The sequence below is a fragment of the Streptacidiphilus alkalitolerans genome (assembly GCF_042511045.1).
Lineage (GTDB): Bacteria > Actinomycetota > Actinomycetes > Streptomycetales > Streptomycetaceae > Streptacidiphilus > Streptacidiphilus alkalitolerans.
In genome coordinates this window covers 1-87356 of sequence record NZ_JBHEZX010000027.1, presented here as the reverse complement: position 1 = coordinate 87356, position 87356 = coordinate 1, and the positions used below count along the sequence as shown (strand labels likewise).

69 protein-coding genes and 2 pseudogenes are annotated in these 87356 nt (G+C 72.1%); 37 read left to right on the top strand and 34 right to left on the bottom strand.

All coding sequences use genetic code 11. The features are described from left to right. Nucleotides 1–139: 139 nt before the first annotated feature. The 3 genes from ACEZDG_RS36410 to ACEZDG_RS36400 all read right to left on the bottom strand — a co-directional run bounded on the left by ACEZDG_RS36410 (nt 140) and on the right by ACEZDG_RS36400 (nt 3297). Nucleotides 140–1306 carry a substrate-binding domain-containing protein gene (locus ACEZDG_RS36410; RefSeq protein ID WP_380518868.1) on the bottom strand — a complete coding sequence of 389 codons (1167 nt, stop codon included), beginning with the start codon at nt 1304–1306 and terminating at the stop codon, nt 140–142. A gap of 117 nt (nt 1307–1423) precedes the next feature. Beyond that, nucleotides 1424–2083 carry a response regulator transcription factor gene (locus tag ACEZDG_RS36405; protein WP_380518865.1) on the bottom strand — a complete coding sequence of 220 codons (660 nt, stop codon included), beginning with the start codon at nt 2081–2083 and terminating at the stop codon, nt 1424–1426. Beyond that, the gene (locus ACEZDG_RS36400) at nt 2080–3297 is read right to left on the bottom strand and encodes a sensor histidine kinase (protein ID WP_380518862.1); all 1218 of its coding nucleotides are present in this window, start codon (nt 3295–3297) and stop codon (nt 2080–2082) included. The genes ACEZDG_RS36405 and ACEZDG_RS36400 overlap by 4 nt, the downstream gene beginning before the upstream one ends. Before the next feature lie 129 nt (nt 3298–3426). On the opposite strand from ACEZDG_RS36400, the gene ACEZDG_RS36395 reads away from it, so the two are divergent. Further along, complete coding sequence (locus ACEZDG_RS36395) at nt 3427–4005, top strand: hypothetical protein (RefSeq protein WP_380518859.1); 579 nt, start codon at nt 3427–3429, stop codon at nt 4003–4005. Between the two features lie 16 nt (nt 4006–4021). Here ACEZDG_RS36395 and ACEZDG_RS36390 read toward each other — a convergent pair whose 3' ends face one another. After that, nucleotides 4022–4789 carry a FadR/GntR family transcriptional regulator gene (locus ACEZDG_RS36390; RefSeq protein ID WP_380518856.1) on the bottom strand — a complete coding sequence of 256 codons (768 nt, stop codon included), beginning with the start codon at nt 4787–4789 and terminating at the stop codon, nt 4022–4024. A 63-nt stretch (nt 4790–4852) separates the two neighbouring features. Further along, nucleotides 4853–5611 (bottom strand): SDR family NAD(P)-dependent oxidoreductase, encoded by a 759-nt coding sequence (locus ACEZDG_RS36385; protein ID WP_380518853.1) that lies wholly within the window; start codon nt 5609–5611, stop codon nt 4853–4855. A gap of 176 nt (nt 5612–5787) precedes the next feature. Between ACEZDG_RS36385 and ACEZDG_RS36380 the strand changes: the two genes are divergently transcribed. From ACEZDG_RS36380 to dgoD, 7 genes and pseudogenes are all read left to right on the top strand, one after another. Beyond that, nucleotides 5788–8337 carry an NPCBM/NEW2 domain-containing protein gene (locus ACEZDG_RS36380; protein WP_380518850.1) on the top strand — a complete coding sequence of 850 codons (2550 nt, stop codon included), beginning with the start codon at nt 5788–5790 and terminating at the stop codon, nt 8335–8337. A 16-nt stretch (nt 8338–8353) separates the two neighbouring features. Continuing rightward, on the top strand, nt 8354–9292 hold the full coding sequence (locus ACEZDG_RS36375; protein WP_380518847.1) for a hypothetical protein: 939 nt from the start codon (nt 8354–8356) through the stop codon (nt 9290–9292). Nucleotides 9293–9426: 134 nt separating this feature from the next. Further along, the gene (locus tag ACEZDG_RS36370) at nt 9427–10428 is read left to right on the top strand and encodes a substrate-binding domain-containing protein (protein ID WP_380518844.1); all 1002 of its coding nucleotides are present in this window, start codon (nt 9427–9429) and stop codon (nt 10426–10428) included. Nucleotides 10429–10576: 148 nt separating this feature from the next. Continuing rightward, nucleotides 10577–11008 (top strand): annotated as a pseudogene (locus tag ACEZDG_RS37910) (ATP-binding cassette domain-containing protein); the annotation flags it as partial. A gap of 102 nt (nt 11009–11110) precedes the next feature. Then, nucleotides 11111–12022 carry a sugar ABC transporter ATP-binding protein gene (locus tag ACEZDG_RS37905; RefSeq protein ID WP_449341743.1) on the top strand — a complete coding sequence of 304 codons (912 nt, stop codon included), beginning with the start codon at nt 11111–11113 and terminating at the stop codon, nt 12020–12022. Continuing rightward, the gene (locus ACEZDG_RS36360) at nt 12019–13050 is read left to right on the top strand and encodes an ABC transporter permease (RefSeq protein ID WP_380518839.1); all 1032 of its coding nucleotides are present in this window, start codon (nt 12019–12021) and stop codon (nt 13048–13050) included. Before ACEZDG_RS37905 ends, ACEZDG_RS36360 begins: the two co-directional genes overlap by 4 nt. A 91-nt stretch (nt 13051–13141) precedes the next feature. Beyond that, nucleotides 13142–14302 carry a galactonate dehydratase gene (gene dgoD, locus ACEZDG_RS36355; protein ID WP_380518837.1) on the top strand — a complete coding sequence of 387 codons (1161 nt, stop codon included), beginning with the start codon at nt 13142–13144 and terminating at the stop codon, nt 14300–14302. 7 nt (nt 14303–14309) lie between these two features. Here dgoD and ACEZDG_RS36350 read toward each other — a convergent pair whose 3' ends face one another. Both ACEZDG_RS36350 and ACEZDG_RS36345 read right to left on the bottom strand, forming a co-directional pair. Further along, nucleotides 14310–15425: a winged helix DNA-binding domain-containing protein gene (locus tag ACEZDG_RS36350; RefSeq protein ID WP_380518874.1), complete on the bottom strand. Its 1116-nt coding sequence runs from the start codon at nt 15423–15425 to the stop codon at nt 14310–14312. A 34-nt stretch (nt 15426–15459) separates the two neighbouring features. Further along, complete coding sequence (locus tag ACEZDG_RS36345; RefSeq protein ID WP_380518834.1) at nt 15460–15882, bottom strand: VOC family protein; 423 nt, start codon at nt 15880–15882, stop codon at nt 15460–15462. 101 nt (nt 15883–15983) lie between these two features. Here ACEZDG_RS36345 and ACEZDG_RS36340 point away from each other — a divergent pair, with 101 nt between their 5' ends. Then, nucleotides 15984–16970 (top strand): helix-turn-helix transcriptional regulator, encoded by a 987-nt coding sequence (locus ACEZDG_RS36340; RefSeq protein ID WP_380518830.1) that lies wholly within the window; start codon nt 15984–15986, stop codon nt 16968–16970. A gap of 66 nt (nt 16971–17036) precedes the next feature. On the opposite strand, the gene ACEZDG_RS36335 is transcribed toward ACEZDG_RS36340, so the two are convergent. Continuing rightward, nucleotides 17037–18260 carry a glycoside hydrolase family 75 protein gene (locus tag ACEZDG_RS36335; protein WP_380518827.1) on the bottom strand — a complete coding sequence of 408 codons (1224 nt, stop codon included), beginning with the start codon at nt 18258–18260 and terminating at the stop codon, nt 17037–17039. Nucleotides 18261–18498: 238 nt separating this feature from the next. Then, nucleotides 18499–19605 (bottom strand): hypothetical protein, encoded by a 1107-nt coding sequence (locus ACEZDG_RS36330; protein ID WP_380518823.1) that lies wholly within the window; start codon nt 19603–19605, stop codon nt 18499–18501. A gap of 305 nt (nt 19606–19910) precedes the next feature. Between ACEZDG_RS36330 and ACEZDG_RS37900 the strand changes: the two genes are divergently transcribed. Continuing rightward, on the top strand, nt 19911–20141 hold the full coding sequence (locus ACEZDG_RS37900; RefSeq protein ID WP_415860290.1) for a glycerate kinase: 231 nt from the start codon (nt 19911–19913) through the stop codon (nt 20139–20141). On the opposite strand, the gene ACEZDG_RS36320 is transcribed toward ACEZDG_RS37900, so the two are convergent. The 3 genes from ACEZDG_RS36320 to ACEZDG_RS36310 all read right to left on the bottom strand — a co-directional run bounded on the left by ACEZDG_RS36320 (nt 20063) and on the right by ACEZDG_RS36310 (nt 23589). Continuing rightward, nucleotides 20063–20488, bottom strand: coding sequence for a hypothetical protein (locus tag ACEZDG_RS36320; RefSeq protein WP_380518818.1), 426 nt, complete (start codon nt 20486–20488; stop codon nt 20063–20065). The genes ACEZDG_RS37900 and ACEZDG_RS36320 overlap by 79 nt on opposite strands. A 108-nt stretch (nt 20489–20596) precedes the next feature. After that, nucleotides 20597–20908, bottom strand: coding sequence for an SCO0607 family lipoprotein (locus tag ACEZDG_RS36315; RefSeq protein WP_380518813.1), 312 nt, complete (start codon nt 20906–20908; stop codon nt 20597–20599). A gap of 410 nt (nt 20909–21318) precedes the next feature. After that, entirely contained in the window at nt 21319–23589 is a 2271-nt protein-coding gene (locus ACEZDG_RS36310; protein ID WP_380518808.1) for an MMPL family transporter, read from the bottom strand. A 176-nt stretch (nt 23590–23765) separates the two neighbouring features. Between ACEZDG_RS36310 and ACEZDG_RS36305 the strand changes: the two genes are divergently transcribed. Next, the gene (locus ACEZDG_RS36305; RefSeq protein WP_380518804.1) at nt 23766–24410 is read left to right on the top strand and encodes a TetR/AcrR family transcriptional regulator; all 645 of its coding nucleotides are present in this window, start codon (nt 23766–23768) and stop codon (nt 24408–24410) included. Nucleotides 24411–24448: 38 nt separating this feature from the next. Further along, a complete protein-coding gene (locus tag ACEZDG_RS36300; protein ID WP_380518800.1) occupies nt 24449–25117 on the top strand; it encodes a TetR/AcrR family transcriptional regulator in 669 nt (222 codons plus the stop codon). Here the strand turns inward: ACEZDG_RS36300 and ACEZDG_RS36295 are convergent. After that, nucleotides 25091–26233, bottom strand: coding sequence for a VOC family protein (locus ACEZDG_RS36295; protein ID WP_380518797.1), 1143 nt, complete (start codon nt 26231–26233; stop codon nt 25091–25093). The two genes, ACEZDG_RS36300 and ACEZDG_RS36295, sit on opposite strands and share 27 nt — an antisense overlap. Before the next feature lie 207 nt (nt 26234–26440). Between ACEZDG_RS36295 and ACEZDG_RS36290 the strand changes: the two genes are divergently transcribed. The 9 genes from ACEZDG_RS36290 to ACEZDG_RS36250 all read left to right on the top strand — a co-directional run bounded on the left by ACEZDG_RS36290 (nt 26441) and on the right by ACEZDG_RS36250 (nt 36565). Continuing rightward, a complete protein-coding gene (locus tag ACEZDG_RS36290) occupies nt 26441–27379 on the top strand; it encodes a fumarylacetoacetate hydrolase family protein (RefSeq protein WP_380518794.1) in 939 nt (312 codons plus the stop codon). Further along, on the top strand, nt 27376–29268 hold the full coding sequence (locus ACEZDG_RS36285; RefSeq protein ID WP_380518791.1) for an acyl-CoA synthetase: 1893 nt from the start codon (nt 27376–27378) through the stop codon (nt 29266–29268). Before ACEZDG_RS36290 ends, ACEZDG_RS36285 begins: the two co-directional genes overlap by 4 nt. Further along, entirely contained in the window at nt 29265–30842 is a 1578-nt protein-coding gene (gene mhpA, locus ACEZDG_RS36280; protein ID WP_380518788.1) for a bifunctional 3-(3-hydroxy-phenyl)propionate/3-hydroxycinnamic acid hydroxylase MhpA, read from the top strand. Before ACEZDG_RS36285 ends, mhpA begins: the two co-directional genes overlap by 4 nt. 21 nt (nt 30843–30863) lie before the next feature. Beyond that, a complete protein-coding gene (locus tag ACEZDG_RS36275; RefSeq protein ID WP_380518785.1) occupies nt 30864–31064 on the top strand; it encodes a hypothetical protein in 201 nt (66 codons plus the stop codon). Between the two features lie 133 nt (nt 31065–31197). Then, nucleotides 31198–34191 carry a hypothetical protein gene (locus ACEZDG_RS36270; protein WP_380518782.1) on the top strand — a complete coding sequence of 998 codons (2994 nt, stop codon included), beginning with the start codon at nt 31198–31200 and terminating at the stop codon, nt 34189–34191. 127 nt (nt 34192–34318) lie between these two features. Continuing rightward, on the top strand, nt 34319–35065 hold the full coding sequence (locus ACEZDG_RS36265; RefSeq protein WP_380518779.1) for a hypothetical protein: 747 nt from the start codon (nt 34319–34321) through the stop codon (nt 35063–35065). 255 nt (nt 35066–35320) lie between these two features. Further along, nucleotides 35321–35599 carry a hypothetical protein gene (locus ACEZDG_RS36260; protein WP_380518776.1) on the top strand — a complete coding sequence of 93 codons (279 nt, stop codon included), beginning with the start codon at nt 35321–35323 and terminating at the stop codon, nt 35597–35599. Beyond that, the gene (locus ACEZDG_RS36255; RefSeq protein WP_380518773.1) at nt 35596–35895 is read left to right on the top strand and encodes a hypothetical protein; all 300 of its coding nucleotides are present in this window, start codon (nt 35596–35598) and stop codon (nt 35893–35895) included. Before ACEZDG_RS36260 ends, ACEZDG_RS36255 begins: the two co-directional genes overlap by 4 nt. A 136-nt stretch (nt 35896–36031) precedes the next feature. Then, entirely contained in the window at nt 36032–36565 is a 534-nt protein-coding gene (locus ACEZDG_RS36250; protein ID WP_380518771.1) for a hypothetical protein, read from the top strand. Between the two features lie 3 nt (nt 36566–36568). Here ACEZDG_RS36250 and ACEZDG_RS36245 read toward each other — a convergent pair whose 3' ends face one another. Then, entirely contained in the window at nt 36569–37141 is a 573-nt protein-coding gene (locus ACEZDG_RS36245) for a TetR/AcrR family transcriptional regulator (RefSeq protein ID WP_380518768.1), read from the bottom strand. Continuing rightward, nucleotides 37138–38694, bottom strand: a complete 1557-nt coding sequence (locus ACEZDG_RS36240; RefSeq protein WP_380518765.1) for an MFS transporter — start codon at nt 38692–38694, stop codon at nt 37138–37140. Before ACEZDG_RS36240 ends, ACEZDG_RS36245 begins: the two co-directional genes overlap by 4 nt. A gap of 898 nt (nt 38695–39592) precedes the next feature. On the opposite strand from ACEZDG_RS36240, the gene ACEZDG_RS36235 reads away from it, so the two are divergent. Beyond that, entirely contained in the window at nt 39593–40417 is an 825-nt protein-coding gene (locus ACEZDG_RS36235) for an SDR family oxidoreductase (protein ID WP_380518763.1), read from the top strand. A 5-nt stretch (nt 40418–40422) separates the two neighbouring features. On the opposite strand, the pseudogene ACEZDG_RS36230 reads toward ACEZDG_RS36235, so the two are convergent. After that, nucleotides 40423–40868, bottom strand: a pseudogene (locus ACEZDG_RS36230) (anthrone oxygenase family protein). Nucleotides 40869–40973: 105 nt separating this feature from the next. On the opposite strand from ACEZDG_RS36230, the gene ACEZDG_RS36225 reads away from it, so the two are divergent. Further along, nucleotides 40974–41552, top strand: coding sequence for a TetR/AcrR family transcriptional regulator (locus ACEZDG_RS36225; RefSeq protein WP_380518760.1), 579 nt, complete (start codon nt 40974–40976; stop codon nt 41550–41552). Between the two features lie 171 nt (nt 41553–41723). Here ACEZDG_RS36225 and ACEZDG_RS36220 read toward each other — a convergent pair whose 3' ends face one another. From ACEZDG_RS36220 to ACEZDG_RS36210, 3 genes are all read right to left on the bottom strand, one after another. Next, nucleotides 41724–42137, bottom strand: coding sequence for a hypothetical protein (locus ACEZDG_RS36220; protein WP_380518757.1), 414 nt, complete (start codon nt 42135–42137; stop codon nt 41724–41726). A 47-nt stretch (nt 42138–42184) separates the two neighbouring features. Beyond that, nucleotides 42185–42676 carry a hypothetical protein gene (locus ACEZDG_RS36215; RefSeq protein ID WP_380518754.1) on the bottom strand — a complete coding sequence of 164 codons (492 nt, stop codon included), beginning with the start codon at nt 42674–42676 and terminating at the stop codon, nt 42185–42187. A 115-nt stretch (nt 42677–42791) separates the two neighbouring features. Further along, complete coding sequence (locus ACEZDG_RS36210) at nt 42792–43763, bottom strand: alpha/beta fold hydrolase (protein WP_380518751.1); 972 nt, start codon at nt 43761–43763, stop codon at nt 42792–42794. 175 nt (nt 43764–43938) lie between these two features. Between ACEZDG_RS36210 and ACEZDG_RS36205 the strand changes: the two genes are divergently transcribed. Next, nucleotides 43939–44226, top strand: a complete 288-nt coding sequence (locus ACEZDG_RS36205) for a hypothetical protein (RefSeq protein ID WP_380518748.1) — start codon at nt 43939–43941, stop codon at nt 44224–44226. A gap of 209 nt (nt 44227–44435) precedes the next feature. On the opposite strand, the gene ACEZDG_RS36200 is transcribed toward ACEZDG_RS36205, so the two are convergent. Together ACEZDG_RS36200 and ACEZDG_RS36195 are read right to left on the bottom strand one after the other, a co-directional pair. Continuing rightward, nucleotides 44436–47006 carry a tetratricopeptide repeat protein gene (locus ACEZDG_RS36200; RefSeq protein ID WP_380518745.1) on the bottom strand — a complete coding sequence of 857 codons (2571 nt, stop codon included), beginning with the start codon at nt 47004–47006 and terminating at the stop codon, nt 44436–44438. Between the two features lie 133 nt (nt 47007–47139). Next, nucleotides 47140–47499 (bottom strand): hypothetical protein, encoded by a 360-nt coding sequence (locus tag ACEZDG_RS36195; RefSeq protein ID WP_380518742.1) that lies wholly within the window; start codon nt 47497–47499, stop codon nt 47140–47142. Nucleotides 47500–47722: 223 nt separating this feature from the next. Here ACEZDG_RS36195 and ACEZDG_RS36190 point away from each other — a divergent pair, with 223 nt between their 5' ends. Beyond that, complete coding sequence (locus ACEZDG_RS36190; protein WP_380518739.1) at nt 47723–48331, top strand: TetR/AcrR family transcriptional regulator; 609 nt, start codon at nt 47723–47725, stop codon at nt 48329–48331. Between the two features lie 41 nt (nt 48332–48372). On the opposite strand, the gene ACEZDG_RS36185 is transcribed toward ACEZDG_RS36190, so the two are convergent. The 3 genes from ACEZDG_RS36185 to ACEZDG_RS36175 form a co-directional block, all read right to left on the bottom strand. Further along, nucleotides 48373–49137: an SDR family NAD(P)-dependent oxidoreductase gene (locus ACEZDG_RS36185; RefSeq protein ID WP_380518736.1), complete on the bottom strand. Its 765-nt coding sequence runs from the start codon at nt 49135–49137 to the stop codon at nt 48373–48375. A gap of 139 nt (nt 49138–49276) precedes the next feature. Then, nucleotides 49277–54727 carry an AAA family ATPase gene (locus ACEZDG_RS36180; RefSeq protein ID WP_380518733.1) on the bottom strand — a complete coding sequence of 1817 codons (5451 nt, stop codon included), beginning with the start codon at nt 54725–54727 and terminating at the stop codon, nt 49277–49279. 156 nt (nt 54728–54883) lie between these two features. After that, entirely contained in the window at nt 54884–55084 is a 201-nt protein-coding gene (locus tag ACEZDG_RS36175) for a hypothetical protein (protein WP_380518730.1), read from the bottom strand. A gap of 104 nt (nt 55085–55188) precedes the next feature. Between ACEZDG_RS36175 and ACEZDG_RS36170 the strand changes: the two genes are divergently transcribed. After that, a complete protein-coding gene (locus tag ACEZDG_RS36170) occupies nt 55189–57447 on the top strand; it encodes a hypothetical protein (protein ID WP_380518727.1) in 2259 nt (752 codons plus the stop codon). Between the two features lie 81 nt (nt 57448–57528). Here ACEZDG_RS36170 and ACEZDG_RS36165 read toward each other — a convergent pair whose 3' ends face one another. Continuing rightward, nucleotides 57529–58359 (bottom strand): SAM-dependent methyltransferase, encoded by an 831-nt coding sequence (locus ACEZDG_RS36165; protein ID WP_380518722.1) that lies wholly within the window; start codon nt 58357–58359, stop codon nt 57529–57531. 69 nt (nt 58360–58428) lie between these two features. Further along, nucleotides 58429–58995 carry a TetR/AcrR family transcriptional regulator gene (locus ACEZDG_RS36160; protein WP_449341742.1) on the bottom strand — a complete coding sequence of 189 codons (567 nt, stop codon included), beginning with the start codon at nt 58993–58995 and terminating at the stop codon, nt 58429–58431. Between the two features lie 106 nt (nt 58996–59101). Here ACEZDG_RS36160 and ACEZDG_RS36155 point away from each other — a divergent pair, with 106 nt between their 5' ends. Continuing rightward, complete coding sequence (locus ACEZDG_RS36155) at nt 59102–60058, top strand: NADP-dependent oxidoreductase (protein WP_380518713.1); 957 nt, start codon at nt 59102–59104, stop codon at nt 60056–60058. Between the two features lie 44 nt (nt 60059–60102). On the opposite strand, the gene ACEZDG_RS36150 is transcribed toward ACEZDG_RS36155, so the two are convergent. The 3 genes from ACEZDG_RS36150 to ACEZDG_RS36140 are packed head-to-tail and all read right to left on the bottom strand — an operon-like array spanning nt 60103 to nt 61836. Next, on the bottom strand, nt 60103–60324 hold the full coding sequence (locus ACEZDG_RS36150) for a helix-turn-helix domain-containing protein (protein ID WP_057613216.1): 222 nt from the start codon (nt 60322–60324) through the stop codon (nt 60103–60105). Then, nucleotides 60324–60815, bottom strand: coding sequence for a DUF2975 domain-containing protein (locus ACEZDG_RS36145; protein ID WP_380518707.1), 492 nt, complete (start codon nt 60813–60815; stop codon nt 60324–60326). Before ACEZDG_RS36145 ends, ACEZDG_RS36150 begins: the two co-directional genes overlap by 1 nt. 49 nt (nt 60816–60864) lie before the next feature. After that, nucleotides 60865–61836, bottom strand: a complete 972-nt coding sequence (locus ACEZDG_RS36140; RefSeq protein WP_380518704.1) for a helix-turn-helix transcriptional regulator — start codon at nt 61834–61836, stop codon at nt 60865–60867. A gap of 182 nt (nt 61837–62018) precedes the next feature. Between ACEZDG_RS36140 and ACEZDG_RS36135 the strand changes: the two genes are divergently transcribed. Then, on the top strand, nt 62019–62879 hold the full coding sequence (locus tag ACEZDG_RS36135; RefSeq protein WP_380518701.1) for an SDR family NAD(P)-dependent oxidoreductase: 861 nt from the start codon (nt 62019–62021) through the stop codon (nt 62877–62879). A 295-nt stretch (nt 62880–63174) separates the two neighbouring features. Here the strand turns inward: ACEZDG_RS36135 and ACEZDG_RS36130 are convergent, their stop codons facing one another. Further along, nucleotides 63175–64101, bottom strand: coding sequence for a phosphotransferase (locus ACEZDG_RS36130; RefSeq protein WP_380518699.1), 927 nt, complete (start codon nt 64099–64101; stop codon nt 63175–63177). A gap of 229 nt (nt 64102–64330) precedes the next feature. Here ACEZDG_RS36130 and ACEZDG_RS36125 point away from each other — a divergent pair, with 229 nt between their 5' ends. The 5 genes from ACEZDG_RS36125 to ACEZDG_RS36105 all read left to right on the top strand — a co-directional run bounded on the left by ACEZDG_RS36125 (nt 64331) and on the right by ACEZDG_RS36105 (nt 69657). Next, nucleotides 64331–64978 (top strand): hypothetical protein, encoded by a 648-nt coding sequence (locus ACEZDG_RS36125; RefSeq protein WP_380518696.1) that lies wholly within the window; start codon nt 64331–64333, stop codon nt 64976–64978. A 201-nt stretch (nt 64979–65179) separates the two neighbouring features. Beyond that, nucleotides 65180–66961: a class I mannose-6-phosphate isomerase gene (locus ACEZDG_RS36120; RefSeq protein WP_380518871.1), complete on the top strand. Its 1782-nt coding sequence runs from the start codon at nt 65180–65182 to the stop codon at nt 66959–66961. Continuing rightward, on the top strand, nt 66958–67911 hold the full coding sequence (locus tag ACEZDG_RS36115; protein WP_380518693.1) for an ROK family protein: 954 nt from the start codon (nt 66958–66960) through the stop codon (nt 67909–67911). The genes ACEZDG_RS36120 and ACEZDG_RS36115 overlap by 4 nt, the downstream gene beginning before the upstream one ends. 173 nt (nt 67912–68084) lie before the next feature. Then, on the top strand, nt 68085–69071 hold the full coding sequence (locus ACEZDG_RS36110; RefSeq protein WP_380518690.1) for a LacI family DNA-binding transcriptional regulator: 987 nt from the start codon (nt 68085–68087) through the stop codon (nt 69069–69071). A gap of 94 nt (nt 69072–69165) precedes the next feature. Further along, the gene (locus tag ACEZDG_RS36105) at nt 69166–69657 is read left to right on the top strand and encodes a hypothetical protein (protein WP_380518687.1); all 492 of its coding nucleotides are present in this window, start codon (nt 69166–69168) and stop codon (nt 69655–69657) included. Nucleotides 69658–69733: 76 nt separating this feature from the next. Here the strand turns inward: ACEZDG_RS36105 and ACEZDG_RS36100 are convergent, their stop codons facing one another. Next, complete coding sequence (locus ACEZDG_RS36100) at nt 69734–70834, bottom strand: chitinase (RefSeq protein ID WP_380518685.1); 1101 nt, start codon at nt 70832–70834, stop codon at nt 69734–69736. Between the two features lie 1501 nt (nt 70835–72335). Here ACEZDG_RS36100 and ACEZDG_RS36095 point away from each other — a divergent pair. The 4 genes from ACEZDG_RS36095 to ACEZDG_RS36080 all read left to right on the top strand — a co-directional run bounded on the left by ACEZDG_RS36095 (nt 72336) and on the right by ACEZDG_RS36080 (nt 79211). After that, on the top strand, nt 72336–73103 hold the full coding sequence (locus tag ACEZDG_RS36095) for a thioesterase II family protein (protein WP_380518682.1): 768 nt from the start codon (nt 72336–72338) through the stop codon (nt 73101–73103). Beyond that, complete coding sequence (locus tag ACEZDG_RS36090; protein ID WP_380518680.1) at nt 73100–74443, top strand: helix-turn-helix domain-containing protein; 1344 nt, start codon at nt 73100–73102, stop codon at nt 74441–74443. Before ACEZDG_RS36095 ends, ACEZDG_RS36090 begins: the two co-directional genes overlap by 4 nt. Before the next feature lie 167 nt (nt 74444–74610). Further along, the gene (locus ACEZDG_RS36085; protein ID WP_380518677.1) at nt 74611–75921 is read left to right on the top strand and encodes an aminotransferase class III-fold pyridoxal phosphate-dependent enzyme; all 1311 of its coding nucleotides are present in this window, start codon (nt 74611–74613) and stop codon (nt 75919–75921) included. A 56-nt stretch (nt 75922–75977) separates the two neighbouring features. Beyond that, on the top strand, nt 75978–79211 hold the full coding sequence (locus ACEZDG_RS36080) for an amino acid adenylation domain-containing protein (RefSeq protein ID WP_380518674.1): 3234 nt from the start codon (nt 75978–75980) through the stop codon (nt 79209–79211). Nucleotides 79212–79279: 68 nt separating this feature from the next. On the opposite strand, the gene ACEZDG_RS36075 is transcribed toward ACEZDG_RS36080, so the two are convergent. The 3 genes from ACEZDG_RS36075 to ACEZDG_RS36065 all read right to left on the bottom strand — a co-directional run. Then, nucleotides 79280–79969, bottom strand: a complete 690-nt coding sequence (locus tag ACEZDG_RS36075; protein WP_380518672.1) for a DUF1707 SHOCT-like domain-containing protein — start codon at nt 79967–79969, stop codon at nt 79280–79282. 29 nt (nt 79970–79998) lie between these two features. Further along, nucleotides 79999–80208: an MbtH family protein gene (locus ACEZDG_RS36070; RefSeq protein ID WP_380518669.1), complete on the bottom strand. Its 210-nt coding sequence runs from the start codon at nt 80206–80208 to the stop codon at nt 79999–80001. Next, nucleotides 80205–87356 (bottom strand): amino acid adenylation domain-containing protein (locus tag ACEZDG_RS36065; RefSeq protein WP_380518667.1); only part of this gene is annotated, 7152 nt, incomplete at its 5' end. The genes ACEZDG_RS36065 and ACEZDG_RS36070, both read right to left, overlap by 4 nt.

Sequence of the window (87356 nt, the reverse complement as noted above, 5' to 3'; positions counted from 1 at the left end):
GGGTGAAGGAGCGGTGTCCGGTGCGTGCGGTCGCAAGGCGCCGGAGCGTCCTTGTAGCGGAGCTACCAGGGCGGTTCGGCAACGCGGCGAGCGTGCGTGCCGGGCGCCGCGACGCCGCGGAGATCCGTCAGACACCCCCCTAGGCGTCGTGAGCAGGGGGAAGGCCTCCGGTGCGGTGGGGGAGTGCAGGTTCCCCACCGCACCGGAGGCCTTCCCCGGCGCGCTGTCCGGTCGAGTCCCGCAGCACCAGGCGGGGGAGCAGGATCTCCTGGCGGCGTGGTGAGGACGGGTCGGCGATGCGGCCGGTGAGGATGTCCACCGCGCGCAGACCGACCTCCGTCTTCGCCGGGGACACCGCCGTGAGCGGCACCTCGCACAGGTCGGCCACCTCGTCGTCGTAGCCGATGACGGACAGGTCGCCGGGAACCTCCAGGCCGCGGCGTCGGGCGGCGCCCACCAGCAGGGCCGCCTCGCGGTCGGCGAAGCAGAGCACCGCGGTGACCCCGCAGGCGACCGCGTCCCGCACGAACTCCTCCGCGTCCTCGGCGGTCCAGCGCGGCAGTGACCGGGTCAGGGCCGGCTCCGTCCCCGGCGCCATCTGACGCAGTGCCAGCGCCAGCCCGGCCCTGACCTGCGGAGCGGTGTGCGGGCTGGTCCGCTCCAGGTAGGCGATCCGGCGGTGGCCCAGCCCCACCAGGTGCTCCACGGCCTCCCGGGCCCCGGCGGCGTGGTGGGAGCAGACGAACTCGCGCGGTGTCGCCGGCTCGTCGATGCCGCGTTCGGCCAGGACCAACGGCACCCCGCCCCGGTCCAACTCGCCCAGCCAGGACGGCAGCGCTCCTCGATCGAGGGTGGGTACCAGGATCAGACCCCGGACGCCCGCCTGGACCAGGTCCTCGGCGGCCCCCCGCTCGACCGCCGGGTCCCAGTCCGTGCAGCGCAGCAGCATCCGGGCGCCGTGTGCGTTCAGCTGCCGCTCGACGCCGGCGATGACCCGCGGGTAGTAGTACGTCAGCGACGGCACGACCACCCCCACCGCGTAGCCGGCCGCGAGGCCGGTCGGCCGGTCCGCGACATAGGTCCCCGAGCCCTGCCGGCGGTACACCAGGCCCTCCTGGACCAGCAGGTCCACGGCCCGGCGGACGGTGTTCACGCTCACCTGCTGGTCCTGGGCCAGGTCCTGCTCGGTCGGCAACCGGCCGCCCGGCCAGCGCAGTTCGGCGATGCCCCGGCGCAGCTCGTCGGCCAGCCGGCGGGTCTTGTGTCCTCGCGCCGCGGTTCCCGCGTTCTCGCCCGACGGATTCATCCCGCCCCCTCCGCCGGTACCGGCACCTGTCAGCGCGACGACCCTACCGTCGGCGGGCGGCCGTGACCCCGCGCGCTGCCACCGTCGGCGCCGACGCGTTCTGAACCCCGGGCCGGTTCAGGGGTAGAGGCCGGCCTGGAAGGTGAAGGAGACGAGTTGCGCCCGGTCGCGTGCGCCGACCTTGGTCATGGCCCGCACCGCGTGGGTCTTCACGGTGAACGGCGAGACGTGCAACTGGGCGGCGATCTCCTCGTTGCCGAGGCCGCCGGCGACGAGCACGACCACGTCCCGCTCCCTGGGCGTCAGATTGTCGAAGCGCCGCAGCAGTTCGCGGTCGACGGCCGGGGGAGGGCTGTCGGTCATGTGGCCGATGAGCGCCGCCGTCGCGACGGCGGACAGCGCGCCGCCACCGGCCACGACCTCCTTGATTCCGGCGACCAGTTCGGCCGGGCTCACGGTCTTGCCGAGGAAGCCGTTGGCGCCCGCGCGCAGGGCGGCGAGGACGATGTCGTCCTGGTCGAAGGTGGTCAGGACGATCACCCGCAGCTTTTCGGGCGGGTGCTCCTTGCGGATCCTGCGGGTGGCCTCGACGCCGTCGATGCCCGGCATCCGGATGTCCATCAGGACCAGGTCGACGGGGTGGGTGCGGAGGAAGGGGAGGACCTGGAGCCCGTCGGAGAGGTCGGCTGCCACGGTGAGGCCGGGGTCGAGCTGGAGCATGGCCCGGATGCCGGCCCTGATGTCGTCCTGGTCGTCGACGATCAGAATGCGTGTCATCGGACCACGGCTCCCTGGAGGCTGAACTCCGCGCGGACCCGGAAGCGCCCGCCGTCACTGTCGATCGTCAGTCGCCCGCTGGAGGATTCGACCCGTTCGCGCATGCCCACGAGCCCCAGTCCGCTGCCCGACCGGCCGCCCGACCCGCCGCCAGGTCCGCCCGGTCCGCCCGGTGCGCGGCCGACCCGGTTCTCCACGGTGACGCAGATGCTGCCGTCCTGCTCGCGCACGTCCACGGTGGCGGCTCCCTCTCCGTGCCGGTAGGCATTGGTCAGTGCTTCCTGGACGACCCGGTAGACCGTCATGCCGACGCCGGGCTCCACGAACACGGCGGGGATGTCGATGGAGGGGTGGACGTCGAGGCCGATGCTCTCGAAGGAGGCGACCAGTCCTTCCAGGCCGTTCAGCGCCGGGATGGGCCGCAGGGCCTCGCCGTCGGGGGCGTCGTCGCCGCGGCGCAGCAGCGCGAGGATCCGCTGTGTCTCCAGGACGACGGTGCGGGCGGCCGACCTGGCCGAGTCGAGGGCCTGCCGGGACGCGTCGGAGCCTGCGCCTTCGGGAAGCCCGATCTCCGCGATGCCCAGGTGCATGCTCAGCATCGCGACCTGGTGGCCGATGACGTCGTGGAGGTCCCGGGCGATGCGCAGCCGTTCCTCGGTCACCCGTCGGGTGGCTTCGATCTCCCGGGTGGCGATGGCGCTCTCGGCCCGTTCCTCCAGCATCCACCACTGGTCCCGGTGGATGCGGAGGGCGACCCCGGTCGCACCTCCGGCGATGGCGGAGAACAGGGCGGCGGCGCCCACGACCGCGCCGCCGCGGAAGCCGCCCAGGGTCATGAACGCGCCCAGGAAGAACGCCGCCACCAGGGCTGTCGCGGCCAGCGGCTGCTTCCCCCGGTAGGTGGCCGAGAACAGGACCAGCACCGCCAGCATCCACACCGACAGCGGGTCCCGGCCGACCGCGGTGACCGCGAAGGAGGCCGCGCCGGTGACGGCCAGCCCCGGCCACGGCTTCCACCAGGAGAGGGCGGCACCGCCGCCGCCGAGCAGGACGGACAGGGTCGTCGGCCAGTCCGACCCGCGCAGGACCAGGGCCACGAGCTGGCCGGTGAACACCAACGCGGCCAGCGCGTAGGCGACGAGGTTCAGCACCTCGGGGCGGCGGATCCACAGAGGTGTCGTGGTCCCGCGCCGGTCGTCGTGAGTCGTGGCCATGACGTGATTCTCGTCCACCCGCGCCGAGGTCATGTACTTCGTTCGAAGTACGCGGCGCGGCGCGAGGCCGCCGAGACTCCTCAGCAGGGCAACCGCCCGCCGCACCCGACAACCGTTCGGAGAACCGCCATGACTCCCGCCAGCACGTCCGAGCAGGACACCGCAGCCCCGGCCCTGCGCCGGCTGTACTCGGTCCGCTTCCTCTTCGCCGTCGTCTGGGCCGGGCTCCTGGTGACGTTCGGCTCCGACCTCAGCGTCGGCGTCAAGATCCTGCTGTTCCTCTACCCCGCGTTCGACGTGGCCGCGGCGGTCGTCGACGCCAGGTCCTCCCGGGGCGCCCGCTCGACCGGGGGCCTCTACGTCAATATGGCCGTCAGCACGGCCGCCGCGGTCGGCCTGGCCGTGGCCGGCGCTTCCGGCACCGCCGACGTCCTGCGGGTCTGGGGAGCCTGGGCCGTCGTCTCCGGCCTGGTCCAACTCGTCGTGGCCCTGCTGCGCCGGTCCCTCGGCGGCCAGTGGGCGATGATCCTCAGCGGTGGCATCTCGGTCCTGGCCGGCGCCTCCTTCCTGGCGAGCGCGGCCAAGCCCGACCCCTCGCTGGGAGTGCTCGCCGGCTACGCCACCCTCGGCGGCGTCTTCTTCCTGGTCTCCGCCCTGCGCCTGTCCCGTGCCGCCCGCACCGCCCGTACCGCACCGGCGCGGCAGTAGCGGCCGTCAGGCGGTACTAATCCACCCTGTGCATCGTGCGGGTGCGCGGGCGGGCGGTACGGCGGGCGGGCTTGCGGGAACGATCGGCGCGTTCACGTGCCTCGACCAGGTCCGAGGCCGCCTGGGCGAGCAGGGCCTTGACCGTCACCTCCGCCTGCTCCGCGTCGCCGTCGTGGATGGCGTCGTAGAGCGCCTGGTGGGCGGGCATGGGGTCGGCCCCGTGCGCGCTGTGGTGGACGAACCGGTCGCGGATCTGCAGTCCGGCCGCGAGGATCACCTCCATCCGGCTGAGGACCTCGTTGTGGGCGGCGTCCAGCAGCCCGCGGTGGAAGCGGAGGTCGGCGGCGACCATGGCGTCGGGGTCCCGGCGCGCGGCGCGCATGTCGCCGAGCGCGGCCTGCATGGTGTCCAGGTCCTCCTGAGTGCGGCGCAGTGCGGCGAACCGGGCGGCGGGAGGCTCGACCATCTCGCGGACCTCGGCGAGCATCTCCAGGAAGGCGAAGTTCGGCGGCTCGCCGCCCTGCCAGCGGAGCACGTCGCCGTCGAGCAGGTTCCAGTGCTCGCGCGGCAGGACGACCGTGCCGCGCTTCTGGCGGGACTCGACCAGGCCCTTGGCGGCGATGACCTTGAGGGCTTCGCGGACCACGGTCTTGCTGACGCCGAATTCCTGCTCGAGGTGCTCGGAGAACAGCGTGGCGTTCAGTGGGTAGTCCCCGCCGACGATGCGCATGCCGATCTCCTCGACGATCTGGCCGTGCAGGCCGCGGCCCTGGTAGCTCGCCATTACATCCTCGTCCTCGGGTTCGGTCCGCCGCTGTGCGCGGCTGGGGAGCGGTCGTGCGGCCGGTCAGGCCGAGGCTTTCACGATGCTCCACCCCCCATCAACCACGAGGTTGGCCCCGGTGACGAAGGAGGCGTCGTCGGAGCCCAGGAAGGCGATGGCCGCGGCGACCTCCTCGGGCCGGCCGAAGCGTCCGGCCGGAGTGGCGGCGATGCTCTCGGCGCGGCCGGCCTGGTCCACCCGGTCCCACGCGGGGGTCAGGATCGGGCCCGGCAGCACCACGTTCACCCGGATGTCGGGCGCGTACTCCACGGCCAACTGCCGGCCGAGGGCGCACAGTGCGCCCTTGGTCGCGGCATAGGCCGGGTGTCCCGGCAGGCCGATCAGGGCGTGCACCGAGGAGGTGAGCACGACGGAGCCGCCTGCCTGCCTGAGCATCGGCAGGAAGGTGCGCACGGCGTGGTAGGCGCCGGTCAGGGACACCGCCAACTGCCGGTTCCAGTCCGCCAGTCCCAGTTCGTGCAGCGGGCCGACCCGGATCCAGTAGGCGTTGTGGTGCACCACGTCCATGCGGCCGTGGCGCTTCTCGACGTGGGCGCGCACCGCCTGCCAGTCGTCCTCGTCGGCGGAGTCGCAGTGCAGGTACTCGGCGGTGCCCCCGGCTTCGGTGATCCTCTCGGCGACGGCCAGGCCCGCTTCGTCGGCCACATCGGTGAGCCACACGGCCGCGCCCTCGGCGGCGAACCGTTCGGCTGCGGCGGCGCCGATGCCCGAGGAGGCCCCGGTCACCAGGACGGTACGGCCCTGGTAGCGGCGTGAGTGCACAGTGAACCCCTTTGCATTAATTATGACAAGTCTTGCAGTCGGGGAAAGCTCCTGCAAGCCCCGGCGACGGATGCGGAGGCAGCTCTGCCGGAACCGTTGACGCCCAGATTATAAGTCGTTAATAATGCGGAAACCGTTGAAGGCGGTGATGCCTTCACCACAGTCAGGAGCGCGGGATGCTGACACGTCTGAGAGCGAGAGCAGGGGTCCTCGGACTAGCTGCCTCGACAGCACTGCTGGGGGTGGTCGCACCGGCATGGGCAGCCCGGCCGCAGCCGCACACCACCGCACCGCCGATCAACGACCTTGCCAGGACCCCGTACCAGGGCTGGAACACCTACTACGGACTCGGCTCGGACTTCAACGAGCAGTCCATCAAGGACGAGGCCAAGGCGCTGGTGGACCGGGGGTTGAAAGCCGCCGGATACAACTACGTCTGGATCGACGGGGGTTGGTGGAGCGGGACGCGCGACGCGGCCGGCGACATCACGGTGAGCTCCACCCAGTGGCCCGACGGCATGAAGGCCGTCGCCGACTACATCCACTCACTGGGCCTGAAGGCCGGCATCTACACCGACTCCGGCACCAACGGCTGCGGCGGCACGGCCCAGGGCAGCTTCGGCCACTACCAGCAGGACGTGAACCAGTTCGCCGGCTGGGGCTACGACGCGGTCAAGGTCGACTTCTGCGGCGGTGAGCAGCAGCACCTTGACCCGGCCACGGCCTACGGCCAGTTCCGGGACGCGCTGCTGCACAACAGCAGCCACCGCCCGATGCTCTTCAACATATGCAACCCCTTCGTTCCGCAGACCGGAGCGGCCCCCGGGCGCTCCGCCTACGACTCCTACACGTTCGGCCCCACCACCGGGAACTCCTGGCGCACCGACACCGATGTCGGCTTCTCGCGCAACGTCGTGTTCCCCGACGTGCTGCGCAACCTGGACGACGACGCCAAGCACCCGGAGGCCGCGGGTCCCGGCCACTGGAACGACCCGGACTACCTGGCCCCGGAACTGGGCATGAGCGCCGCCGAGGCGCAGTCGCAGTTCTCGATGTGGTCCATGGTCGCCGCCCCGCTGATCATCGGCAGCGATGTCACCGCACTGTCCGACAGCACGGTCTCGATGCTGACGAACCGTGAGGTCCTGGCCGTGGACCAGGACCCGCTGGGGGTGCAGGGCACCGCGATCGCGACCACGGGCAGCACCCAGGTGTGGACCAAGCCGCTGGCCAACGGCGACCGGGCGGTGGCGCTGTTCAACCGCGGCAGCTCCGCCCAGGTCGTCTCGACCACGGCCGCCGCGGTCGGGCTGCGCCACTCGGGCAGCTATGCGCTGCGCGACCTGTGGCAGCACAGCACTACTGAGACCGCCGGGGTGATCTCGGCGACGGTGGCCCCGCACAGCACCGTGCTGCTGCGGGTCTCCCGGCAGGGCGACGTCGCGGGCACCGCGCCCGCCACGGTGCTGACGCCGTTGAGCGTCACCGCGTCCGCGCAGGGCAGCCAGCCGCTGGTGCTGCCCGGCTCCTCGTTCCAGGCCTCGGCCTCCTTCACCGACAACGGCAGCAGCGACCTGAAGGACGCCGCGCTCACCCTGGACGCGCCGGCCGGCTGGCAGGTGACCGCGCTCAGCAGCACCGCACGGCAGCGGCTGCGCACCGGCGAGCGGGTCGACGCGAAGTGGCAGATCACTCCGCCGCCCGGCACCGAACCGGGACCGGACGGGCTCAAGGTCACCGTCGCCTACCGCTGGTACGGCGGTCACCCCGCCGCCCTCAGGTCGGTCACCGCGAGCGGGACCAGTCCGGTGCAGGTGCCCGCCGCGCCGCCCTCGGGCACCGGACCGCTCAGCCACCACCCCTGGCTGGACGCCAGCAGCGGCTACCTGGTGCCCCGGGTGGACCTCGACGACGCCGGCGGCGGCCCGCTGGTGATGCACGGCACCACCTACCCGCAGGGCGTCGGGGTGGCCTCGCCGTCCACCGTGGAGTACTACGTCGGGGGCAACTGCTCCACCCTGACCGGCACCGTCGGCATCGACGACTCGGCGAACTTCGACCCCTCCGGCGGCACGGTCGACTTCCAGGTCCTGGGCGACGGCGTCAAGCTCTACGACAGCGGGACCGTGGACCGCGGCGCGACCCACGCGCTGAACGTCGACCTGGGCGCGGCCAAGGTGGTCAGCCTGGTCGTCGGTGACGGCGGCGACGGCGGCTACAACGACCGTGCCGACTGGGGCGGGCTGCAGATCAGCTGCGGCGCCCCGGTGGCGACGGTGCCCGCCGGGCCCTGGCCGCACTACGTCGCCCCCGGCGACGAGTCCGCCACCGCCAGCAGCGCCAACGACGGCTATCCGGCGAGCAACGCGGTCGACGGGCAGGTCACCACGCTGTGGCACTCGCAGTTCAGCCCGGTCCACGACCCGCTGCCGATCTCGTTCACGGTCGACCTGAAGTCGGTGCAGACGGTCACCGGACTCAGCTACCAGCCCCGACTGGACGGCAATATCACCGGAACCGTCACCGGCTACACGGTGGAGGTGAGCACGGACGGGACCACGTTCACCCCGGCTGCGGCAGCGGGCACCTGGCCCGAGGACGCGCTGCTCAAGTCGGTGCAGATCGCTCCGGTCCAGGCCCGCTACGTGCGGCTGACCGCGACCGCGGCTGCGGGCGGCTACGCGTCCGCGGCCGAGATCGCCGTCGCGGCAGTCCCGGCCGGCTGAACCGTGGGCGGACGGAATGAGTGAGCGGTCGGCGCGGGCGCAGGCGTCCTTCGGGACGCTCGGCACCCGCGCCGGCCCGCTCGGGCTGCGGTTCGTCCCGGAGCTGGGCGGCAAGGTCACCGGCCTGCGGCTGACCCCCGGTGGCCGGGAGTGGCTCGCGCAGCCGGTGCGCCCGCTGCGGGCCCCGCTGCCCGGCCAGGACTGGGGCGAACTGGACTGCTCCGGCTGGGACGAGTGCCTGCCCAACATCGGCGCGTCGGCCGACGGCGTACTGGCCGACCACGGCGACGTCTGGCGGCTGCCCTGGCAGGCGCGGGCGGGACCGGACACCCTGTCAGCTGCGGTCGCACCGCCGCACCGCAGCTACCGCTTCGGACGCGACCTCAGCACCAACGGCCGCATGCTGCGGGCGGACTACCGCCTGGACAACCTCGGCGACCGGCCGCTGCCCTGGGCCTGGGCCCAGCACATGCTGCTGGCCGGGGACGAGCACACCAGGATCCTGGCCTCGTCGCCGATGCGCCTGAGGCTGGACAGCGCCTACCGGGACGGTGCGGCCGTGTCCGGCCCGATGGACTGGCTGTGCCCGGACGGTGCGCCGACCACCGGCATCGGGCTGCTCGGAGCGACCGGGCGGGCCGCGAAGCTGTGGTTCGAGCCACCGCTGCCGGCCGTGGTCGCGGTACTGCACGGGCAGGAGTGGCTCGCCTGGCACCTCACCGATCGCTCCTTCCCCGACCTGGGGCTGTGGGTGAACCTCGGGGGCTGGGGCGGGCCGCAGTTGCGGCAGCTGGCCGTGGAACCCGCGTTCGGCGCGAGGGACGCACCCGCCGAGGCCTACTCCGAACTCGTTCCGCTGAGCCCCGGCGAGCACCGGAACTGGCACACCGTCATCGAGGCGGGCGTCGGCGCGCGGGCGCTGGACCAGCTGCTGACCAGCGTCGCCAATCCGTAATACAGATTTATTTATGCATTAATCTTGACGAGCCGCAGAACCCCCGAGACACTCGGTGCACAACCCCCCCACCCTCGAACCAACGCACGACAGGCGGAAGCGACGTGAGACCTTTGCACAGCACAAGGACCCTGGTGAGCATCGGCGCGATAGGCATGGCGGCGGTGCTGGCCCTGGCCGGCTGCTCCACCGGAAAGAGCACCGGCGGTTCGGCGGGCAGCGCGGCGGCGGGCCCCAAGAGCGGATCGATCACCATCGCGTACCTGCAGAAGCAGGGCGACCAGCAGTACTTCATCGATGAGGCCAACGGCGCCAAGGCCGAGGCCGCCAAGCTCGGCAACGTCAAGATCGTCACCGTCGACCTGGGCACCGACTCCAACAAGGCGATCAGCGACATGAGCACCGAGGTCGGTCAGAAGGTCGACGGGATCGCGATCGTCGTGCCGGACCAGAAGATCGGCCCGCAGATCATCCAGGCCGCCGGCGGCATCCCGCTGGTGTCCTCCGACGACCCGATCAGCGACGGGTCCGGCAACCCGGCCCCGTTCGTGGGCTTCGACTCGGTCCAGATGGGCACCGAGGTCGGCACCAAGGCCGGCGACCTGTTCAAGACCGCGGGCTGGACCGCCGCGGACACCCGCGTCATCGCCGCCTACCAGCAGGGCCTGTCGGACTGTCAGCAGCGCGAGCAGGGCGAGGAGGCGGGCTTTGCCGCCGCCGCCGGAGCGAGCGTGCCGGTGATCAAGGTCGGGACCGACAACTCGGTGGTCGACGCGCAGAACAAGACCGGCGCCGTGATCACCGCCAACCAGGGCGTCAAGCACTGGGTGGTCTGGGGCTGCAACGACGAGAGCGAGACCGGTGCGGTCACCGCGCTGCAGAACGGCGGCTTCGCCCCCGCCGACATCATCGGAGTCGGCCTGGGCGCCTACCTGACCTGCAAGGACTGGACCGCCAAGAAGGACAGCGGCAACAAGGCCGCGCTGTTCATCGACGGCCACTCCGTGGGCGCCGCCGCCGTGGACGCGCTGGTCGCCAAGATCCGCAACGGCACGCCGCTGCCCCCGAAGACCATCGCCAAGACGGCCCTGGTCGACGCCACCAGCTTCGTCCAGGCGGGCGTCCAGTGCAGCTGAACGGGTCCCGGCAGCACACGATCCAGGAGCTTCGATCGTCATGACGAAACCAGGGCCGACCCGGGCCGGGACGCCTCCCACGGCGTCCCGCCTCCGGGCCGAACAGATCAGCAAGTCCTTCGGGCCGGTGCACGCGCTCAGCGAGGTCTCCCTCGACGTACGGGCCGGCGAGGTGCTGGCGCTGATGGGCGAGAACGGCGCGGGCAAGTCCACGCTGCTGCGCGTCCTGTCCGGCGACCACCAGCCGGACCGGGGCCGGCTGGTCCTCGACGGCGCGCCGGTCGCCTTCCACTCCCCGCACGAGGCGCAGCGGGCGGGACTGCGGGTGATCCAGCAGGAGCCCGAGATCGTCCCGCACGTCTCGGTCGCGGAGAACATCTACCTCGGCGCGCTTCCGCGCCGGGCCCGGGTGGTGGACCAGCGCGCCCTGTTCGCCCAGGTCGACCGCGACCTGGAGCGATACGGATTCGCCGATGTGCTGGACCCGCGGATGCTCGGTTCCGCGCTCTCGCCGGCGCAGCGGCAACTGGTGGAGATCCTGCGGGCCCTGGTCGGCGACGTCCGGGTGATCGCCTTCGACGAGCCCACCTCCTCGCTCGCCGACCACGAGGTGGAGGCGCTGTTCGGGCTCATCCGCCGACTGCGGGACGACGGCGTGGCCGTCGTCTACGTCTCGCACCGGATGCCCGAGATCTTCGCCATCGCGGACCGGGTGGCGGTGCTGCGCGACGGCCGCTACGTCGGCGACCGTCCGGTGGCGCAGACCGACCACACCGAACTGGTGCGGATGATGGTCGGCCGCGACCTGGCCGACATGTTCGTCCGACAGCCGCGCGAACCCGGCGAGGTCGTCCTCTCGGTGCGCGACCTGGTCACCGAGGACGTGCACGGCGTCAGCCTGGACCTGCGGGCCGGTGAGGTGGTGGGGCTCGGCGGGCTGATCGGAGCCGGGCGCTCCGAACTGGCGCAGGCCCTCGTCGGCGCCGTCCCCGTCCACGGCGGGGGTATCGAGATGGAGGGGAAGCCGCTGCGGCTGCGGGGCCCCGGCGACGCGCTGCGCGCCGGGATCGGTCTGGCGCCCGAGGAGCGCAAGGCCCAGGCCCTGCTGCTGCGGCGGACCATCCGCGACAACATCTCGCTCGCTGTCCTTGGACGGCTCACCCGCTGGCACGTGGTGCGGCGTGCGGCCGAGCGCGAGATCGCGCTCCGGCACGTGGAGCAGCTCTCGATCCGCACCCACTCGATCGAGCAGGAGGTCTCCACCCTGTCGGGCGGCAACCAGCAGAAGGTGGTCCTGGCCCGTTGGCTGGCCCGCCGCCCCAAGGTGCTGATCCTGGACGAGCCCACCCGCGGCGTCGACGTCGGCGCCAAGGCGGAGATCTACGCCATCATCAACGACCTTGCCGCGCAAGGGATGGCCCTGCTGGTCATCTCCTCGGAGCTGCCCGAACTCCTGGGCCTGTCCGACCGGATCGTGGTGATGCGGGGCGGACGGGTCACCGGTGAGGTGACCCAGGCCCAGGCAACCGAAGAACGGGTCCTGGCGCTGGCCATGGCCGAAGACCCGAGCCCGACTGGAGCAGCACAGCCATGACCGCGACCGACAGCCCCGCCCGACCCAGCCGCCCCGCCCCCGGCCCGCGACAGCGACCGCTGCGCAGGGCCCTGGACGTCGTCGGCGTACAGAACCTGAGCCTGATCATCGCGCTGATCGCGCTGTGTGCCGCGATCGGCCTGCAGAACTCCAACTTCTTCCTGGTCTCCAACATCAGGACCATCGGCACGACCGTCGCCATCGTCGGCATCCTGGCGGTCGTGCAGACCGTGGTGATGCTGCTCGGCGGCCTGGACATCTCGGTCGGCTCGGCGGCCGGACTGACCTCCGTGGTCTCCGCGATGGTCTTCACCAGCGCCAACAGCGCCGCCCTTGGGATCTTCGTCGCCCTGGTGGTCGGCCTCGCCGTCGGCCTGCTCAACGGCGTGGTGATTGTCTACGGCCGGGTGAACGCGGTGATCGCCACCCTGGCCACCTACGCGGGACTGCGCGGCCTGGCCAACCTGATCTCCAACGGCCGGGCCCAGGGCTACACCGGAACCGACTCCACCTTCATCTTCCTGGCCCGCGGCAGCGCCCTCGGCATCCCGGTCCTGGTCTGGGTGCTGATCATCGTCGCCGTGCTGGTCCACCTGCTGCTGCGCTACACCGACATCGGCCGCAACATCTACGCGGCCGGCGGCAACCCCACCGCCGCCCGGCTGGCGGGCATCAACCTCAACCGCTACGTCGTCGGCTGCTACGTCCTGGCCGGCTTCGTCGCCGCCATCGCCGGCATCCTGCTGACCGCCCGTACCGGCTCCGGCCAGCCCACCTCCGGCAGCCAGGGCCTGGAACTGCAGTCCATCACGGCGGCGGCCCTCGGCGGGGTGGCCCTGCAGGGCGGCAAGGGCGGAATCGCGGGCACGGCCATCGCCGTCCTGCTGCTCGGCGTCCTGCAGAACGGCCTGACCATCCTGGACGTCAACTCCTTCTGGCAGGACATCGCCCAGGGCGCGCTGCTGGTCGTGGCCGTGGTCATCCAGCAACGCCGCAAGGGGTTGCGCGCCTACGGACTACCGCGCTGAACACCCCCGATCCGACCAGGAGGCACAGCATGACGACCAGCCCCCCGCCCGGCGCCTCCCCCCACCACTCGACCGAACAGGGCACCCGCGCATGAAGATCACCAGACTGACGACCTACGCGGTGGCGCCCCGCTGGCTCTTCCTGCGGATCGACACCGACGAGGGCGTCACCGGATGGGGCGAACCGGGCCTGGAGGGCCGGGTGCGGACCGTGGCCGCCGCCGTCGAGGAACTCGGCGAACTGCTGATCGGCGCGGACCCGCTGCGCATCGAGGCGCACTGGCAACTGCTGACCAAAGGAGGCTTCTACCGCGGCGGCCCGGTCCTGTCCTCCGCCATCGGCGGCATCGACCAGGCCCTGTGGGACATCGCCGGCAAGGTCCACGGCGTCCCGGTGCACCAACTGCTGGGCGGCCCCCTGCGCGAGCGGGTCCGGGTCTATTCCTGGATCGGCGGCGACCGGGTGCAGGACGTGGCCGAGGAGGCGGCGCGCAAGGTCGAGGAGGGGTTCACCGCCGTCAAGATGAACGCCTCCGCGCAGATGCGGGCCATCGACACCCCCCAGGCCGTCGAGGAGGTGATCCAGCGGGTCACCGCGGTCCGCGAGGCCCTGGGCCCGACCCGCGACGTGGCGATCGACTTCCACGGCCGGGTCTCCACCGGCATGGCACGACGGCTGCTGCCGCTGCTGGAACCCCTGCAGCCGATGTTCGTCGAGGAGCCGATCCTGCCCGAGAACGCCTCCCGGCTGGCCTCGGTGGTGGAGTGCACCTCTATCCCGATCGCCACCGGCGAACGGCTGTACTCCCGTTGGGACTTCCTCCCGGCGATGGCGGCCGGCATCGCCGTGGCCCAGCCCGACATCTGCCATGCCGGCGGGATCTCCGAGATACGCCGGATCGCCGCCCAGGCCGAGACGTACGACGTCTTCATGGCGCCGCACTGCCCGCTCGGCCCGATCGCCCTGGCCTCCAGCCTCCAGGTCGACTTCGCCATCCCCAACCTGCTCATCCAGGAGCAGAGCCTGGGCATCCACTACAACGGCGCGGGATCCGACCTGCTCGACTACCTGGTGGACCCCACCGTGTTCCAGTACCGCGACGGCTGGGTCGACCGGCCGCTGGGCCCCGGCCTCGGCATCACCATCGACACCAAGGCCGTGGAGTCGGCCGCCCGTTGGGCCGCCGACCACCACACCGAGTGGCGCACCCCGGTCTGGCACCACGAGGACGGCGCCCAGGCCGAGTGGTGACCACCGGTCAGTTCGGGGTGGCGGGGTCGAGTCGGATGTCTGCGATGCCGCTGTCCAGGAAGGCGGTCACTTCCTGGGCCTCGGTGTGGACGGCCTCCCGCTCCGGGGCGGTGAGGGCGCGCAGGGGGCTGATGCGCAGCTGCTGGTCCCGCACGGTCCAGGTGGCGGAAACGCGTCCGTCGACCAGGACGGTGCGGTGGCCTGCGACGGACAGGCCGAGGTGCGGGGCGTCGATGATGCGGCTGCGGTCGTGGTAGCCGAGGATGGCGTTGTCGAAGGCCGGCAGGAACCGGACGGGGGCCGGGGTTTCGGGGTGGGGGCGAGGGGCGTCGGGAAGGTCGAACAGTTGGCGCCCGCGTTCGTCGCGGAAGACGACGAGTTCCTCCCGGGCGGCTTTGACGGCGGCGGGAAGGCCGGCGAGTCCGCACCAGGCGCGTAGGTCCGCGCCGGCGGCGGGCCCGAACGCGGCGAGGTAGCGGCGCAGCAGTTGCCGTCCGACGGGATCGCCGTCGTCGGGATGGCTTCCGGCGGCGGGCAGGGGGTCGATGTCCCGCCCCAGCCAGGTGCTCAGCGGCAGATTGCGGACGCCGGCGGTCTGTTGCCACAGGCCGCGGGGCGGGAGCTGGGCCATCGGGATCAGCGCCGCGACGAGCAGCTCGCCGAGGACCCGGCGCGGTGGCCCGGGCCAGCGGTCCTCCACGGCCTGTACCAGCTCGGTCATGGTGCGGGGCTGCTCGTCGGCCATCACCGAGCGGCCGGCGGCGGCGAGCTCGTCCAGGTCGATGCCGGCCAGTTCCTGACGGTAGGTGCCCAGGACCCGCTGGCGCAGCATCGCGTCGTGGCGCGCCCGCCAGGCGACGGCGTCGTCGGCGGCGACGAGGTGGACGGTGCGCCGCATCAGGTGGGTGCGCACCACGGCGCGCCCGATGAGCGCGTCGTCCAGTTGCGCGGGCTTGAAGTCGGACAGGCGGGACCACAGTCCGGTGAAGGGTTCCTGCGGTTCCTGCGCCTGCAGCCCGCACAACTGGGCCACGGCCTGCGCCACGGGTTCGTTGCTGCGCTTGAGCAGGTGCTGGCGGGCGAGGGTGGCCCGGTTGAGTGCGCGGGCGTCAAGGACGGTCACGGTCATGGTGTCGTCGGAGGTCGGTCGGCGGGTGTCAGCCGTTGTACGGAACGGTGACGTCCAGGACCCAGGTGATGCCGAAGCGGTCGGTGAGCATGCCGTACAGCGGTGCCCACTGTGCGGCCTCCAGCGGGCGCACGACGGTCGAGCCCTGGGCCAGTCTGCCCCACAGCGCGGTGATCTCCCCGGTGTCCTCGCCGCGCACGGAGACGAAGAACGGGTTCTTGCCCCTGGCCAGAGGCAACTGGCCCGGCACGTCGTAGGCCATGACGTGGAAGCCGTTGTCGCCGACCACCTCGCCCCACATGACCCAGTCCGCCTCGTTCTCGTCCTGCACGGCGCCGGCGTCCTGGTAGGTGACGGCGACGCTGCGTCCGCCGAAGACGGACCGGTAGAAGTCCAGTGCCTCGCGTGCGGCGCCCCGGAAGTTCAGGTGAGTGGTGGTGGTGACGGACATGGCCTGCTCCTTGCCTCGGTGTGCCGCTCGAACGGCTTGTGCACCACTGTGGCAGGGGTAGCGGACAGGTTGTGTCCTCTACTGCAGGCAGAATGGAGGGCATGCATAAGACGTCCTCGCGGTTGCTCGCCCTGCTCTCGCTGCTGCAGACGCACCGGGACTGGTCCGGTGACGACCTCGCCGGGCGGCTGGGCATCACCTCGCGCACGGTGCGCCGCGACATCGACCGCCTGCGCGAACTCGACTACCCGATCACCACGGTCAAAGGCCCGGCCGGCGGCTACCGGCTGGAGGCCGGCACGCGCCTGCCGCCGCTGCTGTTCGACGACGACCAGGCCATCGCGCTGGTCGTGGCACTGCAGACCGCGGCCGCCGGCACCACGGTCGCCGAGGACGCCTCCCGCGCGCTGGCGACCCTGCGCCAGGTCATGCCGCCGCGCCTGCGTCACCGCGTGGACCTGGTGCGCATCACCGCCGTCGAAGCTCCCGCAGCCGGCGACACCGCTCCGGTCGACGCCCAGGTCCTGATGGACCTGAGCCGGGCCGTCCACGCCCACGAGGAACTGCGCTTCGACTACGTCCCGGGCTCAGGGCCCCCGGTCGACGAGGTCCGCCGGGTACAGCCGCACCACCTGGTCGCCTGGCGGCATCGCTGGTACCTCGTGGCCTGGGACCTGCACCGTGAGGACTGGCGCACCTTCCGCGTCGACCGCATCCGGCTCCGCACGCCCACCGGGCCCCGCTTCGTCCCCCGCGAACTGCCCGGCGGCGATGTCTCCACCTTCGTCGTCGGCCGGTTCCGCGGCACCGACGGCAGCACCAGCGACTGGCCCTGCCGGGGCGAAGTCATCCTCAACCTCCCGGCCGCCGACGTCGCGCCCTTCACCCAGGACGGAACCGTCGAGGAACTCGGCCCGCACCGCTGCCGGCTCACCCTCGGTTCCTGGTCCTGGACCGGACTCGCCGCCGCGATCGGCCGCTTCGACACCGCCATCGAGGTCATCGGCCCACCCCAACTGGCCACCGCCTTCTCCGACCTCGCCACCCGCTACGCCGACGCCGCGCGCGGCCCGCGGCAAATGCCGTGACCGGGGTGAACGCCATGACCGGCGCCCGCGGAGCAGGGCGCCGGTCATGACGGGTGGTCGGCTGTCTCAGACCACGATGCGGTCGAGGTTGGGGGCGCCGGCGGAGGGGTTGGAGAACTCGATGGTGTTGTTGCCGGCCTTGAGCTGGACGGTGACGTTCTTGGTGACCACGGTGTTGTAGTCGGGGGTCTCGGGGAAGCTGACGGTCTGGTTGACGCCGTTGACGGTGACCGTCGCGGTGCGGGCCTGGCCGACGCTCATGAAGGAGACGGCCATGGTGTAGCTGCCGGCCGCCGACTCGGTGACGTTGTTGAAGGTGGCGGTGCCGCCGTTGCCGAGGTAGCTGAGCTTCTTGCCGCCCGAGCAGTGGGCGCAGCTGGTGATGGTGGTGCCACCGGCCAGGGTGGCCGCCTCGGCCTCGTAGGACTTGTTGCCGCCGGTGGGCGGGGGGCTGGAGGGCGGCGGGCTCGACGGCGGGGGGCTGCTGGGCGGCGTGCCGCCGGCCAGGCTGGTGCCGAGGGTGTTGAGGGCGTTCTGGACCAGTGCTTGGGCGTTGTCGCTGAGGTTGGCGTTGGTGCCGTTGACGACCCAGGAGGGGCCGGAGAAGATCGCGACGGTGACGCCGTTGTCGACGCCGCCGGTGGTGCCGCTGCTGGGGATGCCGAGCAGGCTGGCGGTTTTGACGGAGGCTTCGCCCAGTTCGCGGGAGTCGTTGTCGGAGGTGGTCTGGGAGTTGCCGGTCTGGGTGTCGCCGAAGATCGCGCCGATGGCCTTGCCGTTGTAGAAGACCAGGGCGAACTGGCGGCCGGAGATGCCGTGTTCCTTGTAGAAGAAGTGAGGGCAGGGGGTCTTGTTGTCCCAGCAGTCGTCGCCCAGGACGTAGAACGGTACGTGGTGTGCGGCGAGTTGTTTGCCGCTGCTGTCCTGGAAGGTGGTCTCGCCCTGGTGGTCGGGGTCCGGGTCCGGGTCGCTGCCGTCGTCGTCGATGGCCATGCTGGAGGTGTAGACGAAGACGCCGGAGGCGGGCTGGTACACGTTGACGTTCTGGGCCCGGGTCATGGTGTTGATGTGGGGCTTGGTGTTGACCTGGGTGGCGGAGGTGGAGTGCTGCTGGATGGCGGCCAGGACCTGGGCGGCGGTGTACGTGGTGGCGGCCGGTGCCGCGGCCGGGTGCGCCGCGAGGACGGTGGGGAGCGTCGTGGCGGCGTCGGCGTTCGCGATGGCCAGCGGAGTGGCCAGCGCGAGGGCCGCGGCGATGCCTATGGCGAGGCGGGTACGGGTCGATGACATGGCGGTGGGGGCCTCCGTCAATCGGTTAGTAAAAATGTTTAACTAATCGAAGCACCTGGGACCCCTGACGCGCAATCATCTCGTTAACAAGATTTACGAAATTTCGGCGAGCGGTTTCTCTGGCGGAGCGTCACCTGAGGTAAGGGGGCGCGGGGGGCGGCGCTTGCGCCCCACCGCCGCGCCCCCACCCCAGTGCTGACCGCTGACTGCCGACTGCCTACGGCCGACTGCCGACCCGTCAGGCGGGCTTCGCCGTTGCGCGAAGCGCGGCTGTGGCCCGTGCCCGTTCGAACGTGGTGATGATGTTGGCGTGTGTGGTCCATGGCTCGGCTCCGCACCAGGGGCCCAGTCGCCGGAACTGCTCCAGCGCGGCGTCGTAGTGCCGGGCGTTGCAGAGGTAGAAGGCGAGCTTGTGCCGCAGGCGCTGCACCCGGCCGTCGTCCTCGGCGACCTGGTCCAGTGACCGGGCGGCCCGCAGCAGGGTCGCGCGAGCGTCCGCGGACCAGCTGGTGACGTGTGCGAGCTCGGTGCCGTTGACCCGGTTGCTCCGCTCGACCAGCTCGTCCAGGGCATGCAGGTAGATGGCCGCCAGCGGGCTTCCGGGCGGAGCGCTGTCCACCACCGCGGTCGCGAAGCGGAGCATCAACTCCCGGCTGCCGTGCCATTTTGCGCACCAGTACTGGAGCGCCTGCCAGTGACCGTCGTAGTGGTGCGGGGCGCGGGCGACCAGCTGGGTCCAGAGCTTCTGGAACTCGTCGTGCTCGGTGTTCAGACCGCGGGCCGCCGTGATCATCACTACCCAGGGGCCCGGGTGCTCCGGCGCTGCCAGGCTCGCCCGCTGCGCGGCCTTGTAGGCGTCGGGGAGCATCTGCTTGAACGCCGCCTTGTTCTGCGCCGACAGCTGGTTGGCATAGCCGCTGCCGCGTGCGGCCCAGGCCTGATGCACCAGCAGCGAGGCGTGGGCGCTGAGGGCGTCGCCGTTGTTCGGCTGCGCCAGGAGCCAGGCGTCGAGCCACTGCGGGGTCCGGTCCGCGAGCTGCTGGAGCAGCTGGATCCGGGACCAGCGCTCGTCATGGTCCTGGCCGGCCCCCTCCGCATAAGCGGCGGCGGGCTTCCAGTCGCCCTTGAAGGCGGCCTCGATGACGGCGTCGCGCTCGTCGGCATCGTCCTCCAGCAGCGTGGGGCCCGCCTTGCGCGGGTCCAGCGAGGCAGAGGGGGCCAGCCCGTAACGGACCGGATCGAAGTTCTTGGGGACGGCGCGCAGCAGGAAGGAGCGGCGCCGGTAGCGCAGCAGGCCGAGCCAGCCGAAGAGGGCCGCGAGTATCAGGAGGTAAACGAAGGTCACAGCGGTGATCTTGCTGGAGCGGCAGGCCACGCGGCAAGAGGTTTCCTGGATCTTGAGGGAAGCTCGACGCCGTGGCACCGGTCAAGTCGGCTTTGCTCAGGCGAACGAGCACCGTCCGGGCGGTTCTGGACCAGGGGGCGCCGGATCGTGCTCGGCCTGGGCGCCTGCACCGGCGGACGTCGCCGTGCTGGAGTCCAGCCTGAACCGGCTGGTCCGAGCGCTGGCCCTGGACGCGGTCCCGCAGGCGGAGCGCACAGCGGCACAGCCCGGGGGCCGGTGCCGCCGGCGGCACCGGCTTCGGGGCCATGGCCTGCCTGGGCGCTCGACGCTTCCCGGGAACCGAGGTCGTCCTCGACGCGGTCGGCATCGACCGGATCCTGCCCGGCGCCACCCTGGTCGTCACCGGCGAGGGCTCGCTGGACCCGCCTCGACCTGACCCCGAACCAGCTCGCGGGGGTCAGTGGATGTTGACCCGCACCGGGCCGGAGGTCCGCTCGGGTACGGGGTGGCGGTCGTGCGGGGTGGTCAGCCCGTAGACCACCGCGCGGAATTGCAGGACGCCGCCGTGCGCGGTCCTGATGTGTGCGGCGGACCGCGCGTCGGTGCCGCTGGCGGCCACGGCGCCGCAGCTCACCCGGTGCCAGGCCGCGCCGGCGCGGCGGTCCTCCAGGCACACCCGCAGGTAGCTCGCGGCGTCGTCGTCCCCGTGCGCCGTGACCGTGAAGGTCCGGCCGACGTGGGCGGTGTGCGGCGCCGAGATGTCCACGCTGCCCTTGGCGAACGCCGGCGCCGCGGCCAGGACCAGCGCGGCCAGACCCATCCCACCGACCACGACCGCACGGCCGCCCCGCACCATCGTGCCGGTCTTCTGCGTCCTCGTCATGGACATCCCCTCCCGTTCGCAGGCGCCCCGTGCGCCTCGTGATCTCCTACACGAGCCGGCCGCCCCGCCCGGTTGCACACGAACCGCCCTGTTTTTCCGCTCCGGGGGCTACCGCGGGTCGCCGACGAGTCTGCCCTGGTCATCAAGGGCGTGGGTGCTCCAGTACGTGTCCCACTTGTCGTCCACGTGCTGCGGGACCTGGCCCTCGGGGTAGCGGACGTAGCCGGTGGGAGGCTGCTTGCCGTTACTGACGCACGCCCCGCCGCCCGGGGACCCGACGGACGCGACCGGATATTCGCTGCCCCGGCAGACAGCGTCCCGGGTGTCGAGGGAGCAGGCCGCGGTGAGCCCGCCCACCGCGGTCCCCACCACCAGCAGAACCAGGGTGCGGCGCAGGCCACCACCGTTGCTGTCCTTCATGATGTGCATAGCCTCTCTCGTCGGTAGGACCGAGTCTGTGGCGCAGGGCCTCCCACATTCATGAGTATGCGTACTCAGCACACCCTCCCCGAACGCCGACAGGTAGGCGGCTGGTGACCCGCCCAGGAGGGTGCGGCGTTGTCCGGCCGCCGCGCGGCCCACCGCGAATGGCGCGGCCCGGTGGCGGGCCGGAGGGGGCGCCCGGTCAGGACCGGTGGCGGTCCGCGGCGATCGAGGAGAGCCTCCAGCGGGTCGCCCTGGGCCTGGGGGTCTTCGTCCTCCTGGCGGGGACGGCGGCCCAGTTCGCCCGGCCGGCAATCAGATCACCATGCTCGGTCCCGTGCCGGGAGCGTGACGGCCCGTCAGGCCCCCCTTGGCCCCGGTGGAGGCCGGGGCCAAGGGGCCGGCTGCTACCTGGAGACGTCCTGCGTACTCGTGTCCGTGGCGGGTCGGGGGATACTGCGGGGCTGGGTGTCGGGGTGCTGCCGGTGCAGGCTCTCGCCTTCGATGTCGAGGTCGGGCAGGAGGCGGTCCAGCCAGCGGGGCAGCCACCAGGCGGCGCGGCCGGTCAGCGCGAGGACGGCGGGCACCAGGGTCATCCGGACGACGAAGGCGTCCAGGAGTACGCCGACGGCCAGGGCGAAGGCGATCTGCTTGAGGATCATGCTCTCGCTGGTGACGAAGGACGCGAACACCGCGAACATGATCAGCGCCGCGGCGGTGACCACGCGGCCCGCGTTGCGGGCTCCGGCGTGCACCGCGCCCCGCGGGTCGCGGTGCCGCACGTAGTCCTCGCGCATACGGGAGACGAGGAAGACCTCGTAGTCCATGGCCAGGCCGAACAGGACGGCCATCAGGATGATCGGCAGGAAGCTGGTGACGGGGCCGGTGGTGTCCACCCCGATCACCCGGTCCAGGTGCCCGTCCTGGAACAGGCCGACCACCAACCCGAACGAGGCCCCCACGGAGAGCAGGAAGCCGGCTGCGGCTTTGACCGGCACGACCAGGGACCTGAAGATCAGCAGTAGCAGGATCAGGGACAGGCCGACGACGACGATCCCGAAGGGGACCATCGCGGCGCTGAGTTTGCTCGACACGTCGATCCCGACCGCCGTGGTGCCGGTGACCGCGATGCTCGTCCCGGTGCTGCCGCGCAGCTGCGCCGCGTCGTCGCGGATGGCGTTGACGAGGTCCTTGGTGGCCTGCGCGCTGGGGGCGCTCCTGGGGACGAGTTCGATCAGTGCTGCCTCGGACTTCGCGCTGGTCTGGGGCGCGGTGACGGCGGCGACGTCGGGCAGGGCGCGCAGCGAGGCGGCGATGTGTTCGAGGGAGGCCGCGGGGTCGGGGGAGTGCGAGGTGTCGGCGAGGATCAGCAGCGGGCCGTTGAACCCGGGGCCGAAGTTGTCGCTGACCTGGTCGTAGGCGATGCGCTGGGAGCTGCTGCCGGGGGCGGTGCTGTTGTCGGGCAGGGCCAGGTTCATGCTGTGGGCCGGCCAGGCGAGCAGTCCCATGGCGGCGACGACCAGGACGACGGTGATCAGGGGGCGGCGGGTGGCCAGCTGCGCCCACCGCTCCGCGCCCTTGATCCGGCGGCCTCCGGCGGGGGAGGGGCCGGACCCTGCCGCGACGGCGGCCAGGTCGGCCTCACGGCGGGCGGCGCGGGAGCCGGGTTTGGGGGTCAGCCGGCTGCCGGCGAAGCCGAGGACGGCAGGCAGCAGGGTCAGCGCCACGGCCACCGCGATCAGGACCGCGCCCGCCGCGCACAGGCCCATCACGGACAGGAAGGGGATGCCCACCACGAGCAGACCGGCCATCGCGATCATCACCGTCAGCCCGGCGAACAGCACGGCGCTGCCCGCGGTCCCCAGCGCCAGGCCCGCTGACTCCTCGGGGTCGGTGCCCTGGGCCAGTTGGGAGCGGTGCCGGGTGACGATGAACAGCGCGTAGTCGATGCCGACCGCAAGACCGATCATCAGGGCCAGGGTCAGCGCGGTGCTGGAGATGCTCACCGCGCTGGTGAGGGACAGGGTCGCGGCCACTGCGGTGACCACGCCGAACAGGGCGGTCAGCAGCGGCATGCCGGCGCTCAGCAGGGAGCCGAAGGTCACCGTCAGGACCAGGACGGCCACGAGCACCCCGATCAGGTCCTCGGCACCGGGGTTGACGGGGCTGTTGTTGAACGCCGGTCCGCCGACCTGGACGGTCACCCCTTCGTGGGGCGCGTTGTCGACCGCGGTCCTGAGCGCGTCCAGCGTGGTGCTCTTGAGGTTCGATCCTGAGACCTGGTAGTCGACCTGGCCGATGGCCGCGGTGCGCTGCGGGGAGATCGCTCCCGACTTCTGCGGGGGCACGACCCCCGCCACCTGCGGGGCCCGGGCGGCGGCGGCCAGGGTCGAGGCGATGGCCTTCGCCGCGGCGGGGTCGGTGACCTGTTGGCCCCGGGGCACCGTGAACACGATCTGCGCGGTGGTGCCCGAGGCGGCCGGGAACTCCTGCTTCATACGGTCCAGCGCCTGCTGGGACTGCGAGCCGGGGACGGTGAAGGTCTGGTCGATCTTTCCGGCGCCGCCGAAGGCGGCCATGCAGGCGATTGCGGCAGCCGCCGCAACGACCCAGACCGCGACGACGGCACGGCGCCTGCGGAACATGGCGCGGGCGATCCGGTACAGCAGTGAGGCCATCGGAGGGCTCCTCATGGCATTCATGGACAGGGGAGGGGGAGGCGAACGGGCAGCCGTATCGGCGCACAAACCCAATAAACTGGCAGCGCTGCCACTTTATCAGCAAGTGGCAGCGCTGCCAGTTTCTCCGGGAACCGCCTCCCGCTGCGGTGCGTGATCTTTGACATACTTCTGCGGTGGAGGACCTCGCACCCGGACGACGGGAACAGAACAAGCAGCGCACGCGCCGCGCCCTGGAGGACGCGGCTGCCCGCCTGTTCGCCGAGCAGGGGTTCGCCGCCACCACCGTGCGCGACATCGCCACCGCGGCCGGAGTCGGGGAGCGCACCTTCTTCCGGTACTTCCCCTCCAAGGAAGACCTGGTGTTCCAGCAGGTCAGGGATCTCGTCCCGGGCCTGATGCAGGGTGTGCGCGAACGCCCCCCCGGCGAGTCGCCGCTCGCCGCGCTGCGCGGCGCGATGCTCGACTGGCTCGACGAGACCGGAGCCCCTCCCACCATCCTGGTCGCCGGACCGCAGAAGGGACTCGGCCCGCGCCACGAGGAGGCGCACGCGCTGATCGGCGACCTGGAGGACGCCGTCACCGGGGCGTTCCTGGACCGGCTGGAAGCCGCCGGCGCCGACCGGAACGACCGTGCCGTGCTGCTCCGTGCCGCTGTCCAGGCCCGGGCGGGGGTGGCGGTGGTGCGCGGGATGATGCTGGTCCTGCCGGGCGGGGACGCCTGCAAGGCGCACATGCCGGCCGTCGCCCCGGGCCCGGCCCTGTCCAAGGCGGAGATCAGGCAGCTCCTCCACGACGCGTTCGCGTCCCTGGATCCCTGATGTAACCATCAATCTTGTCATCAACTAGAGTCCTGACCATGGCGGCTACAGAGGCAACGGGGAATCGGCTCGAACGGCGCAAAGCCGAGACGCGGCGCAAGATGGTCGACGCGGCGCGGGCGATGCTGGCCGACGGCAGGTCCCAGAGCGCGAGCATCCAGGAGATCACCGACGCCGCCGATGTGGGCTTCGGCTCCTTCTACAACCACTTCAGCAGCAAGGCCGAGCTGTTCGAAGTCGCTGTCCTCGACGTCCTGGACGAGATCGGCACCGCGCTCGACAGCATCGGCGAGCAGGACGAGGATCCGAGCGAGCGCTTCGCGCGGTCGATCCGGATGACGGTGCGTTTCGCCCGGACCCGCCCGGAGCTGGCACGCATCGTGGTGCGGCACGGGCTGGACTACCTGGAGTCCGACCGGGGTGTCGCGCACCGGGCCCGGCGCGACCTGGAGGCCGGGATCGCGGCGGGGGTGTTCCGGATCAGGAACCCGCGCCTGGCCTTGGCCAGCACCGCCGGCGCGCTGCTGGCGACCTTGCAGTTGTCGCTGCTGCATCCGGAGGAAGCGGATGACCGGAGCAGCGACGACCTGGCCGAGAACCTGCTGCTGATGTTCGGCGTTCCGGCGAAGCGGGCGCGGGTGCTGGCGACGCGTGAGCTGCCCGACCTGGTGGTCGGGCAGTCAGCTGGACATCGCCCTGACCAGTGACAGCAGGCGTTTGGCGGTGACCTCCGAGTCCGGTTCACGCAGCGCGGAGTAGACCTCGCGCAGGAGCGCGGGGGAGGGGTTGGTGCCGAGGAAGTCGCGGGTGACCGGCGGCCCCCACTGGGCCAGGCCGGAGGCGGTCATCGGGGCCCAGCCGGGCTGGACCGAGGCGTCGAACCGGTCGCCGTCGGTGAAGTGTTCGACCATCAGCCGGTCCGGGTCGCGCCAGTAGTCGAAGATCTGGCTTCCCAGGATGTGCCGGCCGATGCCCCAGGCGCGGTGGTAGCCGCGTTCGGCGAGGTAGGCGCCGCCGGCCGCCAGCGCGTCCAGGTCCGCCACCTGGTAGGCGGAGTGCACATAGCCGGTGCGCGGGCTGAGGTGGAGTGCCATGGTGTGGTGGTCGGCGGCCTGGCCGCCGCGGTCGCAGCGCATGAACGCCATGGTCGGGCCGAGTGCGCGCTCCCTGGGCAGGAACTGGAAGTCGCTGACCAGCAGGCCGAGGGTCTCCTGGTACCAGTTCAGCGCGGTGGTGAAGTGCGGTGTCTCGAAGACGAAGTGGCCGAGGCGCTGGATCCGGGACGGCTCGCGGGCCGGCCGCTGGGTGGTGTTGACCCGCGGCCAGCTGGTGCCCGTGTTCAGGACCAGCGGCTTCTGGTCGGGCAGGACCGGGTGGACGTCCGCCCCGTGGACCACGGCCACGGCCAGGCCGCTGGGGTCGAGCAGTTCGACGACGGCGCCGTCCCGGTGACCGGGCAGGGGCTTGACCCGGGCGCCGGTGCGGGCGGCGAGCCGGTCCAGATCGGGGCGCTCCTGTGCCTGGAAGACCGGGCCGACGAAGCCGGCCCGGGGCCCGCGGCGGATCACGACCGCGTCGGTCCCGGGGAAGGTCCCGCGCAGCCGCAGTTCGTCGGGGGTACGGCTGGTGACGGTGAATCCGAAGTCGCGTGCGAACCTCTCCGCGCGGTCCAGGTCCGGCTTCTCGAACACCAGCCAGGCCACGTCCCAGACCTTGACGACGGGGTTGTCCGCCCGGCCGGTGGGCTCTCCGCGCAGCGCGCCTTCCGCACTGTGCAGGGCCTTGTGCGGGTCCTGCGGTGGTACGGAGCCGAATCCCATCATGTGCGGCCTTCCTTGTCCTCGTCCCCCCGGCAGGGTGCTCAATGCTCATTCTGATGACATTCTCAGTTACGATTGTGTAATCAGTCAAGGTCGACGAGCTTGCTGGAGATCCTTGACTGATGAACGGAACTGTTGTGATGATTTCATCATCTCCGTCTGTGGTGATCACTGAACGCCACTGCCTGTCCGAAGGAATGTGGTCCGCTGATGACCGTCTCGATCCTGCGCACCGAGCACAACTGGTGGGTCCTGACCGCGACCGGTGCGGCTGAGATCCGCACAGCGGCGTCCAGCACGCGGGAACTGCTGCAGGACCGCCCGGCGGTCGACGCAGCCGCGGCCCGCGGCGGCACGGTCGCCGTGGAGAGCCTGGACCTGCTGTCCCCGCTGACCGCGCCCTGCCGGGTCGTCGCGCAGATGACGAACTACGCCTCGCACGCCAGGGACGCCGGGCTGGACCCGGGCCGGGTGCCGCTGACCTTCTTCCGCAAGGCCTCGGGATCGGTCAGCGGACCGGAGGAGACGATCCTGCGCCCGCGGCACGTGACCCTGCTGGACTACGAGGTGGAGATCGGCCTGGTGATCGGGCACCCCCTCCCGGTGGGCACCCGGATCACCGACGGCGACCTGCCCCGGTACGTGGCGGGCCTGGTCGTCGCGAACGACGTCTCCGCCCGCGACGTCCAGCTGACCCGGACGCAGTTCTACGAGTCGAAGTCCTACCCGACCTTCACCCCGGTCGGGCCCAGGCTGGTCCTGCTGGAGGACGACGAGCTCAGCCGCTTCACGGAGCTGCGGCTCACCCTGCGGGTCAACGGCGCAGTGCGGCAGGACCGGACCGCAGCGGACATGATCTACCGGCCGCTGCAGGCCCTCCGGGCCCTGACCGCCTTCCAGCACCTGGACCCCGGGGACCTGGTCCTGACCGGCACACCGGTCGGCACCGCCCTCAGCGCGCCGCCGCGACCGGTACGGACGCTCGCCGTGCTGCTGCCCGAGCACGTCAAATGGCGCCTGTTCACCAAGGGCCAGCAGAAGAACCCCGAGTACCTCCAGGACGGCGACGTCGTCGAGGCCTCGGTCGCCACCGATGACGGAGCGATCGACCTGGGCACCCAGCACACGACCGTGAAGTGGGAACGATGAGCGAGACGTTGATGTGGCCGGCGAAGTACGACCACCCGGCCGACCTGGCCGTGATCGAGGCGGTCCCGCTCCAGGCGCGCCAACTGCCGGGAACCACCTACGACCTGCTCACCCGGGCCGCCGAACACTGGCCCGACCGCACCGCCCTGCACGTACTCCCCGATGCCGCACGATGGCGCACCCCGCAGCGCCGCACCTTCCGCACCCTGCTCGCCGACGTCCACCGGTACGCCAACGCCCTGCACACCCTCGGAGTGCGCCGCGGCGACGCCGTCGCACTGATGGCGCCGAACTGCTCCGAACTGGTCACCGCCACCCTGGCCGGGCAGTTGGCCGGGATCATCGCGCCGCTGAACCCCGGCCTCGGACTGGGGCACCTTCGTGAACTCCTGCGCCGCAGCGGCGCCAGGACCCTGCTGGCCGCCGGGCCCGAACTGGCGGCCGACACCTGGGAGAACGCGCTGACCCTGGCCCGCGAGGGCCTGCTCGACACCCTCCTCGCACTGCGCCCCACCCTGGCCGCGGACCCGGCACCCGCCCTGCCCCAGCTGTCCGGAGTCAGGACCGGCTTCCTCCAGGACCTGGCGGCCGAGCAGGACCCTGCCGTCTTCCACGGCGCCGCGCCCGGCGCCGGCGACTTCGCCGCGTTCTTCCACACCGGCGGCACCACCGGCACCCCGAAACTGGCCGCGCACACCCACACCAACCAGGTCGCCAACGCCTGGATGCTGGCTGCGAACACCACCCTGGCCCAGGACTCCGTGCTCTTCGCGGGGCTGCCGCTGTTCCACGTCAACGCCCTGGTCGTGACCCTGCTCGCGCCCCTGTTCAAGGGGCAGGCCGTGGTGTGGGCCGGCCCGCTGGGCTACCGCGAACCCGCGCTCTACGCGGAGTTCTGGAGGATCGTCGAGAACTACCGGGTCGCGGTGCTCAGCGCGGTGCCCACCGTGTACGCGTTCCTGGCCCAGTGCCCGGTCGACGCCGACATCACAAGCCTGCGGTTCGCGGCCGTGGGGGCCTCCGCCCTGCCCGAGGCCGTGCGGACCGCCTTCCAGGACAGCACCGGTGTCGCGCTGGTGGAGGGCTACGGGCTGACCGAGGCCACCTGCGCCAGCGCCGGCAGCTTCCCCGGCGTACCCGTGCCGGGTTCCGTGGGCCAGCGCCTGCCCTACCTGCGCATACGCGCGGTGGACGTACGGCCGGACGGCGGCCACCGGTCGCTGCGGCCCGGTGAGACCGGGGTGCTCGTGGTGCAGGGGCCCACCGTGTTCGCCGGCTACGTCGCCGGACGCGACGACCGAGGCAACCACCTGGTCCGGTGCCCGAACCCGGGCGACGGCGGCTGGCTGGAGACCGGCGACCTGGGACACGTCGACGCCCAGGGCTTCGTCCACCTGCGCGGCCGGGCCAAGGACCTGATCATCCGGGGCGGGCACAACATCGACCCCGCCGTCATCGAGGACGCACTGCTGGCCCACCCCCAGGTCACCGGCGCTGCGGCGGTCGCCCGTCCGGACCGGCGCTCCGGTGAGATACCCGTCGCCTACGTCACGCTGTCCCCGGACGCCTCGGCCACCGAGGCGGAACTGGGCGCCTGGGCCGCCGCGCAGGTCAGCGAGCGCGCGGCGGTGCCCCGAACCGTCCACATCCTCGACGAACTGCCGCTCACCGCCGTCGGCAAGCCCTACAAGGTCGCGCTGCGCCGCGACGCCGCCCAGCGCGAGCTGAACAGCGCCCTGGCGCACCTCGACGGCGTCGAGGTACGGGCGGAGATCGCGGACGGCGCGGTCGAGGCCCGGATCCACTGCGCCACCGACACGGACGAGCAGGCCGCTGTCGGGATCGCCTCCCAGTACGGGATCCACTGGCGGGTGGTGCGTCGACCGTGAGCACACACCCTGCGCCGCAGGCGCACAGCCCGGTCGTGATCGTGGGCGCCGGGCCGACCGGCCTGACCGCGGCCACGCTGCTGGCCCAGTACGGCGTCGAAACCCTCCTGCTGGAACGCTGGCCCGGCGTCCACGCCCGACCGCGTGCGGTCCACCTGGACGACGAGGTCTACCGCATCCTGGCGCGGCTGGGCATCGGCGAGCAGTTCGCCGCCGTCTCCCGGCCCGGCCAGGGCCTGCGGCTGCTGGACCCGCGCCTGCGGGTCCTGGCCGAGTTCCGCCGCAGCGCCGAACCGGGCGTGCACGGGTACCCGGCCGCGAACATGTACGACCAGCCCGACCTCGAAGCACTGCTGCGCGGCAACCTCGCCCGGTACCCGTCCGCCACCCTGCACAGCGGCGTCGAGGTCACCGCGATCGACCAGGACGGCGGGCCGGTGACCGTGTCCTACACCGACCGCGCCAGCGGAACCCGCAGCACCGTCACCGCCTCGTACGTCCTCGGCTGCGACGGGGCCAACAGCGTGACCCGCACCGCGATCGGAACCCGGACCAAGGACCTCGGCTTCGCGCAGCGCTGGCTGGTGGTCGACCTCGCCACCGAAGCCGACCTGGGCCACTGGGAGGGCGTGCACCAGGTCTGCGACCCCCACCGCGCGGCCACCTTCATGCGGGTCGGCGCGACCCGCTACCGGTGGGAGTTCCGCCTGCTGCCGCACGAGAGCAGCGACGACTTCCAGCAACCGCGGCAGCTCCGACCACTGATCGCACCCTGGACCGCTGACCTGACACCGGATCAGTTCCAGGTGCTGCGCGTCGCCGAGTACACCTTCCGCGCGCAGATCGCCCGTACCTGGCGCGACCGAAGGGTCTTCCTGCTCGGCGACGCGGCGCACCTCACCCCGCCCTTCATCGGCCAGGGCCTGGGCGCGGGTGTGCGCGACGCCGCCAACCTCGCCTGGAAGCTCGCCGGCGTCCTCAACGGCAGCTGGCCCGAGCACGTCCTCGACAGCTACCAGGCCGAACGCAAACCGCATGCGACCGCGATGATCCGCCTGGCCAAACTCATCGGCACGGTCATGACCCGCGGTGGTCGCACCGGCAACGCGCTGCGCGCCGCCCTGCTGCCGCGCCTGAGCCGGCTGCCCGCGGTCCGCCGCCAGGTCCTCACCAGCCGAACCCCCGCGCTGCACCGGTCCGCACTGGTGGTCCGACCCCGGCTGCGGCGGACCCCGGCCGGAACCCTGTGCCCCAACGCGCGCATCAACGACACCCAGCGCTTCGACGATCTGGCAGCCGGCCGGCTGACCCTGGTGACGGTGGACGAGCCGACCACGCGCCAGGTCGAGATGATCACCCGTCACGGCGGGCGCATCCTGATCGTCCTCCCCGGCAGCGAGCTCTTCCGCTGGCTGCACGCAGCACGGATGCTCGCGGCCCTGGTCCGCCCGGACGGCACCGTACTCAGCGCCGGCCACGGCGTGGGCAGCCCCGAGGACCGGCTGCACCGGCCCACCGCCGCAGCGATGACAGGGCGTCCGTCGCCCCCGCACCGACCGGGACCCGATGCCTGACTAGCCGCCCTCAGCAGGGAGTTGACGGTTGCGGCAGCGGCCGGGGGTCTCGCCGACCAGGGCCACTGCCTCGGCCCGCTCGGCCTCGGCCTGCTGCACTCCGCGAGCGGGGGGTGGTCCCTGCCGATCGCCGTGCTGCTCGCCCTGCTCGTCGCACAGACCGTCGCGGCCTTCGGCGAGAGCCGCGACCGCCACGTCCTGGCGTCCCGCGGGGGCGCTTGACGCAGCATCAGAGGAAGATATTCATCGGATGACATCGACCTTGACGCGGGATCACCCCGGGCTTAGCGTGACGTTTCGCAGTATAGATAGGATGAATTACCGGAGAACGCCCCTTCTCTGAAGGAGAGTCACAGTGCTGCTGCTCAAACGTCGACGTCCCGTCCAACTGCTGGCGGGGACCGCGGTGACGGCTCTGCTGGCGACAGGTCTCGTGTCCGCGGCGGCGGCTGCGGCCAGCCCCGTAACGTCCATCTATGCGGCACCCAACGGCTCCGGTACCCGCTGCTCGGCCGCGGCGCCCTGCTCGATCACCACGGCGCAGCAGACCGTGCGTCAGGCCCGGGCCGGGCACACCGCCGATGCGCGGGTGATCCTGGGCGACGGCACCTACCGGCTGGCGGCGCCCCTCGATTTCGACGCGGCGGACTCGGGGAGCCCCGGGCACCCGGTCGTGTGGACCGCGGCACACGGCGCCCACCCGGTGCTCTCCGGTGCGACCCGCGTGGGTGACTGGACCGCCTCCTCCCCGTCAGGCGCCTGGTCGACACCCGTTGCGGCCACCAGCGCCAGTCGTCAGCTCTACGTCGACGGCACGGAGGCGCCCGTCGCGCAGGCCACACCGTCCCAACTGCACTTCGCCGGCGGCTGGAAGGGCTCGGCCCAGGGGTACGACCTCACCGCCGACCCGGCCGGGCTGGCCTTCTTCTCGGCGTTGACGCCGGCCCAGTTGCAGCAGGTCGAGTTCGACTACCCGGGTGGCAACGGACAGTGGACCGACTCGAAGTGCCGGGTGCAGTCGCTCTCCGGCACTTCGCTGACCATGGACCAACCGTGCTGGAAGGACGTCACCGACCGCGCCGACTACGCCCAGGCCAGCGGCACACTGCCGTCGATGGGCAGCTCGCAGATGCCGGCCTCGATCCAGAACGCGCGCAGCCTGCTGCATCCCGGCCAGTGGTTCCTCGACCAGTCGAGCCACACCCTCTACCTCTACCCGCTGGACGGGGCCGAGCCCGACAGCCTCGACGTCGAACTGCCCCATCTGGAGACCCTGGTGCAGGGCGCGGGCAGTCTGGCCCGTCCCGTCCACGATCTGACGTTCTCGGGGCTCACGTTCTCCTACGCCACCTGGAACGCCCCCTCCGGACCCAGCGGCTTCGCCGACGTGCAGAGCAACCTGCACCTGACCGGGGCCAACAACCAGGGCATGTGCTCGTTCTCGAACCCGGCCGGCAGCTGCCCGTGGGGCCTGCTGACCGAGCCGCACGCCAATGTGTCCTTCACCGCCGCCGACCGCATCACACTGACCGGCAACCGGTTCGCGGAACTCGGCGGGGCGGGCCTGGGCATCGCCTACGGCTCGTCGCACAACCTGGTCCAGGGCAATGAGTTCACCGACATCGCGTCGACCTCGGTGCTGCTCGGCTGCACCGCCGACCCGACCCCGGTCAACCCCGATCCGGCCCACTTCCCGGACTACCCCACCACGAACCCCGACACCCCACAGGTGATCAAGGACAACTGCACCCCGGATCCGTCGGCCGTGACCGGCGACACGATCGGGACGAACGAGATCGCCACCTACAACACGGTCTCCGACAACGTCATCGACCACGTGGGCACCGACTACCCCTCGGCGAGCGGCATCACGCTGCTGTACAGCCGGCACTCGCTGGTCACCCACAACGAGCTCTACGACCTGCCCTACACCGGCATCACCGCCGGCGTCATCCAGGGGCACGTCGACTCGGCCGACCACCCGTCGAACTCGCTCAACATCAACGCCGACAACACGATCAGCTACAACCTCATCCACGACTACCTCCGGGTGCTCGGCGACGGGGGCGGGGTGTACATGGAGGGGCACCAGGCCGCGTACCACTACCAGGCCGACGGCAGGACGATCGACTTCGACGCCACGATGGCGCACGGCCTGCAGGTGATCGGCAACGTCACCTACGACCAGGGGCCCGGCTTCGCGTCCTTCTACGACGACGCCGGTTCCGAGTGGATCCACTACGTCGGCAACGTGCAGTTCCACAACAGCGGCGCCAACGCCCAGGGCGGTTGCGCGCCGACCGGGCACTTCCTGGTCGAGGGCAACTACTTCTCGGCGCCCGCAGGCCAGTACATCTGCGCCAACGCGGTCGACAGCCACGTCGGCAGCAACACCTCGATACCGGCCGCGCCGGGACCGAACGACATCCAGCTGACGGCGCTTCAGAGCGCAGGACCGGACCCGTCGGGGCGAGGCTTCGCCGAGACCACCGACCTGGAGGCCGACTACGTCTCGACGCCGCAGGCCACGTTCGCCGACGGCGCCACGACCATGCGGGTGCTGATCGCCGGCGCGGGGTTCGGACCGGGAACCCCGGTCTACTTCTCCGGCCACGCCGCCCCGAAGGTGCAGGTGCTCTCACCCGGCTTCCTGATCGCATCGCTCCCGCCCGGTGCGGACACTTCGCAGGTGTCGGTCGGCGGTCTCGTCGCCGCGCCCAGGATCTCCGCACCGGCGTCGGGCGCGACCGGCGTGGCAGGCACGTTCACGGTCCACGGCTCCGGGGTCACGGGTGACACGGTCACCGTGACGGACGGCGGGACCACCCTGTGCCGGGTGACGGTCGCGGGCTCCGCGTGGTCCTGCACCGCGACGGAGGCCGACGGCCAGCACACGCTGGTGGCCGTGCAGTCGAACCCGCGTGGCGTCGACTCGCCGCCGGCGGCGACCGTCTTCGTGGTCGGCACGGCGCCCGCTTCCGTCCGGCTCAACGACACGGACCCGGACATCCAGTACGTCGGATTCAGCTACCAGAACAACCGCGGACTCGGCGACTACCAGGACGACCTGCACTACGCGTCGGACAACGGCTCGACGGTCACCTACACGTTCGTCGGCACGGGTATCGAGGTCTTCGGCGAACAGAGCGGCGACGAGGGCCACTTCTCGGCAGCGCTGGACGCCGGGACGCCCGTCAGCGTCGACACCGTGCCCACCGACGGCCAGCGTCACTCGAACGTCGTCGTCTGGTCGAAGACCGGCCTGCCCGCAGGCGTGCACACACTCGTCCTGACCAAGGTCGACGGCACCTACATGACGTTCGACGGCCTCGAGATCGACAACAGCTGAGACCGGCGGCAGCCGCTCGCAGACCGTGCCTCTCCGGAGCATTGACCGGTGTGTTGTGTTGGGCGATCGTGGCAGATGCCTTCGCCCACGGGGTGGCGCGGGATGCGACGGACGGGGGACGGCGAGGGTGGATCGACCTGAAGAGTTCGTATACGCGGAAGACCACTCCGCGCTGAGCCTGTCGCTGCTGGGCACGGGCCTGGTGGGGCCCGTCGCCCTCCTCGGCCTGTGCCTGGCGCTCGGATTCACCGTCGGCCCGGGCTGGTTCGTGGGCGCGGGCTTCACTCCGGTCTACTGCATGGTCCCGATCTCGCTGCTGTACCGGAACTGGCCGACCGGTATCAGGGTGGACGAGCAGGGCGTCCGGATCGGAGCGGTCGCCTCGAAGAGGGCCGAGCACCGGAACCCGACGGTGACGCACCAGAACTGGGCGGTGTTCTCCTGCCCCTGGTCGGGCGTCCGCGAGATGTTCGTGGTCACTGACCCGGACAAGGTGATGCGGCTGCGCACGTCACCCGAGTACGACACGCTCAGCAACCGGTGGGCGAAGCCGAAGTCCATGCTCTCGTGCTCGGTGGGTGTGCTGATACCTCCGCTGATGCGGGCGGCGCTGGTGATACGCATCGATCCTGCGGTGGCGACCGTGCCGGAGTTCCGTTCCGCCCGGTTCTTTTCCAACTACATGGATCCCAGCGACCCGCACTTCAGCCGCGCCCTGCTGCCCAGGGTCGGCAGCACCTGGGTGGTGCCGACCCGCCACCCCGAACGCCTGCGCGCCCTGATCAAGCACCAGCTCCACCCCGCCGCCCCGGCCCCGAAGCACAAGGGGGAGACCGGCAGGCGGAAGCGGAAGCGCCGACTGCAGCAGCGATGAGCCAATCACCGGTGGCGGCCTCCCGGCCGCCCCCGGCTGGTCATCGGGCTTCGGCATCGTTGTACGGCTCGAAGGGCGCGTTGACCGCCCAGTCCCGGTCGCGGAGCTCCCCGCGGTGCGGGCCTGCGCTCGAATGAGTGTTCACACGGAGCCGGAGTCGGAGCCGGATCGCGGGCCGGTTCAGGGGCCTATCTCTGCCGCCGCTGCTTTCGAAGCGCTACGGTGGGGCTTGAGACGCCGGTGAGGAGTGAATCGATGACCGCCCAGCACGCTGAACGGCCTGCGAGCCCTCGCACCCAACCCGTCGGCCACACGATCCGCGACATCAGGGACGCACTGGACGGCGAGGACCGGCAGGCTTTCCTGGCGGAGGTCCTCGAAGCCGATCCCGAGGTCGTCGTCGACGTGATGTCCCGGTGGTGGTTCGAGGCCATGCTCAACCAGGTCCCGGGACGCGAGCAGCGGCTCCGGGACGCGCTCAGCAGGACGGCTCCGGTGGAGCTCCCGGACCTGATCCTCGGCGAAGGCGGATGACAGGCCCCACCCAGCCGAGCTGGCGTGCTGTCCTGGACGACCAGGCGGCGCAGGTCCTGCTCGCCATGCACAAAGCAGGCGAGGTGCAGCTCCACGACGGGATCGTACTGTTCGTCCGCTCGCTCGCGATCGAGGTCGGCGCCGCGATCGGCGCGCATCGCCCCCCGGCGGGCATGCGTCTGGCCGACGGCCGGTACGCGGTGGACGTGCGCAGCGCACCCGTCCTGATCTACTACGTGCTGGACCTGGAGCACCGAACGATCCGGGTCTGCGATCTCATCTGGGTCGCCACCTGAGTCGGTGACTCCGCACGGTCACCGCACGTCGGCGGCGGGCCCGTCCCCGGATGGCGTAGTCGGACGGGCGGAAGTGGGCGGGTGGCAGTACACCGGGGAGGAGAGTCCATGGTTCCTTCGACTCCTGGAGGTCGCGATGACCACCGCCCCCGCCGCCCATACCGCCCCCACCGCCGCCAAAGCCCCCACCGCACCCCCCGCTGCCCGGCCCGGGGTCGGCGGGTATGCCGCCCTGTCCCCGGGCACCGTGCTGATGCGCGCCCTGCTCGCCTCGGGCGCGGCCCTGATGGCCGGACTGGTGCTCACCTACCTCGTCCGGCAGACGCTCAACGCGAACGCCTTCCAGGACGCCGGGCAGGTCAATGAGGGCTTCCCCAACTCCGGTGCGCTGAGCGTCGGAATCATCGTCGCCACCCTGCTCGCGGTGGCGGTGCTCTACCTGCTGCCGCGGGTGACGAACTACCCCTTCGGTTTCTTCGCCCTCATCATGACGCTGGGCTATCTGGCTTTCCTCGGCGTCAGCTTCACCAGCACCCTGACCGACTCGCAGATCGCAGGCCAACTGCTGGTCTGCGGGCTGCTGGCGATCGTCATCGCGATCGTGGCGAGCTGGGCCAGCGGCGTCCCCATGGACGACCGTGACAGGTCGGCGGGTGCCGCTCGGCGTTGAATGTCAGCGGGGACGCTGGGCGAACATGTCCAGGACCAGCTGGACGATCTCCTCGGTGTCGGCCTCGGCCAGGTCCGGGAAGGCGCCGCTGCCGCGGGACAGGACGACGCCGACGAACGCGGCCAGCGCCAACTCGGCCCGCAGCCGGGGCCGGTCCAGGCCCTCCCGGGTGAACCGCTCGCACAGCGGGTCCACCAGTCGCCAGTGCAGCTGCGCGGTGGCGGCGGCCTGGACCGCCGGGTCCTCCAGCGGGGTGACCGCGGCCCGGAAGACCGGTCCCGCGCCGCGCCGCGCCATCACCTCGAGCAGCGCCGTGGCGCGCCCGGGTTCGAGCAGGTCGGCCGGGCGGTCGCTGGCCCGGTCCAGGTCGAGCACGGCGATGTAGAGCTGCGCCTTGCCGCCGAAGTAGCGGGCGATCAGGGCCGGGTCGACACCGGCGCGTTCGCCGATCTCCCGGGTGGTGCTGCGGTCGTAGCCGCGTTCGGCGAACAGGGCCGCCGCCGCCTCCAGCAGCAGTTCCCTGCTGCGGGCGGAGTCGCGCCGCTTGCCGGTGGGCGCCGACCCGGCTGCGGTCATCGGCCGGACCGGGCGGGGACGGTGGGCGCGGTGGAGACGGCAGGGGCGGCCGGGACGCCGGCGTCGGCGCCGGCGCTGTCCTCGGCCGTCTCGGCGTCGGCGATGCTCTCGTCCATCAGCAGTTCCTCGTCCACGGTCATGGCGCGCCTGGCCGCCGCGGAGGCCCGCCTCGGCAGGACGATGGTAACGACAGCGGTGACCACCCAGATCACACAACCCAGCCAGGCGGCGCTCTGGTAGCCGCTGTCCTCCGGAAGCAGGTGTCCGGACGGTGTGTGCGCCTGCAGCACGACCGCGCTCAGCACGCTGCCGGTGGTGTAGCCGATGGTGCGCAGCACCTGGTTGAAGCTGATGGCGCTGCCGGTCTCGTGCGCGGGGACCGCGTTGACGATCAGTCCGGGCATCACCGCGAAGGTGCAGCCGACGCCGAGCCCGGCGACGCCCATGATGACGAAGAGCTCCCACAGGCTGCCGCGGGCGACCAGGAACAGCACCATCGACAGCAGCGAGATCCCGCATCCGATCGGCAGCACCAGCGCCGTCGAGGTGCGTCGGGCCAGCAGCGGCACCAGTTTGCTCGACGCGACGCTGGCCGCGGAGAAGGGCAGCAGCACCAGGCCGGTGACCAGGACCGAGGTGCCGAATCCGTAGCCGGTGGAGCTGGGGGTCTGTACGAAGCGGGTGACCATCGACATCAGCATGTACATCGCCACGCCGGCGATCAGCCCGGCGACGTTGGCGGTCAGCACGGAGCGGTTCCGCAGCGTCCGCAGGTCCACCAGCGGGTGGGCGGTGCGCAGTTCGTGCCGGCTCCAGCCGGCCAGCAGGACGACGGCGAAGACGATCAGGCCGAGCACTCGGAGGGAGGTCCAGCCCCAGACCTCGCCCTCGCTCAGCGCGAGCAGCAGCGCGGCCAGGCCGACGGCGAGGAGCGCGGCCCCGGGCGCGTCCAGGGGCCGCTTCTTGCCGCTGCCGGTCCGGGGGAGGACCAGGGCGGCGGCGAGCAGCGCCAGCGCGCTGATGATCGCACCGAACCAGAAGCCCGCGTGCACTCCCAGTGACTCGGTGATCAGGCCGGTCAGCGGGTAGCCCAGGCCGACGCCAGCCACGGTGGTGATCGAGAGCAGCGCGACGGCCGGCCGTGAGCGCTCGGCCGGCAGGACGTCGCGGGCGGTGGCGATGGTCAGCGGGACCAGGCCGAGGCCGACGCCCTGCAGGCCGCGTCCGGCGACCAGGAAGCCGAAGCCGAGCGGCAGCGCGGCCAGCACGCTGCCGAGCAGCACCACGGCGATGGACCCCAGCACCACCCGGCGCCGGTGCGGGCCGTCGCCCAGCCGACCCATCACGGGCGTGGCGATGGAGCCCACCAGCAGGGTGATGGTGAGCGACCACTGGGCGTCGGACAGCGAGACGTGGTCGACGGCCGCGATGGTCGGCACCAGGGGTGCCCCCAGGCTGCTGATCACGGCGACCACGGTCCCGAGGAACACCAGCACCGGGACCAGGGCCCGGTCCCGGAAGTCAGGTGCTGGCCCTGCGTGGCGGCCGGTCATCGGCATGCTCCCAAGCTTGTCATCAGATGATGTCTTCAGATGATGACATAAGCCGGGACCGGATATCAAAATTCCCCGGGCGTTGCCGCCGCTCGTCGGGTTTGCCTGGTGCTCGGGGTGCCGGGTCTACTCGGCCAACACGGTCCACGTTCCGCGTCGGCGGGTCCTGGTCGACGCCCTGGCGTCCCTGCCTGCCGACGACCGCGACCGCCTGCTCCGAAAAGAGGCCGCGCTGGTCGACCACCTCGACAGCCGAGGCTTCGGGGCGCCGCCCCGAGCCCCTTGCTGAGCCGACCCGGAACGCCATGGTCGGTGCCGACACCGTCCAGCCTCTGCGCGGGACCCAGCGTCCCTCGTGCGCTCCAGCACCTGACGGGCGGGTGCTCGCGGCTCCCCTCGTTCCGGCCCCGGACCCAAGCGCGGGTCCGTGTCCGGCAACGCGCGGCCGAGCGGCTGGCCTGCCGCTGTCGGTGACCCTCGCCCGCCGCGACGCCTTCACGCCCGAGAGCCGCGACGAGCAACCACCCTCCGGGCAGACTCCTGAAGGTCGAACCAACCGTGTGGACTGAACCATCCACTGCCCACGGCCCGCAGCGCCCTCCTCCGCGAGAGCAACAGCACTGCCAGTAGTGGTGCGGACAGTCCCGGAGAGACGGTCCGTCAGGTCCGCGCGCACAGTGCGGGCCTGTGGGCCATCTCTCCGGGACGAACTGCCTCGACGGCGCATCCGCGCGCCCACTGGCAGTGGCCGCCCGCAGCGTACGGCTCAGTCCGAACTGGCGCATCGCAGTCGGGGTGCCCCCGGGGTCCGCCGCCCTCGCTGCTGGAGTTGCGTTCGAGTGCACTCCAAGGTGTTGACTGGAGGAACAAGCACCGCGAGTTTCCTGGGGAGCACAGCATGACGGAGAAGATCTGGTTCATCACCGGCGCCTCGCGCGGCTTCGGCAGGGAGTGGGCCATCGCCGCCCTCGACCGCGGAGACTCGGTGGCCGCGACCGCGCGCGATGTCTCCACGCTGGATGACCTTCGTGAGAAGTACGGGGAGCGGCTGCTGCCGCTGCGTCTCGACGTGACGGACCGTGAGGCGGACTTCGCCGCCGTGCAGCAGGCGCACGAGCGGTTCGGGCGCCTGGACGTGGTGGTCAACAACGCCGGTTACGGCCACTTCGGCATGGTCGAGGAGCTCACCGAGGCCGAGGCACGCGCGCAACTGGAGACCAACCTGTTCGGCGCGCTGTGGATCACGCAGGCCGCGCTGCCGTTCCTGCGTGAGCAGGGCAGTGGCCACATTCTCCAGGTCTCCTCCATCGGAGGCATCAGCGCCTTCCCGCTGGTCGGGATCTACCACGCGTCGAAGTGGGCGCTCGAAGGCATGAGCCAGGCGCTGGCCCAGGAGGTGTCGCCGTTCGGCATCAAGGTCACCCTGATCGAGCCCGGTGGGTTTGCCACCGACTGGGCGGGTTCCTCGTCGAGCACCTCCGAGCCGTTGCCCGCGTACGCCGACTTCCACAAGCAGGTGCAGGAGCAGCGCCGCAAGCGGGTCGGCACGCCGGGCGACCCGACCGCGTCCGCCGCGGCCGTGCTGGAAATCGTCGACGCCGACGAGCCGCCGCTGCGCTGCTTCTTCGGTTCGGCGCCGCTGGGCATCGCCAAGGCCGACTACGAGCGGCGTCTCGCGGTGTGGGAGAAGTGGCAGCCGGTGGCGGAGCGCGCGCAGGGCTGACGGGGTCAGACGAGGGCGGTGACCAGCAGGGTGAAGGCGGCGATGATGACGGCGACCCGGACGTAGTGGAAGCGGAGCCAGCGGTTCAGCTGCTCCTTCCAGTCCTCGGGCCGGTTCTCCGGGGTCCAGGTCTTGTTCCGGTTGTTGATCGGGACGAGCAGCAGGAGCGACATGACCACGCTGAGGATCAGCAGCGCGCCGGCGGTGACGACGAGGCCGGTGCCGTGGTGGTGCCGTCCGGCGACGGCCCAGACCGCGGCGAGGACGAGTGAGCCTATGTACCAGAACGGCATCACGGCGCCGAGCATCCGGCCCCCGTGGGCGTGGCCGAGTTGGGCACTGTCCTCGGGGAGCGCGTTGAGGATCGGGTTGATGACGAAGAGGACGGAGAACTCCACCCCACCATCACGCCGACGACCACGGTGGTGAAGACCTCGAGTGCGTTGAGCATGATGACCCCTCCTGGGATCTAGCGCTGCTAGGTGATGAGGCAACGCTAGTACTGCTGCTGCTCCCTTGTCTAGCGCTGCTAGATTCTTTGCCCTAGGATCGCCGTATGTCGGTACAGGAACGCAAGGAGCGCGAGCGGGCGGAGCGCGAACGGCTCATCGTGGCGACCGCCCGTGAACTCGCCGAGCAGCAGGGCTGGGACTCGGTCACCACCCGCCGGCTCGCCGAGCGCATCGAGTACAGCCAGCCGGTGCTCTACAGCCACTTCCGGGGCAAGCGCGAGATCATCGGCGCCGTCGCCCTGGAGGGCGCCGCCGAGCTTGCCGCGGCGGTGCGGGCCGCGGCCGGCGCCGCGGACGGCCCGCGCGCCCGGGTCACCGCCCTGGGGCGCGCCTACCTCGACTTCGCCGAGCGCAATCCGGCGGTCTACGACGCCATCTTCCAACTCGACGGCGGCCTGGCGTTCGCGGCCGAGGACACCCCGGCACCCCTCAAGGACGCCTTCGCCGCGCTGTTGGAGAGCCTGGGCGAAGTCGCCGGGGACGGCGTCCACCCGGGACTCTTCACCGAGGTGTTCTGGGCAGCCCTGCACGGCCTGGCGACGCTGACCCGCGCAGGGCGGCTGCCGCCGGCCGAAGCCGGTCAGAGGGTGGAGCTGCTGGTGGACCGGCTCGCCGTCGTCTGACGCGCCGCCCCGGCGGGGTTGCGGCCGGGGTCCTCGAATTCCGCACCCTGCCTGCGGCATCGCTTCCGGTCACTCGCACTCGCACCGCAGCCTCCGCGGACCTGTGCTCCTGCACCTCGAACAGGTGGGGGAGTGTAGCGGCCTGCACCGGCGAAGGCCGCGTCAGCTGCTTCATTCTGTGGAATCTGCTTCGTTAGCAGAGCCGTTGGGGCCGAAGGTGATGTCGGCATCCCGCCACGCGGGAAGGCTGGCCATGTACTGAAGGGCGTTCTCGCAGGCATCGGCCTGAGTGGCGTGACCGCCCCGGTCGATGCTGGACATCGCGAGAAGCAAGCACAGGAGGTGGAGTTCCGGGTCTCCGGCCGGATCCCCGGTGGCGAGGGAGTCGAGGCATTGGCGCAGTATCTGGGTGTGGTCGATCTCTCGACCGGTGACCGGGGCGCGGACTGCGACTTCAGCCAGGTCGGCCAAGACCTGCTGAGGAACGACCTGTCGGCCGTCCCGTAGCGGCCAAGGGGTCGTCGAGGCTGCTTCGACCAGCCGTTGAGCGTGCTCGGCGAATGCAGATGGTTGCAGGTGCTCCATCGTGCCCTCCTGGTCCTGGAATGAGGCATTTTGTGAAATGGGCGGTGTCAAGCTGTGTGCTTGTGCATCACGTCGAGGTAGTGCCGATCCCGTTGCGGCACGTGCTGGTCGCGTCCCGGCAGACTAAAGACCGCGATGACGTCGGCAGGCTGGGTGAGGATGCTTGACTGCTGGCCGAAGGTCAGGGTGTCGTTGACCGCATGTCGGCAGCCCATGTCATCCAGAACGGTGAGCAGTTCCTCGCGCGGGACGGTGGCCTCGAACGACTCGGAATCGGGTAGGACGAGCGGCGGAAGCTTGGCGGTCGAACCCGGCCAGAGGCCGATCCAGATGCCACTGACGGTTCGTTGGGTGATGACCAGCTTCAACCCGCCCCAGGAGTAGGGGCAGCCGTCGATGTCATGCCCCTTCATGACGTGGGCTGGGTGCGGATGCCCCGGGCCAAGGAGGTCTTCGGCCTCAGCCAGGGACATTCCGCAGTGCAGCGGCCCGATCCGGCCGGTGCCGGCAAAGTCGACGAGGACATCCATCAAGGTCACGACAGTGACTGTGACACCCTCCTGTGGTGGTTCGCACCCTGATTTCCCAGCCCCTGCACCAGCTAGCGCATCGGCTCCTGGGGGCCGGCTCTTCGGCGCTTTGCGTCGGGCGGGGTCATCTGCCTGTGGTTGAGCGGAGGAGGTGCTCGATGGTCGCGGTGAACTGGGGCGCGTCCTGGAACAGGAAGGCGTGGCCTGCGTCCGGGTACAGCAGGACCTGGGGGTGGGCATGGCGCAGGCTGCGGGCCAGGACCGTCGCGTTGGGGGCAGGGTCGAGTGCGTCCGACGCGCCGTCAGCGACCAGTACCGGCACGTGGATGCGTTCCGGATGGCGGCCCGCCCGGTCCGCGCCGGTCATCCACTGCTGGATTGCGGCCTCCTGGGCGGTCCTGACGGCGACCGGGGCCTGGTAGTAGCCGGGGTACTGGGTGATCGCCAGCCCGTAGGCGCGGGCGGCGGTGAGCTGGTCGGCGGGGAAGAGGACGGAGAGCACCTCGGCCGGGTTCCCGCTGTCTGCCGCGGCGGCTGCGGCGGCGGGGATGGGGAGGGCAGCGCCGGTGCCGGACTGGGTGGCGGCCAGGACGATCCCGCGCACCTGGCCCGGGTGCCGGACGGCCAACGCCTGCGCGACCATCCCGCCCAGCGACCAGCCGAGCACAGCGGGACGGTGCAGCCTCAGCGTGGAGATCAGCGCACTGGTCTGGTCGGCCATGGCCGAGATCGTGAGCGGGGCTGGCAGGGGACTGGTCTGTCCCACTCCGGCGTTGTCCATCACGACGACGGTGTGGTGGGCGGCCAGGGCGTCGACGAGGTCGGGTGCCCAGGCGTCCATGGAGCTGCCGGACCCGGTGATCAGCAGCAGCGGGCTGCCGTGGCCGACCTCGCGGTAGCCGACGTTGCCGTGAACGGTGCGGGCGAGGAGGGTGGGAGCGCTCAGGATGTCGGCCTGCGGCTGATGCGCGGCACCGTGCGGAGCACCGGCACCGGTCGGGGGAGCGGCGGCGGTCGGTGCCGCCCCGCACATGGTCGCGACCATCGCCGCGGCTGCGGCGGCGACTGCGGTGGCTGTCCGGATACGTCGATTCATCCCGCCGTGCATAGTCCCCCTGCTCTCGGCCGAACCTTCCTACCGCATACGTCCCAAGTAGTCTAAAGCGGTGCCGCAGGCCCCACCAGGCCCCGACGGAGCGTCAACCAGCGCAGCGGCTGGTCAACTGGTGGCATGGTGCGGTACCAACCGCCGAACGGAAGAGGCAGAGACGATGGAACCAACCACCGGCAAGCCCGTCCCGCGCGTCACCGCCATGCATGTCCGGACCCTTCTAGACTCCTCCGCAGTGCACCCGGTTCTCTACATCAGCTACGGCGAGGACTCCGAGGCGGAGTTGGACGTGTGGGGCGGCGGGCTGGTCGACCAGGCCCACATCGTCCTGACCCGCGCCGCCGCTGTCGAACTGTTCGGTGAGGAACCCGACGACGAGTCCGTCGCGACGTCTCTGCCGAAGGTGCAGCAGGCCGTGGACCAGCTGGTCTCGACCCGGGACGAGTGAAGCCTGCCTCCATCGAGGTTCCGGCCCGGCTGGCGAACCCTCGGGCGCCCGGGACGGGTCAGCCGATGTACTGGTACAGCTCGGCGGGGCCGTGGTCGGGCCGGCGGGCTGCGTCGGCGATGCGCCGACCGCGGGGCGGGGTGACGCCCACTCAGTGGTGGAGCTACGGCTACAACTGAACACCCGGCACCACGCAGCCGTGCCTGAGGTCAACCCGTCAGCCCTTCCTCGTCCGTGTGCGTGAGGTTCTGGAGCGCTTGGCGCGCTCTCAGCGTCTGGGGGTGGTTGGGGCCTTGAACGCGGGTCCGGTCGGTCAGCAGGTCGGCGAAGGCTTCCTTGGCCTGGTGGGCCTGCCCGGTCACCGCCCAGAGCGCGTACAGCTCATGACGGGTGTCCAGGGTGTCGGGGTGGATCGGGCCGAGGACGCGGCGCTGCTGCTGCAGCAGCTCCGTGAGCATGGCCAGAGCGCTGTCCCTGCTTCGGCCGACCGCTGTCCACTGGGCCAGCAGGCGCTTGGTGGTCATCGTGTCGGGGTGGTCTGCTCCCAGGACCTCGACCCGGTCCCGGTGCACTTGGTCGAGTGCGTCGATGGCGGTCACCGTACGGCCCGCCTCGCCTTGTACGCGGGCCAGTACCTGGCGGGCGGCGAGCGTGAGCGGGTGCCGGGGGCCCTGGACCCGGGCGCGGTCCCTGACGATTTCGGTCATGGCCCGGACCGCGCTGTCCGGATCGCCGGCGAGTCCGTGCAGGGCGACCACCTGGTGTCGGGCGCCGATCGTGTCGGCGTGGTCGGGGCCCTGCACACGCAGCCTGTCCGCTAGCAGTACCTGGTACGCCGCAAGGGCCTCCGGGACGAGTCCGGCCTCGATCCAGGTGGCGTACAGGTTGTGCCGGGTCTCCAGGCTGTCGGGGTGGTCGGGGCCCTGGATCCGTAGCCGGTCTTCGAGCAGGGCGGCCAGATCGCGTTCGGCGCCGTCCCTGTCCCCGGCTGTCCATTGCCACCAGATCAGTTCGTGCCGGGTGGCGAGAGTCTCCTCACTGTCCCGCCCCAGCAGGCGCAGCTCGTCCTCCAAGAGGGCGGTCAACTCGGTGACGGCGACGGCCACTTCGCCGCGCTGGCCGCGCTCGGTGGCCAGGTGTCGGCGCACCGCGAGGACGGAGGGCCGCTCACCACCGAGGTACTGGGTGGCTCGCTCCAGCAGTCGGGTGTAGTGGCGGACGGCGGCGTCGACGCTGCCGGCTTCGCTGAGGCTGCGACCGACCCGTACGAGCAGGGGGTGGACGTCCGTTCTGAGGAGCGCGGGCCCCCCGCTGCGGATGAGAGCGGCGGTATTGGCACGGAGGCTCTGGATCAGGGCGGTGTCGCTCTCCTGTTCGGGCCAGGCGGCCAAGAGCGCGTCGGCGGCCGGGGCAGCCGGGTCTTCCAGGTCCCCGAGGGCCTCGCGGGTGGCACGTTGGACGAGTTGGTGGACCCGCACCGAGGTGGTGGGGGTGGCCGGGGTGTAGTCGATCAGGCTGAGGCGGTGCAGGGCGGCCAGGGCCAGGCGGGCATCGCGGGTGGGAACGGGGGCCGCGTCGGGGGCCGGGCTCCGCCCTTCCACGGCGGTGTCTGCGGTGGCCCGCCCGGTGCGGTTGCGGGCGAGGTAGGCCCGGGCCGGGGCGGAGGTCAGCACCGCGTCGGGGATGCCGTTGGCGTCCAGGAACGCTGCCAGGTGGAGCATGGGGCGGGCCAGGCCGCGCTGGCCCAGGGTGTCGGCGTGATCGGCGGACAGCGACCAGGTGGCGGCCACCGTGAGCGTCTGCTGGTCGGGGAGGCGGTCGGGGGCGGTGTCGCGGAGCGCGGTGGTGCGGTCGGCAAGCAGGGCCCGGTAGTCGGCGCACGGGACCAGGCTGTCGATCAGGTAGGCAGTGGCCTGGGCCAGGGCCAGCGGCAGGCGCCCGAGGTCGGCGGCGAGTGCGATCAGGTCGGTCTCCGGCTCGGCGCGGTGGTGCGCGGTGAGCCGTTCGGTCAGGTAGTTCTGGGCTTCGGCCGGGGTGTACAGGCCCACGTCCACCAGTTCGCGGTCGGCGCCGGCCAGGGCGGCGTCGCGGCGGCGGGTGGTGACCAGGGTGCGGCCGTGTGGGCTGGCCGGCGGCCACAGGCCGCGCAGATCGTCAGGGTCGGCGAGATCGTCCAGAACGACCATCCACCGGCACATCGGCACCGCGGCCGCGCTGCCGGCCAATACCAGCGGAGGAGGGGCGAGCCAGGCCAGGAACGCCGTGGCGGCCTGTTCGGCGTCCTCCGGGTCGGCCCGGCACAGCTCGACGGCGGCCCGGGCCAGTCCCGCGACCACATCGGCGCGGCTGCTCGCCGTGATCCACACCAGCACGTCCAGCTCACCGGCATCCCAGGCGGTGTGGGCGTGGTCGGCGGCCAACTGGGTCTTGCCGACCCCGCCCATCCCGCTCAGCACCGCCTGACGCAGCACCACCGTGCCTCCGCCCTGCATCGAACAGCGCAACCCCTCGGCCTGGACCCGCTGTTGGAAGCTTCCGGCCCGCGCAGGGAGCACACCGACCTGGTGGGGCCACGGCGCCGGCTCCCGCGGCGTCGGCCGCTGGACCGTCAACTCGTGGATGTAGCCGCTGATCGCGGTCGCACCCGGTGCGGTAGCCGTCGCTGACCCGGTGCCGGAGATGCTCACCGGGCCGGTGGAGCGCCCCGCGTCCGGGGCAGGGGCGGACAGGCCGGACACCGCGTGCCCGTCGGTCAGGCCGATCGCCTCACCGGTGTTCACCACCGCATCCTGATCCTGGGTGCTGCTGTCGGCATCGGCCGGCGCGTTCCTGCGGCGCCTTCGCGGCCGTGCACCACTCACGTGCCATCTCCTTCGCGTGCCCATGGACTCCGCCGCGCTCGACCTGCCCCGGTCAGCTGTAGTCGATACCGCTCGTGGCCTCGCCGTTGGCGCCGGTAGCAGTGGCCTTCCCGGTGCTGCGCGCGGTCGCCTTCCCGCCACCGCGGCCCCCCGGGCGCCGCACACCCGCGACCGCGCGGCCCCCGTCACGGGCGACGGCGTCCCCGGTGTCGGACGCCTCGTCCACCGCGCCGGCGTCCGGGCGTTGGAACAGGGCCCACACCAGTGCGACGATCCCCGTCGCCCCTTGCACCGACGCACCCGCCAGCTGACCTGGATCCGAACCGCCAACCAGCCAGACCAGAGGCGTTGTGGCGATCAACGCCACCGCCCCGACGACGGCCACCGCCTTCCAGGTCCGCGACAACACCACCGCTCCTCCTTCCCGGAACAGCTGCTCTTCCACGACCCGCCAGCAGGAAACTACCCGCAGTCCCCGTATGGCTACCGTAAGAGACGCTGCCGGGTTCCTTGGGGTTCCCCCGATGTGGGGCACCCTGGAGCAGCAGTTGGACCAGTGCTGGGACCTGCTGCGGCGGTGCCGTGCCGCTGCCGATTTACACTGGACTGTACAGTCCAGTTACGGGAGGCGGGTCATGGGCGGGCAGTTGACGGCGAAGGGGCGGGCGACGCGCAGCCGGATCGTCGTGGGGGCGGCGGCGGTGCTCCGGGAGAAGGGTGTCGGCTCGGCGACGCTGGAGGACGTGATGGCGCGGACCGGCACCAGCAAGAGCCAGCTGTTCCACTACTTCCCGGCCGGCAAGGACGCCCTGCTCGTCGCGGTGGCGCAGTTCGAGGCGGACCAGGTCCTGGAGGACCAGCAGCCGTACCTGGGCTGCCTGGACTCATGGGAGGCATGGGAGCGGTGGCGGGATGTGGTGATCGAACGCTATGAGGCCCAGGGGGACGAGTGTCCGCTCGGGTCCCTGTTCCTCCAGATCGGACGCTCGACTCCCGGGGCGCGGGCGATCGTGGTCGAGCTGATGCGCCGCTGGCAGGAGAGCTTGGCGGCGGGCATCCGGTCGCTCCAGGCCGCGGGCCGGCTTCCCGCCGTACTCGATGTCGATACCAGGGCCGCCGCGCTGCTGGCCGCGATTCAAGGGGGTGTGTCGATCCTGCTGTCGACGGGTCAATCCACCCATCTGCGCGCCGCCCTGGGCCAGGGGATCGCGGACCTGCGCCTGGCGGGCGGCGCAGGTCGGTGAGATGACGGTGCGTCACACCCCGGCCTGGGCGGCGGCGGGTGTCAGCCGGCGATGACGGCGACGGTCGTGCGCCCGCCGTCGACGTCGAGCACGATGCCGTGGACGAAGGCCGACTCGTCGCCGGCCAGGTACACGGCGGCGTTGGCGATGGCGTCGGGGGTGCCCACCCGGCCTGCGGGTGTGCCCTTCATCATCACCTCGCCGGGGTGGACCTGGCCCGGGGCGGGTGTCACCACGACGCCCGGCGAGATCGCGTTCACCCGCACGCCCCGCGGCCCGAACTCCGCCGACCAGGCCCGGGTCAGGGTCTCCATGGCCCCTTTGGTGGAACTGTAGAGGGCGCTGATCGGGATACCCAGGCGTGCGATCCAGGAGCCCAGATTGATGATCGCTCCACCGCCGGCCTCCGCCATGGCGGGCGCGACGGCTGCGGTGAGGAAGAACGGGGCCTTCACATTGACCGCGTAGACCTGGTCGAAGGTCTTCTCGTCGGCGGTTTCCGTGGTGTTGCTGGGGAAGATGCCCGCGTTGTTGACCAGGACGTCGATGCGACCGCCGAGGACGCGCGCGGCCTCCCGGGCCAGGTCCTGGGAGGCCGCGGCGCTGCCGTCCAGGGTTGCCTGCACGAAGTCGGCCCGACCGCCCCGGGCGCGGATGCCGTCGACGACCTCCTCGCCGCGGGCGGCACTGCGGCCCGAGACGACAACGTGTGCCCCCTCGGCGGCGAACGCCTCCGCGATGGCCCGTCCGATGTTGCTGGTTGCTCCGGTCACCAGGGCAGTCCTGCCCTTGAGGCGCGACGACATGGTCCACTCCGCTGCTTCGATCTGCGCTACGAGCCGTACGACCGAACCACCCACGGTGTTCGACCGGCCGGGGCCCTGGACGGCCAGGGCGGAGTGCCACTGTGCGACGAAGAAATTGGACCCGCAAGTCCAAAATGCGCTACCGGTCGGCGAGCCGGGTGCGGTGGGTGGCGACGTCGGCTGCCAGCCGGGCCGAGCCGCACTGGTCGGCCAGGACCGCGGCCCGGTCCAGCCAGCCGGCCACCGCGTCGCTGCGGCCGGCGTCCAGCGCCAGCGTGGCGGCCGTGAGCAGGGTGCGGGCCAGCTCCAGGCGCTCACCGCAGTCGGCGAAGTCGGCTATCGCCTCCTGTGCGCTGCGCAGCGCGCCGTCGCTGTTCCCGCGCAGGGCGTGGGCCCGCATCCGCGCCCGCAGGGCGAAACCCCGCCGGCCCGCGGAGGGAAGCTGTTCGACGCTCTCCTCGGCGAGCCGCGCCCAGCGGTCGACCGCGGCCTGGTCGCCCCTGGCGGCTGCCACCTGCGTCAGGCTCTCGCACCAGCGGGGTCGGCGCCAGGCGGTGAACCTCGGCAGCTCGTCACCGCCGGCCGTCTCCAGCAGCAGCCATCCGGCCCGGGCCGGGTCACCGGTGTGCAGGATGAACTCGGCGTTGGTACAGCGGACCGAGACCGCCCACGAGGTCAGGGCGGACCCGACGGCCGCCCTGGCCCGTTCGGCCGTGGCGGTCGCCGCCTCCAGGTCGCCCGGGTTGTCGCGCCAGAACAGCGCCTCGGCCCGCAGGGTCATCAGGACCGCCTCGGTGGCGACGTCGCCGATGCGTCTGACGTGCTGGTCGGCCTCGTCCAGCGTCGCCAGGGCGCCGTCCAGGTTCCCCGAACGCAGCTGGGCGTTGCCGAGGACCGTCAGCAGCTGCGGATGGATGTAGGTCTGACCGGTGCGCCGGGAGAGTTCGGTGCCCCGGGTGAGGTGGCGTTCGGAGTCGACCAGCCGTCCCAGCATCCCTTCGGCCAGGCCCACTTGGAACGGGGCCTCCAGGTTGGTCACCAGCGTTGCGTCGGGGACGGCGTCGAGGAGTTCGGCGGCCCTGGTCATGGCCGCCGTCGCCCGGTCCTGGTCGCTGGTGAACAGGTGGGCGAGGGCGGCCTTGCCCAGGGCGTAGGTCTCGCCGACCCGGTCGCCGTGTCCGCGGGCGAGCGCCGCGGCCGTCTCGGCGTGCTGCCGGGACGTCTCGAAGTCCTGCACGTCGTAGGCGTAGTCGGCCAGTTCGGAGTGCAGCGCCGCGGCCGTCGGCGAGTCGTCGTCGGTCAGCGCCGCGAGTCCGGCGCGGGCGAGGGCGCCGGCTTCCGTGTAGCGGCCCAGTCGCCGTTCGGTCCGGCTGGAGTCGGCGAGCGCGGTCGCCTCACCGGGCGGGCCCTCGGGGATGTCCGGGCGCAGCGCCTCGAGCAGGGCCCGGCTCTCGGAGGCGTCCCCGGTCAGCAGCCGGGCGCGGGCCAGCAGGACCTTGGCCTCGTACCAGTGGGCGCTGTTCTCCTGGAGCAGTGACAGCGCGGCCTGCAGATGGCCCTTCGCGACGGCCGGGGAGGTGTAGATCACGCCGCGGGCCGCCGCGATCAGCGTCGTCGCGTGCTCCGGACGCCGGGGGTCCGCGGCCTGCGCCACATGGTGGGCACGTTCCGCGATCGGTGCCGCTCGCGCCGCCAGTTCGGCCTCGGCGCGCTGGTGCAGTTCGGTCCGGCGGCCGGGCTGGAGCCGCCTGTAGACGACCTTGCCGACGGCTGGGTGACGCAGCGTCAGCTGGGACGCCGGCTCGGCCGGGCGGACCAGGTCCAGCCGGGCCAGGGTGTCCAGGGCGGCCATGGCCGCGGGTGGTTCCAGGCGGGCGACGGAGGTGAGGAACTCCGGGTGGAACGGCCCGCCGAGCACCGCCGCCACCTGCACCGCGGTCAGTGCGTCGGCGTCGAGGCCGGTGAGTTCACCGAGGATCGCGGTCTCGGCGTCCACCGCGGTCCCGTCGTCGGCGCCCAGGACCTGGAGGTACTGGGGATTGCCCTCGGCCTCGCGGAGCACCTGCTCCAGGTCCGGCCGGTCGCCGAGCAGTTCTCGGGCCTGCTGCGGGGAGAGCGGCCCCAGGTGCCACACCTCCAGGAACCCCGCGGACGACGCGCGGGAGAGCACGGCCGCGAGCGCCGGGGACAACTGGCGCTGCCGGTAGGACAGCAGGCACAGCACCGGTTCGGCGGTGGTCGCCCCGATCAGCCGCTCGACGTCGGCGACGCGCTCGGGGGCGAGGTCGTGCAGGTCGTCCACCACCGCCAGGACGGCGGCACGGTCGGCGCCGCGCGCCATGACCTGGTGCGCGTCCGCGCCGCCCGGCAGGCCAGGCAGAGCTGGCAGCGCGGTACGGCTGCCGTGGGCGGTGAGGACCAGGACTCCCTGGTCCCTGGCGTGCGCCGCGGCTGCCCGCAGCAGTGCGCTCTTGCCGATGCCCGGCTCCCCGACCAGCGCGATGGCCCGCCCCGTCCCCGCCGTGAGATCCGCCAACGCCCGTACCACCGCATCGACTTCGATGCCGCGGCCGACCAGTGGGCGGGCCCGGGCCGGCCGCGGGCCGCCGCCCTGCGGGCCCGCGGGCGCGGGCGGGACGGGGGAGTCCCGCCGGTGCAGCCGGCGGAACGCGCCGTCCTGAGCGCCGCTGCGGGTCACGATGGAGGCCAGCGCGGCCCGGGAGGACACCCCGGTCTTGCGGTAGATCCTGGCGATGTGGGATTCGACCGTGCGGGGGCTGAGGTAGAGCTCGGCGGCGATCGCCGGGCTGCTGAGCCCCTCGGCGACGAGGCCGGCGACCTGCCGTTCCCGGGTGGTCAGCGAGACCAGTTCGCCGACCGGTGTGCCGAGCGGTTCGGCGACCGGTTCGCCGACCTGTGCGCTCGTCGGCGGGAAGACCGCCGGGCGCAGGCGCTCGGCCAGGCCGACGAGCAGCTGCGATCCGCCTTCCGAGGCCAGCCGTGCCCCCCGGTGCCAGCTGTCGGCCGCGCCGGCCCGGTCCCCGGTGGCCCGTGCGTGCGGGGACGCGAGCAGCAGCGACTGTGCCTCGCGGAGGGTCGCCCCGGACCGGGCGCTCTGCTGGGCCGCTTCGGTGAACAGCCGGGCCGCGCCGGCGGAGTCGCCGCGGTGGGCGGCGACCTGGGCGAGGCTGCGCAGCGCGGCTCCGTGCTGGGCCGGCAGCGCGAGCTGCTTCGCCTCCCGGCGGGCCCGCTCGGCCCAGCGTACGGCGGCGTCGGTGTCGCCGGTGGCCAGGGCGGCGCTGGTGAGCGTCTCCAGGTAGTTGGGGCGCATCGTGGGCTGCAGCCGGTGCAGATCGGGACCGCCGCCGGTGCGCACCAGGATGTCCGCGGCCCGGTGCGGATCGCCGGCGTCGAGTACCGCGTAGGCGAGCATGCACCAGGCCACCCGGGCCCACCAGCTCCCGTTGGCGGCGGCGCAGGCCGCGGCCTCCTCGGCGACGGCCAGCGCGGTCGGACGCCGCGGTGAGCGGGCCTGGAGCAGGATCTGCGACTGGAACGCCAGGGTGAAGGCGAGCAGGTCGCCGCTGCCCAGGGTCCGTGCGATCGGTTCGGCCTCCTCGGCCAGCTCCAGCGCGGTGGTGATCCGGCAGGTGCAGAGGTGGACGTAGGCCTTGGCGGTCAGGAAATGCGGCACCAGGAAGAGCTGGCCGGTCGCCCGGGCGATGTCGAGCCCGCGGTCCAGGTGGCTCTCGGCACGGGTGTAGTCCTCCAGGAAGGCCTCGGTCCAGCCCAGGGTGCACAGCGACTCGCACAGCTCGGCGTGGGCGCCGTCGGTCAGTGCGTCCGCCCGTGCGGCGGCTGTCCCGGCGAAGGTCCGGGCAGTGGCGGTGTTTCCTTCGTAGGCCTCGCCCATGGCGATCCGGGCCAGGGCGCCCACCTCGCCGATCGTGTCGCCGACCGCGCGGGCGGCGTCCAGCACCCCGCTGATGTCGCCCCTGACCTCGGGGAAGCGGCAGGCGGAGATGACACAGGAGCACAGCTCGAGCCCGATTCTGACGGCCTGTGACGGCGACGGTCCTGGGCTGCGCCCCAGTTCGCGGCGCAGCAGCGCCTCGGCCTCCCGGTGGCGTCCGAGCAGCCGCTCAAGCTGGGCGCGCAGGGTGACCGCGGCGGTGTGGACGTCGTCGTAGCCGTCCGGGGCCGCCATGGTCATGACCTGGCACAGCAGGTCCCGGCTCTGCTGCAGTCCGCCGCTCACGCCGAGGGCGCGGGCCTGTGCCAGCGTCAGTTCGCGGCGTGCGGCGAGGTGCTCGGGGCTGTCCGGGAGGAGGCGCAGGGCCACCCGGTACCAGTGCGCGGCCGTGGCCGGCGCCGCCGCGGCGCTCTGCTCGGCCGCCGCGACCAGGACCGCGGCTGCCCGCGGGTCCCAGTAGGTCACCGACTGCTCGACATGGTGGGCCTGATCGAGGACCGAGGCCCCGGCGGCGGCGAGTTCCGCCGCGGCCCGGCGGTGGAACTCCTCGCGCTGCCAGGCGTCGATGTTCTCGTGGATCAGTGCCCGGATCAGCGGATGCCGCAGCGTCGTAGGTCGCCCGTGGTGTCCCGGCCGCAGGAGGTCACGCTGCATCAGTTCCCGCAGCGCGTCGGCGACCTGCTCGGGGGCGAGGCTGGTGAGCCGGGCGATCATCGCGGGGTTGGCGTGGTCGCCCAGGACGGCCGCGGCCTCCAGGACCCGGTAGCGCGCCGGGCTCAGCGGCGCGAGCTCGTCGAGCAGCAGGGCCCCGAGCCCGGTGGGCAGGCCGTCCGGTTCGCTGAGCGGACGGCCCGTGGCCGCGGCCGTGCCCACGGCAGGACCGGGCCCGGGCAGCGGGCGGGACTCGCGCTGGGCCTGCAGGAGGGCGAGGAAGTAGAGGGGGTTGCCGTCGCTCGCCCGGTACAGATCGGCGGCCTGCGGCAGCGGCAGGTCACCGGCCAGGGCCGTGACGCAGTCGCTCTCGCTCAGGGGTCCCAGCGCGATCCGGAGCACGGCCCCGCTCTCCACCTTGTCGGCGAGGGCCCGGGTGAGCGCCGGCGGAGTCTGCCGCTCCCGGCGCGAGAGCACCAGGAGCAGGGGCGAGGGCACGGGATGGCGGACCAGGTGGTCCACCAGCTCCAGCGACGCCGGATCCGCCCAGTGCAGGTCGTCCAGCACCATGACCAGGCTGTGGTCGAGGCGGCCCAACAGGGCCGCGGTGGACTGGTACAGGCCGAACCGGTCGGCGGTGCCCGGCGCCGTCGGCGTCTCGCCCGCGCCCCGAAGCACCGGGGACAGCTCGCCCAGCGCCGGGAAGCGGCGCATCGCAGCGGGGTCGAGGTCGGCGAAGGCGTCGGCGAACGGCCGGAACGGGCTGTGCCGTTCGTACTCCGCGGCCTGCCCGCGCAGCACGGTCACCCCGCGGCCGCGGGCCCGGGCGCAGAACTGCGCCAGCAGCCGGCTCTTGCCGATCCCGGCATCGCCGGTCACGTCGACCACCGCCGGTCCGCCGCCGCCGAGTTGGTCCAGTACCGAGTCCAGCAGACCGGCCTCGGCGGATCTGCCGACGAACGGCACTCTGCCGGTTCGCTTCGGTGGGCCGACGTACGCGTGGACCACAGGTGGCTCCCCTTCAGGCGAATCGGCTGCAGGGCCTAGAGCACTTTTGTACACCATGCAAACACCAGTTTGTACGACTTGTCCGTCAGCTGGCTGCCCGTCAGCGCCGGTGCCCTACGGGCGCGGTCCGGCCCGCGCGGGGAGGTGCGGACCGTGACCGGACCTGCGGCTTCGGCCCACGCCGGGTGCGGGTGTGTCCCTGGCCAGGCAGATGCCGTCGGCGTAACTCGGCCGCAGCGCGGCGGCGACCTCGTGGTCGCGGATGAGGATCGTGCTGGTGTGCGCGGCCGGCTCCTCCGGGGCCCGCTCCTTCACTCTTGGTATCCGAGGGAGTACACCTCGTGATACGGTCGCCGACCGGTGCGCAACCCGTCGCGGGTGGGTTGGGCGGCAAAGGTTCCTGGGGGTGGGGGCCCGACATGGTGCATCTTGCTGCGTACGTGGGAGCGGTGGGGACCAGCGGCTGGGACTCGTTCTACAGCGGGCGGTTGAGGCTGTGCGTACAGTTCCTGGTGCCGTTCGCGATCGCGCTGGCCGTCCTGGTGGGCGTCAGCGGCATGGTCACCCGCTGGATCGTCTTCCGCGACGCCGAGGCGTGGGGCAGGGGGGCCCGCGGGGCCTGGGCTGTTCCCGGCTGCCTCGCACTGCTCGCGGCGGCGGTGTTCGTGCCGCTCTTTCCGCTGTTCGCCCCCTTCACGGCCGGCTCCTGGCTGCGCTGGGCCTATGGTTTCGGGCTGATCGTTCCAGCGCTGGCGCTGCTGCTGGTCGGCGCACGGCCGGACTTCCACAGCCGGCACTGGCCCGGCCTGACCGGTCGTCGGCAGTTGCAGCTGCCCGCGATGTTCGTCCTGCTCTGCCTCTGGAGCGCGCTCGGGAGCGGCTTCTACTTCTGGGGCCGGAGAGAGCAGTTGCTGCTGGCCGAGTTGTCGCTGGCGCTGTTCGGGGTGACGGCGACCGCGCTGGCCCTGGGCCAGTCCCTGCGGCTGCAGGTGGAGACGCTCGGCGCGGACGGCAGCCCCGACGCGTCCGCGACGGACTATGTGCTGGCCAGGATCCAGCAGTCCGACTCGCACAAGGCCAACGGGTTGGGCATCTCCCGGTCCGCCGATCTCAGCGCGCTGATCACCGCCGACTTCAGCGCCGTCCCGGTCGGGGCCCTCGCCTCGTGGGCGGCCCGCGTCATGTTCGGATTCCGTCCGGGGCTGACCTGGCGGGCCCGGGTCACCGTGGTCGACGAGAACCGCGTGGTGGTCGCCCTGACCAGGAACAGCCTCAATGTCGAGAACACCATCATCAGCCGCGGACACCTGGGCCTGCCCGAGCTGCCGGCGCACCTGAAGGCTCCGCAGCTGGAGGCCGAACTGGGGCGTGCCCATGCCCAGTTGCTGACCGGCGCGGCGGCCTGCATCCTGGTCTGCCTCAGCCGGGTCCACACCGAGCTGCGGCACGGGCTGTGCGGCGCGGAGCAGTGGCAGGGCGTAGCGATGCAGATGATCGCCGATGAGCCGGCCCTGGTCCAGGACGCCGGACTCAGGCTCGGCATGCTGCGCAGGGCCGTGGAACTCGAACCCCGCTACGGAACGGCCCGGCTGGCCTACCTCTACGCGCTGCACGACCAGTTCCGGGGCCCCTTCCAGGAACGGCTGCGGTTCGCCAGGTGGATGGACAGCCTGGTGGCGCTGGCACAGGAGGAGGACGGGAGCACCCGGAAGGGCTGGGAGGTCATCCGGATGAGGGCCGGGTACAGCTCGGTGGCGATGCGCTGGAACCACTGCCTGGAGGAACTGGCCGCCACCTGGAACACCTCCAGGACGCTCAGCCGGGTCGGGTCCGAGGCGCTGAGTGCGGCCGGGACCAGGGCTGCCGAACTCACCGCGTACTGCGAAGGGGTCCGGCCCCACCAGGACGGCAGGTACGCGGCCTGGTACGCCGGGAGGATGGTGCCGCTTGCGGCGAACCTGACGGCCTCGATCGACTTCCTGGAGGCCGCCCGGCGCGGCGAGGGCCCGGCCGAGTGGCCGCGCGGGGCACTGGCCGTGGACCATCCGTGGCCGCGACTCGCCTATGTCTACGGGTGCTCGGCGGCCCTGGTCCGCGACTTCGACGGCACCGGACGCGAGCCCGCGGACCTGCTCGACTGCTTCACCTTCGCCACCGCCACGGACGCGGACCGCCGGGAGCTGCTGAACGACCCCGCCTACGCCCTGCTGCGAAGGGCCGGGAAGTCCGACGAGCTCGACGCGCTGCTCAGCCCGGTGACGTCCGGGGTCCAACTGCTGGAGCTGCCGCCCTTCGCCGCGTGCGCGCCGCAGCTGACCCGGATCGGGGTCACCACCGTGGACGCGCTGCGGCGGCGGGTCGCTACCGCGCAGCAGCGGGCCGCCCTCGCGCAGTACCTGGACCTGGACCCCGTCGTCGTCGCCCACTTCGCCGAGCTCGCCGAACTCGCCGGTCTCCACCGTGACTTCGACGACCCGACGGTACTCAAGCTGCTGCTCGGACTGGGCGTCGACTCCCGCCGTGCCCTGCTGGAGCAGGTGGACCCGGACGAAGCGGCCTTCCTGGCCCGGCTGCGGACGCTGGCGGCCAGGGACGGACTCGGCGGACTCCCGGCGGTGGCCCACCCGGGGGACTGGCTCGCCGCCGTACGCGGCCTCACCGCCCCCGCGATCCCCTGACCGGCCCCGCGATCCCCTGACCGGACCCGATCGCGGGGCCGTACGTAGGGCCGGGCGCACGTCCGCCGGCGTACGTGGCACTCAGGGCTTGAGCGCCACGCCGCCGTACATCCCGATCCGGTCGTCCCCGGCGAGGACCTGCTCGTCCGGGTGCCACTGCGACAGCCTCACCACGCCGGGGGCGACCGGCTCCAGGCCGTCGAAGAACGCGGAGATCTCCTTGTGGCTGCGCACGGCGGTCCGCACCGACGACCGGGCGTAGGCCTTCGCCGTCGCGCCCACCCCGTCCGGGTCAAGGTCGGCGGTCACCTGCGACAGCACCAGCGCACTGCCCGGGGCGACCGCGTCCATCAGGGTGCGCACCGCGCCGTAGGGGTCGTCCTCGTCGACGACGAAGTGCAGGACCGCGACCAGCAGCACCGCGACGGGCCGGTCGAAGTCCAGGCGCCCGCGTACCTCGGGATTCTCCAGGATCTCCGCCGGACGGCGGACGTCCCCGGCGACGATCGTCGCGCCCGACGGCGCGGGCTCCCCGCGGTGAGCGCGGGCGTGCGCCAGGACGATCGGATCGTTGTCGACGCCGACGATCCGTGCGTCGGGCCGCACCGACAGCGCGGTCTCGGCCGTGCTGCCGGGGGCGGGCAGGCCGATGCCGATGTCCAGGAACTGGTCCAGGCCGGTCTCGGCCAGGTGCCGCACGGTGCGGGTCAGGAAGGCGCGGTTGACGCGGGCGAAGTCCCGGACCGGCATCGCCTCCAGGGCCTTCTCCGCAGCCGCGCGATCGGCCGGGAAGTGATCCTCGCCGCCGAGCAGATAGGAGTAAATGCGCGCCGGCGTGGCCACGGTCGGATCGATCAGGTCCCCGTTCAGGTCGCCGTTCAGGTCGCTGTTCAAGGGCTGCACGTCCGGCACGTCGTCCTCCACCCCGTCGCCATTGCTGCTGGCCTGAGCCTAGCGCGGGGCCGTCGCCTCGATCCGGGTTCAGACCGGCCGGGCGGCGGTCCGGAGGCCGTCCATCAGGAGGTTGAGCAGGCGATTGGCCTTGGCCTCCTGCTCGGGCCGGGGGGCCACGGTGAAGATGCCGATGAGGGAGGCGGCGATGTCTTCCGCCGTGACGTCGGGGCGGAGGTCGCCCGCCGCGTGGCCGGCGTCGAGGATCGTGGTGATGGCCGTCAGCAGCTCGGTCCGGGTCTGGGCATGGGCGATCTCGCCCGACTCGATCATCGCGAGCAGGGTGTCGAGCATGCCGTTCTTGGTCGCGATCCAGTCCCCGAACAGGTCCATCCAGCGCCGCATCGCCACTGCCGGGGGCTGCTGTCCGAGCAGCTCGCGGGCGCCGGTCGTCAGCCGTACGACCTGGTCCCGGTAGACCGCGTCGACCAGTGACTCGCGGGTCGGGAAGTGCCGGTAGAGCGTGGCGATGCCGACGCCCGCCTCGCGGGCGATCGCACGCATCGACGGCTCGGCGTCGGCCGAGGCGAACACGCGGGTCGCCACCGCCAGCAGCTGGTCGCGGTTGCGGGTTGCGTCCGCCCGCGGCGCGCGTATCTCCGCCTCGGGCAAAACGGATCGTGCTCCGTTTGTGTTACGGTCATCCATGTAAACGGAGCATAGTCCGTTTCAAACGTTCCCGGTTCCAAGGAGGCAGACGTCCATGCAGGAACAGAGCGCTCAACCGCAGACGGGCAGGAGCAGGGCGGTCCGGCTCGATTCATTCGGCGGCCCGGAAGTCCTGGACGTCCGTGAGGTTCCGGCTCCGCAGGCGGGCCCGGGACAGGTCCGAGTGCGGGTCACCGCGGCCGGCCTGAACCCGATGGACTGGTTCATGACCGCCGACGCGGGCACCGCCGCGCGGTTCGGGTTGACCCTCCCGGCCGGGTTCGGGACCGACTACGCGGGAGTGGTCGACCAGGTTGGTGACGGGGTGACCGGCTTCGCCCCCGGCGACCGGGTGTTCGGGGGCGCCCTGTCCCGCGCGGTCGCCGACTTCGTGGTGATCGACCCGGCCGGGGAGGTCGCGGCGAACGAGGCCCATCACACCCCCGACGGCGTCGACGACCGCACCGCCGCCACCCTCACGATCGCCGGCCGCACGGCATCCGCCGCCCTCGCTGTGGTCGACCTCGGCCCGAACGACACGGTGCTGATCGGCGGCGCGGGGGGCGGGGTCGGGGTGTTCGCCGTCCAGCTGGCCCGGATCGCGGGAGCGCGCGTGATCGGGACGGGATCGGCGGCTTCGTCCGATTTCCTGCGCGAACTCGGCGCCGAGCCGGTCGCCTACGGCGACGGCCTGGCCGACCGGGTCCGAGCCCTCGCTCCCGGCGGCGTCACTGCCGCCCTCGACCTGTACGGGGTGGAGACAGTGCAGGTCGCCAGGAAGCTGGGCGTTCCGGACGGCCGCATCTGCACCATCGCCGCGCAGGTCGACGGCGTGTCGGCGGCCAACGGCGCGAACGCGGCTCCCGGCGCGCTGGAGGAGATCGCCCGCATGGTCGCGGCGGGCCGGCTCCGGGTGCCGGTCGCGGCGAGCTTCCCGATCGAGCAGATCCGCCGCGCGGCCGAGCTCCAGGCCGGGCGGCACGTGCACGGCAAGGTCGTGATCGACCTCTAGGTGTACTGGCCCGCGAGGTTGGGGACACGTCCCGCGGGCACGGTTCATTCGCCCGCGGCGTCCTCGGCCTCCCAGCGGAGCAGGTCGCCCGGCTGGCACTTCAGCACCTCGCAGAGCGCGGCGAGGGTCGCAAAGCGCACCGCCTTGGCGCGGCCGTTCTTGAGCACCGCCAGGTTGGCGGGCGTGATCCCCACCCGGTCGGCGAGCTCGCCCACGGACATCTTCCGCCTGGCCAGCATCACGTCGATGTCGACGGCGATCGGCATCAGATGACCTCGTCCAACTCGGCCTGCAGCTGCGCCGCTTGGACGTCGCGGGTGACAGCCTGGGCGAGGAGCATCCGCAGCAGCAGGACGATGAGCGCGACTCCCAGGATGGCCAGGCCGATCCCGCCCATGATGCCGGTGACGCCCGGATCGTCCCGCTGGCCGGGCGCATTGATGCCCGTGACCGCGAACCACACGAGGGCTGCCGCGACGATCGCGCCGATGATGACGTCCACGTACCGGAAGGCGGCGTGGGAGAAAACGGTGCCGTGTCGCACCATCGTCACCAGTCGCCATACGCAGACCAGGGCGACCTGGGCCGTCCCGATCCCCAGGATCGTGATCACGCGCAGCGGCGTCAGCGGCAGCGACCCGTCCTCCGGATCGTTCCCGCTGACCAGGGCCCACAGCATCAACGCCTGAACAAACACGGTGCCGGTGAGCACCACCACGAGCACGGTGCGCAACGCGCGCACTGTCAGCTTCCCCATGACCACCCCTCCATCGAGCTACGATAGGAACCTATCGAATCACGATAGATCAAGCAAGCGGCTGTACCGGAGGGCGGGCGGGGGTTTCGCCACTCCTCTCGGGCATTCCCCGCTGGAGGCCCATCCCTTGGGTGGCCAGTTGTGCATCGCCCGGACCGTCCCGTCGATCGGCGTTCGCGGGGCCGAGGGCCCAGCTGGCGAGGAGGTCCAGGGCCTGGCGGGAAGGCGAGTCGGCCTGGGCGGTGTAGAGGAACAGGGCAGTGTCGCGGTCGCCGGGCAGGGTGATGGTCTCGTACTCGACGGTGAGTTCACCGACCAGCGGGTGGAGCAGCCGTTTGGAGCCGTGGGTGCGCTGGTAGACCCGGTGCTCCTCCCACCACTGGTCGAACTCGGCACTCTGGGACCGCAGTTCGGCGAGCAGGGCGAGGGTGGCCGGGTCGTGGGGGTCGCGGCCCACTTCCAGCCGCAGGCTCTCCACCGCGGCGCGGGCCTGGACCTCCCAGTCCACGAACAGGACGCGGGCGTCCTTGTCGAGGAACATCCAGCGCGCGTAGTTGCGCTGCTGCGGCGGCATGGCGTCGAAGTCGGTGAACAGCGCCTTCGCCATCCGGTTGGCGGCCAGGATGTCGGTGCGCCGCCCCAGGGCCAGCGCGGGCACGCCGACCAGGGAGTCGAAGAGCTGGTGCACCCCGGGGCGCAGCCGCTGCACGGTGGCGGGCCGTCGCCGGACGGGTGCGGTGCCGGTGCCGATCAGGTCCTCCAGGTGGGCCTGACCGGCCGCGTCCAGACCGAGGGCTCGGCCGATGGCCCGGACCACGGCCGGGGAGGGGACGATGCGCCGTCCCTGCTCCAGCCGGGCGTAGTAGTCGCTGGACACCCCGGCCAGCAGGGCGACCTCCTCGCGCCGCAGGCCGGGCACCCGGCGCACACGTCCGTCCGGCGGCAGGCCGGCGCGCGTGGGGTCGCTCTTGCCGCGGGCGCGTTTGAGGAAGTCCGCCAGTTCGAGGTTGTTCTGTGCCATGGGTCCAGTGTGGTCAGTCACGATCGGATCTGCCTGGGTCGCTGCGTCCTAGGTTGCCGGGACCGGGGCGGCGCAGGGCCGCTTATGACGGCCGCGCCGGGGTGGTGACGGGACAGGCTTGAGGCATCCCGGTCGGGCCGCACCAGTTCCCCGACCACCCCACCCCTGAGAGAAGACCCGCTATGACTGTCGCCGGCAAGCGCCCCGGAACCTGGTTCGTGACCGGTACCTCCCGCGGCCTGGGACTCGAACTGGCCAAGCAGTTGCTGAGCGGGGGCGCGAACGTCGCGGCCACGACCCGGTCCGCGCAGCGCCTGCTGGCTGCTCTGAGCGGGCAGGTCGACACCTCCCGCCTGCTGCCGCTGGCCGTGGACCTGATCGACCAGAAGCAGGTCGAGCAGGCGGTCGCCCGGACCCTGGAGCGCTTCGGCGCCCTGGACACGGTGGTCAACAACGCCGGCTACGGCTTCCTGGCCGCGGTCGAGGAGACCAGCGACCGCGAGGTCCGCGACATGCTCGACGTCCAGGTGGTCGGCGTGTGGAACGTCCTGCGCGCCACCCTGCCCACCCTGCGGGCCCAGCGCTCGGGCCACATCGTGAACGTCTCCTCGGTGCTGGGCCTGACCGCGGTCCCCGGCTGGGGCCTGTACTGCGCAGGCAAGTTCGCCCTGGAAGGCCTCAGCGAGGCGCTGGCCGCCGAGGTCGCCGACTTCGGCGTCAAGGTCACCATCGTGGAGCCGGGCTACTTCCGCACCTCCTTCCTGGCCCCCGACTCCCTCGCCCTGCCCGCCGAGCACTCCGAGCACTATCCCGCCGTCCGCGCCATGGTCGCGGACCACCTGGAGCTCCAGGGCAACCAGCCGGGCGACCCGGTCAAGGGCGCCGCCGCGATCATCCGGCAGGTTCTGGCCGGCGACGGTCCGCTGCGCCAACTGCTCGGCTCGGACTCCCACGCCTACGCCACGGCCAAGGTCGACGCGCTGCGGGCCAACCTGGACGCCACTGCCTCCAGCGCCCCGGCCACCGACTTCACCGCGGTCTGACCGTTCCGTGAGTGGGATGCCGGGCTGCTTCCTGCACCGCTGGAACTTGATCTCCCCCCGCGCCGGAGGCACCCACCGGCGCGGGGGAGGGACACCGCCGGGCACCGCGCCCTCTCGCTCGGCACGTCGCACCCGTGCACCGCCTTCGACAACCTCCGCAATGCCCTGGCTGTGCACGGCGCCACCTTCGACGACGTGCTGTCGGTCGGGGTGTACCTGGCGCACGAGCGGTCTGCGTCCAGGCGTGCTGTTTGGAATCAGCGCTCTCGCGGTGCTGGAGGCTCAGCGAAGCCGACTACCGGGTGCGGCGCCACCAGTGGCGGTCGACGATGAGCTCTTCGAGGCCGCTGAGCCGGTCCGCAGCCATCTGCGCATGGGTATCGGGGTGTTCCAGCGCGACGCGGAGGTCGGATACGAGGTAGGCCGCTTCGCGGGCCTCGCATTGGGTTCTGAGGACTTCCGAAGAGGTCGCGGTCGCGCTTGTTATGACCTCGAGAACGGTCTCCAGGTGAGGGCCGCTGAACCGGGCCAGGAAGAACCAGTCATCGACCGGTTCACCGAAGCGGGCCCATTCGAAGTCCAGCAGGGCTGTCACGCTCCGATCGCGCGCGAGCCAGTTGCCCCAGTGGCAGTCCGCGTGAACCGGGACGGCTGCCGCGGCCTGCAGCGGCGCCCGTTCCCCGATCGCCGTCAGGCCGTTGAGCAGACGGCGAGGTACGGTTCCGTGGCTGTCCAGGGCGGCGAGGCTCTCCACCTCGGCGAGGAGCGCAACCTGTCCGGCGAACCCGCCGTGGTCAAGAGGCTCCCTCAGGGTCTGTTCAACCTGACCCGTGGGCACCCACCTGTGCAGTGTCTCGAGCCGCTGGACGGCTTCCTCAGCCAATGAGCGAGCGGTCGCTCGGTCCACGCCGGGCATCCCCATGCCCGGTGCCGTCCCCGGCACCCGGACGTAGCAGGCGTATCGAATCTCGCGCGTCCCGAGCCGGTGGAGCCCGCTGGCAAGCAGGGGCGCCGTGAGGCCGCTGGGCAACTGGTCCGCGAGCAGCGCCTCCCGGTCCAGTCGGGCGTGGCCGCCGGCATCGATGAGCTTCACGACAATGTCCGAGCCGACGTAGACGTGATGCGAACTGCTCTCCACCGCAGCCATGGGGCCGGGATCGCTCCCCAAAGCCGCCGCGGCGACTGCGCGAGCCGCATCGTGGGCCTGCCACAGGTCGGTCATGAGCCTCCAACTGTAGACAATGATCATACCGTTGGCGTCGAGCGAGGAGTCCTGTTCACAATGTGTTTCTGACGCGCCGCCAGCAGATGATCGTGCAGCCGGAGGCCGTGTGGCTGTGCTGCGGGGTGGTTGTCGCGCCGTGCGGCGCGGTGGCACGATGTTCGCTGACGCTGGTTCCGGTGTCGGGGGATGGCTGGTGCGGGAGTGCCTGTCCGCTGGGGGAGCGCTTATGGCGATTCGCTTTTTCAATCTGTTTGCAACTGATCCTGTGTTCCAGGCGGCTCATGATCAGTTGACCGCCTGCGACCGGGTGGCTGCGGCTGGCGACGCGGGTTGGGGACTGTGGCCCGCGCCGACCGTTCTCAGCGGTCGGCTTCTGACCAAGCTGGCCAACGTTCCCGGTGCCAGCGTGTTGGTCAGTGGTGTCAACAGGAATCGGATGCCGGTGGGGTCGACCGAGCTGATCGCGATTCCCCACGGGACCACGGACCAGCACATCCTGACCCAGGAGACCGCCGCGGGCGTGCGCCACTGGCTCGGGGCGAACCCCGGAGCGGCGGTGGGCATCAAGGTCGAGGTGCTCGCCACCCCGAGCACGTTGTTCGCCGGCACGATCGTCGAGATCCTGACGCACGAGCTGGCCGCGCACGCGGAGCCGTTCGCGGACTTCTTGATCGCCGAGGCGGCGCAGGCCGGAACGGGCGTGCTGGACACCGAGGACCAGCAGCACCTGGCGCTGCACCAGGGCAACCCCCGGTACCGCCTGATCGGAGCCGAGTACGTGACCAGGTACGTTGCCGCCGACCAGGCCCCGCGCTTCCGGGTGAGGATGCAGCAGGACACCAAGGCCAACGCCACCCTGCCGCCCGGCGTCTGAGCCCGTCCGACCCCGGCGGCGAGCCCGCCGGGATTCGCTTGGTTGCCTCGCCTCGTGTGGTATCGCTACCACTGACTCTGCCCGTGGCCACTGGCGTGCTGTCAACGCAAGGATGCAGCCTCATGTGGATGTAATCCAACCTCAGGCAGCATCGGTCTGTCGTTCAGTGGTTTCTGTCGCTATGGTATCGATACCATGATGATGATTCCTTCTGATCCTGATCGAGGAGATGCCGCAGTGCGGGATTCCCACGTGTACGACGCTGATCCGTGCTACCTGCCTGTGGGCGGGTCCACGGGATCCGGGTGGGCTGCCGCCGTCGCGACCCTGCGGCCCGACTGTGCCGTGCTGGCGGTGGACGGGCCGGCCATCGCGGGCTGGGACCGGATCCGCGCCGGACTGTCCGAGGCGCTCACCGCGCTGGGGCGGCCGGTGGCGTTGCTGGACCTGCGCACGCGGTTCGCGCCCTGGGACCAGATCCTTGCCTCCGGCGGCGGCGACGCGCTGGCCAAGGATCCCGACTTCGCCGCGCTGGAGACCCGGTCGCTGGTCGACTTCTTCGACGAGCTTCCCCGCCCGCAGCGCACAGCGGGCTCGGTCCTGATCGTCTTCGGCCCGGGTGCCGCCCTGGTGGAGCACGACGTGCTCTGGTATGCGGACCTGCCCAAGCGCTACGCCGAGGCCGCGATCACCGACGGGGTAGGTCTGAATCTCGCCCAGCCCCCGGACCGCGGCCCGGGGACCACGCGGCGCCTGTTCTACATCGACTGGCCGGTCCTGGACCGCCACCGCGACACCATCGCCGATGACATCGCGCTGTGGGTGGATACGCAGGCCCCCGAGGACCCGCAATGGTTGTCCGGGGACACGCTGCGGAGCACCCTGTCCGCCCTTTCGCGGCGGCCGTTCCGGACCCGTCCCACGTTCAACTCCACCCCGTGGGGCGGCCACTGGGGACAGGACACGCTCGGATACGGCCGAGAGCGGCCCAACACCGCACTGGGCTACGAGCTGATCGCGCCCGAGAGCGGTGTGCTCATCGGCGAGCGCGGCGAACGCGGCGAGCACGACGCAGACGGCGGGCGCAGCGCACGCGCCGTCGAAGTCCCCTTCCAACTGCTGGTCGCCCAGCACCCCGAGCAGGTACTCGGCGGCCAGGTGCACGCCGCGTTCGGCACCTCGTTCCCGATCCGCTTCGACTACCTGGACACCCTGGGAGGCGGCGCGCTGTCGGTGCACTGCCATCCCCAGGCGGACTACATGAAGGACGTCTTCGGCTGGCCCTACACCCAGCACGAGACCTACTACGTGATGGTCAGCCAACCGGGCCGCCACATCTATCTGGGGCTGAAGGGCGACGCCGACGTGGAGAAGTTCCACCACGACGCCCACAGCGCCCACCACCAGGGCCGTCCTTTCGCCATGGACGACCACGTACAGAGCTTCCCGGCCGACCCCCACCAGTTGTTCCTGATCCCGGCCGGCACCCCGCACGGCAGCGGCGAGGGCAACGTCGTACTGGAGGTCTCCGCCACCCCCTACCTGTACAGCCTGCGGTTCTACGACTGGCTGCGGCGCGGCCGTGACGGGAGCCAGCGTCCGGTGCACGTCGAGCACGCGTTCAACAACCTGGACACCAACCGCACGGGCGAGCACGTCGCCCGGGACCTGGTCCAGCAGCCGCGCACCCTGCGCCAGGGGCCGGGCTGGCACGAGGAGGTCATCGGCAGTCTGCCGGAGATGTTCTTCGACGTGCGGCGTATCGTCCTGGAGTCCGAGGAGGAGGTCGGTGACGACACCGAGGGCCGGTTCCATGTGATCAACGTGGTGGAGGGAGGCGGCGTGCTGGTGCGGACGGCCGACGGCCACAGCCATGCCCTGGCCTACGCGGAGACCCTGACGATCCCGGCCGCCGTGGGCGCGTACACGCTGCGCCGCCTGGGGAGCGCGCCGGTGCGCATCGTGAAGGCCCTGGTGCAGTGAGCGGCAGCAGCACAGCACGGCCGGCGGGTGACGGCACCGCGTGGATCCCGGCCCTCGACATCGGTGGCACACATGTCACCCCGGGCATGGTCGACCTGACCGAGCGTCAGGTGCACACCAGCGGCAAGTGGCGCCGTTCCCTGGCACCCGAGGGTTCCGCGGACGAGATAGTGGACGCCATCGCGGCAGCCGCGCTCGAGTTGGACGCCGGCCCCGGCCGGCACTGGGCCGTCGCGGTCCCCGGACCCTTCGACTACGAGCACGGCATCGCGCTGTTCCACGGAGTCGGCAAGTTCGAGGCACTGTACGGTCTGGACCTGCGCGCGGCCCTGATGTCGGCGCTGCCCCGCCCCTCGGCGCTGACGTTCGTCAACGACGCCGACGCGTTCCTGCTCGGGGAGAGGACGGCGGGAGCGGCACGGGGCCACGAGCGCGCCGTGGGGATCACGTTGGGCAGCGGCGTCGGTTCGTCCTTCCTGGCCGACGGGGAGGTGGTCGGACAGGGCCCGGACGTGCCACCGCAGGGACGGGTGGATCTGCTGACCCACGACGGGCGACCGTTGGAGGAGACCGTCTCCCGGCGGGCGATCCGGGACGCCTACGCGCAGGCCGCGGCGTCCAGGGGCGGGCCGCCGGCGGACGTCAAGGAGATCGCCGAACGGGCACGCGGCGGGGAAGCAGCCGCCGAGCGGGTCCTGCGAGACGCCATGGGCGTGTTGGGGGTGGTACTCGCACCCTGGCTGGCTCGGTTCAGGGCCACCGTCCTGGTCGTGGGCGGTTCCTTCACGGGTTCCTGGGACCTGCTCGCCGGCCCGCTGTGCGTCGGGATCGCCGCGGCCGAACCGGAGTCGGTGCCGCGCCCCGAAGTCGTGCGTGCGCTACTGCCCGTCCAGGCGCCGCTGCTCGGAGCGGCCGTGGTGGCGGAGCGCGCCCGGACCCGCGCGATCTGACACACTTTCGGCGCGGGCCGGGGCTTGGGCCTGGTCCGACCCGGTGCTGCGGCCATGCGGTCGTGCGGCTACGCGGTCATACGGCCATACGGCCATACGGAAGGCGGTTGAACGAGGCCGCAGGGAGACGAGGGAGGCAGATGCCAGGGCAGGGACGGAAGTCCGCACCGACGATGGCGGACGTGGCGAAGCACGCCGGGGTGGCCCCGATGACGGTGTCCCGGGCGCTCCACGACGATCCGCGGGTCTCCCCGTCGACCCGCGTCAAGGTTCTGGCCTCCGTCGCGGCACTGGGCTACCGGCGCAACGAGGTCGCGCGCAGCCTGCGGGCCGGGCAGAGCAGCGATCTGCTGGGGCTCGTCGTCACCAACCTCGCCAACCCCTTTTACGCGCAACTGGCCCTGGGGGTGGAGTCGTTCGCTGCCGAGCACGGGATGACCATGGTGCTCGGCAATACGGCGGAGGATCCCGGGCGCGAGAAGGAACTCGTCAACAACCTCGTCTCACGGCGCGTCAGCGGCATCATCGTGGTGCCCGCCGGCAGCGACCACAGCCATCTCCGGCCGTCGGGCCTCGACGGCATGCCCGTTGTGCTGGCCGCCCGCCCGCCGTCGCGGGCGGAGCTGGACTGTGTCCTGGTCGACGACTTCGGCGGCGCTCTTGCGGCGGCGCGCGTGCTGACCGGGGCCGGCCACCGACGCATCGGCTTCCTGGGCCCCTTGCCCGGCCTGTGGACCAGCGCCGAGCGCTTCCGCGGCTTCTGCACCGCCCTGGCCGAGGCCGGGCTGGCCGTCGACGAGCAGAACGTACGCTTCGGCCTGCGTGACGTCCCTGCCGCCGAGCACGCCGCCAGAGAACTGCTGCACCTGGCCGACCCTCCGACGGCCCTGTTCGCTGCCAACAACCGCAGCACCATCGGCGCCGTCCGCGCCATCACCGGGGCCCGGCCCCGGACCGCACTGGCGGGATTCGACGACTTCGAGCTCGCCGACATGCTGGGGCTGCCGCTGACCGTGGCCGCCTACGATCCGGCTGAGATCGGCATGCAAGCAGCACGGCTCCTCATCGACCGCATCGACCGCATCGAGCGTGCCGGCAACGACACACCGCCGCAGCGCGTCGTTGTTCCCACCACGCTCACCCACTACGGACAGGCCTGACCCGAAAGCGGAAGCGCGAGTCAGGGGTGTAGCGCCTGCACTGACATCGCCGGGACGTGCCCCGGCCGGCGCCGGAGCCAGTACGGTGGTCGCCATGTCGTTTGGGGAGATACTTGCCGCCATCATCGGCGCATGCGCCGGCGTGGCGCTCATGTTCGCCGCTGAGCTCTACCTTGCGCGGCGCGAGCACAATCCGATCCGGCTGACGGTCTCTCAGAGCGGGTCGCCGGGCGTCTGCGTCATCAGGAACGAGGGACTCGCGAAGGCCCACCGGGTCGGGATCTCGCTGGGCTGGTTGTCGCCGCGTGACCGTCCGCACCTCTACGTCCAGCTCAAGGAGTGGCGTGAGTTCCCGCCCGGGTCGGAGCAGCAGGTCTCGATTCCTGCGGAGTCCGCGCGGCCCGGTACGACGATCTTCGTCAGCTACAGGGTTGCGTCGAGACCGCAGTCCCAGAGGATCCTTCTGAGCATCCCTCTCGACGGCGCGGACGGCGTGCGACCCCAACCCGCTCGTTCCCCCGAGGCCCAGGCCCAGGCCCAGGCCCAGGCCCCGGCCCCGGCGAAGGCGGGCCCAACCTCCGCCTAGGGCTCGCTCCAGGGCGGAGCGGGCCTGCTCCCAACCAACGTGGCTGCCGGTCGGCCGGGAGCCTGCCGACGGGGGATCAGCGGCCCTGGAAGGGGCTGCGGTGCTTGCTGGTGAAGGGCTCCAGGATGTGGCTGACGGCCCAGGTGCTCTGGGCGATGCCGGAGCAGGTGCCGGCGCCGACTGTACCGACGCAGCCTCCGTTGTCGCGCTGGAGCGCCCAGATCGACAGGCTGGCGAGGTTGTGGCGGGTGGCCCAGGCCTTGACGGTGGCGGTGTCCGCCAGCGTGGTGGTCTCGGCGGCGCCGAAGTCGTCGATGCCGGGCATCAGGGTGATGCCGATGCCGGACCACAGCTTGGCGGCGGAGGTGTGCGGGTGGATCGCGGCGAGCTGGGCCTCGACGCCGGTCGCCGCGGTCTCCGCGTTCGTCGCCATCTCGTGGACGGTGCCGTCGTAGTAGTCGAAGGTCATGGCGTTGACCACATCGACCCGGGCATGTTCCTGCTGCGCGTTCTGGAGCAGTGCGACACCGGTGGCGCCGAGGCCGGTCGTGGTGACCGGCAGGGTGTAGGAGAAGCTGACGCTGTGTCCGGTGCGCTCGCCCCACTGCTCGACCTTGCGGATGGCCTGGTTGCGGCGGTCGATGCCGGCGGTGTTGGCGAGGGCGTCGGCTTCGACGTCCAGGTCGATCCGGTTGGTGTGGTAGGTGGTGAGGACGTTCTCGTAGACCTTGGCGATGGCGTCGACGTCGGTGCAGCTGTCGGCGATGTCGGTGGTGGTGGTGTCGGCGGAGTAGCCGCCGAAGGAGGGGATGATGTTGCCGCCGGTCCTCTGGAGTGCGGCGATGGAGCTGCCGAAGGTGGCCGAGGTGAGCGGCTGGGTGGGGTCGCCGTTCCAGTACGCGGTGCAGGAGCCCGTTACGGCGGTCTGGATGAACGCCATGGTCAGGTACTTCGCGCCGGACGCCTTGGCCAGGGTGGCGGGCTGGTCGCCGTTGTACGCCTCGAAGTACGGCGCGTACACATGAGCGGGGATCTTGTTCACTGCGCTGCTGCCGTGAGCGTGGGACCCCGCGGCGTGCGCCGCGCCCGCGCCCGCCGTGAGGACGCCCACCGAGGCGATGGCGGTCGCGACCATGCCGGTGAGCACGGTGTGGAGGGTTTTGGGCGAACGTCGCATGGTGGCTCCCAGGCAGGGGGTGATGACAGCGAGTGGCACGGCCTTTGTTGAACGCCCCAATAGTTGGACTAGACCATTCGGCTGTCAAGGGATTCAGGCAACGCGTCGGAAGACGTAAGAATTGCGGTAAGGACCAGGCCGGTCGAGGCGCGCCGGGCTGCCGCCGCCGCGGCCACCGACGTGATAGGTCCGCTGTCCTGGCAGGGCCGCCCGGAAGCCCAGTGAGAGCTGATGCGGGGTCACCTGGGGGCGCATTGCCGGGCGTTCGGAAAATTCTTCCGGCATGCTGTCGATCGAGTTTCTGAAGTTGCGGAGTGACGGGCCTGGTCCTGTACCGCCAGAACAACGGCGATATCGGGCGAACGTTCAGGCCGACGGAAATTTTGTCATGAGAATCCGCACCCCTGAAGCTGTGAAAGAGCAGCTCAAGTACGGTGCCGCTGCCGCAGTGGCGATTGCCGCGACTGCCGTGGCAGAGGCAGGTCCCATGGATAGCCCTGTCCACCGCCAATGGGGCCGGGTGCTGCGTCACGATGGAATACCACGGGACCATTTTTGGGTCACCGAAACCGAAGCTGCATGGGAGCCACGACATTTCACAGCGGTAGCTTGCCCGACTGCCCGGGGGAAGCCCTCGCTGCGGGCTGCCCGTTCGTCCAGCAGGCCGAGCAGTTCCGGCCACCGCGGTCGTTGGAGCGGGTGGCGGACGCGGCCGACCCCGCGTCGACGAGTTCGGTGTGAACGAGTTGACGGACCGCGCCGGGCGCCGCGGGCCGGGGGCGTGCTGGGGGAGCGGGTCCGAGTCCGCCGGGGCGGCACGGCTCCCGGTGGTCGGCGACGGCGAGGGCCTCCGTCCCGGCGCAGGATCGCGCGGGGCTGGTCCGCGCGGCAGGTGCTCGACGGCTCGGACGGCAGCGCCTGTCCCGGCGTGACCGGGGCAAAGCCTCGTACAGAGATCAACTACCCATGGTGGAAACGGATAAGACATGTCCTCATATCGAAGCGGGGACCGGACGTTCATTCGGGCGGCTCTTGTCTGTGATTGATCAATCGTGCCATGATGCGGCATTGGCGGGAGATTGCGCAGCCGATCCTGTGCTGAAAATGAGCAGGTCGGACGTCGTTCTCGCGCACCGTCCACAGGGGCGGTGCCGTATCCGGCAGCAGGGGGGTTCCGCATGACTCATGTCGCTGTGCGCCGACTGGCGCTGCGCTGTAGTCGGCCTGGCCCGACCGGGCTAATCGTGTACATGACGTTTCGGGCCTGAGCTGTTCTGACCTGCTGACGTGCCCGAGAACGTCCGGCGCGCCTGCTTCGCAACACCACTGTTGTCCCTGTCGGCGGCGTGAGGATCCGGGGGCCCTGCCGTTCGCCGTTGGCGTGCCGAAAAACCAGAAGTGGAGAGCGCTGACAGTTATGCGAACGATGAGAAGAGCTACCGGTGGATGGCCCCGGAGAACCGCATTCACGGCCAGTTGACGGTAAGGGGGGAGTGGACAGATGTTAGAGGACCTCGGACGTTGGTTCCACCGGTTCAGCCCGGTCGACGGTAATCCCGTTCGGCTGTTCTGCTTTCCGCATGCCGGCGGCGGCGCGGCGACATTCGTGCGCCTGTCCCGGACCCTCGCACCGGACGTGGACGTACTCGGTGTGCAGTATCCGGGCCGTCAGGACCGGTTGGGCGAGGACTGCGTCCGGACGCTGCCCGAACTGGCCGAACTGGCCGGCGCGGAGATCCGCAGACTGACCGCGGGCGGTGTTCCTTACGCGCTGCTCGGCCACAGCATGGGCGCCACGGTGGCGTTCGAAGTGGCCAGGCTGCTGGAGGCGGACGGCCCGGGCGCCGGACCGCAGGCACTGCTGGTGTCCGGCCGGGTCACCCCGGCCACCCCGGCCCGGCTCGGCGGGCGGCTGCTGGACGACCAGGCGCTCCTGGCCGACCTGCGAAGACTCGGCGGCACCTCCGCGGCCGTCCTGGACGACCCCCGCATGCTCCGCATCGTGCTGCCGTCCCTGCGTGCCGACTACCACGCGGTGCAGCGCTACGCCTACCAGGGCGACCGGCCGGCGCTCAGCTGTCCGGTCACGGCCCTGGTCGGTGATTCCGACAGCCGCGTCTCGGTCGCCGAAGCGGCCGGATGGGGCGAGTACACCAGCGGGGAGTTCGCCTGCCGGGACTTCCCCGGCGGCCACTTCTTCCTCGACGACAACCTCGGACCAGTGGCCGACTGCGTCCGGACCCTGCTGCTCGGGGGGATACGGGCATGAGGAACGACTTGCTGCTCGCGCTGCGCACGCAGCGCGGCTGGACCCAGGAGCAGCTCTCCGAGCGCTCCGGGGTCAGCGTCCGCACCATCCGGAACCTGGAGCAGGGCCGGATCCACAGTCCCCGGCGCAGCTCGCTCGACCTGCTGTTCTCGGTGCTCGACCCGGAACTGCGCAGCCTGGTCCAGATCAACGGCTCGGGACTACCGGGCAGCGCCGCCGATCCCGGCAGGCTGCCGTTCCCGACGGCCCCCGGCTCCCCGTTCGCCGGGACCGACGGCGAGGGCTGGTCCAGTCCACCGGTCCCGCAGGGACGGTGGCGCGGACCTCTGCCGCCGCGGACCTCGCTGGTCGGCCGCGACGACGACCTGGACCGGCTGAGCGGGCTGATCACCAGTCACGCGGTCACCGTGCTGACCGGGCCGGGCGGGGTCGGCAAGACCCGGCTGGCGCTGGCCGTCGCCGAACGGACGGCCGACCGGTTCCCCGGCGGCGTCGCGGTGGTCCAGCTGGGCCGGATCACCGCGGCGGCGAGCGCGGCCGGCGGTGACGGGCCCGCGGCCCTGTCGGCGGCCGAACAGGCCGTCGCCGAGCTGCTCGGCGACGAGCGGCAGCCGCCCGGCGCGGCCCCGACGCTGCTGGTCCTGGACACCGCCGAGCACCTGCCGCAGATCACCGCCGTGCTGGTGGACCGTCTGCGCGGGGCCCGGCCGGACCTGCGGCTGATCATCACCACCCGGCGCCCGCCGGTGATCCCGGAGGCCCGGATCTGGGAGATGGAACCGCTCCCGCCGGACGCCGCCGTGCAGCTGATGCGGTGCCGGCTGGCCGGGAACTCGGCGACGGACGATCTGACCAGGTCTTTCGACCTGGTCCAGAAGCTGTGCTGGGAGCTGGACCACTTACCCCGGCTGATCGAGTTCGCGGCCTACTGGCTGCGCAACGTACCGGTCTCGGCGCTGCTCTCGCTGGAGCACGTGCTGGAACTGCTGGGGCTCCCCGACTACTCGGTGCTGCCGCACCAGCGCTCGCTGCACGGCAGTCTGGAGTGGAGCTGGGCGATGCTCGGCGAACGCCACCGCCGGTTCATGGTGCGGCTCGCCGAGCAGCCGCAGCCGATCGCCAGCGACGCGCCGGAACTGGGTGAGCTGGAACCGGGAGTGAGCGGCACGGAGGCGGTCTACCTGCTGGCCGAACTGGCCAACGCCTCACTGCTGCAGGTCAGTCGCGGCGCCATCTACGAGTACCGGATGCTCCGGCACGTGCGGGCCTTTGTCCGGAACCGGAGCCCGGACCCGGCCGAGTCGCGGGTGCCGGCCGGGCTCCAGCCCAGTTGCGTCTGAGTCCGGGCGTGAAGCCCGGTGCTGCCCGTCGGCCCCCGCCGGCGGGCAGCACCGGCGGGGACCGACAGGGTCCGCCCGGCAACTTCGCAGTTGCCGGGTCCTGGCGGCAGCCGAGTTGCTGGCCGATTGCCTGTTCCCGGCCTCCGCCGGTGTGGCGTACTACGGACATGACCGACACCCTCGCCGACACCGCCCCCGGCAGTGCACCGAGCAGTGCATCCAGCAGTGCGCCGGGCGGCAGGCCCGCCGCCGCAGAGCTGATCCGCGCCGCCGCCGGACACCTCGTCCCCGGCATCACCGACCTGCACCGGCTCCTCGGCGCCGGCGGGGTCGAGGAGAGTGCCGACGGCGCCGAGGTGCGACTGAGCAACGGCCGTACCCTGCTGGACTTCGGCAGCTACGCGGTCACCCTCTTCGGGCACCGGCCGCGCCCGGTCACCGACGCGGTGCACCGCGCCATCGACACCATGCCGACCTCGACCCGGCTGGTCGCCAACCCGCACACGGTGCGGCTCGCGCAGCGGCTGACCGGCCTGCTCGACCCGGACCGGCTCACCCGGGTCTGGCTCGGCCTGACTGGGTCCGACGCGGTCGAGGCCGTGCTCAAGCTGGCCATCGCGGCCACCGGCACCAGCTCCGTGCTGGCCGTGGCCGGGGCGTTCCACGGCAAGAGCATGGGCGCCCTGGCGCTCACCGCCGACCCGGACCGGCGCGCACCGTTCGCCGGGTTCCTCGGCGACGCGCGGCACCTGCCGCTGGAGGCCGACGCGGTGCGCCGGGCGGCCCGGGAACGGCCCTTCGCCGCCCTGATCGTCGAGCCGGTGCAGGGCGAGGGCGGCGGCCGACCGCTGCCCCCGGAACTGCTGCGGCAGTGGGCCGCGGACGCCCGTGCCGCCGGGGCGTTCCTGATCGCCGACGAGATCCAGTGCGGGTTGCGCCGCTGCGGACCGGTCTCGGTCTCCCAGTCCCTCGGCCTGGAACCGGACGCGGTGCTGTTCGGCAAGCCGCTCGGCGGCGGGGTGCTGCCGCTGTCCGCCGCGGTGTGCACCGAGCGGCTGTTCGCGCCGCTGCTGGCCGACCCGTTCCTGCACACCTCCACCTTCAGCGGCCACCCCGCGTCCTGCGCCGCCGGGCTGGCCGCGCTGGACCTGCTGGACGCCTACGACGAGGACTTCGAGCGGGTCGGCCGACGGCTCGCGGGCGGGATCGGGCAGCTCGCGGAGCTGCACCCCGCGGTGATCGCCGCGGGCCGCAGCACCGGGCTGTTCGGCGTTCTGGAGTTCACCGACCGGGCGCGGTCCAGCCTGGCCCTGATGGAGGCCGGGCGGCGCGGGCTGCTGCTGGCCCCCTGCCTGACCGCGCCCACGGTGCTGCGGGTGCTCCCGCCCGTGGTCGCCACCGACGACCAGCTCGACCGGGCCTTCGACATCCTCGGCACGGTGCTCGCCTCGGTCGCCCGCCGCACCGCACCGCGCTGACCCGCCCCGCCGACCGCCCCCGACCCGCACCGCTGACCGTTCCGGGAGACGAGACGTTGCCAGCCACACCCCAGACCGTCGTGCACGACACGATCCACGCCACCGTGCAAGCCCAGGCGCTGCGCACCCCCGACGCCGTCGCCGTGGTGCACGGCCCGGTCCGGGTGGACTACCGCGAACTCGACCGGCGCTCCGACGACATCGCCCGGCACCTGACCGGGCTCGGCGTCGGCCCCGGCGTGTTCGTGCCGGTCCGGCTGCCGCGCTCGGTCTCGCTGGTCGCGACCGTGCTCGGGGTGCTGAAGACCGGAGCCGCGTACTCGCTGATCGACGCCGGCTGGCCGGACGAGCGGGTGGCCGACGTGCTCCGGCAGACCCGGGCCGAACTGCTGGTCACCGACGCCCCGCTGCCCGACGGCTTCCCGGCCCCGGTGCCGGTGTGGTCCCCGGCGGTCCTCCCGGCCGAACCGGGTCCAGCCTTCGTCCCGCGGCACCGGGTCACCCCGGCCGACCCGGCCTGCGTCTACTTCACCTCGGGCAGCACCGGCCGCCCCAAGGGCGCGGTCTCCCCGCACAGCGGCACGGTCCGCCTGGTCGCCGAGGACGGCTTCGCCGACTTCGGCCCCGGCACGGTGATACCGCTGGTCGCCGCCATGCCGTGGGACCTGTTCACGCTGGAGCTGTGGGCGCCGCTGCTCACCGGCGGAACCGTGGTCGTGGTGGACGAGCCCTACCTGTCCGGGGACACCCTGCGCGGCCTGGTCCGGGACGGCGTGACCACCGTCTGGACCACCACCTCGCTGTTCAACATGCTGGTGGACGAGGAGCCCGACTGCTTCACCGGGCTGGGCACCGTGATGGTCGGCGGCGAACGGCTCTCGCCCCCGCACGTCGCCGCCTTCCTGGCCGCCCAGCCGGACATCCCGCTGATCAACGGCTACGGCCCGGTCGAGAACACGGTGTTCAGCAGCACCCACCGGATCCGCCCCGAGGACAGCACCGTGCCCGGCGGCATCCCGATCGGGGTGCCCGTGCCCGGCACCCGGGTCTACGTGCTGGACCCCGAGGGCCGCGAGTGCCCGGACGGCACCCTCGGCGAACTGTGCTTCGCGGGCGAGGGGCTGGCGGTCGAGTACCTCGGGCAGCCCGCGCTGACCGCCGAGAAGTTCCCGGTGCTGGAACTGCGCGGGCGGTCCGAACGCGTCTACCGCAGCGGCGACCTGGGCCTGCGGGACGCGGAGGGCCTGCTGCACTACCGGGGCCGGGCCGACCGCCAGGTGAAGATCCGCGGCCACCGGGTGGAACCGGAGGAGGTCGAGGCGGTGATCCGGCGGTTGCCCGGAGTGGCCCGCTGCGTGGTGCTGCCCGCGCTCGCCCCGGACGGGGCCTGCACCGGCCTGCTGGCCTTCGCGACCGGCTCTGGCCCCGACCCGCTGGACCCGCCGCACTTGCTGGCCAGGATGCGCACCCTGGTGCCCGGCTACCAGATCCCCGAGTCGCTGACCGAGGTCGAGGCGATCCCGCTGACTCCGAACGGCAAACTGGACACGGCGGCCCTGCTGGCCCGACTGCCCGCGCCGGTGGGCCCGAACGGCAGGGGTGCCCACGGGCCGGCGGACGCGCTTCCGCCGGTGTCGGCCGAGGACCGGGAACTGCTGGAACAGCCGCTGCCCGCACTGGTCGCCGCCGTGTTCGCCGACCTGACCGGGCAGACCGTCGAGCACGTTCCCGCCGACGCCACCCTGGTCCAGCTCGGCGCGACCTCCCTGGACGCGGGCCGGGTCGCGGCCCGGCTCGGCCAGGCCCTGGGCCGGGCGGTGCCGGTCTCGCAGGTCTTCCGCACCCCCTCGGTGCGCGGCCTGGCCCGCTGGCTGGCCGAGACCGCCGGCGACCCGGCCGCCGGCCCGTCCCTGGTCGAGGACGGCCGGGTGGTCGAGGACGCCCCGGTGCCGCTGACACCGCTTCAGCAGTACTTCCTGATTGAGCACTTGGCCGCGCCCGACGACATCTCCCAGCACTGTGTGGGCGCCTGGCGGGTGGCCGGACGCCCCAACCGGCGCACCCTGCGCGCCGCCGTCGAGTACGTGCACCGCCGGCACCCCGCCCTGAGCTGCCGGTACGTGCTGGACGAGACCCCGGTGGCACTGCCGGTCGGCACGCCCGTGCCCCCGATGCGGGAGATCGTGGTCGACACCGAGGCCGAGGCCCAGGCCGCGCTCGCCCGCGAGCTGGGCCGCCCGTTCCGGCTGGAGGCCGGATACGTCTGGCAGGCGGTGTTCGTGGCGGTGCGGCAGACCCCGGTCACCTATCTCGGGGTGGCCGCCCACCACATCGCCTTCGACGGCACCTCCACCGCCGTGCTCGCCGCCGACCTGGGCGCCGCCTACCGCGCGCTGCGGGCCGGCACCCGGCCGCAACTGCCGCCCGCCCCCGGCCCGGCCGAGGTCGCGGCGGTCCGCCGGGACCAACTCCGCTACCTGGACCGCGCCGCGCAGGAGGCGCACTGGCGCACCGCTCTGGACGGCATCCGCGACCTGGCCCTGCCGCCCGCCGACTTCGGCCCGGCAGCCGAACCGCGGTCCGCCGGGCAGCCCAGCGCTGCCGTGCTGCACCGGCGGATCTCCGCCGGGACGGTGCGCGGCCTGGCCGCGCTGGCCGCGCGCGCCTCCGTCAGCTCCTACGTGGTCCACCTCTCCGCCTACGCGGAGGCCCTGGGCGGGCTCACCGGACAGGCCGACTTCGGCGTGCTCACCCCCGTCAGCCTGCGTGGTGACGCCGTGCTGGAACACGCCGTCAACTGCCTGATCAACCCGATCTGCATGCGGCTGCGCCCGCACCCGGACGGCTCGCCCGACCTCGCGGTCGGCGAGACCGCCAAGGTCGTGGCAGACGCCTTCGCGGCGCAGGACCTCTCGCTGCCGGAGATCGCCGCGCTGCTCGGTCTACGGGTGGACGGCGGGCGGGCACCGCTCGCGCAGACCATGCTGGCCCTGCAGGACACCACCCTGCCCGTCCTCGACCTGGGCGACCTGGGCACCGGCATCGTGATGCCGCTCTACCCGGAAGTCCCCGACGAGATCGTGGCCGGCATGTGGCCGGCGGACGCGGTGCACGCCTTCCCCGGCGTCCCGGCCGAACTGTTCGGCGAGGTCTGGCCGGGCGCGGACGGCACCGCCCGGATCCTGGTCCACTACCAGCCCGGCCGGGCCCCCAGGGCCTTCGCGGAGCGCCTCGCCGACGCCTTCGCCGCCCGACTGGAACGCTATGCGCAGGCGCCGTCGGCGCCGTAGCGGTCCGGGGCAGTACAGACCGAAGGCCTGTCCGGGGGACCGGACAGGCCTTCCGCTTCGAGACCGGCTCAGCGCTTCTGGATCCTGACGAACCACCAGTTCCGCCGGGGCGCTTGCGGGGCCTTCGGCGGTTCCGGTTCGCGGACCTCGACCTGGACCGCACCGGCGAAGGCGACACCCTCGATCCGGACCGTGACACCGGTGGCAGCGGCAGTCGCCGCCCCGGTGTCCAGGCCGCGCCCGAACGGGCCCAGCACGCTGCGGCCGGCGGCCCGCACGGTCACTCCCGGGGGCACGATCACCCGCACCGTGCCCAGCAGGCCGTAGGCCCGGAGCAGTGTCTCCGGCGCCGCGAACACCGCGTCGCGCAAGTCGAGTTCGACCGTGCCGAGGGTGGCGGCTGCGGTGTAGCGGGCGGGCACCACCCAGCGGGCGGCACGTCGGATCGTGCCGAGCAGCGCCACGCTGCTGCGGCGCGGCCCGGGTTCACCGCCGACCAACGGCGTGCCGTCCGGGTGCGCAGCCGGGGCGGCCGGCTCCGGCAGGTCCCGCAGCAGCGGGACCAGGTCCTGCGGCAGCTGCGCCGCGAACGCCCGGGCCAGGCGCTGGTCGAGTTCCTCGGTGCTCAGCCGGCCCTCGGCGAGGGCCTGCTGCAGGCGGCTCGCGGCCTGCTCGCGGTCCGCGTCGGACAACCGGACCTGTCCGGGGTCCGACCGGATCGGTGCCTTCTCCACGGTGGGGCGTCCTCTCTCGTCCATGTCGCGTGGGTGGTGTGGCCCATCGGTGCTCAGGTGCCGGTGGCCCGGATCAGGCTGAGCGGTCGCAGGTCGGTCCAGTGCTCGTTGACGTAGTCGACACAGGAGTCCCGGTCGGCCTCGCCGTGCACGACCGTCCACCCGGCGGGCACCTCGGCGAACGACGGCCAAAGGGAATGCTGGCCCTCGTCGTTGACGACCACCACGAAGCGGCCGTCCGGGTTCTCGAAGGGGTTGCTCATGGCTGGGAATTCCTTTCCTCGGTGGCACTGGACCGGGTGGAGCGGGAGACGGCGGCGGCGAGCAGCGCGGCCAGGCCGCGCAGGGTCGGGGTGCGGTGCACGGCACCCGGCGGCAGTTCGACGCCGAAGGTGTCGGCGATCCGGCCGCTGAGCCGCAGCGCGGCCAGCGAGTCGCCGCCGATCCGGAAGAAGTCGTCCTCGTCCGCGACCTGCTGAGTCTGCGTCAGTTCACTGACGAAGCCGCGCAGGGTGTCCAGGAGCGGTTCCGGGACCGGTTCGGACGGACGGGCGCTCACCTGCCGGGTGACCGGCCCGGCGGCTCGTTCGGGAAGACGCGGACCGGACGAGGCGGTGAGGTCGGCGACGCGGGCCTCGGGCTCGGCGGCCCACCGCTCCAGCAGCCGCCGTAGCCGGGCCAGCACCGCCGCCGCGGTGGCGCCGGGCACGGCGTCCGGGTGGTGGTCGAGCGCCAGGTGCAGCCGCTCGTCCGGGGCCACGGTCAGCTTCAGCGGGTAGTGGTAGGCGTCGCGCCCGGAGAAGCCGGTGACGTTCAGCCCGCCCTCCCCGGCCAGTTCGCGCACGGTCTGCCGCTGCGGGTAGTTCTGGAACACGACACAGGTGTCGAACAGCGGACCGGCCCCGGCCGCCCGCTGGATCTCCGCCAGCCCCAGGTGCCGGTGCGCGGCGAGCCCCGCCTGCTCCGACTGGAGCCGTGCGAGCAGAACGGCCATCGGCTGGGCCGGGTCGATCCCGACCCGGACCGGAGCGGTGCTGATGAGCGGACCGACGATCTCGGCCACCCCCGGCAGTTCGGCCGGCCGCTCCGCCCCGGTGGCGCCGAAGACCACGTCGGCCGCCCCGGTCAGCTCACCGAGCAGCAGCGCCCACAGGCCCTGCACCACGGTGTTGAGGGTCAGCCCATGCTGTCGGGCGGCGGCGGTCAGTGCGGCCGTGGTGGTCGGGTCCAGCTCCGTCGACAGCTGCTCCGGCAGCACGGTCGGGAACCCGGACGGCGCGACCAGGGTCGGCACCACCCTCCCGGCCGCCCCGCCCAGCGTTTCGCGCCAGGCCCCGGCGGCGGCCTCGCGGTCCTGCGCGGCCAGCCAGCCCAGGTAGTCGGCCAGACCCACCGGAGCCGGCAGTGCCGGGTCCTCGCCGGACCGCTCTGCCCGGTAGAGGGCGAACAGGTCGCGCAGGACCAGTGGCAGCGACCAGCCGTCCAGCAGGATGTGGTGGGCCGTCAGCACCAGGGCGGCCCGCCGGTCCGGCAACCTGACCAGGACGAACCGCAGCAGCGGCGGACGGTCCAGGTCGAAGCGGCGCAGCCGCTCTCCTGTCAGCAACTCGGCCAGTTGCCCGGCAGGGTCGGCCGCGTCGCTCAGGTCGGCCTCCTGCCACGGTAGCGGCACCGACTCCGGCACCGCCTGCACCGCCAGGTCGCCGAGCCGGATGAATCCGGCCCGCAGCGCGGGATGCCGGGCCAGCAGCCGCTCGCAGGCGGCCCGCAGTGCCGGGCGGTCCGGTGCGCCCGCCAGCTCCACGGTGAACTGCACCGAGTAGACGTCGGTCTGCTCCGGGTCCCGCAGCGCGTGGTACAGCAACCCCTGCTGCACCGGTGCCAGCGGCAGCAGGTCCTGCAGCGGGGCCGGCCCGACCTTTGATTCGGCCTGGGCCACCGCAGCCTGGGTCAGCGCCAGCAGCGGGAAGTCGGCCGGCGTGCGCCCGCCGGCGTCGGGGCGGCGCAGGTGCGCGGCGAGCACCCGCAGCGCCTCGCACCAGGCCTCGGCCAGATCCCGCACCTCGGCCTCGGTCAGCAGCGCACCCGCCCAGGTCCAGCGGCCCACCAGCCTCGGGCCTTCCGGACCCTCCTCGACCACGGCGTCCAGGTCGAGCAGATGCGGGACCGGCTGGGCCAGATCCGCGCCCAGCGGCAGTACGTCGGACTCGGGCGCCGGGGTCCAGTCGCCGGTGCCGCCCCGGGCCTGCCGGCCCAGGTAGTTGAAGCCGACCTGCGGTACCGTCGGCGCCTGGTCCGGCCGCACGCCGTAGTGGCGGCCCCGGTCCGGCACCCGGCGCAGGTCCTCCTTCACCCGCATCAGCGCCCGGCCGGCCGACGACTCGTCCCAACCGGCCTCGCCCGGGTTGAGCAGGGCCGGCGCCTGGCTGGTGAACCAGCCCACGGTGCGGCTGAGGTCGAGCCCGGCGTCCTCACGGCCGTGCCGCTCGACGTCCACCAGGACGGCGCTGCCGCCGTCGGGTCCGCGTCGGGACCGCCAGCGGGCGACGGCCAGGGCCAGCGCGGTCAGCAGGGCCTCGTCCAGGCCGGCCCGGTAAGCCGTCGGGACGTGCTCCAGCAGGGACAGCGTGTCCGCGACCGGCAGCTCGACGGTGAGGCCGCCCGCGTGGGCGTAGCTGTCGCCCGGCCCCACCTGACGATCGGTCAGCGCCGGGTCCTCGAAGGCGCCGAGGTCCTGCCAGTAGGCGCTGCCGCGGTCCGGCGACGGTGCGGCGGCCAGCCGCCGCGCCCAGGTCCGGAACGAGGCGGGCACCGGTGCGAGCGCGGGTTCCGTGCCGCCCGCCGTCGCCGACCAGGCCTGGTGCAGGTCGGTGAGCAGGATCGGCCAGGACACCGCGTCCACCGCCAGGTGATGTACCGTCAGCAGCAGCCGCCCGGAGGCCTCCGGGCCCGCGTCGAACCAGACCGCCCGCAGTACCGCGCCCCGTTCGGGCGCGAGGTCCGCCTGCGCGGTGGCAGCCTCGACCGCCACCAGCCCGCGCAGCCCGTCCTCGGCCGAGAGCACTGCCTGCGGCACCGCGACCCGCCGCAGCAGGTCCGCCGCCGCGACCGCGCCCCGGGGCGCGGTCGCCAGCGACCAGTCGCCCGACTCCGTCACCGTCAGCCGCAGCCTCAGCATGTCGTGACGGTCCATCACCGCCTGCAGCGCGGCCCGCAGCACGTCCCGGTCCATCCCGGCCGGCACCGTCAACAGGGCTGCCTGGGAGAACCCGGCTGAACTGCCGCCCCGGTCCCGCAGCGCCCGCATGATCGGCGTCAGCGGCACGTCGCCGATCCCCGCGTCGGGGTCCTCCGCGAGTGCGGCTTCGGCGGTGCGGGCGATCCGGGCCAGCCCGGCCGGGGTCGGCCGGGCGAACACGTCCCGGGGGGTGAGCAGTAGGCCCTCGGCCCGGGCCCGCGCGGTCAGCTGGATCGACAGGATCGAGTCGCCGCCCAGGGCGAAGAACCCGTCGTCGGCGCCGACCCCGGGCAGTCCCAGCACCTCGGCGAACAGCGTGCACAGCAGCTCTTCGCGCGGCGTCGCGGCGGCCCGGCCCGCAGTCTCCGCGGCGAAGTCCGGTGCGGGCAGGGCGCGCCGGTCGAGCTTGCCGCTCGGGCCCAGCGGCAGGGCCGGCAGCAGCACGATCGCGGACGGCACCAGCGCGGCGGGAAGCACGGCGGCGGCGTGCTCGCGCAACTCCTCCACGGTCGGGTCGGCCCCGGCGGCCGGGACGGCGTAGGCGACCAGTCGCTGCACCCCCGGCCGGTCCTCGCGGACCAGCACCGCACAGTCGGCCAGCCCCGGGTGCCGGGTCAGGGCGGCTTCGATCTCCCCGGGCTCGATCCGTTGGCCGCGGATCTTCACCTGGTCGTCGACCCGGCCGACGTAGAGCAGTTGGCCCTCGGGGCTCCAGCGCACCAGGTCCCCGGTGCGGTAGAGCCGGCTCCCGGGCGGACCGAACGGGCTGGCCACGAAGCGCTCGGCGGTCAGTACGGGCCGACCGTGGTAGCCCAGCGCCAGGCCCGTTCCGGCCAGGTACAGCTCGCCGACCGCACCCGTCGGCAGCGGGCGCAGCGCGCCGTCCAGGACGTGCACGGCGGTGTTGTCGATCGGCCGCCCGATCGGGACGGCGGCGGGCTCCGGGGTGTCCACGGTCCAGGCGGTCACGTCCACGGCGGCCTCGGTGGGCCCGTAGAAGTTGTGCAGCGCGGTACCGCCCAGCAGTCGGTGGAACCTGGCCGCGAGCCGGGGCGGCAGTGCCTCGCCGCTGCAGACCACATGCCGCAGGCTGGTGCAGTCACCGGCTCCGGGCCACTGCAGGAACGCCTCCAGCATCGACGGCACGAAGTGCGCGTAGGTGATCTGCTCGCGCCGGATCAGCGCGGCCAGCGCTTCCGGGTCGCGGTGTGCGCCGGGCGGCGCCACCACGAGCGTCGCACCGACCGTCAGCGGCCAGAAGAACTCCACCACGGACACGTCGAAGCTGGACGGGGTCTTCAGCAGCACCCGGCCGTCCGCGCCGCCCGACGGGCAGTACCGTTCCATCCAGCGCAGCCGGTTCACGATCGCGCTGTGCGGGACCACCACGCCCTTCGGGCGCCCGGTGGAGCCGCTGGTGTAGAGCACATAGGCGGGATCGCCCGGACGGGCCTGCGGCAGTGGTCCGGCGTCCTCGCCGGGCCGGCCGTCCGGCGCCAGCAGCTCCTGGTAGGAGGCGTCGGTGACGGTGCACACCGGATCCGCGTCGGCCAGCATGAACGCCACCCTGTCCGACGGATAGTCCGGATCCACCGGCAGGTACGCCGCCCCGGAGCGGTGCACCGCGTGCAGCGCGACGACCAGCTCCGCCGAGCGCTCCATCGCGACCGCGACCGTCCGGCCGGGACCGGCGCCGAGCCGTACCAGGCGTCCGGCCAGCCGCTCCACCGCCGCGTCCAGCTCGGCGTAGCTCAGGGTGCGGTCGCCGTCGACCAGGGCGGGCGCGTCCGGGGTGGCCGCCGCCTTGGCCGCGAACAGGGCCGGCAGAGTGGTCGGTTCGGCCGCGACCGCGGTGTCGTTCCACTCCTGCAGCTGCTGCTGCTCGCGCCGGGTGAGCAGGCCGACCCGGCCCACCGGCTGGTCCGGGTCCGCCACGAAGGCGGCCAGCAGCAGGTCCAGCCGGTCCCGCAGCCTCGCCGCGGCCTGCGGGCCGAAGCGCAGCGGATGGTGGCTCAGCTCCAGCCGCAGCCGTTCGCCCGGCACCGCCATCAGGCTCAGCGGATAGTGCGTCGAACCCAGCACGTCACTGGCGCCGGCGTCATAGGGCCGCACCCCGACGCCGACCCCGTCGCCGGCGACCCCGGTCAACGCGCCCGGCGCGTTCTCGAAGACGGTTGTGGTGTCGAACAGTTGGGGCAGCTCCGCCAGCCGCTGGATCTCGGCCAGCCCCAGGTACTGGTGCGGCGTCAGCAGCGCCTGCTCGTCCTGCAACTGTCCGAACTGCTCGGCCAACGGCAGCGCCGGGTCGATCCGCATCCGGGCAGGGACGGTGTTCATCAGCAGGCCGACGATGTTCTCGACACCGGGCAGGTCGGCCGGTCGGCCGGAGACGGTCGCGCCGAACACCACGTCCTGCCGTCCGGTCTCGGCCGCCAGCAGCAGTCCCCAGACGCCCTGCACCACGGTGTTCAGGGTCAGACCCGCCGCTCGGGCGCCCCGGGTCAGCTCGGCGGTGCGGCGCTCGGACAGCTCCAGCGTCAGCGTGTCGTTGGCGAGCTGCGCGTCACCGCGCACCCCCGGTGCCAGCAGCGTCGGCTCCGTCACCCCGTCGAGGGACCGCCGCCAGGCGTCCTCGGCCGCGCTCCGGTCCTGACCGTCCAGCCAGACCAGGTAGTCCCGGAACGGCACGGCCGGCGGCAGCGGCTCGGAGTCGAGGGGGTCGAGGGAGAGCCGGACCAGGTCGCCCAGGACCAGCGGCAGCGACCAGGCGTCCAGCAGCAGGTGGTGGTAGGACAGCACGAGCACCTGCCGCTCCGCGCCGAGCCGGGCCAGCGTGAACCGGACCAGTGGCGGCCGGGCGGTGTCGAACCGCCGCAGGCGGTCCTCGATCAGCAGTGCGGTCAGTTCTGCGTCCGGATCCGCCGACCCACTCAGGTCGACTTCCTGCCAAGGCAGTTCGGCATCGCCGGAGACCACCTGCACCGGCCGTCCTGACGGCGTGACGACGAACCCCGAGCGCAGGGCCGGATGCCGGGCGAGTAGACCCGCGCAGGCCGCGCGCACCTGCTCGGGAGCCACCGGACCGGTCAGCTCCATGGCGGTCTGGACGGTGTAGACGTCCACCCCGTCGGTGTCGTAGAGGGCGTGGAACAGCATGCCCTCCTGCAGCGGGGTGAGCGGCAGGAACTCCTCGGCGTCCGGGTGGACCGCCAGCAGACCCTGCCGCTCCTGGTCGTCCAGCACCAACAGCGGCACTGACCGGTCCGGCTGCGACCGTTCGGGCTGCGCCTCGGCCCCCGCCTCGGCGGCGGCCCGCGCCAGCTCGGCCACGGTCTTGTGCACGAACACATCACGCGGGCTCAGCGCCAGACCCTCCCTGCGGGCGCGGGCCACCAGCTGGATCGAGAGGATCGAGTCACCGCCGAGAGCGAAGAAGTTGTCGTCGACGGAGATCTCGGCCACCTCCAGCACCTCGACGAACAGCGCCCGCAGCAGCTCCTCCGGCCCGGTCAGCGGCTCCCGGCCGCTACCGGGCTTCTTTCCGTACTGCGGCTCGGGCAGGGCCCGCCGGTCCACCTTGCCGGCGAGGGTCAGCGGCAGAGTCGGCAGGGACACGAACGCGGCCGGGACCATGTAGTCCGGCAGGCGGTCGGCGGTGTGGGCGCGCAGGGCATCCGGGTCGAGTACGGTCCCCTCGGCCGGGACGACGTAGGCGATGAGCTGCTTGCTGCCGTTGGTGTGCGTGCGGGCGACGACCACCGCCTGCGCCAGGTCGGGGCTTGCCGCGAGTGTGGTCTCGATCTCGGCGAGTTCGATGCGGTAGCCGCGGATTTTGACTTGGTCGTCGGTGCGGCCGGTGAAGGTGAGGGTGTTGTTGGTCCAGCGTGCGGTGTCGCCGGTGCGGTACATGCGGGTGCCGGGTGGGCCGTAGGGGTCGGGGAGGAAGTGGGTGGCGGTCTGTCCGTACTGGCCCAGGTAGCCGCGGGCCAGGCCTGAGCCGGCGAGGTAGAGCTCGCCGTTGGTGTTGTCGGGGACGGGGTGCAGGTTGGGGTCCAGGAGGTAGGCGTGCATGCCGTCGAGGGGGAGTCCGATGGGCATGGCGGTGGGGACCGGGTCGTGGGTGGTGAGGGGGTGTCGGGTGGCGATGACGGTGCTTTCGGCGGGTCCGTAGGC

Coding starts and splice junctions, on each gene's coding strand:
- ACEZDG_RS36410 (WP_380518868.1), bottom strand. CDS start 1,306: ATGAATCCGTCGGGCGAGAACGCGGGAACCGCGGCGCGAGGACACAAG.
- ACEZDG_RS36405 (WP_380518865.1), bottom strand. CDS start 2,083: ATGACACGCATTCTGATCGTCGACGACCAGGACGACATCAGGGCCGGC.
- ACEZDG_RS36400 (WP_380518862.1), bottom strand. CDS start 3,297: ATGGCCACGACTCACGACGACCGGCGCGGGACCACGACACCTCTGTGG.
- ACEZDG_RS36395 (WP_380518859.1), top strand. CDS start 3,427: ATGACTCCCGCCAGCACGTCCGAGCAGGACACCGCAGCCCCGGCCCTG.
- ACEZDG_RS36390 (WP_380518856.1), bottom strand. CDS start 4,789: ATGGCGAGCTACCAGGGCCGCGGCCTGCACGGCCAGATCGTCGAGGAG.
- ACEZDG_RS36380 (WP_380518850.1), top strand. CDS start 5,788: ATGCTGACACGTCTGAGAGCGAGAGCAGGGGTCCTCGGACTAGCTGCC.
- ACEZDG_RS36375 (WP_380518847.1), top strand. CDS start 8,354: ATGAGTGAGCGGTCGGCGCGGGCGCAGGCGTCCTTCGGGACGCTCGGC.
- ACEZDG_RS37905 (WP_449341743.1), top strand. CDS start 11,111: ATGCCCGAGATCTTCGCCATCGCGGACCGGGTGGCGGTGCTGCGCGAC.
- ACEZDG_RS36360 (WP_380518839.1), top strand. CDS start 12,019: ATGACCGCGACCGACAGCCCCGCCCGACCCAGCCGCCCCGCCCCCGGC.
- dgoD (WP_380518837.1), top strand. CDS start 13,142: ATGAAGATCACCAGACTGACGACCTACGCGGTGGCGCCCCGCTGGCTC.
- ACEZDG_RS36345 (WP_380518834.1), bottom strand. CDS start 15,882: ATGTCCGTCACCACCACCACTCACCTGAACTTCCGGGGCGCCGCACGC.
- ACEZDG_RS36340 (WP_380518830.1), top strand. CDS start 15,984: ATGCATAAGACGTCCTCGCGGTTGCTCGCCCTGCTCTCGCTGCTGCAG.
- ACEZDG_RS36335 (WP_380518827.1), bottom strand. CDS start 18,260: ATGTCATCGACCCGTACCCGCCTCGCCATAGGCATCGCCGCGGCCCTC.
- ACEZDG_RS37900 (WP_415860290.1), top strand. CDS start 19,911: ATGGCCTGCCTGGGCGCTCGACGCTTCCCGGGAACCGAGGTCGTCCTC.
- ACEZDG_RS36320 (WP_380518818.1), bottom strand. CDS start 20,488: ATGACGAGGACGCAGAAGACCGGCACGATGGTGCGGGGCGGCCGTGCG.
- ACEZDG_RS36315 (WP_380518813.1), bottom strand. CDS start 20,908: ATGAAGGACAGCAACGGTGGTGGCCTGCGCCGCACCCTGGTTCTGCTG.
- ACEZDG_RS36310 (WP_380518808.1), bottom strand. CDS start 23,589: ATGGCCTCACTGCTGTACCGGATCGCCCGCGCCATGTTCCGCAGGCGC.
- ACEZDG_RS36300 (WP_380518800.1), top strand. CDS start 24,449: ATGGCGGCTACAGAGGCAACGGGGAATCGGCTCGAACGGCGCAAAGCC.
- ACEZDG_RS36295 (WP_380518797.1), bottom strand. CDS start 26,233: ATGATGGGATTCGGCTCCGTACCACCGCAGGACCCGCACAAGGCCCTG.
- ACEZDG_RS36290 (WP_380518794.1), top strand. CDS start 26,441: ATGACCGTCTCGATCCTGCGCACCGAGCACAACTGGTGGGTCCTGACC.
- ACEZDG_RS36285 (WP_380518791.1), top strand. CDS start 27,376: ATGAGCGAGACGTTGATGTGGCCGGCGAAGTACGACCACCCGGCCGAC.
- ACEZDG_RS36260 (WP_380518776.1), top strand. CDS start 35,321: ATGACCGCCCAGCACGCTGAACGGCCTGCGAGCCCTCGCACCCAACCC.
- ACEZDG_RS36255 (WP_380518773.1), top strand. CDS start 35,596: ATGACAGGCCCCACCCAGCCGAGCTGGCGTGCTGTCCTGGACGACCAG.
- ACEZDG_RS36250 (WP_380518771.1), top strand. CDS start 36,032: ATGACCACCGCCCCCGCCGCCCATACCGCCCCCACCGCCGCCAAAGCC.
- ACEZDG_RS36245 (WP_380518768.1), bottom strand. CDS start 37,141: ATGACCGCAGCCGGGTCGGCGCCCACCGGCAAGCGGCGCGACTCCGCC.
- ACEZDG_RS36240 (WP_380518765.1), bottom strand. CDS start 38,694: ATGACCGGCCGCCACGCAGGGCCAGCACCTGACTTCCGGGACCGGGCC.
- ACEZDG_RS36235 (WP_380518763.1), top strand. CDS start 39,593: ATGACGGAGAAGATCTGGTTCATCACCGGCGCCTCGCGCGGCTTCGGC.
- ACEZDG_RS36225 (WP_380518760.1), top strand. CDS start 40,974: ATGTCGGTACAGGAACGCAAGGAGCGCGAGCGGGCGGAGCGCGAACGG.
- ACEZDG_RS36220 (WP_380518757.1), bottom strand. CDS start 42,137: ATGGAGCACCTGCAACCATCTGCATTCGCCGAGCACGCTCAACGGCTG.
- ACEZDG_RS36210 (WP_380518751.1), bottom strand. CDS start 43,763: ATGAATCGACGTATCCGGACAGCCACCGCAGTCGCCGCCGCAGCCGCG.
- ACEZDG_RS36205 (WP_380518748.1), top strand. CDS start 43,939: ATGGAACCAACCACCGGCAAGCCCGTCCCGCGCGTCACCGCCATGCAT.
- ACEZDG_RS36190 (WP_380518739.1), top strand. CDS start 47,723: ATGGGCGGGCAGTTGACGGCGAAGGGGCGGGCGACGCGCAGCCGGATC.
- ACEZDG_RS36185 (WP_380518736.1), bottom strand. CDS start 49,137: ATGTCGTCGCGCCTCAAGGGCAGGACTGCCCTGGTGACCGGAGCAACC.
- ACEZDG_RS36170 (WP_380518727.1), top strand. CDS start 55,189: ATGGTGCATCTTGCTGCGTACGTGGGAGCGGTGGGGACCAGCGGCTGG.
- ACEZDG_RS36155 (WP_380518713.1), top strand. CDS start 59,102: ATGCAGGAACAGAGCGCTCAACCGCAGACGGGCAGGAGCAGGGCGGTC.
- ACEZDG_RS36150 (WP_057613216.1), bottom strand. CDS start 60,324: ATGCCGATCGCCGTCGACATCGACGTGATGCTGGCCAGGCGGAAGATG.
- ACEZDG_RS36145 (WP_380518707.1), bottom strand. CDS start 60,815: ATGGGGAAGCTGACAGTGCGCGCGTTGCGCACCGTGCTCGTGGTGGTG.
- ACEZDG_RS36140 (WP_380518704.1), bottom strand. CDS start 61,836: ATGGCACAGAACAACCTCGAACTGGCGGACTTCCTCAAACGCGCCCGC.
- ACEZDG_RS36135 (WP_380518701.1), top strand. CDS start 62,019: ATGACTGTCGCCGGCAAGCGCCCCGGAACCTGGTTCGTGACCGGTACC.
- ACEZDG_RS36130 (WP_380518699.1), bottom strand. CDS start 64,101: ATGACCGACCTGTGGCAGGCCCACGATGCGGCTCGCGCAGTCGCCGCG.
- ACEZDG_RS36125 (WP_380518696.1), top strand. CDS start 64,331: ATGGCGATTCGCTTTTTCAATCTGTTTGCAACTGATCCTGTGTTCCAG.
- ACEZDG_RS36120 (WP_380518871.1), top strand. CDS start 65,180: ATGATTCCTTCTGATCCTGATCGAGGAGATGCCGCAGTGCGGGATTCC.
- ACEZDG_RS36110 (WP_380518690.1), top strand. CDS start 68,085: ATGGCGGACGTGGCGAAGCACGCCGGGGTGGCCCCGATGACGGTGTCC.
- ACEZDG_RS36105 (WP_380518687.1), top strand. CDS start 69,166: ATGTCGTTTGGGGAGATACTTGCCGCCATCATCGGCGCATGCGCCGGC.
- ACEZDG_RS36100 (WP_380518685.1), bottom strand. CDS start 70,834: ATGCGACGTTCGCCCAAAACCCTCCACACCGTGCTCACCGGCATGGTC.
- ACEZDG_RS36095 (WP_380518682.1), top strand. CDS start 72,336: ATGTTAGAGGACCTCGGACGTTGGTTCCACCGGTTCAGCCCGGTCGAC.
- ACEZDG_RS36090 (WP_380518680.1), top strand. CDS start 73,100: ATGAGGAACGACTTGCTGCTCGCGCTGCGCACGCAGCGCGGCTGGACC.
- ACEZDG_RS36085 (WP_380518677.1), top strand. CDS start 74,611: ATGACCGACACCCTCGCCGACACCGCCCCCGGCAGTGCACCGAGCAGT.
- ACEZDG_RS36075 (WP_380518672.1), bottom strand. CDS start 79,969: ATGGACGAGAGAGGACGCCCCACCGTGGAGAAGGCACCGATCCGGTCG.
- ACEZDG_RS36070 (WP_380518669.1), bottom strand. CDS start 80,208: ATGAGCAACCCCTTCGAGAACCCGGACGGCCGCTTCGTGGTGGTCGTC.